Origin of the sequence: Lentzea flava (assembly GCF_014648475.1) — a bacterium.
In the GTDB taxonomy this organism is placed as follows: Bacteria; Actinomycetota; Actinomycetes; order Mycobacteriales; family Pseudonocardiaceae; genus Lentzea; species Lentzea flava.
The window spans coordinates 171,091-252,519 of record NZ_BMRE01000007.1; the positions used below are offsets into that span (position 1 = coordinate 171,091).

Genomic DNA, 81,429 nt, shown 5'->3' on the forward strand with positions numbered 1-81,429 from the left:
GGTTCCTGCTGCGGCCCGCGGGTGCTGTTGACCGTGCGGCCGCGGACGATGCCGATCATGTGCTCGACCAGCTCGGGGTTCTCGTCGCGGATCGGGAACGACAGCGCCACCCGTGACTGCGGGGCGTCGGTCAGCGGCGCGTACGTGAGGTCCTTGCGGTGGTGCAGCCGGGCGAGCGACTGCGGCACGACCAGCAGCCCGGCCCCGGCGGCCACGATCTCGATCGCGTCCGCGGTGGTCTCCGGCCGTTCGACGGGCGGCTGCCCCGGGACCTCGTCCCACTGCAGCACGTCGTCGAGCGGCTGCCAGAGCACGTGCTCCTTCAGGTCCTCAAGGGACAGTTCGTCAGCGGCGGCGAACTCGTGGTCCTTGGGGAACACGACCACGGTGGTCTCGGTGTAGAGCGGGATGGCGTGCAGGTCCTCGCGGTCGCCGGGCAGCCTGAGCAGCGCGGCGTCGGCCTCGCCGGAGCGCACCTTCTCCGCGGCTTCGGCGACGGTCACCTGCACGAGGGTCAGCGGGGTCTCCGGCAGGCGTTCCTGCCAGACCCGTGCCCACTTGCCCGGCGTCACACCTGGGACGTACGCGAGCGTGAACGATCCGGTCACGTGCTGAGGCTAGCCTGTCCGGCTCTGGCGGAACTCTCCGGTTACTCTTTTCGCATGAAGTCGCAGCAGACCATGAAGCCCGCCACCGCCGCCAAGAAGCTGGGCGTGTACCTCGAGGCCACGCCCGAGGAGTTCCGTGCGGGTGTCGTGTCGCGCGACGAGCTCAACGAGCTGCAGGCCAACCCGCCGGAGTGGCTGCGCGAGCTGCGCCGCAACGGCCCGCACCCCAAGCAGCTCATCGCGCAGAAGCTGGGCATCTCGACCAGCGGGCTGGCGCGGGCCGGCATCACCGAGGCGCTGACCACGGACCAGATCAACGCGATCAAGGACGAGAACCCGGACTGGCTGGTGCGCGAGCGCGAGACCTACCAGGAGTTCCGTGCCGAAGAGGCGCGCCTGAAGGAGAAGGCGCGCCTCGACGAGGAGTGACTCAGCAGCGTTCCTCGGTGTTGGCCGCGTAGACGATCTCGCCGCGGCCGACGGCGCCGTAGGCCTTGGTGCACTTGTTGACGGTGCGCAGGCCGTCGGACCACACCTCGCGGTCGTTCTTCGGGTCGACGTTGTAGCCCTGCACGTCGCCCGTGCCCTTGACCCACAGGCCCGCGCCGGCGTCGAAGCCGCGGTGCGTGCTCGCCCACGACTCCCACACGTAGGTGTACCCGTAGTTCTTGTCACAGCCCACGAACTGCTTGATGGACGCGATCGTCTCGCCGCCGCCCTTGAGGATCTTCGTCGCGCCGATCTGGGTGACCCGAGAGCATCCCGGTGCCGTCTCCGCGGTCGCCGGGGTACCGCCGAGCAGCGCGATGCCCGCGGCCAGGCCGACGGTGAGCACGACACTCCTGAACTTCTTCGCCATGCCCGGCACCGTGCCAGCGCGCGCTGACACGGTGCTGACAGGTGATGCCGGTCACCAGGTGAGCGGGAACTTCTCCAGTCCACCGGCGAGCCGGCCACCGGGATGCGATTCGAGCTCGGACTCCGGCACGGCGAGCCGCAGCGTGGGCAGGCGCTCGAACAGGGTCGTGAACGCGACGGCGAGGATGATCCGCACGAGCGGGGCGCCGGTGCAGTGCCGCATGCCGTGGCCGAACGTGAAGTGGTGGTTGGGCGAGCGGGTGACGTCGAAGCGGTGCGGGTCGTCGAACGCGCGCGGATCGAAGTTGGCGAGGCTGAAGTCCAGCATCACCAGGTCGCCTTCCTTGATCGTCACGCCGCCGATCTCGATGTCCTCGCTGGCGTAGCGGGGCAGGACGGGCGAGCTGATGGTGGCGCGCATGACCTCGTCGACGGCCTGGGCCATGATCGTCGGGTCGGACATGGCCTTCGCGAGCTGGTCGGGGTTGCGCAGGAACAGCAGCACGCCGAAGTCGAGGTGGCTCGCGAGGCCCGCGAGGCCGGTGAACAGCAGCGTGACGACGTGCAGGCCGATCTCCTCGTCGGTGAGGCCGGCCTCGATGAAGCGGGAGATGACGTCGTCGCCGAGCTCTGATCGGCGCCTCGCCCCGATCTCGGCGGCGAAGCCGAACAGCGGGTCCATGCCGGACTCGGCGTGCTGCTGGTCGGACGCGCCGACGGTGTCCATCATGTCGAGGAGCCGGCGGCGGTCCTCTTCGGGAATGCCGACCATGTCGCACAACGCCTGCTGCGAGTAGTCCATCGAGTAGGCCTCGTGCAGGTCGACCGGCGGGCCCGCGGCGATGATGGCGTCGAGCTTGGCGTTCGCGATGGCCTCGACGCGGGCCTTGCGTTCGATGACGCGGCGGGCGGCGAAGCTCTTGGTGTACAGAACGCGTTTCTTCTCGTGGCGTTCCTTCTCGACCTCGATGTCGTCGCTGGTGACGAGCATGTCGAGCATGGGGTTGCGCAGGAACCGCGGCGCGGTGGCCGGGTCCTTGTGGCTGCGGCCGAGCTTGTTGTTCTGCAGCAGCGACTTCACCTCGGCGTGGCGGGTGACGAGCCAGCCCTCGTCGCCGGCCGGCGTCCGGATGCGGCACACCGGAGCCTGCTCCTGCAGCCGCAGCCGCAGTTCGCTGAACGTCAGGATCGACGGCAGTTCGACCCCGATCAGGGGCAGTTCCTGCGATGTGGTCATCGGACGCCTTCCAGTTTCTCGATACGGGTGCTGAGCCAGTCCTCCATCACGGCCGCGACGACGCCCGCGTCCTCCTTGACCATGGCCATGTGGTCGGTGGCGACGACGCGGATCTCGTCGGCGGGCACGTCGACGTCCTGGTCGGTGGTGACGAGGTCGGTGCCCTTGACCTCGTTGGCGCAGCGGATGAGCAGCTTGGGAACCGTCGTGTGCAGGCCGGTGTCGATGATGAGCGGGAACCAGTGCGCCATCGCGGACAGGCGGGTGCTGTTCATGTTCACCGCGGGCGAGTCCATGGTGTTGAAGTAGTTCGTGGTGACGGCGTCGAAGTCCATGCCCTCGCTGGAGTTGTAGTTCATGCTCAGGGTGTCGAGCATGATCACGGCCTCCGGGGTGATGCCCCACGTCTGTTCCAGCACGGCCGCGGCGAAGTAGGCGAGGGTGCCGCCGGAGGAGTGTCCGACGAGGACGAACGGGTCGCCGTCGGTGCCGTTGAGGATGCTCTCGGCGACGAACCTGGCGGCGGCCTCGGTGGTGCGCGGGAGTGCTTCGCCGTCGCCGAAACCGATGAGCGGCAACGCGGACACGTGCCGCCTGCCGCGCAGGTGGGCGGCGAGCCGCGCGTACATGTGGACGCCAGCGGTGGCGCCGGGGGCGCTGATGCAGACGAGTTTCGGCAGCCGGGGGCCTTCGGCGAGCGTGACGGGGCTGGGCAGGTCCTCGAGTTCGGCGGGGCTGTCGAACATGGGGCGCAGGTTGGCGACGGCCTTGAGCATCCGCAGGCCTTCGACGACCTTGCCGCTGGTGACGCTCTCCATGAACAGGCCGAAGACCGTGTCGTTGGCGTTGACGGTCATGCCGTTGCTCGTCGCGGGTCCGGCGATGGTGCCGAGCTCGGAGTCGACCCTGGTGGCCAGTGCGGCGGGGGTGCCGCTGTCGAACACCGCGCTGCCGGGGAGCTTGAGGCCCAGCATGTCGTTGAGCTGGTTGCGCAGCTCGACGGCGATGAGCGAGTCGAAGCCCAGTTCCAGGAAGTTCTTCTCCGGGTCCACTGTGGACGGGTCGTTGTGGCCGAGGAGTGCGGCGCAGGTGCCGACGACGAGGCCGCGGATCTCGTCGGCGCGGTCGTCGGGGTCGGTGGCGCGTAGCCGGTCGAGGACCGTGACGGCGGTCAGCTGGCTCTGCTGCGGGAGTGTCTGTGCGTCGACGATGTCGCGCAGCAGCGGGGCGACGCGCTGCTGGTTGCGGTTGACGTGCATGGGCACGACGGCGTTCTTGTTCGCGGCGAGGGCGGCGTCGAACAGCGCGAGGCCCTGTTCCGCGGCGAGCGGGGGCATGCCGGAGCGGGTGATGCGGTCCATGGCGGCTTCGCTGAGCCCCGCGGTCATGCCGCCGTCCTGCGCCCACGGTCCCCAGGCGAGGCTGATGGTGTTCTCACGCGTGGCGGCCAGCGCGTCGAGGTAGGCGTTGGCGGCGGCGTAGTTGCCCTGGCCGGCCGCGCCCAGGACGCCCGCGACGGAGCTGTAGAGGACGAGCAGCCTCAGGTCGTGCTGGGCGAGCAGGTGCGCGGCGTCGACCTTCGGGGTGAGGACGCTCGTGAGGCGGTCCGGGGTGAGGGCGTCGACGAGGGCGTCGTCCAGCACGCCCGCCGTGTGGATGACGGTGGTGAGCGGGTGGTCCGTGGCGGCGAACAGGGTCTGGACGTCGTCGGGGTTGGTGACGTCGGCGGCCGCGATGGTGACGGTGGCGCCCTTGTTCTCCAGCTCCTGCTTGAGGTTGCGCGCGCCGGGTGCCTCCTCGCCGCGGCGGCTGGCGAGCAGCAGGCGCTTCACGCCGTGCCGGGTGACGAGGTGCCGGGCGAGCTCGGCGCCGAGACCGCCGGTGCCGCCGGTGATCAGGACGGTCTCGTCCTCGCCCCACTCGTGCTTCGCCTCGGGGTTCTCCGGGAGTTCCTTGAGGCGGGCGACCCTGACCCTGCCCTCGCGGACGAGCACCTGCGGTTCGTCGCCGTTGACGAGCTCGGTGAGCAGGGCGCCGGAGACGTCGAGGCCGTCGCTGTCGACGAGCAGGAACCGGCCGGGGTTCTCGGCCTGCGCCGCGCGGACGAGGCCCCACACGGCGGCGGCGGCCAGGTCCTCGCCGGTCGCCGCGCCACGGCTGACGAAGACGACTTTCGAGTTCTCGAACGCTGCCGCTTCCTGGAGGATGCTCAGCGCTCGCCGGGTTTCGGCGTGCACGCTCGCCGGGGTGTTGTCGCCGGTGACGGCCACGACGAACACGTCCGGCGTGGTCTGCTGGGCGGCTTCGGTGAGGGTTTCGCCGTAGCCGCTGACGGACTGGCCCGCCGCGTACAGGACGTGGGCGAGGTCGAACTCGTCGCCGCCGATGATGGCCCACCGCGCGCCCGTGACGGCCGGTGCGTCCACTGTGGACTTGACCCACGCGACCTCGTACAGGGCGGGGCGGCTGGCGTTCGGCTGGGTGCCCGGCGCCATCGTGCTCCGCGGCCAGAACCGCTCGGTGTCGAACGGGTAGGTGGGCAGGTCGATCTTCCTGCCGCTCTTCGGCCAGTCGATCCTGCTGCCGGTGGTGTAGAGCTTGGCCAGCGCGGTGATGAACGCCGTGACCTCGTCCTTGTCCTTGCGCATCGTCGGGATCGCGCGGTCGACGAGGGCGGCCAGGACGGCGCTGGGGCCGATCTCGACGAACGTGGCGTCGCCGATCTCCTCGACGTTGTCGGTGAAGCGGACGGTGTCGCGGACGTGGCTGACCCAGTAGTCGGATTGTTGAACATTCCCACGAGCGACAAGTGGGATTGTCGGATTGTTGAACGAAATGCCGTGGATGGCCTGGCGGAAGTCGTCGAGCATGGGCTCCATCAGCGGCGAGTGGAACGCGTGGCTGACGCTGAGCTGCTTGGTCTTGCGATCGTTGAATCGTTCAACAATCCTACGTGCCTCTTGTTCAACACCGGCGATGACGATGCTCGTGGGCCCGTTGATCGCGGCGATGGAGACACCGTCGGTCAGGTGCGGGGTGACCTCGTCCTCGGTGGCCTCGATCGCGATCATCACGCCGCCCTCGGGCAGTGCCTGCATGAGCCGCGCGCGTTCCCGGACGAGCCGGGCGGCGTCCTCGAGGCTGAGCACACCCGCGATGTGGGCGGCGGCGATCTCGCCGATGGAGTGGCCCGCGACCTTGTCCGCCTTGAAGCCGTAGCTCTCCAGCAGCCGGTACAGCGCGACCTCGAACGCGAACAGCGCCGGCTGGGTGTAGCCGGTCTGGCCGAGCTTCGCCTCGTCCTCCCACATGACCTGCTTGAGGTCTGGCGGGAGATGCGCGAGGGCGGCGTCGAGGGCTTCCCGGAACGCCGGGAACGCCTCGTACAGCTCCTTGCCCATGCCGGCCCGCTGGGCACCCTGCCCGGAGAACAGCGCGGCCACGGGCTTGCGCGCCACGGTCCCGGTCGCGATCACGTCGCCGTCGAGGACCACCGCGCGGTGGTCGAACGTCGTCGGCCTCGTGGTGAGCAACGAGTACGCGATGTCTCCCGGCTCTGCGTCGAGAGCTTTGAGCTGTTCGATGCGTGCCTTCAGCGAGTTCGCCGACTTCGCCGACACCACGAACGGGTGCCTGCCCGCCAGGCCCTGGATCGATTCCGGCTCGCCCCCTCCGGGGGAGACCGAGGTCCCCACTCCTATCGTCTCAGAGGGGTCTGACAGTTCTGGGGCTTCTTGGATGATCACGTGGGCGTTGGTACCGCTCACGCCGAAGGACGACACGCCGGCCCGGCGCGGTTTGCCGTTGCGGGGCCAGGGGGTGGTCTCCGTCAGCAGCTCGACGTTGCCCGCGGACCAGTCGACGTGGGACGACGGCGCGGTGACGTGGAGCGTGGGCGGGAGGGTGTCGTGGCGCAGCGCCTCGACCATCTTGATCACGCCCGCGACGCCCGCCGCGGCCTGGGTGTGGCCGATGTTGGACTTGATCGCGCCGAGGCGCAGCGGGGTGGCGCGGTCCTGGCCGTAGGTGGCGAGGAGGGCCTCGGCCTCGATGGGATCTCCCAGCACGGTGCCGGTTCCGTGGGCTTCGACAGCGTCCACATCGGACGCGGACAGGCCCGCGGAGGCCAGCGCCGCCTTGATCACCTCGCGCTGGGCGGGGCCGTTCGGGGCGGACAGGCCGTTGGAGGCGCCGTCCTGGTTGACCGCGCTGCCGACGACGACGGCGAGCACCGGGTGGCCGTTGCGCTGGGCGTCGGAGAGCTTCTCGACGAGCAGCACGCCGACGCCCTCCGACCAGCCGGTGCCGTCGGCGTCGTCCGAGAACGCTTTGCACCGGCCCGACGTCGCGAGGCCACCCTGCCGGGTGAATCCGGCGAAGTTCGAGGAAGTCGCCATGACCGTGACGCCACCGGCGACCGCGAGAGAGCACTCACCGTTGCGCAGCGCGGCGGCAGCGAGGTGCAGTGCGACCAACGAGGACGAGCACGCGGTGTCGATCGTGACGGCGGGCCCCTCGAAGCCGAACGTGTAGGAGACGCGTCCGGAGATGACACTGGCCGCGGTGCCCATGCCCGCGTGGCCCTCGACGTCCTCCTGGGAGGCGATCAGGACGTGGCCGTAGTCCTGGCCGTTGGTGCCGATGAAAACGCCGGTGCGGGAGCCGCGCAACGTCGTCGGGTCGATGCCCGCGCGCTCGACGGCTTCCCACGTGGTCTGCAGGAGGAGTCGTTGCTGCGGGTCCATGGCCAGGGCCTCGCGGGGCGAGATGCCGAAGAATCCGGGGTCGAAGTCGGCGGCGTCGTAGAGGAATCCGCCCTGCAGCGTCGCGCTGGTGCCGCCGGCGAGCGTGCCGAGGTCCCAGCCGCGGTCGGTCGGGAAGCCGGTGATGGCGTCACGGCCCTCCGCGACCAGCTCCCAGAGGTCTTCCGGGGAGCGGACGTCGCCGGGGAAGCGGCAGGCGATGCCGACGATCGCGACGGGCTCGTGCTTGCCGGACTCGGCCTCCTCCAGCCGCTGGCGGGTCTGGGCGAGATCGGCGGTGACCCACTTCAGGTACTCAACGAGCTTCTCTTCGTTCGGCATCGCCGGAAACCTTCCGTCTGCGGTCTGGATGGGGTCAGCGCTCGGTGCGGCGGCCGAGTTCGTTGTCGATGAAGGCGAACACGTCGTCCACGCTCGCCGAGTTGATGCGGTCGCTCACGGCGTCCTCGGTCCTGGCGCTGCCGTACTGGGCGAGCAGGTTGCGCAGGCGGGCGGCGACGCCGTCGCGCGCCAGGTCCTCCGCGGAGCTCGCGGCGAGCGCGGCCTCCAGACGGTCGAGCTCGGCGGTGATCGACGGTCCGGCGTCGTCGCCGAGCAGCTCACCCGCGAGGTACGCGGCCAGCTCGTCCGGCGTCGGGTAGTCGAACACCAGGCCCGCGGGCAGTTTCAGGCCGGTCGCCGCCGCGAGGCTGTTGCGCAGCTCCACGGCGGTCAGCGAGTCGAAGCCGAGGTCGCGGAACTGCTTGTCGTTGTCGATCGCGGCGGGTGACGAGTGCCCGAGGACACCGGCCGCGTGGCCGCGGACGAGGTCGACGAGGTACTTGGCGCGTTCTTCGGCCGGCAACGCGGTCAACGTCGCCGTGAAGTCCACAGTGGAGGTTTCGCCGCTGCCCGCCGTGCGCTTTCCACCGCGCACCAGGCCTCGCAGCACCGCCGCGACGGGCCCGTTGGTGCGGCCGGTGGTGATGCGGGCGGGCACGAGCACCGCGTCCTCGCGCGAGGTGGCGTCGTCGAACAGCGCCATGCCCTGCCGGACGGACAGCGGTGGCATGCCGGTGCGGCCGATGCGGTCCATCGCGCCGTCCCGCAGATGTGCTGTCATACCACCGGTTTGTGCCCACGGGCCCCACGCGAGTGACGTTGCCACGAGCCCTTGTGCACGCCGGTGTTCGGCGAGTGCGTCGAGGAAGGCGTTGGCCGCGGCGTAGTTGCCCTGTCCCGCGCTGCCGAGCACACCGGACACCGACGAGTACAGCACGAACGCCGCGAGCTTCTGCTGTTTCGTTGCCTCGTGGAGGTTCCAGGCGCCGTCGACCTTGGGCTTGAGGACGGCGCTGAGCCGCTCCGGCGTGAGCGATCCGATGACGCCGTCGTCGAGCACACCGGCGGTGTGGATGACGGCGGTGAGCTTGACGCCCTGCACGACCTTCTTGACCGCGTCTAGGTCGGCGGTGTCGCAGGCGGCGATCGTGACGTTCGCGCCGTGCGCGGTCAGTTCTGCCTGCAGCGCAACGGCATCCGGCGCCTCGTTGCCACGCCTGGAGACCAGCAGAAGATTCCTGACGCCGCGCTCGGCCACGAGGTGCCTGGCCAGTTCCGCGCCCAGACCGCCGGTGCCGCCGGTGATCAGGACCGTGCCCTCCGGATCCCATTCGGTCGTCTCGGCGGTGCCGGTGACGCGAGCGAGGCGGGGCACGTAGGCCTGGCCTTCGCGGACACGGACCTGGGTCTCCCCCGCGTCGATCAGGCCGGTGGACAGCGGGGCGCTGCCGTCGGTGTCGACGAGCAGGAAACGGCCGGGGTTCTCCGACTGCGCCGTGCGGACGAGGCCTTCGACGGTCGCGCTCGCGAGACCGCTCGTCACGAACGCCAGCCGTTCGTCGGACCGCTGCACCAGCTCCAGCGCCTTGGCGGCGAGTTCGTGTGCCTGCCGCACGACGTCGCCGTCGGCCGTGAGCGCGATCTCCCGGACGTCCTGCGCGGGCTGGGTTTCCGGTGCGGGCACCCACTCCAGGCGGAACAGGGAGTCCTGGTGCTGCTGCGCGGCGAGCGGCGCGCCGAACACGACGTTGCGCGCCGACACCACCGGTGCGCCGGTGACGTCGACCGCGGCGAACTCGCCGTCGCGCAGGCGGATCCGCAGCGTGTCCGCGCCGACCGCGTGCAGGCTCACGCCGTGCCACTGGACCGGCACCTGAGTTTCCTCGACGATCCTGGTCGCGCAGTCCAGCAGTGCCGGGTGGACGCCGTAGAACTGGGCGTCCGCGGTGCCTTCCGGCAGCGCGACTTCCGCGTACACGGCGTCACCGGCCTGCCAGATCTGCTCGCCGATCGCCGTGGCGCCCTTCGGCGGCCATTCGCTGACCGTGAAGCCGGCCCGGTACTCGCCGTCCGCCAGGACACCGTGCGCGATCTGGACGAACGGCTGGTCGTCGTTCTGTCGCGTGTAGACGGTGAGGGAGCGCTTCCCGTTGTCCGGTGCGCCGACCCACACCTGCAGCACGCCCGGCGTGAGCGGCGCGGTGACCGTGAGCTCCTCGACCGTGCCGCAGCCGACCTGGTCCGCGGCCCGGAACGCGATTTCCGCGAACGCCGTCTCCGGGAACGCCACCGCCAGCCGGTTGGTGAACACGACGGCGTCTTCCTGCGCGACCGTCATCGCGGCGCCGAGCAGCGGGTGGTCGGCGGGCCCGAGGCCGAGGCCGGACGCGTCCGGCGCCTGAGCCATCGGTGTCGGCCAGTAGTGGCCGTGGTCGAACGCGTAGGTGGGGATGTCGACGCGTTTCGCCCCGGTGCCTTCGAAGGCGTGCGCCCAGTCGACGTCGACGCCCTGCACGAACAGCCTCGCGAGCGCCGTGAGCCAGGCGGTGGTCTCGTCGCGGTCCTTGCGCAGCGCGGGAACCGAGCCGTCGACGAGCGCCGACAGCACTCCGTCCGGCCCGATCTCCAGGAACGCGGTGACGCCCGCCTCCTCCAGCGCCGCGACGCCGTCGGCGAACCGCACGGCCTCCCGCACGTGCCGGACCCAGTACTCCGGCTCGGCGAGCTCGGCGCCCGCGATGCGTCCGGTCACGTTGGACACCACGGGGATGCGGGGCGCGGCGAACTCCAGCGCCGTCACTGCGGCGCGGAAGTCTTCCAGCATCGGCTCCATCAACGGCGAGTGAAACGCATGGCTGACCGGCAAACGCTTAGTCTTGCGCCCCCGCGCCGCGAATCCGTCGGCGATCTGCCGGACCGCCGCCTCCTCGCCCGCGAGGACCAGCGACCTCGGCCCGTTGATGGCCGCGATGGACACCGCGCCGGTTGTGTCCACCTCTTCTTCGGTGGCCTCGACGGCGATCATGGCTCCGCCCGCCGGGAGCGCCTGCATCAGCGCGGCGCGCGCGTTCACCAGCTTGGCCGCGTCTTCGAGGCTCAGGACCCCGGCGACGTGCGCGGCCGCGATCTCGCCGACCGAGTGCCCGCCGACGTGGTCCGGCTCGATGCCGAACGCCTCCGCGAGCCGGAACAACGCCACCTCGACGGCGAACAGCGCCCGCTGCGTGTTCCCGGTCTGGTTGAGCGCGTCCGCGTCGTCGCCCCACATGACGTCGCGGACGTCGACGTGCTCGAGCACCTCGTCCAGCGCCTTGCGGAACGCCGGGAACCTCTCGTACAGCTCGCGGCCCATGCCCAGGCGCTGCGATCCCTGCCCGGAGAACAGCACCGCGAGCTTGCGCCTGGTCGCCTGCCCCCACGCGATCTCCGCGCCGTCCAGCAACACCGCCCTGTGCTCGAACCGCGACCGCTTGACCAGCGAGAACCCGACGTCGAACGCGTCGGCCCGCACCGCGGAGATCCGGTCGACCTGAGCGCGCAGCGAAGCGGGGGACTTCGCCGAAACAACGAGCGGGGCCCCCTTGGGGGGACGCGAGGTCCCCACTCCAATCATCTCAGGCGGGTCTGACAGTTCCGGCGCGGTCGGTGCGGCCTCCAGGATGACGTGCGCGTTCGTGCCGCTGATGCCGAACGACGAGACGCCCGCCCTGCGCGGGCGGTCCACCGCCGGCCACGGGGTGTTCTCCTGCAGCAGCGAGATCGAGCCCGCGGTCCAGTCGACGTGCGACGTGGGTGTGGTGACGTTGATCGTGCGCGGCAGCACTCCGTGCCGCAGCGCCATCACCATCTTGATCACCCCGGCGGCACCGGCGGCGGCCTGCGTGTGGCCGATGTTCGACTTGATGGAGCCGAGCAGCAGCGGCTCGGAGCGGTCCTGGCCGTAGGTCGCCAGCAGCGCCTGGGCCTCGATCGGGTCGCCCAGCGTCGTGCCGGTGCCGTGCGCCTCCACCGCGTCGACGTCAGCGAACTTGAGGCCGGCCGACGCCAGTGCCTGCCGGATCACCCGCTGCTGCGACGGCCCGTTGGGCGCGGTCAGGCCGTTCGACGCACCGTCCTGGTTGACCGCGGAGCCACGCACGACGGCAAGAACCTCGTGCCCAGCGGCGATCGCATCGGACAGACGTTCCACCACGAGCACACCGATGCCCTCAGACCATGCGGTGCCATCGGCAGAATCCGAGAACGGCTTACAACGGCCGTCACGCGCAAGGCCGTCCTGCAGTGAGAACTCCATGAACGCACCGGGCGCCGACATCACCTGCACACCACCGGCCAGCGCGAGCGAGCACTCGCCGTTGCGCAGCGCCTGCACCGCGAGGTGCAGCGCGACCAGAGCCGACGAGCAGGCCGTGTCGATCGTCATCGACGGCCCTTCCAGCCCCAGCGCGTAGGAGAGCCGTCCGGCGATCACGCTCGGCGAGGTGCCGGTGCCCGAATACCCCTCCAGCGCCTGCTCGGACGCGAGCATCAGGTGCGCGTAGTCCTGCCCGGAAGCGCCGACGTAGACACCGGTCCGCGACCCGCGCAGCGTCAGCGGGTCGATGCCGGTGCGTTCCAGCGCCTCCCACGACGTCTCCAGCACGAGCCGCTGGTGCGGGTCCATCGACACGGCCTCGCGCGGCGAGATCCCGAAGAACGCCGGGTCGAACGCCGCGATGCCGTCGATGAACCCGCCCTGCCCGGTGACGGACTGCCCGGCACCGTCGCCGACGAGGTTCTCGTCCCAGCCGCGGTCGGTCGGGAACCCGGTGATCGCGTCCCGCCCGTCCAGCACCAGCTCCCACAGGTCCTCCGGCGAGGACACCCCGCCGGGGAACCTGCAGGCGATGCCGACGATCGCGATGGCCTCGTCGGAGACCCGCACGGAGTCCTCGACCTCGGTGCGGCCGCCGAAGAGCTCGGTGATCAGGTGCTCCGCCAGCGCCTGCGGCGTCGGGTAGTCGAACACGAGCGTCGCGGGCAGCGTCAGTCCGGTCGCGGTTCCGAGCCGGTTGCGCAGCTCCACCGACGTCAACGAGTCGAAGCCCAGCTGCCGGAACTCGCGGTCGGCGTCGATCGCGTCCGCGGACGCGTGCCCGAGCACCGCGGCGGCCTCGCCGCGCACCAGGTCCACCACCGTCCGCACCCGCTCGGCCGGTCGAACGTCCTGCAACCCTTGCAGCGCACCGGTTCCCTGCGCGCGAGCCGCGGTCCGGCGTCCACCGCGCAGGAGGTTGCGCAGCAGCGGCGGCACCATCGTGGTGCTGGCCCCTGTGATGATCCGCGCGGGCACGACCAGCGGTTCGTCGACTCCGATCGCCGCGTCGAACAGCGCCAGCCCGTGCTCCAGCGAGATCGGCGGCATCGACGACTTCTCCAGCCGTTCCAGCGCGGCCGCGTCCATCGTGCTGGTCATGCCGACCTCGGACGTCCACGCGCCCCAGGCCAGCGACACCGCGGGAAGTCCGAGCGACCGCCGGTACTGCGCCAACGCGTCGAGGAACGCGTTGCCCGCCGCGTAGTTGCCCTGACCGGCCGTGCCGAGAACGCCCGACACGGACGAGTACAGGACGAACTGCGCGTCCGGCAACAGCGTGTGCAGGTTCCAGGCGGCGTCCACCTTGGGACGCAACACCTTCTCCAGCCGCTCGGGCGTCATCGCGGCGATCACGCCGTCGTCCAGCACACCGGCCGTGTGCACGACCGCCGTCACGTCGTGTCCACTGAGGACGGACGCCAGAGCGTCCCGATCGGCGACGTCGCAGGCCGCGATCGTCACGTCGGCATCCAGCTGCGCCAGCTCCGCCGCGCCGGGCGAGTCGGGCCCGCGACGGCTGAGCAGCAACAACTTCCGGACGCCACGCCCGACGAGGTGCCGGGCGAGCTCCGCGCCCAGTCCTCCCGTGCCGCCGGTGATCAGCACCGTGCCGTCCGGGTCCCAGCCCGCCGGCACGGTGATCACGATCTTGCCGATGTGCTGGGCGCGGCTCATGAACCGGAACGCGTCCCGCGCCCGCCGCACGTCCCACGTGGTGATCGGCAACGGCTGCAGGACGTCGCGCTCGAACAGTTCCACGAGCGCGACGAGCATGCGCTGGAGGTGGTCGGGGTGGACCTCGCCGAGGTCGAACGGCCGGTAGAAGATGCCCGGCACGTCCTGGCGCAGGTCGGTCTTGCCCATCTCCAGGAACCGCCCGCCCTCGCCGAGCAGCCGCAGCGACGCGTCGATGAACTCGCCGGTCAACGCGTTCAGCACGACGTCGACCTGGGGGAACTTGTGCTCGAAGCCGGTGTCGCGGGAGTTGCCGATGTGGTCGTCGTCGAGGCCGAGGCCGCGCAGCACGTCCCATTTGCCTTCGCTGGCGGTCGCGAACACCTCCGCGCCGAGGTGCCGGGCGAGCTGGATCGCCGCCATGCCGACGCCGCCGGCACCAGCGTGGACGAGCACCTTCTCCCCCGGCTGAACGTTGCCGAGCTCGATCAACGCGTAGTACGCCGTGAGGAACACCAACGGCACCGAGGCGCCCTGCTCGAACGTCCACCCGTCCGGAAGCCTGGTCAGGTAGGGCTCGTCGATGACGCCGACCGGTCCCATGCCGCCGAACAGCATGCCGAACACGGGGTCGCCGACCTTCAGGTTCTCGACCTCCGGCCCGATCTCGGCCACCACACCGGCGGCCTCCGCGCCGAACGAGCCGGCTTCGCCCGGATACATGCCGAGCGCGTTGAGGACGTCGCGGAAGTTGAGGCCCGCCGCCCGGATCGCGACCCGGACCTGCTTGCCCTGCAACGGTTCCGGCGTCCACGGCGAGAGGACGAGGTTGTCGAGGCTGCCTTTCGCGGTGGTGTCGAGGCACCACGACGTCCCGGCGGGCGGCACGAGCGTCGGCCCGGAAGCCAGCCGCGCCAACCGTCCGGCGTGGACGGTGCCGTTCCGCACGACGAGTTGCTGTTCCTCGGTGGCCAGCATGCCGGGCGTCAGTTCGCTGTGCTCGTCCAGGTCGACGAGCAGGAACCTGCCGGGGTTCTCGGCCTGCGCGGACCGCACGAGGCCCCACGCGGCCGCCGCACCGAGATCGGTGATCGGTTCGTCGCCGATCGCCGCCGCGCCCCGCGTCACGAACACCACGCGTTCTTCGGCGTTCTGCAGGATCTCCAGCACGCGCCTGGTCGTCTCGTGGGCGGCCGCCGCGTCGGGTCCGCCGGTCAGCTCCACGACCTGCGCGTCGATCTCGGTCGCCGCGCCGGTCTGCACCGGCACCCAGTCGACGCGGAACAGCGAGTCCTGCACGGGGTTGGCGGGCGCTGTCGTGGACGGTGTCCTGACCACGAGCGACTTCACCGACAGCACGGGCGCGCCCTCGACGTCGACGGCGGTCACCTCGACGGCGTCGCCGCCGGTGTGCTTGAGGCGGACCCGCAGCCGCGACGGTCCGATGGCGTGCAGGGACACGCCGTTCCACTCGAACGGAAGCCCCTGCCCTGCGCCGTCGACGAACGTGATGGCGTGCAGCGCGGAGTCGAGCAGCGCCGGGTGCACGCCGAACGTCGCGGCGTCCTCGGCGGTGTCCGGCAGCGCGACCTCGACCAGCACCTCGTCTCCGTGGCGCCACGCCTTGCGCAGCCCCCGGAAGATCGGCCCGTAGGCCAGGCCGCCTTCCGCGAGCGTCTCGTAGAAGTTGTCGAGGTCGAGCTCTTCGGCCTTGGCGGGCGGCCACTCGGCTGTGTCGAACCCGGCCTGGTGCGGCCCTTCGGCGAGCGTGCCGGTGGCGTGCTGGATCCACTCGTCGGAGTCAGGCGACTGCGCGTGGATGCTGACGGGCCTGCGGCCCTGATCGTCAGGCGCGCCAACGCGAACCTGAACCGCGACGGCCTCCCGTTCGGGCAGCACGAGCGGCACGACGATCGTGAGCCCGTCGACGCGGTCGCAGCCCACCATGTCGCCCGCGCGGATCGCGAAGTCGAGGAACCCGGTGCCGGGGAACAACACCGCGCCGCCGACGACGTGGTCCGCGATCCACGGGTGCGTCGCGAGGCTGAGGCGTCCGCTGAGCACGAGCTCGTCCGTGCCCGCGACGGCGATGGCCGCGCCGAGCAACGGGTGCCCGCCGGACCTGAGCCCGTAGGCCGCGGGATCTCCCGCGCGCCCGCCGACCGTGGCCTTGGGCCAGAACCGCTCGTGGTCGAACGGGTAGGTCGGCAGGTTGATGAGCCGCCCGCCCGTCAGCCACGGCGTCCAGTCGACGCCGATCCCGTCGACGTGCAGCCGGCCGAGTGCGGTGGCGAGCGCTGCTTCCTCGGTCTTGTCCTTGCGCAGCACCGGAATCGCGCCGTCGACGAGTGCGGACAGCACGCCGTCCGGTCCGACCTCGAGGAACTTGGTCGCCGGGATCTTCGCCACGTTGTCGGTGAACCGGACCGCGTCCCGCACGTGGCTGACCCAGTACTCGGGGTCGGTGACGTCGCCAGTGGCCGCGATCGGGATGGTCGGCTCGGTGAAGTTCAGGTCCCGGATCGCCGCGCGGAAGTCGTCGAGCATCGGCTCCATCAGCGGCGAGTGGAACGCGTGGCTGACCTTGAGCCGCTTGGTCTTCTCGTAGCGGCTCGCGATGGCTTCGACCTCTGCCTCGTCGCCCGCGATCACGACCGACCTCGGCCCGTTGATCGCCGCGATCGACACCTTGCTCGTGAGGTGCCTGCTCACTTCTTCTTCCGTCGCCTGCACGGCGACCATCGCGCCCGTCTGCGGCAACGCCTGCATGAGGCTCGCGCGCGCACTGACCAGCTTCGCCGCGTCCTCCAGGCTCAGCACCCCCGCGACGTGCGCCGCCGCGATCTCACCGATGGAGTGCCCGGCCAGGTGGGCGGGCTTGATCCCGAACGCCCGCAGCAACCGGTAGAGCGCCGTCTGGAACGCGAACAACGCCGGCTGCGTGTACCCGGTCTGGTTGAGCTTCTCCTCGTCCTCACCCCAGATGACGCTCTTCAGCTCCGGGTCGAGGTGCGCGAGCACGTCGTCGAAGGCGTCCGCGAACTCGGGGAACCGCGCGTACAGCTCCCGCCCCATGCCGAGCCGCTGCGACCCCTGCCCGGAGAACAACACCGCCAGCGTGTGCTCCCCCGCCACCCCGCGAGCGACCTCGGCCCCGTCGAACAGCACCGCCCGGTGCTCGAACAACGCCCGCGACTTCACCAGCGAGTACGCGACGTCGACCGGCGCCGCCTCCACCGCGCGAATCCGCTCGACCTGGGCCTGCAACGACCCTGCCGACTTCGCCGACACCGCCAGCGGCACCGCCGCGCCGCCCGGTTGAGCAGGCGTTTCGGCCGGTACGCCGGAAGTCGGGGGGATCCCCGGCGCGGCTTCCAAGATCACGTGGGCGTTGGTGCCGGAGATGCCGAACGACGAGACGCCCGCGCGCCACGGCCGGTCGACGGCGGGCCACGGGGTGTTGGAGGTGAGCAGGGAGACCGCGCCCGCCGACCAGTCGATGTGCGACGAGGGTTGGGTGACGTGCAGGGTCCGCGGCAGCAGGCCGTGCTGGAAGGCCAGCACCATCTTGATCACGCCCGCCACGCCGGCCGCCGCCTGCGTGTGGCCCAGGTTCGACTTCACCGAGCCCAGCCACAGCGGCTCGACGCGGTCCTGCCCGTACACCGTCAGCAAGGCCTGCGCCTCGATCGGGTCACCCAGCACGGTTCCGGTGCCGTGCGCCTCGACAGCGTCCACATCGGACGGTGACAGGCCACCGGACGCAAGCGCTTGGCGGATCACCCTTTGCTGCGACGGGCCGTTCGGGGCGGTGAGGCCGTTGGAGGCGCCGTCGGAGTTGAACGCCGAGCCGCGCACCACCGCGAGCACCGGGTGCCCGGCGGCGATGGCGTCGGAAAGCCGTTCCACGACGAGGACACCGACACCCTCGGACCAGCCGGTGCCGTCGGCGGACTCCGAGAACGCCTTGCACAGGCCGTCCGGCGCGAGCCCGCCCTGCCGCGAGAAACCGGAGAAGGACGTCGGCGTCGCCATCACCGTGACACCACCGGCCAGCGCCAGCGAGCACTCGCCGCCGCGCAGCGCCTGCGCCGCGAGGTGCAGCGCCACCAGAGCCGACGAGCACGCCGTGTCGATCGTGACGGCGGGCCCCTCCAAGCCGAGGACGTAGGAGATGCGGCCGGAGATCACCGACGCGGCGAGCCCGGTGCCCGCGTGCCCCTCCAGGTCTTCGTTGGAGGCCATGACGACGTGCTGGTAGTCCTGACCGTTTGTTCCCACGAACACACCGGTCCGCGAGCCGCGCAACGACGCCGGGTCGATACCGGCACGTTCGACGGCCTCCCAGGACGTCTCCAGCAGGAGGCGCTGCTGCGGGTCCATCGCGAGCGCTTCCCGGGGCGAGATCCCGAAGAAGGCCGGGTCGAAGTCCGCGACGCCGGTCAGGAAGCCGCCGCGCAGCGTCGAGCTCTGCAGTGAGGCGAGGTCCCAGCCGCGATCGGTGGGGAAGTCCGACATCGCGTCCTCACCCTCGACCAGCACGCGCCACAGGTCTTCCGGCGAGTCGATGCCGTTCGGGAAGTGGCAGGCCATGCCGACGATCGCGATGTCGTCGGTCGTCTGCACGACCGACACGTCGTCGTCATCGCCTCCCTCCCCCAGCAACGAGGCGAGCAGGTGCTCGGCCAGCACGCGGGGTGACGGGTAGTCGAACACCAGACCGGCGGGCAGTGCGAGGCCGGTGATCTCGGTGAGGTGGTTGCGCAGCTCGACCGCGGTCAGCGAGTCGAACCCGATGTCGCGGAACGCCTTCTCCGGCGACACGGCTTCCTTGCCCGCGTGGCCGAGCACCTGGGCGGCGCGCGTGCGCACCAGGTCCAGGACGGGCTCAAGACGGTCTGCGGCAGGCAGTTCGCGCAGGCTGCGGCGCAGTTCCGCGGCGGCGGACTCGCTGTCGCGCCGCGCCGCCGCCAGCTCGTCCAGCACCTCACGAGCGCCGGGAAGCCCGGCCAGCACCGGAGTGGGCCGTAGGCTCAGCAACGCGCTGAGCAGCTGCGGCTGATGGAGGTCCGCGATCACGGCGGTCGGCGACGATTCCACCACCACGCCCCGCATCGCGGCGACCGCGAGCACCGGGTCCAAAGTGGACGCGCCGACCGACTTGATCGTCTGCGCGACGCGGTCCTCGCCCGCCATGCCGTCGCCGGTCCACGCACCCCACGCGATCGACGTGGCGGCAAGGCCTTGCTCGCGTCGCCGGGTGGCGATGGCGTCGAGCACGGCGTTGGCGGCCGCGTAGTTGGCCTGCCCGGGGTTGCCGATCGCGCCAGCGACCGACGAGAACAGGATGAACGCGTCGAGGTCGAGCTCGCGCGTCAGTTCGTCGAGCAGGAACGCCGACGTGACCTTGGACCGGAAGACGTCCGCGAACCGTTCCGGGGTGAGGCCGTCGAGCACGCCGTCGTCGAGCACACCCGCCGCGTGCACGACGGCGTTGACGTCCTTCAGCACCTCGGCCAGTTCGGCGCGGTCCGCGACGTCGCACTGGACGACCTCGACGCCCAGTTCCGCCACGATCTCCGCAGCACCGGGCGCGTCCATGCCGCGACGGCTCAGCAGCACGACCTTCTCCGCGCCCCGTGCCACCAGGTCGCGTGCCACGTGCTTGCCGAGCGCGCCCGTGCCACCGGTGATCACGATCTTGCCGCTCGGCTGCCATTCCCGGGACGACCGCGGCGCGACGAGAATCCGCCGCCCGAACACCCCGGACGCCCGCACCGCGACCTGGTCCTCGTCACTGGACAGGACCGCCGCGAACCGGTGCGCCACGCGCTCGTCCAGCTCGGCGGGCAGGTCGACCAGGCCACCCCAGCGGTTCGGGTGCTCCAGCGCGGCCACCCGGCCGAGCCCCCACACGCCGGCCTGCCAGGGGTCGCTGACGGCGTCCGCGCGTCCGGTCGACACCGCGCCGCGCGTCACCACCCACAGCGGCGCCATGACACCGGCGTCGCCGAGCGCCTGGATCAGCGCGGTGGTGCCGGTGATCAGGTCCAGCTCGTTCAGCGGCAGCACCGACACCACGCCCGTGAACGACACCTGCGCGTACTCCGCCAGCCGCTCCGCGAGGTGCTCACGGTCGGTCTGTTCCACGGCGAGCACCGTGACGTCGCCGAGCGCGGTGACGAGAACGTCGTCGATCGGCCCGACCACGAGCCACTTGCCGGGCTTCGCGGTGAGGCCGGTGATCGGCTGCCAGTGTTCCCTGTGCAGCCACGATTCCACAGTGGACTGCGCCTTGCGCTTGCCCCGCCACGCCGACAACGCGGGCAGCACTGCGGCAAGCGTGTCGCTGTCGAGGTCGAGCGTGGCGGCGAGCGACGCGACGTCCTCCTGCTCGACCGCGGTCCAGAACGCCGCGTCCGCCAGGTCCGTGACACCGGCTGCGGCCTCGGGCCAGAACCGCTCGTGCTGGAACGGATACGTCGGCAGGTCGACCCCGCGCCCGCCCCGGTAGAAGCTCGACCACTCGACGTGGACGCCACTGACGTGCAGCCGGGCGAGCGCTGTGAGGAACGCCTTGTGCTCGCCGCGATCCTTGCGCAGCACGGGAATCGCGCCGTCGACGAGCGCCGCCAGCACCCCGTCCGGTCCGATCTCCAGGAACGCGGTCGCGCCCTGCTCCTCCAGCCGCGTGACGTTGTCGGCGAACCGGACCGTGTCGCGCACGTGGCTGACCCAGTGCTCGGGATCGGTGACGTCGCCCGTGGTCGCGATCGGGATGGCCGGGTCGTTGAAGGTGAGGTTCCCGATCGCCGCGCGGAAGTCGTCGAGCATCGGCTCCATCAGCGGCGAGTGGAACGCGTGGCTGACGGCCAGCTGCTTGGTCTTGCGGCCGGGGAAGCCCGCGACCACCGCCAGCGCTTCCTCCTCGACACCGGCGATGACCAGCGAGTCGGCCGAGTTGATCGCCGCGATGGAGACGCCCGGCGTCAGGTGCGGGGTGACCTCGTCCTCGGTGGCCTGCAGCGCGATCATCACGCCGCCCGCGGGCAGGTTCTGCATGAGCTCGGCGCGCGCTGTGACGAGTTTCGCCGCGTCTTCCAGGCTCAGCACGCCCGCGACGTGCGCCGCCGCGATCTCACCGATCGAGTGCCCGGCGAGCAGGCGCGGTGTGATGCCGAACGACTCCGCGAGCCGGTAGAGCGCCACCTCGATCGCGAACAGGGCGGGCTGGGTGTTGCCGGTCTGGTTCAGCGCCTCGGCGTCGTCGCCCCACATGACCGACCGCACGTCGAGGTGCTCGAACACCTCGTCCAGCGCCTGGGCGAACGCCGGGAACTCCTCGTACAGCTCCCGCCCCATGCCGAGCCGCTGCGCACCTTGACCCGAGAACACCATGGCGAGCGTCTTGCCCGACGCCTCGCCACTGGCGAGCACCTCGCCGTCCAGCACCACGGCGCGGTGCTCGAACAACGTGCGGCGGTGCAGCAGCGAGTACCCGATGTCGAGCGCATCGGCCTCGACCGCCTGCACCCGTTCGATCTGCGCTTCCAACGCGGCGGGCGACTTCGCCGAAACCAGCCACGGAACCGGCCGCGCCGTGCCGGTCGCCGCTGGATCGATCCCGGCTGGACCCCCTCCGGGGGAGACCGAGGTCCCCATCCCAATCATCTCAGGGAGGTCTGACAATTCCGGGGCCTCGAGGATCACGTGCGCGTTCGTGCCGGACAGGCCGAACGAGGAGACGCCCGCGCGGGCCGGGCGATCCGTGACGGGCCACGGGGTGTTCTCGGTGAGGAGCTCGACGGCGCCCGCGGACCAGTCGACGTGCGACGTGGGGGACGTGACGTGCAGGGTCCGGGGCAGCATGCCGTGCTGGAACGCCAGCACCATCTTGATCACGCCGGCGACGCCCGCGGCGGCCTGGGTGTGGCCGAGGTTCGACTTGATGGCGCCCAGGTAGAGCGGGGCGCCGGCGCGGTCGCGGCCGTAGGTGGCGAGCAGGGCCTGGGCCTCGATCGGGTCGCCGAGGCGCGTGCCGGTGCCGTGCGCCTCGACGGCGTCGACGTCCGAAGCGGACAGTCCGGCGTTGGCCAGGGCCTGGCGGATCACGCGTTGCTGGGCGGGGCCGTTGGGGGCGGTCAGGCCGTTGGAGGCGCCGTCCTGGTTCACCGCGGAGCCGCGCACGACGGCCAGGATCCGGTGGCCGTTGCGCAGCGCGTCGGATCGGCGTTCGACGACGAGCACGCCGACGCCCTCTGCCCAGCCGGTGCCGTCGGCGTTGTCGGAGAAGGCGCGGCAGCGGGCGTCCGCCGCGAGGCCGCCCTGGGCGTTGAAGCCCGCGAAGTTCATCGGCGTGGACATCACCGTGACGCCGCCGACGAGAGCCAGCGTGGATTCGCCGGATCGCAGCGACTGCGCGGCCAGGTGCAGAGCCACCAGGGACGAGGAGCACGCGGTGTCGATCGTGAGCGCGGGGCCCTCGAAGCCGAACGTGTAGGAGAGCCGGCCGGAGATCACCGCGGCGGCGAGGCCCGTCGAGGCGTGGCCCTCGATGTCGCCGCGCGCCCGCAGCACGAGGTTCGTGTAGTCCTGGCCGTTCGTGCCGACGAACACGCCGGTCCGCGAACCGCGCAGGGTCGCGGCGTTGATGCCGGCGCGTTCGACGGCCTCCCAGGCGACCTCGAGCAGCTGGCGTTGCTGCGGGTCCATGGCCAGCGCCTCGCGTGGTGAGATGCCGAAGAACGCCGGGTCGAACTCCGCCGCGCCGTAGAGGAAGCCGCCCTCGACCGTGCCGCCTGCCGCGAGGGCGTCCTGTTCCCAGCCGCGGTCGGTCGGGAAGCTCCCGATCGCGTCGGTGCCGTCGGCCAGCAGCCGCCAGAGGTCTTCCGGGGACGTGACGCCGCCGGGGAAGCGGCACGCCATGCCGACGATCACGATCGGGTCGTCCGCGTCGGCGACGCCCTGCGCGGACACGTCGAGGTCCGCGCCCTCACCGGTCAGTTCCGCCAGCAGGTGTTCGGCCAGGACGAGCGGGGTCGGGTAGTCGAAGATCAGCGTGGCGGGCAGCGTCAGGCCCGTTGCCAGAGCGAGGGCGTTGCGCAGTTCGATCGCGGTCAGCGAGTCGAACCCGAGTGCGCGGAACTCCTTCTCGGCTCCCACCGCGTCGGCGTTGGCGTAGCCGATGACCTTCGCGGCCTCGGCGCGCACGACGTCGACGACGATCCGCACGCGTTCGGCGTTGGGCAGGCCGCCGAGTTTGGCGAGCAGTCCACCGGCGACCTCGCGTGCGGCCGTGCGACGGCCCGCTCGCACGAGGCCGCGCATGATCGCGGGGACGTCCCCTTGCGCGGTGCCGCCGCCGGACGCGAGCGGAACCAGCAACGATTCGCCGGACGTGATCGCCGCGTCGAAGAGCGCCAGGCTCTGGTCGACGGACAGCATCGGCATCCGGCGCAGGTCGCTTTCGTCCAAAGTGGACGTCATGCCGGTGTCCCAGGCGCCCCAGGCCAACGAGATCGCGGGCAGGCCGAGTCCGTGGCGGTGCGCGGCGAGGGCGTCCAGGAACGCGTTGGCGGCGGCGTAATTGCCCTGTCCGGCAGCGCCCATCACGCCGGACACCGACGAGTACAGAATCAGCTGTGCGTCGCCGGCGAGCTCGTGGAGGTGCCACGCGGCGTCGACCTTCGGGCGCATCACGGCGGAAAGCCGTTCGGGCGTCAGGGAACCGATGACGCCGTCGTCGAGCACACCGGCGGTGTGGATGACGGCGGTCAGGTCGACGCCGTCGAGGAGTTCGGCGACGGCGGCGCGTTCGGTGACGTCGCAGGCCTTCACCTCGACGTCCGCGCCCAGGGCGATCAGCTCGTCGCGCAGGTCGGTGGCGCCGGGTGCGTCGAGGCCGCGGCGGCTGACGAGCAGCAGCTTGCGCTGGCCGCGGGTGACGAGGTGGCGGGCGAGGACGGCGCCGAGACCGCCCGTTCCACCGGTGATCAGAACCGTTCCGGACGAGTCCCACTCGCGCGCAACACCTCCCTCGGCACGAGCCAGCCTGCCCGCGAAGACCTCGCCCGCCCGCACGACGACCTGGGTCTCCCCCGCGTCGATCAATCCGCCGAGGCCGGGCAGCAGCGCCTCCGACTCGGGCGCGTCGTCGAGGTCGGCGAGCAGGAACCGGCCGGGGTTCTCGGTCTGCGCGGACCGCACCAGGCCCCAGACGGCAGCGGCCGCGACGTCGTCACCGGTGACCGCGCCACGGGTGACGAAGACCAGCCTCTCGGTGGCTGTCTGAAGCGTCGCAAGCGTTTCCGCTGCCAGCTCGTGGGCGGAGGCCGGTGACTGCTCGCCCGCCACGTGCACGAGCGTCACGTTGCCCGGCGTGTAGGTGACGGGCACCCAGTCGAGGCGGTACAAGTCGTTCACACTGCTCTGCGCGGGCAGCTCGCGAAGCGGTTCGATGCTCACGGACTCGGCCGTCAGCACCGGTTCGCCGGTGACGTCGACCGCGTTCAGGGCGATCCGGCCGTCTACTGAGGACAGTCGGACGCGGACGACCTCCGCTCCACTGGCGTGGAGGCAGACATCTCGCCAGTGGGCGGGAACGCCTTCGAACCCGAGGAGCGCCGCCGCGTGAGTGGCCGCGTCCAGCAGCGCCGGATGAACACCGAAGCCTTTCGCGTCGACGGGCAACGCGACCTCGGCGAACACCTCCTGCCCCTTCCGCCACGCCGCGCGCAGGCCTTGGAACGCGGGTCCGCACGGCGTTTCGTCGTAGAAGCCGTCGAGATCGACGACGGTCGCACCCTTCGGCGGCCATTCGGTGTTCTTGGCCGGTGCCGGAATCCCTTGGCCGAGAACGCCGTTCGCGTGCTCGACCCATTCCTGGTCGCCGCGCCGCGCGTGGAACCGGAACGTGCCGTCGCGGCCGACCTGGAACTGCACCTGAACGGCGCCGCCGTCCGGCAGCACCAGGGGCGCGACCTGGGCGAGTTCCTCGACGCGGTCGTAGCCCGCGAGGTCGGCGGCGCGGAACGCCAGCTCCAGCACACCGGCGGTAGGGAACACGACGTGGTCGGCGAGCCACGACGTCCTGGTCAGCGTGCCGGTGAGGATCAGCTCACCGGAGCCCGCGACCGTCATGGCCGCGCCGAGCAGCGGGTGATCGGCCGGGGTCAGGCCGAGTCCGGCCGCGTCACCCGCGCTGACCGACACCGACGGCCAGTAGCGGTCGTGCTGGAACGCGTAGGTGGGGACGTCGACGCGCTTGCCGTTGGCGTAGAACGGTTTCCAGTCGACGGCGACGCCCGCGACGTGCAGGCGGGCGAGCGCGGTGATGAACGCGGTGCGCTCGTCGCGGTCCTTGCGCTGTGCCGGGATGGCGCCGTCGACCAGCGCCGCGAGCACGCCGTCGGGGCCGATCTCCAGGAACGTCTTGTCGCCCAGGCTGGTCACCGCGTCGTGGAAGCGCACGGCGTCGCGGACGTGACGCACCCAGTACTCCGGGTTCGTGACGTCGCCGGTCATCGGGATGGTGGGGCTGCGGAAGGTGATGCCGCCGATGGCTTCGCGGAAGTCGTTGAGCATCGGGTCCATCAGCGGCGAGTGGAACGCGTGGCTGACGGGCAGCTGCTTCGTCTTGCGCCCGTCGAACTTCGCGGTGAGCGCACGGGCTTCCGTTTCCACGCCCGCGATGACGATGCTCGTGGGCCCGTTGATCGCGGCAATGGAGATGCCTGGCGTCAGGTGCGGAGCGACCTCGTCCTCGGTGGCCTGCAGCGCGATCATGACGCCGCCTGCGGGCAGCGCTTGCATGAGGGTGGCGCGGGCCTGGACGAGTGTCGCCGCGTCCTCGAGGCTGAACACGCCCGCGACGTGCGCGGCGGCGATCTCGCCGATCGAGTGGCCCGTGACGTGCGCGGCGGTGACGCCGAAGGACTCCAGCAGCCGGTAGACGGCGACCTCGAACGCGAACAGCGCGGGCTGCGTGTTGCCCGTCTGGTTCAGCGCTTCCTCGTCGCCCCACATGACGTCGCGGAGGTTCGGGCCGAGGTGCCGCAGGACCTCGTCGAACGCCTCGCGGAAGACCGGGAACGCCTCGTACAGCCCCTTGCCCATGCCGACGCGCTGCGCGCCCTGGCCGGAGAACAGCAACGCCAGCTCGGTCCGCCGCGCCAGGCCGGTGGCGATTTCGGCGCCGTCCAGCAACACCGCGCGATGCTCGAACAACGCGCGCGTGGTCGCCAACGAGAACCCGATGTCCACGGGATCGCCGTCGAGCGCGCGCACCCGCTCGATCTGTGCCGCGAGAGAGGCCTCCGACTTCGCCGACACCAGCCACGGAATCGATCCGGATTGGCCGGCCCCCTGGGGGGATCGGGTCCCCACTCCTATCGTCTCAGGCTGGCCCGACAATCCCGAGGCGGGCGGGCCTTCCAAGATCACGTGGGCGTTCGTGCCGGAGACGCCGAACGACGAGACGGCGGCACGAGGGGCGTGGTCGGAGGCGGGCCAGGAGACGGCCGAGGTCACCAGTTCGACGGAGCCCGCGGTCCAGTCGACGTGGGTGGACGGGCGGGAGACGTGCAGGGTCGGCGGCACGACGCCGTGCCGCATCGCCATGACCATCTTGATGACGCCGGCGACACCCGCGGCGGCCTGGGTGTGGCCGATGTTCGACTTCACCGACCCCAGCAGCAGAGGGGAAGAGCGGTCGGCGCCGTAGGTGGCGAGCAGGCTGCGGGCCTCGATCGGGTCGCCCAGAGGGGTGCCGGTGCCGTGTGCTTCGACGACGTCCACATCGGACGGTGCGAGGCCCGCGCGGTCGAGGGCGGCGCGGATGACGCGTTGCTGCGCGCGGCCGTTGGGCGCGGTGAAGCCGTTGGAGGCGCCATCGGAGTTCACGGCGGAGCCACGCACGACGGCGAGAACCGGGTAGCCGGACGACACAGCGTCGGACAGGCGCGCGAGCACGAGCACGCCGACACCCTCGGACCAGCCCGTGCCGTCGGCGTCGTCGGAGAAGGCCTTGCATCGGCCGTTGCGAGCCAGACCGCCCTGCCGGGAGAACTCGACCAGGGAACCGGGCGTGCACATGACGTTCACGCCGCCGGCCAGCGCCAGGCCGCACTCGCCCGCGCGCAACGCGTGCACGGCCAGGTGCATGGCGACCAAAGAAGAAGAGCAGGCGGTGTCGACGGTCAGCGTCGGGCCTTCGAGGCCTAGGGCGTAGGAGATGCGACCGGACTCGGCGGAGGCCGCGATACCCGTGCCGACGTCGCCTGTCGCGTCGTCGAGGCCGCGGATCAGCAGGTGTTCGTAGTCCTGGCCGTTGGTGCCGACGAAAACACCGGTGCGGGAGCCGCGCAATGTGGACGGATCGATGCCCGACCGCTCGATGGCCTCCCACGACGTCTCCAGCAGCAGGCGCTGCTGGGGATCCATCGTCACGGCCTCGCGGGGCGAGATGCCGAAGAACGCCGGGTCGAAGTCCGCTATGCCGTGCAGGAACCCGCCCTGCACCGAGATGCTGTGACCGCGTTCGTCGACGCCGCTGCCGAGCAACGCGCCGACGTCCCAGCCGCGGTCGGCGGGGAAACCGGTGATCGCGTCACGGCCGGACGACACGAGCTCCCACAGGTCCTCCGGCGAGCTGATGCCGCCGGGGAAGCGGCACGCCATCCCGATGATCGCGATCGGTTCGGTGGCGGCGGCGACGAGCTGCCTGTTCTGCTTGCGCAGCCGCTCCGCCTCCTTCATCGCGGCGCGGAGAGCCTCGACAACCTTCTCGCTGGAGGTACTCATTCATCAGCTCCGTCAGTCCAGCCGGACACGGTCTTCCCGTCAGCAATTCCAACAGCCAGAGCGGTAGCGATTTCCTCAGAAAAAACGCGGCCGGCCGCCCTCACGAGGACAACCGGCCGCGTGGAACCGACGTTCAGTCCGCCTGACCGTCGAGCGCCGCCTGGATCAGGTCGTCGACGCTCATCTCGTCGATACCGGCCTCGGTCTCCGCCTCGGTTCCCTTGCCGATGAGCTGCATCAACGGCTCCAGCACGCCGATCTCCCGCAGCTGGGCCAGCGGCACGCGCGCCAGCAGGTTGCGGATCTCCGACTCCTCCGAGTCCGCCGCGGCGGCGTCCGGGATCAGCTCGGTCAGCACGTGCGTAGCGAGCTCCTCCGGTGACGGGTGGTCGAACACCAGCGTCGAGGCGAGCGACAGTCCCGTGGCGGCGTTGAGCTGGTTGCGCAGCTCGACCACCGCGAGAGAGTCGAACCCGAGGTCGCGGAACGGCCGGTCCCGGCGCACGGCGTCGACGTCGGCCTGGCCGAGCACCTCGGCCGCCCGCGTCCGCACCAGCTCCAGCACCGCGTCGAACCGTTTCGCGGCGGGCAGGGCCAGCAGGGTCTCCCGGAAGTCCGCTGCCGGCGCCTCGGCGGGAGTGTCCCCGGCGAGTTCGCGGAGCAGCGGGTTCGGGCGGAACCCGCCGGAGAACCTGCCCTTGTCCACGGCCGCCACGACCGCGGTGGGCAGCCCCTCCCCGACGAGCTGCCGCAGAGCGACACACGCCAGAACGGGGTCCATCGCAGCGATTCCGGCACGTTTGGCGTTGGCCAGCGCGTCCTCGGTGTCGGCCATACCGCCGCCGCCCCACGCACCCCACGCGATCGACGTCGCCGCGAGACCCTGACCGCGCCGCCGATCGGCCAGCGCGTCGAGCATCGCGTTGGCGGCCGCGTAGTTCGCCTGGCCGGGGCTGCCGACCGCCGACGACGCGGACGAGAACAGCACGAACGCGTCGAGATCGGAGGTCAGTTCGTCCAGCAGCAGCGCCGAGGTGACCTTGCTGCGGAACACCGCCTCGAACCGCTCCGGTGTCATCTTGTCGAGCACGCCGTCGTCGATGACGCCCGCGGTGTGGACGACGGCCGTCAACGGCGCCGGGATCGCGGAAAGCACCGCCTCCAGCGACTTCCGGTCCGCCACGTCGCACGCCGCGACCGTGACGCCGACTCCCAGGCCGACCAGTTCGGCCCGCAGCTCGGCGGCGCCGTCGGCCTTCAGGCCGCTGCGGCTCAACAGCACCAGGTGCTCGGCGCCCGCGCGGGCGAGCATCCTGGCGACGTGACCGCCGAGCGCACCGGTGCCGCCGGTGATCAGGACGGTGCCGCGCGGCTGCCAGTCCTGGGCGGGAACAGGTGCCGGAGCGGCGACCAGGCGCCGGCCGAACACACCGTTCGACCGCACCGCGACCTGGTCCTCGCCGTCGAGTCCGGAAAGGACGGACGTGAGGCCGTTCGCGACCCTGTCGTCGATCACCGCGGGCAGGTCCACCAGGCCACCCCAGCGTTCCGGGTGCTCCAGCGTCACGACCCGGCCGAGACCGTGGATCGCGGCCTGCGTCAGGTCCTCGAGAACCGTGCCGTTGACCGCGACACCGTCACGGGTCGCGCACCACAGCGGCGCGGTGATGCCCGCGTCGCCGAGCGCCTGGATCAGCGCGGCGGTCAGCAGCGCACCGGTCGGCGCGCTCCCCTCCCCCGCCTCGGCGCGGCCGAGCAGCGACAGCACACCCGCGAACGAGGTGCCCAGCGACCGCAGCTCGTCCGCGATGGCCTCGCGGTCCGGCCGCGACACCGTCACCCGCACGACGCTCACACCGAGCGCGTCGATGACCGCGTCGCTCCAGTCGTCCTCGCCGGCGGTCACCGCGAGCCACGTGCCGGTCAGCTCACCGGACCTGCCGGCGTCGAGAGGTTTCCACGTGATGCGGTGCCGCCAGCTGTCGACCAGCGCGAGGTCGGTGCGCTGCTTGCGCCAGTCCAGCAACGCGGGCAGCACCTGCGCCAACGCGTCGGTGTCGACGCTCAGCACGTTCTGCAGCGTCCCGAAGTCCTCGCCCTCGACCGCGGCCCAGAACGCCGCGTCGTCGTTCGTCGGCACTGCGGGCTTCGCCGGGGTGGCCGACGGCCAGAACCGCTGGTGCTGGAACGCGTACGTCGGCAGCGTGATCCTGCGGCCGGCGGAGCCGAAGAACCCGGCCCAGTCGACCTTCACGCCACGGGTGTGCAGGCGGGCGAGTGCCGTGACGATCGACTGCTCCTCGTCGCGGTCCTTGCGCAGCACCGGAATGCCGCCCTCGACCAGTCCGGACAGCGTCGCGTCCGGGCCCAGTTCCACGAACGTCGTGACGCCGCGTTCGGTGAGCGTGCGCACGTTGTCCGCGAACCGCACCGCTTCCCGGACGTGCCGGACCCAGTACTCCGGGTCGGTCACGTCGCCTTCGGCCACCACGGGGATCCGCGGCGCGTTGAACGTCAAGGACTCCACAGTGGACCGGAACTCGTCCAGCATCGGCTCCATCAGCGGCGAGTGGAACGCGTGCGAGACGCGCAAACGCTTGGCCTTCCAGCGTTCCGCGATCGCGACCACCGCGTCCTCCGGTCCGGCGATGACGACCGACTCCGGACCGTTGACCGCGGCGATCACCACACCGTCGGTGAGGTGCGGCAGCACGACGTCCTCGCTGGCCTGCACCGCGACCATCGCACCGCCCTCGGGCAGCGCCTGCATCAGCGCCGACCGCACGGTCACGAGCTTCGCCGCGTCCTCGAGGCTGAGCACACCGGCGACGTGGGCGGCGGCGATCTCGCCGATCGAGTGGCCCGCCAGGAAGTCCGGCACGAGGCCCCACGACTCGGCGAGGCGGAACAGCGCGACCTCGATCGCGAACAGCGCGGGCTGCGTGGTGCCGGTGAGGTTCAGCTCTTCCTGGTCGTCGCCCCAGATGACGTCCCGCAGGTCCGGGTCGAGGTGGCGGAGAACCTCGTCGAAAGCGCTCCGGAACACCGGGAACCGGGCGTACAACGAGCGGCCCATGCCGATGCGCTGCGAACCCTGGCCGGCGAACAGGAACGCGAGCTTGCCGGACCGCGCCACCTCGCCCTTGATCACCAACGGGTTGCGCACGTCGGACGCGATCGCGGCGAGCCCGTCGGTCAGCTCCTCGCGGCTGCTCGCCAGCACCACCGCGCGCTGGTCGAACGAGGCCCGCGTGGTCGCCGCCGAACGCGCGATGTCCACCAGGTCCGCGTCCACTTCCAGCAGTCGCGCGGCCTGGTCGCGCAACGCGGCGGGCGTGCGGCCCGACACCAGGACCGGCAGCACCGCGAAGTTGTCCACAGATTGCTTCACGACGCCTTGACCAGCGCTTTCGTCCGGTACGCTGGAAATCGGGGGGATCCCCGACGGGGCTTCCAAGATCACGTGGGCGTTGGTGCCGCTGGCGCCGAACGACGACACGGCGGCCCGGCGCGCGCGGCCGACCGCAGGCCAGGCGGTGCGCTCCTGCAGCAGCTGGACGGCGCCGCTGCTCCAGTCGATGTGCGAGGACGGCGTCTCGGCGTGCAGGGTGCGCGGCAGTTCGCCTGCCCGCATCGCCATCACCATCTTGATCACACCCGCGACACCGGACGCGGCCTGCGTGTGGCCGATGTTCGACTTGACCGCGCCGAGCAACAGCGGTGCCGAGCGGTCCTGCCCGTAGACGGTGAGCAGCGCCTGCGCCTCGATCGGGTCGCCGAGCTTGGTGCCGGTGCCGTGCGCCTCGACGGCGTCCACATCGGACGGACGCAGCCCTGCCGCGGCCAGCGCCTGCCGGATGACCCGCTGCTGGGCCGGTCCGGACGGGGCGGTGAGGCCGTTGGACGCGCCGTCGGAGTTGATCGCCGAACCGCGCACGACGGCGAGCACCTCGTGGCCGTTGCGCACGGCGTCCGAAAGCCGTTCGAGCACCAGCATGCCGACACCTTCTGCCCAGCCGGTGCCGTCGGCGTTGTCGGAGAACGCCTTGCAGCGGCCGTCCTGCGAGAGCGCGCCCTGGGCGCTGAACTCGATGAACCCGACCGGCGTCGACATCACGCAGACACCGCCGGCGAGCGCCATCTCGCACTCACCCGTGCGCAGCGCCTGGGCCGCGAGGTGCAGCGACACCAGCGACGACGAGCACGCCGTGTCGACCGAGACCGTCGGGCCCTGCAGTCCGAACGTGTAGGCGAGGCGGCCGGACAGCAGCGACGCCGACTGCGCGGTCTGCCACTCCAGGCCGGTTTCCTCCGGCGAGGGCCGGTATTCGCCGCTGCCACCCCCGACGAACACACCGGTGACGCTGCCGCGGAGCGTGGCCGGGTCGACGCCCGCGCGTTCCAGCGCTTCCCAGGCCGTCTCGAGCACGATGCGCTGCTGCGGGTCCATGACCAGCGCTTCGCGCGGCGAGATCGAGAAGAAGTCCGGGTCGAAGTTCGCGACGTCGTAGAGGAATCCGCCGTTGCGGGTGACGCTCTGTCCATTGTAGAGGGAGGTGAGGTCCCAGCCGCGGTCGGACGGGAACTCGCCGATCGCGTCACGTCCGTCGAGCAGGAGCTGCCACAGGTCTTCCGGCGACTTCACGTCGCCGGGGTAGCGGCAGGCCATGCCGACGATGGCGATCGGCTCGTCGGTCGTCGTCCTGGTGGTGACCTGGATTTCCTCCGCGCCACCGAGGAGTTCGGTCAGCAGGTGCCCGGCGAGCTCGTCCGGCGTCGGGTGGTCGAACACGAGCGTCGCGCTCAGCTGCAGCCCGGACTCGGCCTGGATCTGGTTGCGCAGGTCGACGGCGGTGAGCGAGTCGAAGCCGAGGTCGCGGAACGGGACGTCGGGCTCGATGGCGTCCGTGCCGCTGTGGCCGAGGACGAGGGCCGCCTTCTCGCGGACGAGGGTGAGCAGCGCGCCGTGGCGTTCGTACTCGGGCAGCGCGAGCAGCGTCTGCTTGAGAGCGGGCTCCGGCTTCTTCTGCGCGAAGTTGCTGAACAGCTTGCCGGGCTGCTGGAACGTGTCCCATTGGACGTTCGCGACGACGACGTTCGACCGTCCACTCGCGACTGCCTGCCGCAGGGCGGTGATGGCGTTCGGGGCGTCGAGGACCGGGATGCCGCTCACCCGCAGGTGCGCGGTCATGCTCTGGTCGGTCGTGCCCTCCCACGGCGCGTAGGCGATGGAGGTCGCCTTGAGGCCGCGGTCGCGTCGCTGCCGTGCGAACTCCTCGACGATCGCGGAGTAGGCGGCTTGCTGTTGCTGGCCGCGGAAGCCCCACGTGCCGGCGACGGACCCGAAGACCACGAACGCTTCCAGCTCGCGGTCGCCCAGCTGGTCGTCCAACTGGTGCAGCGTGTCGAGTCCTGCGTGCTCGCCCACGTAGATCACGGCGGTGACGTCGTCGGTCAGCGTGTCGGTGGTGTTCTCGAACGCCTGCTTGAGCTGCTCGCCCATCGGGCCGTCGGCGCCGGCGAGGAGGATCTTGCCGGTCGGGGTCCACGGCGTGATGGCTTCGATGCGGCGCAGGCGTGGGACGAACGTGCCGTTGTCGTGGAAGGCGACTTCCTGCTCGCCCAGCGGAATCGCCCACGTGTCGGTGTCGACGCGGATCAGGCCGCCCCAGCGTTCCGGCTGTTCCAGTGCGGCGACGCGGCCTTCGCCCCAGACCGCGGGTTCGCTGCTCACGCACCACAGCGGGGCCGTGATGCCGTGCTGCTCCAGGGTGTCCAGGACTTCGAACGGGCTGGTGTCGCCCGCCGAGATGACACCGGCGTAGTCGCCCGGCACCAGGTCGGTGACTGTCCTGCCGGCGAAACCCGGTGCGTCGCCGAGGAGGAGCCACGTGCCTTCGGTGGTGGTGCTGACCTCGTGCTGCTCCCACACCACCTCGTACAGCCAGTCGTCGGCCGCGGACTTCGGGGTGGTCGTCGGCCAGTAGCGTTCGCGCTGGAACGCGTACGTGGGCAGCGGGATGCGTCGGGCGCCGGTGCCCGCGAAGAACCGCGGCCAGTCGACGTCGGCGCCCCGGACGTGGAGGGTGCCGATGGCGAGGCCGAACGCGCTGACCTCGTCGCGGTCCTTGCGTTGCGTCGCAACGGCTCCGTCGACCATGGCCGCGAGGACACCGTCCGGGCCGATCTCGACGAACGTGTCGACGTTGCTCAGGCTCTGGACGTTGTCGTGGAAGCGGACCGTGTCACGGACGTGGTTCACCCAGTAGTCGACGGTGGTGACGTCACCGGTGGTGGCGATCGGGATGCGCGGCGGGCTGAAGGTCAGGGAGCTGATGGCCGCGCGGAAGTCGTCGAGCATCGGGTCCATCAGCGGCGAGTGGAACGCGTGGCTGACGGTGAGCTGCCTGGCCTTCTCGAACTTCTTCGCGATCTTCTGGACCTGGGCGCTGTCGCCGGAGATGACGACGGACGCGGGTCCGTTGACCGCGGCGATCGACACCTTCTTCGACTTGCCGATCTGCTTCGCCACTTCGGTTTCGGTGGCGAGGACGGAGACCATCGCGCCGCCGGACGGGAGTGCCTGCATGAGGTTCGCGCGGGCCGTCACGAGGGTGGCGGCGTCTTCGAGGGTCAGCACGCCCGCGATGTGGGCGGCCGCGATCTCGCCGATGGAGTGGCCTGCGACGTGGTCGGGCACGACGCCGAGGCTCTGGACGAGCCTCGCGAGCGCGACCTCGATCGCGAACAGCGCGGGCTGGGTGTTGCCGGTCTGGTTGAGCTCCTCTTCGTCCTCGCCCCAGATGATGTTCCTCAGGTTGGGGTCGAGGTGGTTCAGGACTTCGTCGAAGGCGTCGCGGAACGCACCGAACCGCGCGTACAGCTCGCGGCCCATGCCCAGGCGCTGCGAACCCTGGCCGGTGAACAGGAACGCCGTCGTGCCCGCTTTGCGCGCCACCCCGCTGGTGACTTCCACGCCGTCGATCAGCAACGCCCGGTGCGCGAAGTGCGCCCGCGTCGTCGCCGCCGAGAACGCCAGGTCGAGCGGGTCCGCTTCCACCGCGCGGATACGGTCGAGCTGAGCGCGCAGCGCAGCGGAGGACTTCGCCGAAACGACGACGGGAGCCCCCTTGGGGGAGACCGAGGTCCCCACTCCAATCGTCTCACCCGGCGCCGACGAATCCTGGTGCTGGAGATCGACAACTGCCGAGTTGTCCACAGGCGCCGAGTTGTCCACAGATTTCGGCGCGCCCGGTTGACCAGGCGTTTCGGCCGGTACGCTGGAAATCGGGGGGATCCCCGGCGCGGCTTCCAAGATCACGTGGGCGTTGGTGCCGGAGAGGCCGAACGCGGAGACGCCCGCGCGGCGGGGGCGGTCGGTGGTGGGCCAGGCGGTGTTCTCGGCCAGGAGGGCGACCGGGCCCGAGGTCCAGTCGACGTGGGTGGTCGGGGCGTCGACGTGGAGGGTGCGCGGCAGCACGCCGTGGCGCATCGCCTCCACCATCTTGATCACGCCCGCCACACCGGCGGCGGCCTGGGCGTGGCCGATGTTCGACTTCACCGAGCCCAGGTAGAGCGGCTCTGAGCGGTCGGCGAACGTCGAGAGAAGCGCTTGGGCCTCGATCGGGTCGCCCAGCGTCGTGCCGGTGCCGTGGGCTTCCACGGCGTCGATGTCGGTAACGGACAGACCGGCGTCCGCGAGAGCGCGCCGGATGACGCGCTGCTGCGAGGGACCGTTCGGAGCGGTCAGGCCGTTGGAGGCGCCGTCGGAGTTGACGGCCGAGCCACGCACCAGAGCGAGGACCTCGTGGCCGTTGCGTTGCGCGTCCGACAGTCGTTCCAGCACGAGGATGCCCACGCCCTCGGACCACGCCGTGCCGTCGGCGGCGTCGGCGAAGGCCTTGCAGCGGCCGTCAGGAGCGAGGCCGCCCTGGGTGGTGAACTCGACGAACGAGTCCGGGCTCGACATCACGCTGACACCACCGGCGAGGGCGAGAGAGCACTCACCGGAGCGGAGCGCGCGCATCGCCCAGTGCATGGCGACCAACGACGACGAGCACGCCGTGTCGATGGTGACCGCGGGGCCTTCCAGTCCGAGGACGTAGGAGAGGCGGCCGGACATCACCGACGCGGTGTTGCCGGTGGCGAGGTAGCCCTGGATGTCGGGGTCGAGCGAGCGGCGCAGGACGTGCTCGTAGTCCTGGCCGTTCGTGCCGACGAACACGCCGGTCGGGCTGCCCTTCAACGAGAGCGGGTCGATGCCGGTGCGTTCGAGGGCTTCCCAGGCGGTTTCGAGGACGAGGCGCTGCTGCGGGTCCATCGCGAGCGCTTCCCGAGGCGAGATGCCGAAGAAGTGCGCGTCGAAGTCCGCGACACCGGTGAGGAACCCGGCTTCCAGCGACGCCGACGCACCGGCGCCGAGGGCGGCGAGGTCCCAGCCGCGGTCGGACGGGAACGAGCTGATGCCGTCGCCACCGGAGGAGACGAGCTCCCAGAACGCTTCCGGTGACGTCACGCCGCCGGGGAAACGGCAGCCGATGCCGACGATGGCGATCGGGTCGTCGTCGACGCGCGCCGCCACGACCTCGGCGGGGACGTCGCCGACCTCGCCCAGCAGGAATTCCGCCAGGTCGTAGGGGGTCGGGTAGTCGTAGAGGAGGGAGGCGGGCAGCGTCAGTTCGGTCGCGGCCTGCAGGCGGTTGCGCAGTTCCAGGGTCGTGAGCGAGTCGAAGCCGAGGTCGAGGAACGCGCGGTCCGGGTCGACGTCGGACGCGGTGCCGTGGCCGAGGACCGCGGCGATCTGGCCGCGCACCAGGTCCAGCACCGCGCGGTTCCGCTCGGTCTTCGACAGGCCCGCGAGCGCCTTGCGGAACTGCGGCTGGTCGGCTTCCACGACTTTCTCGGTGGTGTGGAAGCGTTTCACCTCGGGCAGGTCGCCGACCAGCGGCGCGGGGCGCAGTCCGGCCAGTGCGGGCAGGAACCGTTCCCAGTCGATCTCCGCGACCAGGACGGCCGCGTCGCCGTGCTCGATGGCCTTTTTGAGAGCCTGCAACGCGAGCGCGGGTTCCATCGGGGTGAAACCGCCGCGCTGCAGGCGTTCCGCGACGCCGACCGCCATGCCGGCCTCGCCCCACGGTCCCCACGCCACCGAGGTGGCGGGAAGTCCTTGCAGGCGGCGGTGTTCGGCGAAGGCGTCGAGGAACGCGTTGGCCGCGGCGTAGTTGCCCTGACCCGCGCCGCCGATGACGCCCGCCGTCGACGCGAACAGCACGAACGCGTCGAGGTCCTGCGTCAGCTCGTGCAGGTTGCGCGTGGCGTGAACCTTGGCGCGCAACAGGTTCGTGAACGACGAGGCGTCCATCGACTCGACGAGACCGTCCTCGACGACACCGGCCGCGTGGAAGACGGACGTCACCGGGTGCTCGGCGAGGAGCTGGGCGAGAGCGTCGCGGTCGGCGACGTCGCACGACTTGACGATCACGCGCGGGTCGTCGAAGTCGGCGGTTCCGGTGCGGCTGACGAGGATCACCTGCTCGGCGTCGTGGTCGAGCAGCCACCGCGCGACCTGCTTGCCGATCGCGCCCGTGCCGCCGGTGACGAGCACGCGGCCCGGCCGGTAGTCGCGGTGCAGCGCGCTCGGCGTGCTGTGGACGAGACGGCGGCCGTAGACGCCGGACGGACGCACCGCCACCTGGTCCTCGCCCGTGCCCGCCAGCACGCCGGGGATGCGGCGAGCGGTGTTCGGGTCGAGCGTGCCGGGCAGGTCGATCAGGCCGCCCCAGCGCTGCGGGTGCTCCAGCGCGACGACACGGCCGAGGCCCCACACCGTGGCGAGGTCGGGGTTGGTGATCTGCTCGCCGCCGCCGACCGACACCGCGCCGCGCGTCGCCACCCACAGCGGGGCGTCGACTCCGGCGTCACCGAGTGCCTGCACCACAACGGAAGTGCGGACCAGCGCGTCCTCGGCGCCGGCGTTCAGCGCGAGCAGCGACAGCACGCCCGCGTACTCGCCCTTGACCTGTTCGGCGAGTTCCCGGCGGGTGTGGGCGGCGTCGACGACCACCGTCTCGGCGCCCAGCGCGTCGATCAGCTCGGACGCGTCGTCGTTGGTGAGCACCAGCCACGGGCCGGTGAGGGCGCCCTGGGCGGTGATCGGCTTCCAGGTGACCGCATACCGCCAGGAGTCCACTGTGGATTGCTGCTTGCGGGACCGCCACTGCGCCAGCGCGGCGAAGTCCTCGCGCTCGACCGCCGCCCAGAACTCGTCGTCGACGAAGTCGCCGTCCTTGCTCTCCGCCGTGACGGGCTCCGGCCAGAAACGCTGGTGCTGGAACGGATACGTCGGCAGCTCGACATCGGCCTTGACACCCGCGAAGTAGGCGGACCAGTCGACGGTGGTGCCGCGGACGTGGAGGCCCGCCAGCGCGGTCAGCAGCGTGACGACCTCGTCGCGGTCGCGGCGCAGTGCCGGGACGAGCACCGCTTCCTCGGTGAGCGACTCCTGCGCCATGCCGGTGAGCACGCCGTCGGGGCCGAGTTCCAGGAACGCCCGCACGCCACGGCTTTCCAGCTGCGTGACCTTGTCGGCGAACCGGACGGCGTCGCGCACGTGCCGGACCCAGTGCTCGGGGTCCGTGACGTCGCCGGCGACGAGCGGGATCGACGGCGTGCCGAACCGCAGGCCGCTGATCGCCGCGCGGAAGTCGTCGAGCATCGGGTCCATCAGCGGCGAGTGGAACGCGTGGCTGACCTTGAGCCGCTTGGTCTTCTCGAACCGGCTCGCGATCGCTTCGGCCTCGGTCTCGTCGCCCGCGATGACGATGCTCGCGGGTCCGTTGATCGCGGCGATCGAGACGCGGCCGGTGAGGAGCGGCGTGATCTCGTTCTCGGTCGCCTGGATCGCGATCATCGCGCCGCCGGCCGGCAGCGCCTGCATGAGGCGGGCGCGGGCGGAGATGAGGGTGCACGCGTCGTCGAGGCTGAGGACGTTCGCCACGTGGGCGGCGGCGATCTCGCCGATGGAGTGGCCCGCCAGGTAGTCCGGCGTGACGCCCCACGACTCGACGAGCCGGTAGAGGGCGACCTCGACGGCGAAGATCGCGGGCTGCGCATAGCCGGTCTGGTTGAGTTCGTCCGCGTCGGCGCCCCACATGACGTCGCGCAACGGGCGGTCGAGGTCCGCGTCGAGGTGGGCGCAGACGGCGTCGAACGCGTCGGCGAAGACCGGGTAGCGCTCGTAGAGCTCGCGGCCCATGCCGAGGCGCTGCGAGCCCTGGCCGGTGAACAGGAACGCGGTGCGGCCGCGCGTGGTCTGGCCCCGCGTGACGGACGCGTCGGGCCGGCCGTCGCGCAGCGCGGTCAGGCCGCGCAGCAGTTCGTCGCGGGTGCTCGCGACGACGACGGCGCGCTTCTCGAACGTGGACCGCGTGGTGGCGAGGCTCGCGGCCAGCTCGGCCAGGCCGGCGTCGACGTCGATCAGGTTGCCGGCGATCTGCTTGAGCGCCTCGTCGGCGCGCGCCGACAGCAGCACCGGCACCGCGCCGGGCTGGATCGATCCGGGTTCGCCGGCCCCCTGGGGGGAGCTACCCCCCATCCCAATCGTCTCAGAGGGGTCTGACAATTCCGGGGCCGCTTCGAGCACCACGTGGGCGTTCGTGCCGGAGAGGCCGAACGAGGAGACGCCGGCGCGGCGCGGGCGGCCGGTCTCCGGCCAGGGTTCCTCGGTGGTGAGGAGCTTGATGGAGCCGGAGGACCAGTCGACCTTGGTCGACGGCTGGTCGACGTGGAGGGTGCGGGGCAGGACGCCGGCGCGCAGAGCCAGCACCATCTTGATGATGGAGGCGACGCCGGACGCCATCTGGGTGTGGCCGATGTTCGACTTCATGGAGCCGAGCAGCAGCGGGCGTTCGCGGTTCTGGCCGTAGGTGGCGAGCAGGGCCTGGGCCTCGATCGGGTCGCCCAGGGCCGTGCCGGTGCCGTGGCCGTCGACGGCGTCCACTTCGGACGGTTCCAGGCGGGCGTTGGCGAGGGCCTGGCGGATGACGCGTTGCTGGGACGGGCCGTTCGGGGCGGTGAGGCCGTTGGAGGCGCCGTCCTGGTTCACCGCGGAGCCGCGGACGACGGCGAGGACGCGGTGGCCGTTGCGGACGGCGTCGGAGAGGCGTTCCAGCAGGACGAGGCCGACGCCTTCGGCGAGGGTCATGCCGTCGGCGGCGTCGGAGTAGGCCTTGCAGCGGCCGTCCTTCGCCAGGGCGCGCTGGCGGGAGAAGCCCACGAACGCGCCGGGGGTCGCCATGACCGAGACACCGCCGGCCAGGGCGAGGGTGCTTTCGCCGTCCCGCAGCGACTGGCAGGCCAGGTGCAGGGCCACCAGTGACGACGAGCAGGCCGTGTCGAGGGTGACCGCGGGACCTTCCAGGCCGAACAGGTAGGAGACGCGGCCCGACAGCACGCTCGAGAGCGTGCCGGTGATCATGTGGCCCTCGTCGCCGGGCTGGTCGGAGCCGCCCGCGGAGTAGTCCTGGTAGGAGGCGCCGATGAACGCGCCGGTGCGGGTTCCCTTCAGCGACTGCGGGTCGATGCCCGCGCGTTCGATGGACTCCCAGGCGGTTTCGAGGAGCAGGCGCTGCTGCGGGTCCATCGAGAGGGCTTCGCGCGGGCTGATGCCGAAGAAGCCGGGGTCGAAGTTCGCGACGTCGTGCAGGAAGCCGCCCTGCACCGAGTAGGCGCCGCCGGGGGCGTCCGGGTCGGGGTTGTAGAGGGAGTCGCCGTCCCAGCCGCGGTCGGCGGGGAAGCCGGAGATCGCGTCGACGCCGTTCATGACGACGTTCCACAGGTCTTCCGGGGAACTGACGCCACCGGGGTAGCGGCAGGCCATGCCGATGATCGCGATCGGTTCGTCGGACGCGGCCGTGGCGACGACCGGGGCGGTCGAGCCGGTGTCGGCGCCGAGGAGTTCGCCGAGCAGGAACTCGGTGAGCGCGAGCGGGCTCGGGTGGTCGAACACCATCGTGGTGGGCAGCGTCAGACCCGTTGCGGCGGCGAGCTTGTTGCGCAGGTCGACCGCGGTGATCGAGTCGAAGCCGACCTCGCGGAACGCGCGGTGCTCGGTCAGCGCGTCGGCAGAGGCCATGCCGAGCACGGCGGCGGCTTCGGCGCGGACGAGGTCGAGCAGCTGCTGTTCGCGTTCGGCGGACGGCAGGGCGCGCAGCCTTGCCGCGAGGTCCGAGCCGTCGGTGGTCGTGGTCTGCTCGGCGGCGACCGCGAGTGCGCGGACCTCCGGCAGTTCCTCGAAGAGCGTGGTCGGGCGCATCGCGGTGAAGACCGGGTAGTAGCGGTCCCAGGCGATGTTGGCGATGGCGATCTCGGTCTCGTCGTCGGCGATCGCCCGCTGCAGTCCCGCCAGCGCGAGGCGGGCCTTCATGAACTCGAGGCCGCTGCGGCGGATCTGGTCGGTGTCGACGCGGCCGAGACCGATGTCGTCGGACCAGATGCCCCACGAGATCGACGTGCACTTCAGGCCGCGTGCGCGGCGGTTGGCGGCCAACGAGTTCAGGTAGGCGTTGCCGGCGACGTAGGAGGCGTGGTTGCCGGAGCCCCACATGCCGGAGATCGACGAGAACAGCACGAACGCGTCGAGGTCCTCGGTCAGCAGCGCGTCCAGGTTCGCGGCACCGTCGACCTTGGCGGCGAGGATCTCACTCAGACCCTCCACAGTGGACCCGTCGATGGAGTGCAGGCCGATCACCGCTGCGGTGTGGACGACCGAGCGGATCTCGCGGCCTTCCGCACGGAGGTCGTTCAGCATGCGTTCGACGTCGTCGCGTTTCGCGATGTCACACGCGACGACCGTGGTGGGCGTGCCGATTTCCTCCAGCTCCGCCACGAGTTCGCGGGCGCCGGGCGCGTCGAGGCCGCGGCGGCTGGTCAGCACCAGGTGCTCGGCGCCCTTGTGGGCGAAGAAGCGGGCGACGTGCGGGCCGAGCGTGCCGGTGCCGCCGGTGATGATCGTGGTGCCGCGCGGCGTCCAGTCCGTGGTGCTCGGACGGGACGGGGCGCGCACGACGCGGCGCGCGAGAACGCCCGACGCGCGGATCGCGAGCTGGTCCTCGTCGCCGGAACCGGCCAGGGCGGACACGAACCGGTGCGCTGCCCGCTGGTCGAGCTCCTCCGGCAGGTCGATGGAGCCGCCCCAGCGGTCCGGGTGCTCCAGCGCGGCGGTCCAGCCGATGCCGATGGCCTGCGCCTGTGCCGGGTGGTCGACGGTGTCGCCGCGGCCGGTGGACAGGGCGTTGCGGGAGACGTTCCAGATCTTGGCGTTGATGCCCGCGTCGCCGAGGGCGTTGATGAGGTTGACGGTCAGCAGCAGACCTGTTGGCAGGCCGAAGGTTCCGGGGCGTTCGTCGGTGGGCAGCAGTGAGACGATGCCGTCGGCGTCGACGAGTTTCGCGGCCACGGCGGCGCGGTCGTCGTTGGCGTCCAGGACGATGCGCTGGACATCACCGAGTGCGTTGACGACGTCGGTGTCGTTGATGGCGTCCGTGGTCACGACGACCCAGGTGCCGGTGAGCTTCGCGTCGAGTCCCCGCAACAGTTTCCACGTCGTGCGGTAGCGCCACGAGTCCGTTGTGGACTGTTCGCGGCTCGTCTGCCGCCAGGTGGTGAGGGCGGGCAGGACGGCGGCGAGCGTGGCCTCGTCGAGGTGCAGGCTGCGGGTGAGGGTGGCGAGGTCGGACTGCTCGACCGCCTGCCAGAACGCGTCGTCCGCCGGGTCCTGTGCGGCGACCGGGTGCTGGGGCGGGCCGATCCAGAAGCGCTCGTGCTGGAACGGGTAGGTGGGCAGGTCGACGCGGGTGCCCTTGAGGTGCCACTGGACCGGGACGCCGCGGACCCAGATCTCGGCGAGGCTCGTCAGGACGCGGTGCAGGCCGCCGATGTCGCGGCGCAGCGTGCCGGTGACGACACCGCGCCTGCCTTCGAGGGCGTCCTGCACGCCCGGCGTGAGGACCGGGTGCGAGCTGACCTCGACGAACACCTGGTGGCCGCTGCCGATGAGCTGCTCGACGGCTTCGTTGAGGTGCACGGTCTGGCGGAGGTTGGTGTACCAGTACTCGGCGTCGGTGTTGGCGTCGTTCCACTCGCCGGTGACGGTGGACAGGAACTTCGTGTGCGGGGTCAGCGGGGTGATGCCCGCGAGGTCGGTGAGGATGTCGTCGCGGAGGTCCTCGACCTGGGCCGAGTGGGACGCGTAGTCGACCTCGATGCGGCGGACGCGCACGCCCTGCTCGATCAGCTTGCCGCAGAACGCGTCCAGCGCCTCCAGGTCGCCCGAGACCGCGACGCTGCGGGGGCCGTTGGTGGCGGCGAGGCTGAGGCGCTCGCCCCATTCGTCCAGGTGCGGCTGGACTTCCTGGGCCGACAGGCCGATGGACACGATGCTGCCGCGGCCCGACATGACGCGGCCGATGGCCTGGCTGCGCAGCGCGACGACCTTGGCGGCGTCTTCGAGGCTCAGCGCCCCGGAGACGGCGGCCGCCGCGATTTCGCCCTGGGAGTGGCCGATGACGGCGTCGGGGGTGACGCCGTGGTGCTTCCAGACCTCGGCGAGCGACACCATCATCGCCCAGCTCGCGGGCTGGACGACGTCGACGCGGTCGAGGCTGCCCGCGCCGCGGATGACGTCGAGGAGGTTCCAGTCGGTGTGGGGTGCGAGGGCGGCGGCGCATTCGGCCATGCGGGCGGCGAACACCGGGGACTCGTCGAGCAGTTGCGCGCCCATGCCGACCCACTGCGAGCCCTGGCCGGGGAAGATGAACACGACCTTGCGCTCTAGGTCGGCGACGCCGCGCGCCACTTCGACGCCGTCGATGAGGACCGCGCGGTGGTCGAAGTCGGGGCGGAGGGTGAGGCTGTAGGCGATGTCCTTGCTGCTCGCGTCGACTGTGGCGAGCCGGGCGATCTGCGCGCGCAGGGCGGCGTCGGACTTCGCGGACACCAGCCACGGAATCGATACGGATTCGCCGGCCCCCTGGGGGGATTCACCCCCCATCCCAATCGTCTCAGACGGCACCGACAGTTCTGGTGCGGTCGCGGCCTGCTCCAAGATCACGTGGGCGTTCGTGCCGCTGATGCCGAACGACGACACGGCGCAGCGGCGGGCGCGGCCCGTGTCGGGCCAGGGGGTGGTGTCCTGCAGGAGCGCGATGGTGCCGGGGCTCCAGTCGACGTGGGTCGAGGGTTCGGCCGCGTGCAGGGTGCGGGGCAGGACGCCGTGCTGCAGCGCCATGACCATCTTGATGACCGAGGCGACGCCCGCGGCGGACTGGGTGTGGCCGATGTTCGACTTCACCGAGCCCAGCAGCAGCGGGCGGTCGGCGTCGCGGTCGCGGCCGTAGGTGTTGAACAGGGCCTGGGCCTCGATCGGGTCGCCCAGGGAGGTGCCGGTGCCGTGGGCGTCGAGGGCGTCGATGTCGCTCGGCGCCATGCCGGAGTTGGCGAGGGCCTGCATGATCACGCGCTGCTGCGACGGGCCGTTCGGGGCGGAGAGGCCGTTGGAGGCGCCGTCCTGGTTCACGGCCGAGCCGCGGATCACGGCCAGCACGCGGTGGCCGGCGGCGACGGCATCCGACTGGCGCATCAGCAGGAGCATGCCGATGCCCTCGGAGAGGATCATGCCGTCGGCGGAGTCGGAGAACGACTTGCAGCGGCCGTCGCGGGCCAGGGCGCGCTGGCGGGAGAACGCGATCAGCGGCTTCGGGTTCGGCATGATCGTCGCGCCACCGGCGACGGCGAACGCGGACTCGCCCGTGCGCAGCGACTGGCACGCCAGGTGCAGTGCCACCAGAGAGGAGGAGCAGGCGGTGTCGACGGTGACGGCCGGGCCCTCGAAGCCGAACACGTAGGCGACGCGGCCGGACAGGACCGACGGGGACGTGCCGGTGACCTGGTAGCCCTCGGAGCCGCCGTCGCCGCCGCCGTACTCGATGTAGGACGAACCGATGAACGCGCCGACCTTCTTGCCGCGCAACGCCGCCGGGTCGATGCCCGCGCGTTCCACGGCCTCCCAGGTGGTTTCCAGGAGCAGGCGCTGCTGCGGGTCCATGCCCGTGGCTTCGCGCGGGGAGATGCCGAAGAACGCCGGGTCGAAGTCGCCCGCGTCGGGCAGGTAGCCGCCGGCGGTCGTGTAGGTGGTGCCGGGGCGGTCGGGGTCCGGGTCGTACAGCTGTGCCATGTCGAAGCCGCGGTCCGCCGGGAACTCCGTGATCGCGTCGGTGCCCGCGAGCACCATCTCCCAGAACGCCTCGGGGGTGTTGGCGTTGCCGGGGAAGCGGCAGCTCATGCCGACGATCGCGATCGGCTCGTCCGAGTCGATCTGGGCCGAGTAGGACAGCGCCTCCTCAGCCGAGCCGAGCAGTTCGGCCAGCAGGTGGTCGGCCAGGACGGCCGGGGTCGGGTAGTCGAAGACCAGCGTCGCCGGCAACGACAGACCGGTGGCGTCGGACAGCTTCTTGCGCAGCTCGACGGCCGTCAGCGAGTCGAAACCGATGTCGCGGAAGGCGCGGTTCTCCCCCACTTCCTCGACCGAGCTGTGGCCGAGGGTGGCGGCGGCCTCGGCGCGCACCAGCTCGACCAGCTTGCGCTTCTGGTCCTCTTCGGACAGTGAGCGCAGCGTGCGGGCGAACTCGGAGTCGTCGCGGCGCACTTCCTCGACGACCGTCAAAGCCCTGACCTCGGGGAGATCGGACAGCAGCGCCGAGGGGCGGACCGAGGTGAACAGCGGGAAGTAGGTGTCCCAGTCGATGTCGACGACGGTGACGCAGGTGTCGTCGTGCATCACGGCGCGGTTCAGCTCGACGACGGCCTGGGCGGGCTGCAGGAACGTCAGGCCGCGGCGCGCCAGGTTGTCCGACATAGCCTCGTGCGTGGCCATGCCGACCTCGGCCCACGGGCCCCACGCGATCGACGTCGCCCGCAGGCCACGAGCGCGGCGGGCCTCGGCCAGCGCGTCGCAGTAGGCGTTGGCGGCGCCGTAGGCGGCCTGGCCGCCGCTGCCCCACACGCCCGCGATCGAGCCGAACAGCACGAAGAAGTCCACTTCGCCGACCAGCGCGTCGAGGTTCGCGGCGCCGATCACCTTGGCGGACAACACCTCCGCGAAGTCGTCCAGCGACGTCAGCTCCAGCGGCGCGTGCTGCGCGGCGCCGGCGGTGTGCACGACACCGGACAGGTCGGGGATGTCCGCGAGAACGGCCGCCAGCGCGTCGCGGTCGGCGACATCGCAGGCGACGATCGACACCCGCGGGCCGAGCTCCTCCAGCGACGCCTTCAGCTCGGCGGCACCCGGCGCGTCCATGCCGCGCCGCGACGTCAGCACCAGGCCGGAAACACCGCGCTCGGCCAGCCAGCGAGCCGTCGTCGCACCCAGTCCGCCGGTGCCGCCGGTGATCAGCACCGTGCCGTGAGCGGTGTAGTCGGACGGCAGCGCGTCCACCGGGCGATGAGCCAGACGACGTCCCAGGACGCCCGACGAACGGACGGCCAGCTGGTCCTCGCCACCCAGCCCGGCGACGCAGGACACGAAGCGCCGCAACGCGTTCTCGTCCGGCACCTCGGGCATGTCGATCAGACCGGCCCAGCGCTGCGGGTACTCCAGAGCCGCGGCACGGCCGAAGCCCCACACGGCGGCCTGCGCGGCGGAGCGCACCGAGTCCGAGGTCTCCGCGGCCACCGCGCCGGACGTCACGGCCCAGATCGGTGCCTCGACCGACTTCACCAGCAGGATCGACTGTTCCAGGCCGGCCGTCAGCACCGCGGCGGGTGACTCGTCCAGAGCCACCAGCGACACCACGAGATCACAGGCGGGCACGTCCTCGATCGAGGTGACGACCGTGACGTCAGCGCCGTGAGCCGCGAGTGCCGCGCGGTAGGGCTCGGCGTCGACGGCGGGAGTCGTCACCACCACGACGTGGCCGGACAGGACAGGCGTGGTCGTGACGCGGACCGGCGCCCACAGGACCCGGTACCGCCACGAGTCGAGCAGCGCCTTCTCCTGATTGCCCGCGCGCCACGACGACAGTGCCGGGATCAGCGACTCCAGCGACGAGCGCTGCTCCTCCCCCAGCCGCAACAGCGCCGCGAGCTCGCGGGCGTCACCGCGTTCGATCGCGGCCCACAGCTTGGCGTCCGCCGGGTCCGCGTCCGTCACCGCCGGAGCGGTGGAGCCCAGCGGCCAGTAGTACTCGTGCTGGAACGCGTACGTCGGCAGCGTCACCCGGCGCGCGGGGCCGAAGTAGGCCTTCCAGTCCACGGACACGCCCGCCGCGAACAGGCGGCCCAGCGCCAGCGCGACCGACGCCTCTTCCGAACGGTCCTTGCGCAGCACGGGGATCGCGCCGTCGACGAGTGCCGACAGGGCACCCTCCGGGCCGATCTCCACGAACGTCGTCACGCCCGCCGCACGCGCCGCCTCGACGTTGTCGTGGAAGCGCACGGTCTCCCGCACGTGCCGCACCCAGTAGTCGGATTGTTGAACGATCGCATCGGAGGATTGTTCAACGATCCCACCAGTGAACAGCGGGATCGTGGGATTGTTGAACGAAAGGCCCTCGACGACCGCGCGGAACTCGTCGAGCATCGGCTCCATCAGCGGCGAGTGGAAGGCGTGCGAGACCGCGAGCTGCCGCGACTTGCGATCGTTGAATTGTTCAACGATCCTACGAACCTCTTGTTCAACACCGGCGATCGTCACCGAGGCTGGGCCGTTGATCGCGGCGATCGAGACACCGGAGGTCAGCAGCGGGGTGACTTCGGCTTCGGTCGCCTGGAGGGCGACCATCGCGCCACCCTCCGGCAGCGCCTGCATCAGCCGGGCGCGCGCGGAGACGAGGGTGCAGGCGTCGTCGAGCGAGAGCACGCCCGCGACGTGCGCGGCAGCGATCTCGCCGATCGAGTGGCCGATCACGGCGCCGACCTTCACGCCCCACGACCGGACGAGCCGGAACAGCGCGACCTCGAACGCGAACAGGGCGAGCTGCGCGTTGCCGGTCTGCCGCAGGTCCTCCTCGGAGGAACCCCACATCACGTCACGAACGGGAAGCCGGTCGAGCACCTCGTCGAGAGCGGAGGCGAACACCGGGTACCGCTCGTAGAGCTCGCGCCCCATGCCGAGGCGCTGCGAGCCCTGGCCGGAGAACAGGAACGCCACCTTGCCCGGCACGACCTCGCCCTCCACCACGGCGGCATCGGGGTTCTCGGTCGCGAGAGCACCCAGCGATCGCAGGAGCGTCTCACGATCGGCAGCCACCACCGCCGCACGCTGTTCGAACGCCGAACGCGTCGTCGCCAGCGAGAAGGCCAGGTCGCGCAACGACACGTCCGAAGACTCGACGAACGAGCGCAGCCGCGCGGCCTGTCCCCGCAGGGCACGGCGAGTGCGACCGGACAACACCACGGGCACCACGACGTCGGAAGGCGCGGAAGCCGGAACCTCGACGGCCGGCGGCTGCTCGATGATCACGTGCGCGTTGGTGCCCGAGATGCCGAACGACGAAATACCCGCACGGCGAGGCCGGTTCACCGCTGGCCACGGCCGGGGCGACGTGAGCAGCTCGACCGCGCCCTCGGACCAGTCGACGTGCGAGGAAGGCGTGGTGACGTGCAGGGTCTGCGGCAGCACGCCGTGCCGCATCGCCTGCACCATCTTGATCACACCGGCCACACCCGCGGCGGCCTGCGTGTGGCCCATGTTCGACTTGACCGAGCCGAGCAGCAGCGGTTCCGAGCGGTTCTGCCCGTAGGTCGCGAGCAGTGCCTGCGCCTCGATCGGGTCGCCCAGTGTCGTACCGGTGCCGTGCGCCTCGACGGCGTCCACATCGGACGGAGCCAGGCCCGCGTTGGCGAGCGCGGCACGGATGACGCGCTGCTGTGCCGGGCCGTTCGGCGCCATCAGGCCGTTCGACGCGCCGTCCTGGTTCACCGCCGAGCCGCGGATCACGGCGAGGATCTGGTGCCCGTTGCGCACGGCGTCGGACATGCGTTCGAGCACGACCACACCGGCGCCCTCGGACCAGCCGACGCCGTCGGCCGAGTCGGAGAAGGCCTTGCAGCGGCCGTCCGGCGACAGGCCGCGCTGCCGGGAGAACTCGATCAGGGCGGTCGGTGTCGACATGACCGTCACACCACCGGCCAGCGCCAGCGAGCACTCTCCCGCGCGCAGAGACTGCATCGCCCAGTGCATGGCGACCAAAGAGGACGAACACGCGGTGTCGACCGTGACCGCGGGGCCTTCCAGGCCGAGGGTGTAGGAGACCCGTCCGGACACAATGGACGGTGAGGTGCCCGAGCCCTGGAAGCCCTCGAAGTCACCGCCGCCGAGCCGCGCGCCGTAGTCGTTGTACATGACGCCCGCGAACACACCGGTCTGGGTGCCGCGCAACGACACCGGGTCGATTCCGGCGTGCTCGATCGCCTCCCACACGACCTCCAGCAGGATGCGCTGCTGCGAGTCGGTTCCGAGGGCCTCGCGGGGCGACATGCCGAAGAACCCGGCGTCGAACTCGCCGGCGTCGTGCAGGAAGCCGCCCGACCGCGAGTAGGTCGTACCGGGGTGGTCGGGGTCGGGGTGGTAGAGGTTCTCCAGGTCCCAGCCGCGGTTCGACGGCAGGCCCGACACCGCGTCGCCGCCCTCGGACACCAGCCGCCACAGGTCGTCGGCCGACCCGATGCCGTCCGGGTAGCGGCAGCCCATGCCGACGATCACGATCGGGTCGTCGGCGACCGCGGCCCTGACCTCGGACGGCACGACGACATCGGCGTCGAACAGCTCGTCCAGCAGGTGCGAAGCCAGCGCGACGGGCGTCGGGTAGTCGAACACCATCGTCGCGGGCAGCCGCAACCCGGTCACCGCGGTCAGCTGGTTGCGCAGCTCGACGGCGGTCAGCGAGTCGAAGCCGAGGTCCTGGAACTGGCGCGTGGGCTCGATCTCGGCACCGGACGCGTGCCCGAGCACCGCCGCGACCTGGCCGCGAACCAGCTCCAGCACCGCGTCCGACCGCTCCTCCGCGCCCAGCCCGGAAAGCCTGCGGAGCAACGTGTCGGCGGTCTCCGACCCCGACGCCGCGCGCCGCGTGCGCACCCGGATCAGGCCGCGCAGCAACGGCGGCACCTCGCCGCGCTGCCGCAACGTTGCCAGGTCCAGGCGCGCCGGAACCAGTGCGGCGCTGGAGGACGCCACCGCGCGGTCGAACAAGGCCAAGCCCTGCTCGACGGTCAGCGGCGGCATGCCGGTGCGCGCCATGCGTTCGGCGTCCGCGTCCGACAGCATGCCCTCGACCGCCCACGCACCCCACGCCAGGGACACGGTGTTGGGCCGGAATTCGGCCAGCGCGTCCAGGAAGTGGTTGCCTGCCGCGTAGTTCGCCTGACCGGCCGTGCCCCACGTGCCCGCGAGCGACGAGAACAGCACCAGCGGCACGTCCGGCAGCGCCTGGGCCAGGTTCCAGGCAGCGTCGACCTTGGGGCGCAGCACCGAGTGCAGGCGGTCCGGTGTCAACGACGAGATCACGCCGTCGTCCAGCACACCGGCGCTGTGCACGACAGCCGAAATGTCGTGCTGGGCAACGAGTTCGGCGACGGCTCGGGCGTCGGCGACGTCGCACGCGACGACGGACACGGTGGCGCCCAGCGCTTCCAGCTCCGCCACGTCCCCCGTGCCGCGACGGCTGACCAGCACCAGCTCGCGGACGCCGTGCTCGGCGACCAGGTGCCGGGCGACGACCTTGCCCAGACCGCCGGTGCCACCGGTGATCAGGACTTTCGCGCCCCACTCGACCGGGGTCCGTTCGATCTCGGCACGGGCCAGGCGCGGCGCGTAGATCTCACCGTCGCGCAACGCCAGCTGCGGCTCCTCGGAACCGACGGCGGCAGCGAACGCGGCCAGGGAGGCGGCGGTGCCGTCCAGTTCGATCAGCGAGAACCGGCCGGGCGACTCGGACTGCGCCGAGCGCACCATGCCCCACACCGCGGCGGACGCGAGGTCCGCGCTGCTCGTCACGAAGACGAGGCGCTCGTCACGTTCCTCTTGCAGCAGCGCGAGAACGCGCTCGGCCAGATCGTGCACCGAGGTGACCACGTCCTCGTTGCCGAGCACCGGAACGACGAGGACGTCCGAGGTGTCCGTGCCGCCGAGGCCGAAGACGTCCTCTCCCAGCACGGCGAACGCGGTGTCGGCCGCGGAAACCGTGACCGGCACCCAGTCGACCTGGAACAACGAGTCGCGGTCCACAGTGGACTCGGTCGCGACGGCGCGCACCACCAGCGAGTCGATCGACGCTACCGGTGCGCCGGCGCTGTCGACGGCCGCGATGGCGTAGGCGTTGTCGCCGGTCCGGGTCAGGCGGACCCGCAGCGTGGTCGCGCCGGTCGCGTGCAGCGACACGCCCTCCCACGAGAACGGCAGACCGGCGTCACCCTCACCCGAGACGAGCGCGGCGTGCAGCGCGGCGTCCAGCAGTGCCGGGTGCAGGCCGAATCCGGCCGGGTCGACGCCTTCCGGCAACGAGACCTCGGCGTAGACGACGCCGTCCTCGCCACGCCACGCCTGGCGCAGCCCCTGGAAGACGGGCCCGTACTCGAAGCCCATCGCGGCGAAGTTCTCGTAGCAGCCCTCGACGTCCAGCGCGGTCGTGCCGGCGGGCGGCCACACCGCGGTGTCGAACGCGGCCTCCCGGGCGGGGGCGCCGAGCACACCGATCGCGTGCTGCGTCCACGGTTCGTCGTCGGAGCCCTCGGCCCGCGAGTAGATCTTGACGGTGCGGCGGCCGTTCGCGTCGGCGTTGCCGATCCACAGCTGGACCTGCACGCCGCCCTTCTCCGGCACGATCAGCGGAGCGGTCAGCGTCAGTTCCTCGACGCGGTCGCAGCCGACCTCGTCGCCGGCGCGGATCGCGAGCTCCAGGTAGGCCGTGCCGGGCAGCAGGACCGTGCCGCGCACGGCGTGATCGACGAGCCACGGGTGGGTCTGGCGGGTGAGGCGGCCGGTGAGCAGCGCGCCGTCCTGGTCGGCGAACGACACGGTCGCCGTGAGCAACGGGTGGTGCGCCGCGCCGAGACCTGCGGCGCGCGGGTCGTGGAAGCCGCCGCCGCCCTTGGGCCAGTAGCGCTTGGTCTGGAACGCGTAGGTGGGCAGGTCGACGCGCTTTGCGTTGGTGTGCGCGAAGAACGCGTTCCAGTCGACCTTGGTGCCGCGGACGTGCAGGGTCGCCACGGCGGACGCGATCGCCTCGGCCTCGTCGCGGTCCTTGCGCAGCAACGGGATCGTGGTGATGTCGTCGGCGCATTCCTGCGCCATCGCGGACAGGATGCCGTCCGGGCCGATCTCCAGGAACTGCGTGACGCCGTGGGTCGTGAGCCACTTGATGCCGTCGGCGAAGCGGACGGCTTCGCGGACGTGGGAGACCCAGTAGTCGGGCGACGTGATCTGCTCGACGCGGGCCTGTTCGCCGGTGACGTTGGAGAGGATCGGGATGATCGGCGCCTCGAAGGTCAGGCCTTCGAGCGCTGCCCGGAACTCCGCGAGCATCGGCTCCATGAGCGGCGAGTGGAACGCGTGGCTCACGGCGAGCTGACGCGTCTTGCGATCGTTGAATTGTTCAACGATCCTACGTGCCTCTCGTTCAACACCGGCGATGACGACGCTCGTGGGCCCGTTGATCGCGGCGATGGAGACACCGTCGGTCAGGTGCGGGGTGATCTCGTCCTCGGTGGCCTGGATCGCGATCATCACGCCGCCGCTCGGCAGCGCCTGCATGAGCCGGGCGCGAGCTTGGACGAGCTTGGCGGCGTCTTCGAGGCTGAACACACCGGCGATGTGCGCGGCGGCGATCTCACCGATGGAGTGACCTGCGACGAAGTCGGGCTTGAGACCCCACGACTCGGCGAGGCGGTAGAGGGCGACCTCGATCGCGAACAGGGCGGGCTGGGTGTGCTCTGTCCGGTCGAGGACCTCCGGCCGGTCGCCCCAGATGACGTCCTTGAGCTGCGGGTCGAGGTGCTGCAGGACCGCGTCGAACGCTTCGGCGAACACCGGGAAGCGGGCGTAGAGATCGCGGCCCATGCCGATGCGCTGGGCGCCCTGGCCGGTGAACAGGAACGCCTGCTTGGCGCGCGCGGCCGTGCCCTGGATGAGACCGGGGGCGGGAGTGCCGTTCGCGAGGGCTTCGAGGCCGGTGCGCAGGTCGCCGACGATCGCGGCGCGGTGGTCGAACGACGCGCGGGTGGTGGCGAGCGAGTAGGCGAGGTCCAGCGGCGGGGCGTCGACGGCGAGGAGGCGCTCGGCCTGCGCGCGCAACGCCTCTCGCGACCTGCCCGAGACCAGGAACGGCACCACGCCCGGCTGAGTCGATCCCGGCTGGGCCGGATCGTCCACGGGTTCGGGGGTGGGGGCCTGCTCGATGATGGTGTGGGCGTTGGTGCCGGACAGGCCGAACGAGGAAACGGCCGCGCGGCGGGGCTGGCCGGTGTCGGGCCACGGCGTGTTGGAGGTGACCAGCCGGACGGCGCCGGAGTCCCAGTCGACGTGGGTCGACGGGCGGTCGACGCCGAGGGTCTGCGGGACGACGCCCGCCCGGATGGCCATGATCATCTTGATCACGCCGGCCACGCCCGCGGCGGCCTGGGTGTGGCTGATGTTCGACTTCACCGAGCCGAGCAGCAGGGGGCGTTCCGGGGAGCGGTTGCGGCCGTAGGTGGCGAGGAGGGCCTGGGCCTCCACCGGGTCGCCCAGGACGGTGCCGGTGCCGTGGGCCTCGACGACGTCGATCTGGTCGCTGGTCAGGCGGGCGTTCACCAGGGCCGACCTGATGACGCGCTGCTGGGAGGGGCCGTTGGGGGCGGTCAGGCCGTTGGAGGCGCCGTCCTGGTTGACGGCGGACCCGCGCAGCACGGCCAGAACGGTGTGGCCGTTGCGCTGGGCGTCCGACAGGCGTTCGAGGACGAGCATGCCGACGCCCTCGGACCAGCCCGTGCCGTCGGCCGAGTCGGCGAACGAGCGGCAGCGGCCGTCGGAGGACAGGCCGCCCTGGCGGGAGAACTCCACGAACGTCGCGGGGTTCGCCATCACGGTCACGCCACCGGCCAACGCCAAAGTGGACTCGCCCGCGCGCAGTGACTGCATCGCCAGATGCATTGCCACCAAAGAAGAAGAGCAGGCGGTGTCGAGAGTGACGGACGGGCCGACGAAGCCGAGGGTGTAGGAGATGCGGCCCGAGATCACGGAGTTCGACGAGCCGAGCAGGACCATGCCCTCGCCGCCCTCACCGGGGCCGAGCTGGTAGTCCTGGTTCATCGCGCCCGCGAAGACGGCGGTGGCGGAGCCCTTCAGCGTGTGCGGGTCGATGCCCGCGCGTTCCAGGGCCTCCCAGGTGACCTCCAGCAGCACGCGCTGCTGGGGGTTCATGCCGAGGGCCTCGCGCGGGGAGATGCCGAAGAAGTCGGCGTCGAACTCGCCGGCGCCTTCCAGGAAGCCGCCCTGGTCGCTCGACGACAGGGCGAGCATCTCCGGGTCCCAGCCGCGGTCGGTCGGGAAGGCGCGGATGCCGTGTTCGCCGTTCACGACCATCCGCCACAGATCTTCGGGACTGCGCACCCCGCCGGGGAAGCGGCAGCCGATGCCGACGACGGCGATCGGTTCCGCCGCGGCCGCCTCGAGGTCCTGCAGGCGCCGCTTGGTGCGCTGGAGGTCCGTGCTGGCACGGCGGAGGTAGTCCCGGAGCTTCTGTTCGTTGTCCATCCCTCAACCCATCTCGAGACGCGACCTGTCAGGAATCCTCGCGTCCGAGCGCCTGGCATACCCCTAGAAACGACTTGGGGCGCCCCTGTTCACAGGGACGCCCCGAGCACGTGGAACACTTACCAGGTAACGGGAAGCTCCCGCAGCGAGTAGACGATCGCGCCGTCGCGGAACCGCAGTTCGTCCGCCGGTTTCGCCAGCGCCAGCGTGGGAATGCGGGTGATCAGCGTCAGCAGCGCGACCTGGAGTTCCACCCGGGACAGGAACTTCGCGATGCAGCTGTGGATGCCGTGCCCGAACGCCAGCGGCGTCGAGTCCTTGCGGGTGATGTCGAGCGTGTCGGGGTCGGAGTAGACCGACTCGTCGCGGTCCGCGGAGGACAGCAGGGCGATGATCCCCTCCCCGGCCTTGATCGGCTGACCGGCGATCTCCAGGTCCACTTTGGCCACCCGGCCGACACCGCACTGCATCACGTTCTGGTGCCGCAGCAACTCCTCCACGGCACCGACGATCAGGTCCGGGTTCTCGCGCAGTTTCACCAGCTGGTCGGGGTGCTCCAGCAACGTGAGGATGCTCAGCGCGATCGACGACGCCGTCGTGTCGTAGCCCGCAGAGAGCAGCATCATGCCGATGACGACGGCCTCTTCGCGTTTCAGTTCGCCTGCGGCCATCTGGTTCGACACGAGCCGGCCGAGCACGTCGTCGGTGGGCTCCTTCTCCTTCTGCGCCACCAGCTTCGTCAGGTAGCCGAACAGCGCACCCGCAGCGGCGTTGCGGTGAGCCTGCGACGACGTCGTCTCGACGAGGGTGTTGATCCAGCGGCCGAACGCGAGGCGGTCCTTGTAGGGGACGCCCAGCAGCTCGCACACGACGGTCAACGGGATCGGGCGCGCGAAGTGCGTGACGAGGTCGACCGGCTGCGGCATCTTCAGGATCGCGTCGATCCGCTCGTCCACCAGCTTCTGCGCCTGCGGCCGCACCTCCTCGGCCTTCTTCTTGGTGAACATCGACATGATCATGCGCCGGTAGTGGGTGTGCTCCGGCGGGTCGACGGTCACGAACGCGCCCGGCTGCGGGTCCACCGGGAACAGGTACCGCGGGTAGCCGGGGTTCATCACCTCGGCGGAGAACCGTTCCGTGTCGGCGAGAAGAGCGCGCACGTCGGCATACCTGGACACCAGCCAGGCGGTGTCGCCCGCGGGTGTCGTCACCTTCTGCACCGGCCGCTCTGCGCGCAGCCGGGCGTACTCCGGCGGGAGGTCCAGCGGGCGGTGCGGGTCACGGGGGAACGGGAACGGGCACGCCGGAGCGGGCGCGGTGACTTCTTCCGTCATGGAGAAACCTTCAGTCGGAGGTGCGGAACCGGTTGATCGCGCCGATGTTTCTGTCGCGCAGCTCGTGGTCCAGCACGCCCAGCCCCTCGGACGGCGCGAGGCACAGCACGCCGACCTTGCCCTGGTGGGCGTTGCGGTGCACGTCGAACGCGGCCTGGCCCGTCTCGTCGAGCGAGTACACCTTGGACAGTGTCGGGTGGATCTTTCCCTTGGCGATCAAGCGGTTCGCCTCCCACGCCTCGCGGTAGTTCGCGAAGTGCGAGGAGATGATGTGCTTGAGGTTCATCCACAGGTAGCGGTTGTCGTACTGGTGCAGATAACCGGACGTGGACGCGCAGGTGACGATCTTGCCGCCCTTGCGCGTCACGAAGACCGAGGCGCCGAACGTCTCCCGGCCGGGGTGCTCGAACACGATGTCCGGGTCGTCGCCGCCGGTCAGCTCGCGGATCTTCGCACCGAACCGCTTCCACTCGCGCGGGTCCTGCTCGTGCTCGTTCTTCCAGAACTTGTAGCCCTCAGCCGAACGGTCGATGATCAGCTCCGCGCCCATCGACCGGCAGATCTCGGCCTTGTCCGGCGACGACACGACACACACGGGCGTCGCGCCGCCGTTCAGTGCGAACTGCGTGGCGTACGAACCGAGACCGCCCGAGGCACCCCAGATCAGCACCGTGTCGCCCTGCTTCATGTTGGCGCCGTTGACCGACACCAGCTGGCGGTAGGCGGTGGAGTTGACCAGACCGGGCGAGGCGGCCTCCTCCCACGTCAGGTGCTCGGGCTTCGGCATCAGCTGGTTCGCCTTGACCAGTGCGAGATCGGCCAGGCCGCCGAAGTTCGTCTCGAAACCCCAGATCCGCTGCTGCGGGTCCAGCATCGTGTCGTTGTGCCCGTCGGGGTGCTCCAGTGGCACGTCCAGGCAGTGCGCGACCACGCGATCGCCCGGCTTCCACACCGTCACACCAGGGCCGACGCGCAGCACGACACCGGCGAGGTCCGACCCCACCACGTGGTAGGGCAGATCGTGTTTGCCGCCCAACCGCCGCAGGAACGCGAACGTGGACAGCGGCTCGAAAATCGACGTCCACACGGTGTTGTAGTTGATCGAGGACGCCATCACGGCGATCAGCGCCTCACCCGGCGCGAGCTCCGGTGTCGGGACCTCCCGCACCTTCAACGACCTGCGCGGGTCCTTGTCGCGGGTCGGCAGGCCCGCGAACATCTCCGCGTCGGCTTCCTCGACCACCACGGCGCGGTAGCTCTCGGGCACCGGCAGCGCCTCGAAGTCCCGCGCCACCGCGTCGCCCGATTCGATGGCGCTCAGGATCTCGCTCATGCACCCCAAGGTAGAAGCACAGACGCTAGGGAATGCCCGCAAGAAACTGCGGTCTGCTGGACCGTGTGCTCATCAGATTTCTGAACACCCACCTCCGGACCTACCGGGGACCACTGTTGTTCCTGGTGGCACTGCAGCTGGTCCAGACGGCCGCGACCCTGCTGCTGCCCACGCTCAACGCGCGGATCATCGACAACGGGGTGCTCCTCGGCGACGCCACCTACATCTGGGCCACCGGCTCCACCATGCTCGGGGTGGCCGTGGTGCAGATCCTCACCGCGAGCGGCGCGATGCTGCTCAGCTCCCGCGTGTCCGCGGGTCTCGGACGCGACCTGCGCGCGAAGGTGTTCGGGAAGGTCATGAGCCTGTCGGCCCGCGAGGTCGACCAGATCGGCGCGCCCTCGCTGATCACGAGGACCGTCAACGACGTCGGGCAGGTCCAGAGCATCGTGCTGACCACCGCCGACGTCGCGGTGTCGGCGATCATCATGTGCGTCGGCGGTGTCGCGCTCGCGCTGCTGCAGGACCTGCCGGTCGCGACCATCCTGATCGCGCTGGTCGTCATCGTCGTCCTCGGCCTCACGCTCATGCTGAAGCGGCTCTCGCCGTTCTACGAGGCCATGCAGAAGTTCCTCGACCGCATCAACCACCTGCTGCGCGAGCAGATCACCGGCGTCCGGGTGATCAGGGCGTTCGTTCGCGACCCGCACGAACGCGCCCGCTTCGACGCCACCAACCGCGACCTCTACGGCACGACGCTGCGGGTCGGGCGGATCATGGCGGCACTGCCGGTGATGGTCATGACCGTCATGAACGTGCTGACCGTCGCGATCATCTGGTTCTCCGGCCACCGCATCGACGCCGGCACCATGCAGCTCGGCGCACTGCTCGCGCTGCTGTCGTACGTCACGCTGATCATCGTCGCGATCATCATGACGATGCTCGTGTTCACCGAGGCCCCGCGCGCCGCCGTGTCCGCGGCCAGGATCGACGAGGTGCTGCGGGCGGAATCCAGCATCACCTGGCCGGAAAAGCCCGTCCGAACCATGAAGACCCGCGGCCACCTGGAACTGCGCGGCGCCACGTTCGGCTATCCCGGCGCGGAGAAACCGGTGCTGCGCGACATCGACCTCGTGGCCAGGCCAGGCGAGACGGTGGCGATCCTCGGCAGCACGGGCAGCGGCAAGTCGACCCTGCTGTCGCTCGCCATCAGGCTCTACGACGTCACCGGCGGCGAAGTGCGGATCAACGGCGTCGACATCCGCGACCTCGATCCGTCGGCACTGCACCAGATCGTCGGCTACGTTCCGCAGAAGGCACACCTGTTCAGCGGCACGATCGCGGCGAACCTCCGCCACGGCAAGGAAGACGCGACCGACGACGAGCTGTGGCACGCGCTGGAGATCGCGCAGGCCACCGAGTTCGTCCGCCCGCTCGGCCTCGACGCGCCGATCACCCAGGGCGGCTCGAACGTCTCAGGTGGACAGAGGCAACGCCTCGCCATCGCACGGGCGCTGGTGCGGCGGCCCGAGATCTACCTGCTCGACGACTGCTTCTCCGCACTGGACCTCGGCACCGAGGCACGGCTGCGCGCCGCACTGGCCTGCGAGCTCGGCCACGCCACGATCCTGCTGGTCAGCCAGCGGATCAGCACCGTCGAGGCGGCGTCGCGGGTCATCGTGCTGGAGGACGGCCAGGTCGTCGGCTCCGGCACGCACGCCGAGCTCATCGGCACCAACCAGACCTACCGGGAGATCGCTCTCTCCCAGCCCGTGGGAGGGGCTCTCCGATGACCCTGCTCGCAGATCCGGAAGCTCCCGCGCCGGTCGAGGAGAACCACCGGCCCAGCACCGCGAAACGCCTCTTCGGGCTGCTGCTGCCCTACCGGGGCAAGCTGGTCGTGATCGGGTTGCTCGCCGTCGTGTCGATCGGGCTCAACCTGCTCGGCCCCCTCCTGCTCGGCCGCGCCACCGACCTCATCGTCACCGGCCTCGTCAGCCGCAGCCTGCCCGCCGGCGCCACCGAGGAGGAGATCCTCGCGCGGCTGCGGGAACAGGGCGAGGACACGCTCGCCAACGTCATCAGCACCGTCGACGTCGTTCCCGGCCAGGGCGTCGACTTCCCCGCGCTCGGCCAGCTGCTGATGGTCATCCTCGGCCTCTACGTGATCGGGTCGCTGTCGATGCTCGTGCAGGGCCGGATCGTCACGAACATCGTTCAGCACGCCGTCTACCGGCTGCGCGAGGAGATCGACGCGAAGCTCACCCGGCTTCCCCTGGCGTACTTCGACCGCAACCCGCGCGGCGAGGTGCTCTCCCGCGTCTCCAACGACGTCGACAACCTCCAGCGCACCGTGCAGCTGTCGATCGGCCAGATGCTCACGAGCCTCGTCAGCGTCGTCGGTGTCCTGGCGATCATGCTGGTGATCTCCGTCGAACTGGCCGTGCTGGTGCTCGTCTGCGTGCCCATCGCGCTGGTGCTGGCCGCGTACATCTCCAAGCGCGCCATGCCGAAGTTCGCCCAGCAGTGGCAATCGACCGGTGCGTTGAACGCGCACGTCGAGGAGATGTACAGCGGGCACGCGCTGATCACCGCGTTCGGGCGCCAGGAACAGGCGGTGCGGGAGTTCGCCGAACACAACGAGATCATGTATCGGTCGTCGTTCAGCGCGCAGGCGATCTCCGGCCTGATCGGGCCGGCGACGAGGTTCATCACCGACCTCAACTACGTGCTGGTGGCCGTGGTCGGCGCGTTGAGGGTCGCCAGCGGCAGCGTGTCCATCGGTGACGTGCAAGCCTTCATCCAGTACTCCGGCATGTTCTCCCGGCCGATCATCGACGTCGCGAACTTCTCCGGCCAGCTCCAGTCCGGCATCGCGTCCGCCCGGCGGGTGTTCGAGCTGCTGGACGAGCCGGAACAACCACCGGCGCCCGCCGAGCCCGCGACCGTCTCACCGGTGCGCGGGCACGTCGAGTTCTCCCACGTCTGTTTCCGGTACGTGCCGGAGAAGCCGCTGATCGACGACCTGTCGCTCACCGCCACACCGGGCCAGCTCGTCGCCATCGTCGGGCCCACCGGCGCGGGCAAGACGACGCTCGGCAACCTGCTGCTGCGGTTCTACGACCTCGACGGCGGCCGGATCCTGCTGGACGGCACCGACATCACCACGATGACCCGCGAGGACCTCAGGTCCGCCATCGGGCTGGTCTCCCAGGACACGTGGTTGTTCGAGGGCACGATCGCCGAGAACATCGCCTACGGCAAGCCCGGCGCGACCCGCGAGGAGATCATCGCGGCAGCGCAGGCGATGTGCGTGGACCGGTTCGTGCGCGCGCTCCCGCACGGCTACGACACGGTGCTCGACGAGGAGCACGGCGGGCTGTCCGCTGGCGAACGGCAGCTCATCACGCTGGCACGCGCGTTCCTCGCCCAGCCCGCGATCCTGCTGCTGGACGAGGCCACGTCGTCGATCGACACCCGGACCGAAGTCCTGATCCAGCAGGCCATGGCGTCGCTGCGGGCCGGGCGGACCAGCTTCGTGATCGCGCACCGGCTGTCCACGATCCGCAACGCCGACCTCATCGTCGTGATGGACCAGGGCGCGGTCGTGGAACGCGGCACGCACGAGGAACTCATGGCCGCCAACGGTTTCTACGCCCGGCTGTACTCAGCCTAGGGCCGTGGCCGGCGGCCTTGCCCCGTGTTCGGCGGTCAGACGGGTGCGTCGTGGTGCCGGCCCGCCCTGCTGAGCGTCGAAGACGCGGCGAAGGCTGCCGATCACTCAGCCCAGCACGTACGGGATCGCGAGGTCTCCCAGCTCGGCGCGCTCCGCCTCGGTCGGGGCGCGCCGTCCCGTTCCCACCAGCAGCACGTCCTCGTCCGCCCAGGACGCCGGGAACGCGCCGGCGATCTGCTCCAGCATCTCCCGGCAGCGGGCCAGCGCCGCTGCGGGCGGGCCTGGCACGTCCGACAGGTGCAGGACCAGGTCGAGGTGGTGCAGCGTCCACTCCCAGACGTAGGCGCCCAGGTAGCCGGCCGTGCACAGCACCATGTCCTGCGTGCTGACCTTGAGCGTCGGATCGGCGAGCTGAGCGGCCCGCAACGCGGCCCGCCCCAGGTCGTCGACGTGGTGCTTCAGCATCCACGGCTCGCCGTACGCGGCGGCCAGCCGGACGGTCAGCGCGGCCAGCGGGTCGTCCGCGGGTTCGTGCGAGACCTTCCAGTACGTCACGGAGTCGTGCGTCACCGGGTCCGCGGTCGGGGTGACCAGCGTGATCAGCACGTCCTGCGCGTCGATCACGAAATGGCACACCAGATCCCGCACCAGCCAGCCCTCGCACCCGGACGGCTTGCCGAAATCGTCGTCCTTCAGCTCGCTCACCGCGTCGAGCAGTGCCCCCAGAGAAAGCGAAAAAAGATCCACAGCCGCAAAACTACAGCGGCTGTGGACCCGGGGCAGAAGGATCTACCAGCTGGCGGCGGCCAGCAGGTCGCCGTACTCGTGCTCGGTGGCGACGTGCTTGAGGTCGGCCTCCACCATCATCTTCATCAGCGACGAGAAGTCGACCTCCGGCTTCCAGCCCAGCTCGTTGCGTACCCGAGTGGTGTCGGCGCACAGGATCTCGACCTCGGCCGGGCGGACCAGCACCGGGTCGATGTAGACGTGATCCTCCCAGTTCAGGCCGACGTGATCGAACGCGAGGCGCACCGCGTCGCGCACCGAGTGCATCTGACCGGTGCCGACGACGTAGTCCTCCGGCTCGTCCTGCTGCAGCATCAGGTGCATCGCGCGCACGTAGTCGCCCGCGAAACCCCAGTCGCGCAACGCGTCCAGGTTGCCCAGCGCGAGCTTGTCCTGCAGCCCCAGCTTGATCTTCGCGACGCCGAGGGAGATCTTGCGGGTCACGAACTCCGCGCCACGGCGCGGCGACTCGTGGTTGAACAGGATGCCGCCGACCGCGTACATGCCGAACGACTCGCGGTAGTTGCGGGTGATGAAGTGCCCGTAGGCCTTCGCGACGCCGTACGGGCTGCGGGGGTGGAAGATCGTGGTCTCGCGCTGCGGGGTCTCGGCCGCCTTGCCGAACATCTCCGACGACGACGCCTGGTAGAAGCGGATGTTCTTGGCCGCGGCGCCGTTGTGGCGGCTGCTCGACAGGCCGGAGACGATGCGGATGGCCTCCAGCATGCGCAGCACGCCCATGGCGTTGACCTCGGTGACGAGCTCGGCCTGCTGCCACGACATCGGCACGAACGAGATGGCGCCGAGGTTGTAGACCTCGTCCGGCTGCACCAGGTCCACAGCGGACACCAGCGACGCCTGGTCCATCAGGTCACCGTCCACGAAGGACAGTTCCGACATCAGCCTGGACACCCGCATCTTGCGCGGGTTCGCCTGCCCCCTCATGAGCCCCCACACCTGGTAGCCCTGTTTGAGCAGGTGCTCGGCGAGGTAGGAGCCGTCCTGCCCGGTGATCCCGGTGATCAGTGCCCGCTTGGTCATCCCGTTTCCTCTCATCACCGGAGGTCCGCAACGGGACGGACCCCAATCCCTTGCCAAATTAGGGGTTCAGGCACTAGGGGTTTCGCCTGAAACCACGGCGGCGACGGCACTTCTGTTGTCCGACAGAAAGAAATGGCCGCCGGGAAACACCTTCAGCGCGAACGGCCCGGTCGTGCGTTCCCGCCACTGCTCCACCTCGTGGACGGACGCCTTCGGGTCGGCGTCGCCGGTCAACGCGGTCAGCGGGCACCCGAGCGGCGGCCCTGGGCGGTAGCGGTAGGTCTCCGCGGCCCGGTAGTCGGCGCGGATCGCGGGCAGCACCATCCGTACCAGCTCCTCGTCGTCGAACACCCGCGCGTTCGTGCCCGCGAGCTTCCTGACCTCGGCGAGGAGACCGGCGTCGTCCCGCTGGTGCACGCGGTCGTCGCGGACGATCTGCGGCGCGCGCCTGCCGGAGACGAACAGGTGGTCGGGTTCGTGTCGCAGTGCCACCTCGAACGCGACCATCGCGCCCATGCTGTGTCCGAAGAGGTGCAGCGGCCGGTCTCGGCTCAACAGGGGCGCGATGGCGTCGGCGAGCCGGCGGATGTCGTCGATCAGGGGCTCTGACCTGCGGTCCTGCCGCCCCGGGTACTGGACCGCGACCAGCTCGGCACGGCCGTGGAAGGCCTGGGCGAACGGCTGGTACCAGCTCGCCGCGCCACCCGCGTGCGGGAAGCACACCAGCCGCGGAGCACCGTCGGGAGCCTCCGCGAACCGCCGGAACCACAGCGTGGACGCCACAGCGCCGATGCAAACACCGTTCGGGCTGAGGAAACACCTGGAAACGGCTAGCGTGGCGGCATGGGCAAGTCTCCGGCTGTGGAGCTCGAGGTGGAGGACCGCGTCGTGCGGATCTCCAACCCCGACCGCGTCTACTTCCCCGCGCGCGGCGAGACGAAACTGGATCTCGCGAACTACTACCTGTCCGTCGGTGACGGCATCGTCCGCGCGCTGCGGGAACGGCCGTGCATGCTGCACCGCTTCCCCGAGGGCGTGAGCGGCGAGAAAGTGCACCAGAAAAGGCTTCCGCACGGCGCGCCACCGTGGGTGCGGACCGTGCGGGTGCACTTTCCGCGCTACAACCGCCACGCGGACGAACTCTGCGTCACGCACGTCGCCGACGTGATCTGGGCCGTCCAGATGTCCACTGTGGAGTTCCACCCGTGGAACTCGCGTGCGGCGGACACGGAGAAGCCCGACGAGTGGCGCATCGACCTCGATCCCGGTCCGACGTGCACGTTCGACCGGGTCAAACGGGTCGCCGGTGTGGTCGAGGAGGTGCTCGCGGAACTCGGCGCGGTCGGGTTCCCGAAGACGTCTGGGTCGAAGGGCCTGCACATCTACGTGCGGATCAAGCCCGACTACGGGTTCCACGACGTGCGCAAGGCGGCTCTGGCGTTCGCGCACGAGGTCGAACGCCGCGCGCCGGACGACGCCGAGACCACGTGGTGGCGCAAGGACCGCGACCCGTCGCTGGTTTTCGTGGACTACAACCAGAACACGCGCGACCGGACGATCGCGTCTGCCTACTCGGTGCGCGGTGTTCCCGAGGCCACCGTGTCGACGCCGATCCGCTGGGACGAGATCCCCGACGTCGACCCGCGCGACTTCACCATCGCCACCGTGCCGAAGCGCTACGCCGAACTGGGCGACCTGCACGCCGGGATCGACGACGCGGTGTGGGGAATCGAACCGCTGCTGGAGTGGGCCGCCCGCGACGAACTCGAGGTTCCCGATGAGCAGCAGTGAGATCAAGTTCTCGAACCTCGACCAGCCGCTGTTCGGCGGCATGGTCAAGGGCGACCTGGTGGAGTACCTGGACTTCGTCGCCGACCGGTTCGTGCCGGTGCTGGCGGGGCGGCCGCTGTCGGTGTGGCGGATCCTGTCCGGGAAGGGATCCAAGGACGGCCAGGAACCGTTCATGCAGAAGAACGTTCCCAAGTACACGCCGTCGTTCGTCAAGACGGTCGAGGTGTGGGCGGAGACGTCGCACCGGCAGATCAAGTACGCGCTGTGCGACGACAAGCAGACGCTGATGTGGTTCGCGAACCAGCGTGCGGTCGAGTACCACGTGCCGTTGTTCGTCAAAGATCATTCCGGGGATGACCACCAGACGCACATGGTGCTCGACATCGACCCGCCGGAGGGTGCCGGTTTCGACGTCGTGGTCGCAGCGGCGTTCCTGATCAGGGAAGCTCTGGCGCAGGCAGGCCTGGAAGGCGCGGTGAAGACCAGCGGCGCCAAGGGCGTGCACATCTTCGTTCCATTGGAGAAGCACGATCCCGACGACGTGGCGGCGGCGACGCGCGCGGTGGCGGCACGGGCGGAGAAGCTCGATCCGTCGCTCGCCACCACCGCCTACATCCGGGACGAGCGGCAGGGCAAGGTCTTCCTCGACTCGACTCGGGCCTGGGGTGCCACCGTCGTCGCCGCGTACAGCCCGCGGCTGCGGGAGGGGCTGCCGATCTCGTTCCCGGTGCCGTGGGACTCGCTGAAGGACGTCGTCCCCGCCGACTTCACCGTGAAGAGCAGGTTCGACGGCGATCCGTGGACCTCGCTGATGCCCGCGCCGCAACGGCTGCCCGATGACCTGGTGGAACAGGGGCACGGCATCCCGGTCGCGCGGGTCGTCGCGATGCACGAGGGCAAGCGGCGCAAGGCTCAGCGCGAACGCGAGAAGTAGGCGACGATCGCTGCCGCCAGCGGCAGGGCCACATGACTGACGCTGGTGAACGTCGGCTCGGACGCGGCCACGTACTCGTTGGCGCGCACGAGCAGCCCGGCGGCCACGGTGACGTAGCCGGCGAACCTGGCCGTGCCGCTGGTCAGGACCGCGATCAGCGGGACCACGACCAGGCCCGCGAAGCTCGCGTGCACGACGAACAGCGGGACACCGGTGAGGTGCAGGGCCGCGTCCACGATCAGCAACACCGGCGCGATCGCGGAGAACCGGGCCCGTTCCCGCCAGATCCGGTAGCCCGCGAGACCGGTGAGGGCGATCGCGACCGCCAGGAACGTGAGGTCGGTCGCGTCGCCCGCGAACGACTCCAGGGCGTCGGCAGAGGAGGCGACCACGAGCACACCGGCCGCTCCCAGCACCCCGCTCGCGGCCGCCAGCCACCGCGGACTCGCCAGGAGCGCCGCGGCCGCCACCGTGACGGCCATGCCGAGCAGGAACGGCAGGTAGGTCGTCTCGCTGCCGCCGACGAGGCCGGTCGTGCCGGCCAGCAGGCCAAGAGCGGCGCCGGGCAGCCACGGGTGGTCGCGGCAGGTCAGCGCGAACATGGTGGCGACGAGTGCCCACGGCCAGACGGTGGCGAACAGCAGGGTGCTGGAAATGGTGTCGCCGAGATGGCCGGTCAGGCCGCCGGTGACCGTCATGAGGCCGACCACCAGGAGCGCCAGTGCCAGGCCTGCGACCAGGCGGGACGCCGCGGTCAGGCCTGCGGCCAGGCGGGGCGCCGCGGTCGTGCCGGAGACCGGGACCCGTGCGGCGCTCACTCCCTGCATGGCCGAGCCGGCACCCGACGCGGTGAGCCGCGACCGCCGGGGCCCGGTGTCCCGCTCGCCGGACCGGTCCGCCCGGTCGGCTCTCGCCGGAGTGTCAGACCCGCTGAGTACCGTGGAAAGCGGGGGTTCCCGATCCGAGGGGACCCTTGCGCGAGCCTGGGCCGCACCCGCGCCCTCCCGCGAGGCGAGCAGCGAGGTCGGCGCGGGTGCGGTGGCCGGTTCCGGCTTCTCCCCCAGTGCTTTGCGGGCTGCCGTCGCCACCATCCGGCTGTCGTCCTCCGCCAGCCGCCGCAACGCGAGCCGCGCCGCCAGCACCCTGCCCTCGTGCGCCACGGACAACATCCGCACCAGCGACGGAATCGCCCCCGCCCGCACGCCGGGCAGCGAGTGGTCGATGGCCTCCTGCAGGTCCGACGGCAGCGCGGCGGGCACGGACACCGGCCGGGCACGGCGAGCGATGCGCAGGTCGCCGCGCACGTCGAGCATCCACTTGCCGGGCGTCTGGTGCGGGGTCACGCGGCGGACGCGGTCGTAGACGTACTCGTAGAGCTCGTCGAGGCCCACGTGGCCGTCCTGGTCGCGGTCGGCGTCGCCGGATTCCAGGCCCTCCACCAGGGCTGAGGTGAAGACCGACGGTTCGCCCGCCGAGGAGTCGGCGACGGCGGCGCCCTCGAAGGCGTACTCCACGGCCGACGACGCGGTGATCACGGCCCGGCCGCTGCCGCCGAACTGTTCCTCCAGGCCCACGGAGCCGCCCGCGCGGGCGACCATGCCGCGGCCGAACGCGCCGGAGTAGCAGCAGTCGAGCAGGAGCACGATGCGGCGGGAGCGGGAGCGGTTCATGCGGCGGGCCACGAAGTCGGCGGAGACCGCGGTGCCGGCCAGGCGGTTGAGCCTGGTGCCCGAGGTGGCGAAGTGGAGTTCGCCCGCCTCGTCCTTCACGCCGTGGCCGGAGAAGTGCAGGACCAGGAGGTCGTCCGGTTCGCGGTCGGCGAAGAAGTCCTCGACGGCCTCGTTCACCTCGGCGGCCGAGGAGTTGATCAGGGTGCGCACGTCGAACCCGCCGATGCGCGGATCGGCCAGGACCTCGCCGAGGCGGGCCGCGTCGTGAGCGGGGGCGCGCAGCGCGGACAGGCCGGGGTCGGTGAACTCGTAGCTCGCGATGATCAACGCGTAGCGCTGGGGGCGGTGTCTCGCCAGCCATTCCGCGGCGCGGGCCCGCTCGGCCTCCGTGGGCGCGCCGGTCAGTTCCAGCGTGTCGCCGTCGGCCTCCACCGTCACGGAACGCTCGCGGCGCTGGCCCAGCCACGACGACACGGCGTTGATCAGCGCGGCCAGCACGGTGGACTGGGAGATGGTCGTCAGCACGGTGCCGATCTCGGCGGGGTCGAGGGCCTTGGCGCCCTCGGCGGCCTCGCCGGGAACGCCGGCCACCGGTGCCAGTTCGCGCAGCTCAGCCCGCAGGAAGGTGGCGAGCTGCTCGATGCGCTCGTCGTCGGCCCCGTCCTCGTGAACGCGCAGTGTGACGTCGGTCATAGCGGCCTCCTATCGAAGGAGGTCGCTCAGCCGGTCGAAAGCATTACGACGGGTCGGAACCCCGGAACGCACCCCACCACAGGCCCAGGGCCGCGGCGATCACCGTGGCCGTGATCCAGCCGGTGAAACCGCTCCCGTCCACGTACGCCCAGAACAGGCCGACGATCGGCGCGGGCACCAGGAACACCGCGTCCACCCGCAGCTGCGCGAGCAGGCCGCGCGGAGCCCGCGTCTCGGGATCGGGCTGCGCCGGGTTGTCGACCCGGCGGCCGCGCGGGTGCTTGTGCACCGGACGGCCCGACGGGTAGATGGTCACGCCGTCGGCCACCACGACCCGTCCGCCGCGCAGCTCGACGTCGACGGGCGACGGCAGCGTCACGAGCACCGGGTCGTAGTAGACGGGCAGCCAGCGCTCGACCCGGCCGTCGATCTCCAGCCACGACCGCACCATCAGCCCCGACTGCACCCGGATCCGCCGCACGGACGCGGTGACCGGCTCGGCCCGCACAGACCTGACCGCCAGCAACAGCCGCACCAGGCCCGCGAGCACCACCAGCAACGCCACCGCGACCGAGAACGTCACGCCGCCCAGCGCGCGATCGGTCTCCAGCAACAGGTCCGCGCCGGGAATCACCGCACGCGAAGGATCGGCCGGGTCGAACGCCACCTGCGTCTGCTTGCCGACGACCCGGTCGCCGTCCTCGTACGGGACGCGCGCCGACCCGGACGGCCACCGCACCTCCACCGCGCCGCCGTCGAACGACACGACGCTGCCGACCTCGCGCGACGTCATGGACGACAACAGGTCGCGATCGTCCGAATAGGACAGCCACGAGAAGAACGCGACGACGGAGCAGACGAACAGCACGACCGCCGTGGCGAGAACACCGTGGCGCAGCGCACGAACCCGGGAACGCAGCAACACAACTCCAGAGAAGAAGACGAACGGCCCGGCAGGAGGACCCGCCGGGCCGTTCATCAGCTAACTACACGTCACGAGGTGAAGCCCATGTGGATGTAGTCGTACGGGCGGTTCGCGAACGCGACGGCACCGAAGTTCGCCACGTTGCTCTTGACCGCGACCGCGCCGGGAAGCTGGTAGAGCGGCAGCTGGTGGCCGATCTCCCAGATCTTCTTGTCGATCTCGTTGGTGAGGGCGGCGCGCTTGGCGTCGTCGAGCTCACCGTTGGCCTCGTCGAGCATCTTGTTGATCTCCTCGGACCCGATGCGACCGTAGTTCTGGTTGGTGCTGTTCGGGTCGAGGTAGTAGATGCCCTTGCTGTCCGAGATCGGCGTGGCCGAGGACAGCCAGCGGAAGCCGGTCATGTCGAAGTTGCCGACGTTGACGTACTGCTTGAAGAAGTCGGTCGACGGCACGGCCTGGATGTCGATCTTGGCGCCGACCTCCTTCAGCTGCGACTGCACGAGCTTCGCGATCTGGTCGGAGACGGGGTTCGGCGTCGGGATGACGTACCGGATGACGAGCTCCTTGCCGTCCTTCTTCCGGGTCTCACCCTCGAGCTTCCAGCCCAGCTCGTCGAGCTGCTTCTTCGCGGCTTCCTTGTCGAACGACGCGATGGACGAGTTGTCCTTGTACTCCTTCGTGCCCAGCAGGAAGAAGTGGTTACCGGTGATCTGCGCGTCACCCTTGAGCATCTGGCCGAGCAGCGCCCGCGTGATGTTCTTGGTGTCGATACCGCGCATCAGCGCGACGCGGAGCTTGGCGTCCTTGAGGATCGACGAGTCCGCACCGTTGAACGTGATGTGCGAGTAGTCCGGCGTGATCGCCTGGCGGATCGTCACACCCTGCATCGACCGCGCCTTGGTGAAGTTGTCGATGCTGGAGCCGATGTCGAAGTAGTCGATCTGGCCGTTGGCGAGCGCGTCCGCGAGGGCGGGGCGGTCGACCTGACGGAACGTGATCTTGTCCAGCTTCGGCTTCTCGCCCCACCACGCGTCATCGCGCACGACGGTGACGACCTTGCCGGTGAGGTCGATCGTGCCGATCTTGAACGGACCGGCGGTCACCTTCGGCTTGTCCGCCCAGCCCTTGTTGAACTCCTCGACGGAGGACGACATGGACTTCGGGTAGAGGGGCGAGAAAATGCCCTTCCACTCGGCGAACTTCTTCTTGAACGTGACCTTGACGTCCTGGTCGGTCGCGCCCTTCTCGACCTTCTCGATGTCCTCGTAGCCCGTGGTGCCGGCGACCGAGTAGTCCTTGTTGGTGCCGTTCAGCGACTTCCACATGGCCTCGAAGTCCTGCCACGACAGGGCAGTGCCGTCCGACCACTTGGCCTTCGGGTTGATCTTGAACTCGAGGACCTGCGGGTCGGTGGAGGCGAGCTTCGCCTCCTCCAGGTAGTCCTTGTTGATCTCGATCGTCGAGTCCGGCAGCTGCTTGTACAGGTTCGGCATCATCGTGTCGATCATGCGGCGGCCGTCGGCGTTGGTGCCGTCGAGCTGGTTGTAGTTCCAGTTGTCCGGCAGCTGGTCAACCGGCCAGCGGAACTCGCCGCCGTCCTTGACCTTGGAGGCGTCCTGCGGGTTGATGTCCGCCTGACCCACCGTGTTCTCCGCGCCCTTCAGGCCGGAGTCGGTCTTGCTGGGCCCCCCCACACGCGGTAAGCGTGAGGGCGACCGCGACCAGCGCGGTCACTCCCACCTTGGTACGTCGACTCACTGTCGTGAACCTCCCTCGTGCCCGGACACCAGTTGCCGGGGACACTGTTCCTTCGTGCTCGCAGGTCGTCTGAGGCGACGGATGCATCAGAGGACCTGACGGATCTGGGCGAAGTGGCAGGCGGCCTCGTGGTCTTCTGCCTGCACCTCGCGCGGTGGTTCCAGCTCGATGCACGTGCGCTGCTTCTCCGGAGGCAGCGACGCGTGCAGGAAGCACCGGGTGCGGAACCGGCAGCCGGACGGCGGGTTCGCCGGGCTCGGCAGGTCGCCGGTGAGGATGATCCTCTCCCGCTGGCGTTCCTTGACGGGGTCGGGAATCGGGATCGCCGACAGCAGCGCCTGCGTGTACGGGTGACGCGGCGCGTCGAACACGCTGTTCACCTCGCCGATCTCGATGATCTTCCCGAGGTACATGACGGCGACCCGGTCCGCGATGTGCCGCACGACCGACAGGTCGTGGGCCACGAACAGGTACGCCAGCCCGAGCTTGGACTTGAGCTCCTCCAGCAGGTTGATGACACCGGCCTGGATGGAGACGTCCAGCGCGGACACCGGCTCGTCGAGCACGACGAGCTTCGGTTCCAGCGCGAGCGCCCGTGCGATGCCGATGCGCTGCCGCTGGCCGCCGGAGAACTCGCCCGGATAGCGCGACAGCTGCTCGGGACGCAGGCCGACGAGCTTCATCAGCTCCGGCACCCGCCGGTTGATCTCATCCTTGCTGTAGCCGTGCACCTGCATCGGCTCGGCGATCACGTCGTTGATCGTCAGGCGCGGGTCCAGCGACGCCATCGGGTCCTGGAACACCACCGACATGTCACGGCGGATCTCGAAGCGGCGCTTCGAGTCCAAAGAGGACACGTTCGTGCCGAGCACGGAGATCTCGCCGCCCATGGGCTTTTCGAGGCCGAGGATCTCCATCAGCGTCGTGGTCTTGCCGCAGCCCGACTCGCCGACCAGGCCGAGGGTCTCGCCCTCCCGGATGTCGAACGAGATGCCGTCCACGGCGTGCACGGTGCCGACGCGGCGCTTGAACACCACGCCCTTGTTGACCGCGTACTCCTTGACCAGGCCGTCGAGCTCCAGCACGATCTCGCGCTGCTCGCGCGGAACCTTGGCGATCTCGGCTTCCTCGACGACCTCGGCACCGAAGATCTCGGCGGCGGCCTCGGCACCCTCGGAGTCGGTCGCGGCGATCTCACCGGTCCTGATGCAGGCGGCCCTGTGCTCGGCGGAGCCGTCCACGTCGATCAGCGGCGGTTCCGCGGTGTGGCAGGCGTCGACGACCATCGGGCAGCGCGGCGCGAACGGACAACCTGGGGGAAGGGCCGTGAGCGACGGCGGCTGGCCGACGATCGGGACGAGCGCCTGCTTCTCGCCGACGTCGAGGCGCGGGATCGAGCCGAGCAGGCCGAGCGTGTACGGCATGCGCGGCTGCTGGTAGATCTCCTCGACCTTGCCGGTCTCCACGGCACGGCCCGCGTACATGACCATCAGCCGGTCCGCGAACCCGGCGACGACGCCGAGGTCGTGGGTGATGATCACGATGCCCGCGCCGGTGACCTCCTGCGCGGTCTCCAGCAGCTGCAACACCTGGGCCTGCACCGTCACGTCGAGCGCGGTCGTCGGCTCGTCGGCGATGATCAGGTCCGGGTCGTTGGCGATCGCCATGGCGATCACCGCGCGCTGCCGCATGCCGCCGGAGAACTCGTGCGGGAACGCCTTGGCGCGTTCGGCGGCGTTCGGGATGCCGACGAGGTCGAGCAGCTCGACCGCGCGCTTGGCCGCGGCCTGCTTGGACACCGAGCCGCCGCGGTGCACCAGGATCGCCTCGGCGATCTGGTCGCCGACGGTGTAGACGGGCGTCAGCGCGGACAGCGGGTCCTGGAACACCATCGAGATGCGCCGGCCGCGGATCTTCGACAGCTCCGCGTCGGTGCGGCCGATGAGCTCACGGCCCTGGAACTTGATGGAACCGCTGATGCGGGCGGACTCGGGCAGCAGGCCCATGACGGCGAGCGACGACACGGACTTGCCGGAGCCGGACTCGCCGACGATGCCGAGGACCTCACCGGGCGAGACCTCGTAGCTCAGGCCGCGCACGGCCTGCACGCGGCCTGCCTCGCTGGGGAACGACACGTGGAGGTCTTCGACCTGCAGAACCGGCCCTTCGACCGCCGGGTCGGCCGGCGTGTCGAACAGGATTTCCGAACTGGTCATCAGGCGGCCTTCTCCTTGGTGTCCTTCTTCTCCTTGCGGCGCACGCGCGTGGAGGTCGGGTCGAGCGCGTCACGCAGACCGTCGCCGACCCAGTTCACCGCCAGCACGAACACGACGAGGAAGCCCGCCGGGAACAGGAACAGCCACGGGAAGGTCGTCGCGGACTGGGCGAAGTTGCCGATCAGGGTGCCCAGTGAGACGTCGGGAGACTGGACGCCGAAGCCGAAGTAGCTCAGGCCGGTCTCGGCGAGCACCGCCGTCGCGACGTTGATCGTGGCGTCGATGATCAGCAGCGACGCCATGTTCGGCACGATGTGCTTGGCGATGATCGTGCGGGCGGGCTGCCCCATGAACCGGGCCGCCTTCACGAACTCGCGTTCCTTCAGCGTCAGCGTCATGCCGCGCACGATGCGCGCGGTGATCATCCACTGGAACGCCGCCAGCATCAGCACCAGCAGCCACCACGACTTGCCGCGGAACCACGGGCTGAGGATGGCGATGATCAGGAACGACGGCAACACGAGCAGCAGGTCGACCACCCACATGAGCGCCTTGTCGGCGACACCCAGGAAGTAGCCGGCGGTCGCACCGACGATCGCGGCCACGGTGGTCGAGATCAGCGCCACCAGCAGGCCGATGATCAACGACTTCTGCAGCCCGCGCATGGTCTGCGCGAACATGTCGGTGCCGATGTTGTCGGTGCCGAAGATGTGGTCGGCGTAGGGCGGCTGCAGGAACGCGCTGTAGTCGCGGTCCTCGTAGGACCACTGCGAGAGCAGCGGGCCGACGAACGCCAGCAGGTACATCGCCACGATGATGATCAGGCCGATCAGCGCGAGCCTGTTGCGCATGAAGCGGATGAGCACCAACCGGCCACGCGTCATCGCCTTGTCCGGTTCGGGCGCGGCGTCGACGGGGCTGCCCTGGGCGGCGCCGGCGGTTCCCGCGGAGTCGCCCTCGTTGAGGATCACGGTCACGTCGTCACCTTGCCTAGTTCACACGGATTCGGGGGTCGAGCGCGGCGTACAGCACGTCGGCGAGCCAGCCGGAGAACAGCACGCACACCGCGACGAACAGCGTCACCGTGGCCGTGATGTTCGTGTCCTGCGCCGAGATGCCGGTGACCAGCCAGTCCCCCATGCCGTACCAGGTGAAGATGCGCTCGGTGAACGTGCCGCCGACGACCAGCAGGCCGAACCCGAACGCGAACAGGGTCGCCATCGGGATCAGCGCGGTCCGCAGGCCGTGCTTCATCAGCGCCTTGCGCCGGGTGAGGCCCTTGGCCTGCGCGGTGCGCAGGAAGTCGCTGCCCAGGACGTCGAGCATGGACGAGCGCTGGTAGCGGCTGTAGTAGGCGATCTGGCCGAGCGCGATCGCGAGCGTCGGCAGGATCAGGTGCTGCAGCCGGTCGCCGAGGTGCTCGAACCAGTTGCCCTGGAAGCCGGGCGTCTCCTCACCGACGAAGATCAGCACGTTGCTGCCGATCGAGTTGTTGATGCTCTGCGCGCCGATCTTGAGCAGGTTGCCGAGCACGAGGACCGGCGTCGACAGCAATATGAAGGAGAACAGGGTCGCGAAGTAGTCGCTGAACTTGTACTGCCGGATCGCGCTCACCACGCCGATCAGCACGCCGAACAGGATGCCGATCGTGATGCCGAGCAGGAACAGCCGCAGGCTGACGCCGATGCGCCTGCCGAGCTCGTCGGTGATCGGGCGGTCGGCGACCGTCCGGCCGAAGTCGCCCTGCACCACACCGCTCATCCAGGTCACGAACCGCTGCGGGATCGGCTGGTCGAGGTGGAGGTCCCGTTTCTTCGCCTCGATCGACGCGGCGGGTGGCGGCGGGTTGCGTTGCTGCAACAACCCGATCGGGTCAAAGGTGACGGAGGCCAACGTGAACGCGAGGAACGTCGCCACGAGGGCGAGCACCACGTAGTTGACCAACCGTCGCAACAGAAATCCGGCCACCCGTGTTCAGTCCTCTCCCCGGTGGTTGCGACGTCGGCGCACTGGATTGCAGTGGACGAGGTGCAAGAGATTAACCGCCGATCTGACGGTCCGCCGCCCACCCCCACCATTACGCAGGGGCCCACTGACCGGGCCATAGTCACCCATGCGTGGGGGAATGGTCGGACGAACAGCCACATCAACAGTTGACTCTCGGCAATTGTGTGTCCAAGCGTGACCATTGTGCGTCCGGATCGCTGTATTCACCGTGAAGTTCTGTTGCGTCATGACGCAGACGGGTGAATGCAATCACCGGAAGATGTGGGACAAGCAGCGCAATGTGATCCGAAACCGGGCATCACGCTCTGGAGCGCCTCGGGCGTGCACGGTTACTTTATCGATGCGGACCAGGTCATGAGGCCGTCCAGCGCACCGGCAGCTCCGCCACCCCGCCCACCAGCTGCTCCGCCCTGAGGGTGAGCTGCGCCACGTCGACCGCTAGGCCGAACGTCGCGAACCGGGTCACGAGGGCGGTGAAGACCTCCGTCAGCTCGACCCTGGCGAGCGGGGCGCCGACGCAGAACCGCGGGCCGTGGCCGAACGTGAGGTGCGGGTTGGACTCGCGTGGCAGGAAGGCCGCCGGGTCGGGGAAGCGGGTCTCGTCTCGATTGGCCTGGCCGATGCCGAGCAGGACGAGATCACCCGCCGGGATGCGAACGCCCTCGATCTCGATGTCGGACATCGCGTACCTCGGCATGCCGGAGTCGTCCGACCTCGCCGCCACCGGTGAGCGGTGGCGGAGGATCTCCTCGACGACGTCCGGGACGTTCTGCGGGTTTTCGCGCAGTGCGTCCCATTGGCCGGGGTTGAGGCTCAGCAACATGACGCCGCGATCGATGGCGGCGACGGTCGTCTCGTGGCCCGCGAACAGCAGGCCGGCGCTGAGCTGGGCGACCACCTCGTCCTGACCGGGCGGCGTGCCTTCGATGAGGCGGGTGATCACGTCGTCGCCCGGTTCCTTCTTCTTCCGTGCGACCAACTCACCCATGTAGGTCCACAGGCACATGAAGCCTTCCTGGGATTTTTGCGGGTTGTTCAGTGTGCTCATGGCCTCTGACCAGCCCCGGAACGTCTCACGGTCCTCGTACGGGACGCCGAGCAGTTCGCAGATCACCAGCACCGGCAGCGGGAACGACACCGCTTCGTGGAAGTCGGCCGGCTGGGGCAGCGCGACGAGGTCGTCGAGCAGGCCGTCGACGAGGTGCCGCACGCGTGGGCGCAGGGACTCCATGTTCCTGGCGGAGAACGACGGCGCGAGCAGCCGGCGCATCCAGGCGTGGCGCTCGTTCTCCTCCTCTTGCGTGGCCTTGTGCGGCCTGCCGAGCGGTACCGAGTCGACGAACCTCGGCGCGTTGTCGGGATCGGCGTGGCCGCGGCCGAGCCTGCGGTCCGCGAGCAGCGCCCTGACCTGGTCGTAGCCGGTGACCAGCCAGGCTTCGTCACCAGCGGGCGTGGGTACGCGCTTGATCGCCATCTTCGGTTCTCCCCTTGATCCGTCGTATGCGACGCGTCGTATCCAACGTACACTCCAGTCCATGGTTGACAACACCGCTTTCCGGGACGCCGAGGCCGTGATGGCGCACTTGCGCGCGTTGCGGCAGGAGCTGTTGACCACGTCGATGGAGCCGACCGGTGACCGTGCGCGCAGCGGGCTGACCACGCCGCAGATCAGTGCTGTGCACTCGTTGCTGACGGAAGGCCCCGCCACGGTGACCGAGCTGGCGCGGCGGCTGAACCTCTCCCACAGCACCACGTCCGGGATCGTGGACCGGCTGGAGGCGCGCGGGCTGGTGTCGCGGGAGCAGGACGCGAACGACCGCCGCTACACCCGCGTGCAGGTGACCGCGCCCGTGCACCAGTACCGGCAAGATCTGAAGGACGGGCCGTACGGACGGCTCACCCAGGCCCTGGCCGCGGCCTCCCCCGCCGAGCGGAAGGCCGTGCTGGACGGGCTGGAGACGTTGCGGGCGTTGCTGGCTAGGTGAGGCGCCAGAGCCGGTCGCCCGCGATCACGAACACCTGACCGCCGGCCACCTCGGCCGCCTTGACCTCACCCGTCGGGCCGTCAGCCTGCCGTTCGTCCTTTTCGGACACGAGCTTGACGCCGTTGTGGTCGATGAACAGCGTCGGCGTGCCGTTGACGGGCACGGGTGCGGCGAGGTTCTGGTCGTCGCCGACCGGGATGTCCGGGGTCGTGTGCTTCTTCCACTCCGGGCCCGACCACCAGGCGAGCTTGCCCTTGCTGCGGCCCACGACGTGGCAGGTGCCGTCCCAGCAGCGGGCGGCCAGCGCGGCGTCGCCGTCCGGGAGGGTCGCCGTGGTCCAGGTCTTGCCGTCGAACTGCCAGACGGCCGCGCTCACCGTGCCCTTGGCGATCTGCCAGCCGACGACGAGCGCGCCGTCGTCGTTCGGAGTCACGGCGAGCGGGAAGCGCAGGAGTTCCTGCGAGCTCTCCAGGACGGTGCCGGCGGAGGGCTGGCGGCTCCACGTGTCGGCCGCGTACGTCCACACCGCGATGTCGAGGCCCGCCTTGGCGCTCTGCCAGGTGCCGATGATCAACGGTCCCTGCTGGGTGCGGACCACGCCGATCAGCTCGCCCGCGCCGTAGCCGCCGAACGTGCTGAACGCCTGCGGCTTCTCGGTGATCTGGCGGGTGTCGCCGGTCCAGGCGCTCCAGCGGACGTTGCCGTGCGCGCCGCCGCGTTCGCCGCCGACGCCGGTGATGGTGGTGCCGTCGGAGGTGATCCCGTACCAGTGCGCTTCCTTGCCGTACGGGGTGGCCGGGATCAGCCTGGCGTTGCTCAGCGTGCCGTCCTGGGCGCGGGTCACCAGTTCCGGGTGGTCGGCAGGGCGAGTGCCGATTACCAGCGTGTCGTTGTGGGTGGCCAGCGCTTCCGGTGTGGCCGTGAGGCCGACGGCGGTGAAACCGACCGTGTCGCCGGTGCCTGAGGAGCAGCCGGTGAGGACCAGCAAAACCGCGAGCGTCAGCCTCCGCATGCGGGCCAGTATGACCACATGCGCCCCGAACCCGGTCAGGTACTGCACTTTTCGGAGGACCCGACGATCCGGGAGTTCGTGCCGCACCTGGCGGCCACGGCGCGGCAGCCGGGAGAGTACGTGTGGGCGGTGGACCACGGCCGCTCCCCCGACTACTGGTTCCCCCGGCAGTGCCCGCGGGCGATGGCGTGGACGGTCCGGAGTTCCTCGCAGGCGGACCGCGACCGGATCATCGGCCCCGGCTGCGGGACGAGGGTGCACGCCGTCGAGTACGGGTGGCTGGAGCGCATGAGGACGGTGGAGCTCTACGCGTACCGGTTCGACGCGACGCCGTTCAAGCCGTTCGGGGAGGACGGGGACGGGCGCGGTGTCGCGATGGTCGCGACCGAACCGGTGGTGCCGCTGGGACCGCCGGAACGGGTCGGCGATCTCTTCGCGCTGCACGAGGAGGCCGGGATCGCGCTGCGCGTGCTGCCGAACCTGTGGCCGTTCTGGGACGCGGTGACGGTGAGCTCGCTCGGGTGGAGCGGGATCAGGCTGAGGAACGCTCTACCCCGGTGAGTGGAATGATCTGCGCCCATGCGGGTGCTGCTGGTGGAGGACGACGAGCCGATCGCGGAATCGCTCACACGCGGGCTGTCGCGGTACGGGTTCGAGGTGCGGTGGGTGCGGACCGGCGCCGAGGCGCTGGAGGCAGGCGACTTCGCGCTGGTGCTGGTCGACCTCGGACTGCCCGACATGGACGGCCTGGACGTGTGCCGGGAGCTGCGGGCCCGCGGCGACGTGCCGATCATCGTGATCAGCGCGCGGTCCGACGAGGTCGACCGGGTGGTCGGGCTCGAGATCGGGGCCGACGACTACGTCACCAAACCGTTCGGGGTGCGGGAAGTCGTGGCGCGGATGCGCGCGGTGCTGCGGCGCGTGCAGCCGGCCAGGGCCGAACAGGAACCGGTGCAGGAGCACGGGCGGTTGCGGATCGACCGGCGCGGGCGGCGGGTGCACCTCGACGGCGCCGAGGTGGACCTCACGCCGAAGGAGTTCGACCTGCTGGTGTTCCTCGCCGAGGAGCCCGGCGCGGTGTTCACCCGCGAGCAGATCATGGAGGCGGTGTGGGACGAGAACTGGTTCGGTCCCACCAAGACGCTGGACGTGCACGTGGGGGTGCTGCGGCGCAAGCTCGGTGACGCGGCGTCGCTGGAGACCGTCCGCGGCGTGGGATTCCGGCTGGTGCTCACGTGATCCGGCAACTCGTCTGGAGCTACGTGCTGCTGGTCGCGGTGGCGATCGCGGCGTTCACGGTGCCGGTGGCGTTCACGTTGAACCAGCAGCTGTACGACGACGCGGTCAACAGCGCGCGTCGTGAGGCCGAGACCGCCGCGCTGTTGCTGGCCTCGGGCGACACCCGGTCGCTGAACGCTCTCGTGGACGCCTACGAACGGCAGACGCCCGGCCGCATCGACGTCCTCGGACCTGAGGCGCCCGAGGGCGCAGTCTGGGACTCCGAGGGCCTCAAGCTCACCGTGCACGCCAAGAAGCCGGACGGCACGGTCGCCGGCGCGATCCGTCTGTCCTATCCGGACGATCCCATCGTGGACCGGCTCTGGTACATCTGGGGTTTCCGCGCGGCGCTGGCGGTCATGGTGCTGATCGTGGCGGCGTTGCTCGGCGTCTGGCTCGCCCGGCGGGTCACCCGTCCGCTGCGGGAGCTCAACGGGATGGCGGCGCGGTTGCGCGACGGCGACCTGACCGCGCGGGCCGAGGAGACCGGCCCTCCGGAGACCCGGACGCTGGCGCGCACGCTGAACACCGCGACGGAGACGATCGGCACGCTGGTCGGCTCGCAGCGGGCGTTCATCGGTGACGCCTCGCACCAGCTGCGCACACCGCTCACCGCGCTGCGGCTGTCGCTGGACAACGTGGCCGACGGCGTCGACGACCCGCACGTCCGCGAGGACGTCGAGATGGCGACCGCCGAGGTCGTGCGGATGTCACGACTGGTCAACGGGTTGCTGGCGCTGGCACGTGCCGAGGCCAACGTCGCCCACCCCGAGCCCGTGCAGGTGCTCGACGTCGTCAGCGAACGGTTCACCGCGTGGCGGGCGGCCGCCGACGAACGGTCGATCTCCCTGGTGTCCGAGGGGTTCGACATCCGGGTCCTCGCGACGCCGGGGCACCTCGAGCAGGTGCTGGACAACGTGCTGTCCAACGCGCTCGAGGTGTCCCCCGACGGCGGCACGATCCTCGTCCGCACCACCCGGCCCGGCCTGCTGGAGATCATCGACTCCGGGCCGGGGCTGCCGGAGGCCGAGCGGGCACGGGCCTTCGACCGGTTCTGGCGCGGTCAGGGCCTGACCGGCAAGGGCGGCTCCGGACTCGGCCTCGCGATCGTGAAGCAGCTCGTCACCGACGACGGCGGCACGGTGGTGCTGGACGCCGCGCCCGGTGGCGGGTTGTGCGTGCGGATCACGCTTTCTCCGGCATCGCCGACGAGTGGTGGTTCACGATGAGCCACTTGCCGTCGATCTTCTCGTAGACGAACGTGTAGCGGGCGTCCACAGTGGTCGGCTTGCCGTCCTGGGTGAGCGAGAACCGGTAGGTGCCGGCGTCGATCGCGTCGTCGGCGTCCAGCACGGCGACGTGGGAGTCGAGGATCGTGCCGCTCGGCTTGTTCTGCAGGAAGTGCTCGAAGTAGTCGACGATCTCGGCGCGGGTGGACCGCACCTTGTTCGACACCGTGGGCAGCAGAACCGCGTTCGGAGCGTAACGGTCGGCCACCTTCTGGGGGTCACCCGTCGCGAGGGCCGCGTTCCAGTCCGCGAACAGCGCCTTGACCTGGTCCGGCGTCGGCATCGGGTCCTGCTTCGGTGCCTCGGCGGCGTTGCTGGCGCACCCGGTCACCAGCAGAGCAACTCCGGCCAGTGCGGCAACTCCGGCGAGGTGCTTGCGCATCGTCATCTCCATCCCGATCGAGTGGCTGTTGACAACCACTTTCGGGTTAGGCGCGGAAGCGTCCGGGCAGGAGAAGTGCAGGGCGGGGACAAGCTTTCGGAAAGCCTGGTAAATGTGGACGTATGGGACTTCTCAGCGGAATGATGGGGAACGCGTCAAAGCTCGACCCGCGGGCGGCCGCGAAGGAGTTCGGGCGGCTTCTGGCACAGGGGGAACAGCTCCACGCGGCGTATCAGCTGGTGCGGGATTCGTTCCTGTTCACCGACCGGCGGCTCATCCTGGTCGACAAACAGGGCATGACGGGCAAGAAGGTCGAGTACCACTCGGTGCCGTACCGGGCCATCACGCAGTTCTCGGTGGAGACCGCCGGCCACTTCGACCTGGACGCGGAGCTCAAGATCTGGGTCTCGAGCAGTGACGTGCCGATCTCCAAGCAGTTCGGCAAGGGCGTCGACGTCTACGAGGTGCAGGCGCTGCTGGCGGCGTTCGTGGCGCGGTAGGACCGTTCCCGGGTCCTGACCTGGCCGACGCCGGTCGCCGGGCGGGGCTGCGAGCCGAGCGCGACGGCGATCTCGGCCAGTGCCACGAGCAGCGCGGTGACCAGGTGGCTGGTGTCGAGCAGGACGTTCAGCGCGGTCAGGACCGCGGGCGCGAACCGGCTGCGGACCAGCACTCGCGTGATGACGGTGGCGCAGCGGGTGGTGGACATTTCCGTTCCCTTCCAAGGATTTTCCCTTCACCTCTACGTCGAACCGGAGACCGCCGTTTCGACATGCCGGGGCAGAAAATCCGGGCTGCGCAACGAAAAATCCCCCACCGGCACGTGGCCAGCGGGGGATTTCGCTTGTGGGGTCTAGCGCAATGCCGCTAAGTTAAGCGGCCCTGCCGAAGATGTGCAGCTCGGGCGGCATGTCGT

Annotated in this window: 31 protein-coding genes and 1 pseudogene (1 of these 32 only partly in view); 10 read left to right on the forward strand and 22 right to left on the reverse strand. The window is 70.4% G+C overall.

Translation table 11 applies throughout. The features are described from left to right. Positions 1 to 608, reverse strand: partial view of a LysR family transcriptional regulator substrate-binding protein gene (locus IEZ09_RS12410; RefSeq protein WP_189253786.1) — the 5' portion only. It extends 82 nt beyond the left edge of the window; the window shows 608 of its 690 coding nt (coding positions 1-608); its start codon is at positions 606 to 608; its stop codon lies off the left edge, out of view. A 72-nt stretch (positions 609 to 680) separates the two neighbouring features. On the opposite strand from IEZ09_RS12410, the gene IEZ09_RS12415 reads away from it, so the two are divergent. Beyond that, entirely contained in the window at positions 681 to 1,037 is a 357-nt protein-coding gene (locus tag IEZ09_RS12415) for a DUF5997 family protein (protein ID WP_189253825.1), read from the forward strand. 1 nt (position 1,038) lies between these two features. Here IEZ09_RS12415 and IEZ09_RS12420 read toward each other — a convergent pair whose 3' ends face one another. The 8 genes and pseudogenes from IEZ09_RS12420 to ccrA form a co-directional block, all read right to left on the reverse strand. Continuing rightward, positions 1,039 to 1,467 carry a hypothetical protein gene (locus IEZ09_RS12420; RefSeq protein ID WP_189253787.1) on the reverse strand — a complete coding sequence of 143 codons (429 nt, stop codon included), beginning with the start codon at positions 1,465 to 1,467 and terminating at the stop codon, positions 1,039 to 1,041. Positions 1,468 to 1,518: 51 nt separating this feature from the next. Beyond that, complete coding sequence (locus IEZ09_RS12425) at positions 1,519 to 2,703, reverse strand: cytochrome P450 (protein ID WP_189253788.1); 1,185 nt, start codon at positions 2,701 to 2,703, stop codon at positions 1,519 to 1,521. Beyond that, on the reverse strand, positions 2,700 to 4,091 hold the full coding sequence (locus tag IEZ09_RS48230; protein ID WP_440590318.1) for an alpha/beta fold hydrolase: 1,392 nt from the start codon (positions 4,089 to 4,091) through the stop codon (positions 2,700 to 2,702). The genes IEZ09_RS12425 and IEZ09_RS48230 overlap by 4 nt, the downstream gene beginning before the upstream one ends. Further along, positions 4,083 to 7,817: pseudogene (locus IEZ09_RS12430) on the reverse strand (type I polyketide synthase); the annotation flags it as partial. The pseudogene IEZ09_RS12430 and the gene IEZ09_RS48230, both read right to left, overlap by 9 nt. Before the next feature lie 4 nt (positions 7,818 to 7,821). Further along, the gene (locus IEZ09_RS12435) at positions 7,822 to 27,618 is read right to left on the reverse strand and encodes a type I polyketide synthase (RefSeq protein ID WP_189253790.1); all 19,797 of its coding nucleotides are present in this window, start codon (positions 27,616 to 27,618) and stop codon (positions 7,822 to 7,824) included. A 133-nt stretch (positions 27,619 to 27,751) separates the two neighbouring features. Beyond that, entirely contained in the window at positions 27,752 to 54,403 is a 26,652-nt protein-coding gene (locus IEZ09_RS12440) for a type I polyketide synthase (RefSeq protein WP_189253791.1), read from the reverse strand. A gap of 119 nt (positions 54,404 to 54,522) precedes the next feature. Beyond that, positions 54,523 to 55,737, reverse strand: coding sequence for a cytochrome P450 (locus IEZ09_RS12445; RefSeq protein WP_189253792.1), 1,215 nt, complete (start codon positions 55,735 to 55,737; stop codon positions 54,523 to 54,525). 10 nt (positions 55,738 to 55,747) lie between these two features. After that, a complete protein-coding gene (gene ccrA, locus IEZ09_RS12450; protein WP_189253793.1) occupies positions 55,748 to 57,070 on the reverse strand; it encodes a crotonyl-CoA carboxylase/reductase in 1,323 nt (440 codons plus the stop codon). 65 nt (positions 57,071 to 57,135) lie between these two features. Between ccrA and IEZ09_RS12455 the strand changes: the two genes are divergently transcribed. Both IEZ09_RS12455 and IEZ09_RS12460 read left to right on the forward strand, forming a co-directional pair. Next, positions 57,136 to 58,863 (forward strand): ABC transporter ATP-binding protein, encoded by a 1,728-nt coding sequence (locus IEZ09_RS12455; RefSeq protein ID WP_189253794.1) that lies wholly within the window; start codon positions 57,136 to 57,138, stop codon positions 58,861 to 58,863. Beyond that, entirely contained in the window at positions 58,860 to 60,746 is a 1,887-nt protein-coding gene (locus IEZ09_RS12460) for an ABC transporter ATP-binding protein (protein ID WP_189253795.1), read from the forward strand. Before IEZ09_RS12455 ends, IEZ09_RS12460 begins: the two co-directional genes overlap by 4 nt. 105 nt (positions 60,747 to 60,851) lie before the next feature. Here the strand turns inward: IEZ09_RS12460 and IEZ09_RS12465 are convergent, their stop codons facing one another. From IEZ09_RS12465 to IEZ09_RS12475, 3 genes are all read right to left on the reverse strand, one after another. Continuing rightward, on the reverse strand, positions 60,852 to 61,493 hold the full coding sequence (locus tag IEZ09_RS12465) for a maleylpyruvate isomerase N-terminal domain-containing protein (RefSeq protein ID WP_189253796.1): 642 nt from the start codon (positions 61,491 to 61,493) through the stop codon (positions 60,852 to 60,854). Positions 61,494 to 61,535: 42 nt separating this feature from the next. Beyond that, the gene (locus IEZ09_RS12470; protein WP_189253797.1) at positions 61,536 to 62,573 is read right to left on the reverse strand and encodes a GDP-mannose 4,6-dehydratase; all 1,038 of its coding nucleotides are present in this window, start codon (positions 62,571 to 62,573) and stop codon (positions 61,536 to 61,538) included. Positions 62,574 to 62,639: 66 nt separating this feature from the next. Continuing rightward, positions 62,640 to 63,356 carry a thioesterase II family protein gene (locus IEZ09_RS12475; RefSeq protein WP_308202381.1) on the reverse strand — a complete coding sequence of 239 codons (717 nt, stop codon included), beginning with the start codon at positions 63,354 to 63,356 and terminating at the stop codon, positions 62,640 to 62,642. 60 nt (positions 63,357 to 63,416) lie between these two features. Between IEZ09_RS12475 and ligD the strand changes: the two genes are divergently transcribed. Then, entirely contained in the window at positions 63,417 to 64,364 is a 948-nt protein-coding gene (ligD, locus tag IEZ09_RS12480; RefSeq protein WP_189253798.1) for a non-homologous end-joining DNA ligase, read from the forward strand. Next, positions 64,351 to 65,298 (forward strand): DNA polymerase domain-containing protein, encoded by a 948-nt coding sequence (locus tag IEZ09_RS12485; protein WP_189253799.1) that lies wholly within the window; start codon positions 64,351 to 64,353, stop codon positions 65,296 to 65,298. The genes ligD and IEZ09_RS12485 overlap by 14 nt, the downstream gene beginning before the upstream one ends. Here IEZ09_RS12485 and IEZ09_RS12490 read toward each other — a convergent pair. The 7 genes from IEZ09_RS12490 to IEZ09_RS12520 form a co-directional block, all read right to left on the reverse strand. Further along, entirely contained in the window at positions 65,277 to 67,661 is a 2,385-nt protein-coding gene (locus IEZ09_RS12490; RefSeq protein ID WP_189253800.1) for a caspase family protein, read from the reverse strand. The two genes, IEZ09_RS12485 and IEZ09_RS12490, sit on opposite strands and share 22 nt — an antisense overlap. A gap of 43 nt (positions 67,662 to 67,704) precedes the next feature. Beyond that, the gene (locus IEZ09_RS12495; protein ID WP_189253801.1) at positions 67,705 to 68,586 is read right to left on the reverse strand and encodes a hypothetical protein; all 882 of its coding nucleotides are present in this window, start codon (positions 68,584 to 68,586) and stop codon (positions 67,705 to 67,707) included. 68 nt (positions 68,587 to 68,654) lie between these two features. Next, on the reverse strand, positions 68,655 to 70,280 hold the full coding sequence (locus tag IEZ09_RS12500; protein WP_229812485.1) for an ABC transporter family substrate-binding protein: 1,626 nt from the start codon (positions 70,278 to 70,280) through the stop codon (positions 68,655 to 68,657). A gap of 150 nt (positions 70,281 to 70,430) precedes the next feature. Further along, a complete protein-coding gene (locus IEZ09_RS12505; protein ID WP_189253802.1) occupies positions 70,431 to 72,560 on the reverse strand; it encodes an ABC transporter ATP-binding protein in 2,130 nt (709 codons plus the stop codon). Then, a complete protein-coding gene (locus tag IEZ09_RS12510) occupies positions 72,560 to 73,537 on the reverse strand; it encodes an ABC transporter permease (RefSeq protein ID WP_229812486.1) in 978 nt (325 codons plus the stop codon). The genes IEZ09_RS12505 and IEZ09_RS12510 overlap by 1 nt, the downstream gene beginning before the upstream one ends. 13 nt (positions 73,538 to 73,550) lie before the next feature. Next, the gene (locus IEZ09_RS12515; protein WP_229812487.1) at positions 73,551 to 74,513 is read right to left on the reverse strand and encodes an ABC transporter permease; all 963 of its coding nucleotides are present in this window, start codon (positions 74,511 to 74,513) and stop codon (positions 73,551 to 73,553) included. A 406-nt stretch (positions 74,514 to 74,919) separates the two neighbouring features. After that, on the reverse strand, positions 74,920 to 76,041 hold the full coding sequence (locus IEZ09_RS12520; protein ID WP_189253804.1) for a cytochrome P450: 1,122 nt from the start codon (positions 76,039 to 76,041) through the stop codon (positions 74,920 to 74,922). 61 nt (positions 76,042 to 76,102) lie between these two features. On the opposite strand from IEZ09_RS12520, the gene IEZ09_RS12525 reads away from it, so the two are divergent. Beyond that, complete coding sequence (locus tag IEZ09_RS12525) at positions 76,103 to 76,552, forward strand: MarR family winged helix-turn-helix transcriptional regulator (RefSeq protein WP_189253805.1); 450 nt, start codon at positions 76,103 to 76,105, stop codon at positions 76,550 to 76,552. On the opposite strand, the gene IEZ09_RS12530 is transcribed toward IEZ09_RS12525, so the two are convergent. Beyond that, positions 76,545 to 77,564, reverse strand: a complete 1,020-nt coding sequence (locus IEZ09_RS12530) for a hypothetical protein (protein WP_189253806.1) — start codon at positions 77,562 to 77,564, stop codon at positions 76,545 to 76,547. The genes IEZ09_RS12525 and IEZ09_RS12530 overlap by 8 nt on opposite strands. Positions 77,565 to 77,582: 18 nt before the next feature. Between IEZ09_RS12530 and IEZ09_RS12535 the strand changes: the two genes are divergently transcribed. The 3 genes from IEZ09_RS12535 to IEZ09_RS12545 are packed head-to-tail and all read left to right on the forward strand — an operon-like array spanning position 77,583 to position 80,071. Continuing rightward, positions 77,583 to 78,125, forward strand: a complete 543-nt coding sequence (locus IEZ09_RS12535) for a DUF6886 family protein (RefSeq protein ID WP_189253807.1) — start codon at positions 77,583 to 77,585, stop codon at positions 78,123 to 78,125. Positions 78,126 to 78,143: 18 nt separating this feature from the next. After that, positions 78,144 to 78,803: a response regulator transcription factor gene (locus tag IEZ09_RS12540; protein ID WP_189253808.1), complete on the forward strand. Its 660-nt coding sequence runs from the start codon at positions 78,144 to 78,146 to the stop codon at positions 78,801 to 78,803. Further along, positions 78,800 to 80,071: a sensor histidine kinase gene (locus IEZ09_RS12545; RefSeq protein WP_189253809.1), complete on the forward strand. Its 1,272-nt coding sequence runs from the start codon at positions 78,800 to 78,802 to the stop codon at positions 80,069 to 80,071. Before IEZ09_RS12540 ends, IEZ09_RS12545 begins: the two co-directional genes overlap by 4 nt. Here the strand turns inward: IEZ09_RS12545 and IEZ09_RS12550 are convergent. Continuing rightward, positions 80,028 to 80,513 (reverse strand): SgcJ/EcaC family oxidoreductase, encoded by a 486-nt coding sequence (locus tag IEZ09_RS12550; protein ID WP_189253810.1) that lies wholly within the window; start codon positions 80,511 to 80,513, stop codon positions 80,028 to 80,030. The two genes, IEZ09_RS12545 and IEZ09_RS12550, sit on opposite strands and share 44 nt — an antisense overlap. A 122-nt stretch (positions 80,514 to 80,635) precedes the next feature. Between IEZ09_RS12550 and IEZ09_RS12555 the strand changes: the two genes are divergently transcribed. Next, positions 80,636 to 81,013 (forward strand): PH domain-containing protein, encoded by a 378-nt coding sequence (locus IEZ09_RS12555; protein WP_189253811.1) that lies wholly within the window; start codon positions 80,636 to 80,638, stop codon positions 81,011 to 81,013. Here IEZ09_RS12555 and IEZ09_RS12560 read toward each other — a convergent pair. Continuing rightward, positions 80,971 to 81,222 (reverse strand): hypothetical protein, encoded by a 252-nt coding sequence (locus tag IEZ09_RS12560; protein ID WP_189253812.1) that lies wholly within the window; start codon positions 81,220 to 81,222, stop codon positions 80,971 to 80,973. The two genes, IEZ09_RS12555 and IEZ09_RS12560, sit on opposite strands and share 43 nt — an antisense overlap. Between the last annotated feature and the right edge of the window lie 207 nt (positions 81,223 to 81,429).

What these genes read in the sequence shown, in the direction of transcription:
- IEZ09_RS12490 (WP_189253800.1), bottom strand. Translation starts at nt 67,661, where the DNA reads ATGACCGACGTCACACTGCGCGTTCACGAGGACGGGGCCGACGACGAG.
- IEZ09_RS12550 (WP_189253810.1), bottom strand. Translation starts at nt 80,513, where the DNA reads ATGCGCAAGCACCTCGCCGGAGTTGCCGCACTGGCCGGAGTTGCTCTG.
- IEZ09_RS12445 (WP_189253792.1), bottom strand. Translation starts at nt 55,737, where the DNA reads ATGACGGAAGAAGTCACCGCGCCCGCTCCGGCGTGCCCGTTCCCGTTC.
- IEZ09_RS12415 (WP_189253825.1), top strand. Translation starts at nt 681, where the DNA reads ATGAAGCCCGCCACCGCCGCCAAGAAGCTGGGCGTGTACCTCGAGGCC.
- IEZ09_RS12525 (WP_189253805.1), top strand. Translation starts at nt 76,103, where the DNA reads ATGGTTGACAACACCGCTTTCCGGGACGCCGAGGCCGTGATGGCGCAC.
- IEZ09_RS12420 (WP_189253787.1), bottom strand. Translation starts at nt 1,467, where the DNA reads ATGGCGAAGAAGTTCAGGAGTGTCGTGCTCACCGTCGGCCTGGCCGCG.
- IEZ09_RS12435 (WP_189253790.1), bottom strand. Translation starts at nt 27,618, where the DNA reads ATGAGTACCTCCAGCGAGAAGGTTGTCGAGGCTCTCCGCGCCGCGATG.
- IEZ09_RS12485 (WP_189253799.1), top strand. Translation starts at nt 64,351, where the DNA reads ATGAGCAGCAGTGAGATCAAGTTCTCGAACCTCGACCAGCCGCTGTTC.
- IEZ09_RS48230 (WP_440590318.1), bottom strand. Translation starts at nt 4,091, where the DNA reads ATGACCGCGGGGCTCAGCGAAGCCGCCATGGACCGCATCACCCGCTCC.
- IEZ09_RS12560 (WP_189253812.1), bottom strand. Translation starts at nt 81,222, where the DNA reads ATGTCCACCACCCGCTGCGCCACCGTCATCACGCGAGTGCTGGTCCGC.
- IEZ09_RS12520 (WP_189253804.1), bottom strand. Translation starts at nt 76,041, where the DNA reads ATGGCGATCAAGCGCGTACCCACGCCCGCTGGTGACGAAGCCTGGCTG.
- ligD (WP_189253798.1), top strand. Translation starts at nt 63,417, where the DNA reads ATGGGCAAGTCTCCGGCTGTGGAGCTCGAGGTGGAGGACCGCGTCGTG.
- IEZ09_RS12530 (WP_189253806.1), bottom strand. Translation starts at nt 77,564, where the DNA reads ATGCGGAGGCTGACGCTCGCGGTTTTGCTGGTCCTCACCGGCTGCTCC.
- IEZ09_RS12505 (WP_189253802.1), bottom strand. Translation starts at nt 72,560, where the DNA reads ATGACCAGTTCGGAAATCCTGTTCGACACGCCGGCCGACCCGGCGGTC.
- ccrA (WP_189253793.1), bottom strand. Translation starts at nt 57,070, where the DNA reads ATGAGCGAGATCCTGAGCGCCATCGAATCGGGCGACGCGGTGGCGCGG.
- IEZ09_RS12460 (WP_189253795.1), top strand. Translation starts at nt 58,860, where the DNA reads ATGACCCTGCTCGCAGATCCGGAAGCTCCCGCGCCGGTCGAGGAGAAC.
- IEZ09_RS12425 (WP_189253788.1), bottom strand. Translation starts at nt 2,703, where the DNA reads ATGACCACATCGCAGGAACTGCCCCTGATCGGGGTCGAACTGCCGTCG.
- IEZ09_RS12555 (WP_189253811.1), top strand. Translation starts at nt 80,636, where the DNA reads ATGGGACTTCTCAGCGGAATGATGGGGAACGCGTCAAAGCTCGACCCG.
- IEZ09_RS12440 (WP_189253791.1), bottom strand. Translation starts at nt 54,403, where the DNA reads ATGGACAACGAACAGAAGCTCCGGGACTACCTCCGCCGTGCCAGCACG.
- IEZ09_RS12470 (WP_189253797.1), bottom strand. Translation starts at nt 62,573, where the DNA reads ATGACCAAGCGGGCACTGATCACCGGGATCACCGGGCAGGACGGCTCC.
- IEZ09_RS12535 (WP_189253807.1), top strand. Translation starts at nt 77,583, where the DNA reads ATGCGCCCCGAACCCGGTCAGGTACTGCACTTTTCGGAGGACCCGACG.
- IEZ09_RS12540 (WP_189253808.1), top strand. Translation starts at nt 78,144, where the DNA reads ATGCGGGTGCTGCTGGTGGAGGACGACGAGCCGATCGCGGAATCGCTC.